The following is a 115,343-nucleotide window of genomic DNA, read 5'->3' as shown; positions in this document are numbered from 1 at the left end:
CTGCTGTTGCCCTTCTGCAACGCGTTGTCCACCGCATCTTCCAACTGGGCCTTCACGTTGCGCGACACTTTGCGCATCCAGAACACCATCCAGGTGAGGATCACCACGGCGATGACCGCCACCAGCCCTTCAAACAGCTCCTGCTGCTTCTGCGGGAATTCGCCGGTGGTTTCATTGATGAACCAGCCGAGCGCAAGGCACAGCGCAGCGGCGATAACAACGCCAGCCCACATGGCGCCAAACCACTGACTGCGCTGGGTGCGCTTCAGGTAGCTGGCAATCAGGCTGACAATCAGCGCCGCCTCCAGCCCTTCGCGCAACATAATCAGAAAAGGTACAAACATGCCAACACCCTCAAAAGTGTTAAATACGGTCAAGTGCGGTAAAGATAAGTAAAATACAAACGATATCGATTATCATTATCGGACAAGGAATTACAAGCGTTTCAGGTGAAATATTGCGGTTTTGCGAGCGGGAATTCTTTAAGAAAATGTAACGGTGGGAAACTTGTTTCGTTCAACCTGAAAAGAGGATTGCTGAAAGGTGTGATGGGTAAATCTGGCTACTGACAGCGTTGAACAACTCAACGGACACGCATCCGGGATTGGGCAGCGATGCGCTGGCTTTTGGGCCATATTTACCGTCGGGGAGTTTATGGCAAAAAAAGGTTCCCCTTATTGGGGAACCCTGTCAGCAGGAACAGAGCCATTCCGCTGCCTGGCGGGACGGCTCAGGCCGTTATCAGCTGCGGTATTCCGCTTCGGCCGCATCAAAGCGCTTCTGGGCGGCAGCCGACGGGGCTTTGCCCAGCAGGCTGAAGACCACAATGGCAATACTGGCGAACAGGAAGCCAGGAATGATTTCGTACAGCTCCGCATAGCCGTAGTCTTTCCACAGCAGCACGGTCGCGGCACCGACGATCATCCCCGCCAGCGCACCGTTGCGGGTCATACGACGCCAGATCAGAGAGAACAGTACCACCGGTCCAAACGCGGCACCGAAGCCCGCCCAGGCATAGCTGACCAGGCCCAGTACGCGGTTATTCGGGTTAGCGGCCAGAGCGATAGCCACAACCGCCACCAGCAGCACCATCAGGCGCCCTACCCACACCAGTTCTTTCTGGCTGGCGCTTTTGCGCAGGAAGTTCTTATACAGGTCTTCGGTCAGCGCGCTGGAGCAGACCAGCAGCTGGCAGCTGAGGGTCGACATTACCGCGGCCAGAATCGCCGACAGCAGAATTCCGGCAATCCACGGGTTAAACAGAATACGCGCCAGCTCAATAAAGATACGTTCGCCGTTTTCGTTAACCCCGGCAGCCAGCTCCGGATGATTCTGGAAGAACGCAATACCGAAGAAGCCGACCGCGACCGCACCCGCCAGGCACAGGATCATCCAGGCCATACCGATGCGGCGGGCAGTGCGGATTGAACGGTGGGAATCGGCCGCCATAAAGCGGGCAAGAATGTGCGGCTGACCGAAATAGCCCAGGCCCCAGCCCAGCAGCGAAATCACCGCTACAAAGTTGAGGTTCTTCAGCATATCGATGTTTTCGATACTCTTGGCTTCAATCACCTGCAGGGAATCACTCAGCCCGCCGACCGCCATAATGACGATCACCGGCGTCAGGATCAGCGCAAAAATCATCAGGCTGGCCTGCACGGTATCGGTCCAGCTCACCGCCAGGAATCCACCAATAAAGGTGTAGGCAATGGTGGCAGCAGCACCGGCCCAAAGCGCGGTTTCGTAGCTCATGCCAAAAGTGCTTTCAAACAGGCGAGCACCGGCAACAATGCCCGAGGCACAGTAAATGGTGAAGAAGATCAGGATAACCAGCGCGGAGATCACCCGCAGCAGCTTACTGGTGTCTTCAAAACGGCTGGAGAAGAAGTCTGGCAGGGTCAGGGCGTTGTCGTGATGCTCGGTCTGCACGCGCAGACGTCCGGCGACAATCTTCCAGTTCAGCCAGGCTCCCAGCGTCAGCCCGATGGCGATCCAGCTCTCAGAGATACCGGAGATGAAAATCGCGCCCGGCAGGCCCATCAGTAGCCAGCCGCTCATATCGGACGCTCCGGCGGAAAGCGCGGTGACCACGCTGCCGAGGCTGCGTCCGCCCAGAATATAGTCGTCAAAGTTTTTTGTTGAACGGTAGGCAAAAAATCCGATCAGCACCATGCCGAAAATATAAACACAAAAGGTCACCATCATCGGTGTACTTACAGTCATTCAGGTTCTCCACTTATTATTCGAATCCGCAGCCTGTATTGCTGCATCGCGCCTGCTGCCGGAACGGAGCAACAACGACGGCGCAAGGGATGGCTTCCTGCCGGGGGCGGTATCCTGCCGCAATCGGCTTTTTCACACAATCGATTTAACACACTTCACACAGCCATTTCACCCGGTAGTAACCAGCAAATGTCAGCAGGTTGCACTGCATCACATTTAACCGGGTTGCACCTGTGCAACAACCGCATAAAACCCAGGGATTTCGCGACATACATACCTGGCGGGATTCTTGCAGCAATAACCATGCCGCTTTTTTTAGCGTTAACAAAAGACCGATTTTAAAGAGTGAGGAAAAGGTCACATTTAACGAGGTTGCACAAAGTTGCAACATCAGTGATATTGCTCGCTATTGTTTATTCTCTTTGATTCAGGAGCTTTCAGGCATGGGCACAACCACCATGGGCGTAAAACTGGATGACGCCACCCGCGACCGTATTAAGCAGGCCGCCCAGCGAATTGACCGCACCCCGCACTGGCTGATTAAGCAGGCCATTTTTAACTATCTTGAGCAAGTTGAGCAGGGCCAGTCCCTGCCCGAACTGGTCGCTGGTCAGTCTGCCGCTGAGGAAGAAGAGCGCCCGCAGGAAGAGACTCACCAGCCGTTCCTCGACTTTGCTGAAAGCGTATTACCGCAGTCAGTTTCCCGCGCCGCCATCACCTCGGCCTGGCGCCGCCCGGAGACCGAAGCGGTGCCGATGCTGCTGGATCAGGCGCGCCTTCCTGCCGCACTGGCAACATCGACCTATGAGCTGGCGCACCAGCTGGCTGATAAACTTCGGCACCAAAAAAGTGCAGGCGGGCGCGCCGGAATGGTGCAGAACCTGCTGCAGGAGTTCTCCCTCTCCTCTCAGGAGGGCGTGGCGCTGATGTGCCTGGCCGAGGCGCTGCTGCGTATTCCCGACAAGCCCACCCGCGATGCGCTGATCCGCGACAAAATCAGCAATGGTAACTGGCATTCACACCTCGGCCGCAGCCCGTCGATGTTCGTCAATGCCGCCACCTGGGGTCTGCTGTTTACCGGCCGCCTGGTGTCGACCCACAATGAAGCCAACCTCTCCCGCTCGCTGAACCGCATTATCGGTAAAAGCGGCGAGCCGCTGATCCGCAAGGGCGTGGATATGGCGATGCGTCTGATGGGCGAGCAGTTCGTTACCGGCGAAACCATCGCCGAGGCGCTGGCTAACGCCCGCAAACTGGAAGAGAAAGGCTTCCGCTACTCCTACGATATGCTGGGTGAAGCCGCGCTGACCGCCCGCGATGCCAAAGCCTACCTGCTCTCCTACCAGCAGGCGATCCACGCCATCGGCAAGGCCTCGAACGGCCGCGGCATTTATGAAGGCCCGGGGATCTCGATCAAACTTTCCGCCCTGCACCCACGCTACAGCCGCGCGCAGTACGAGCGGGTAATGGACGAACTGTACCCGGTCCTGAAATCGCTCACCCTGCTGGCCCGCTCTTACGACATCGGTATTAATATCGATGCCGAAGAGGCCGACCGTCTGGAACTGTCGCTCGATCTGCTAGAAAAGCTGTGCTTCGAACCGGAGCTGGAAGGCTGGAACGGCATCGGCTTTGTGATTCAGGCCTATCAGAAACGCTGTCCGATGGTCATCGATGCACTGGCCGATCTCGCGCAGCGCAGCCGTCGCCGCCTGATGATCCGCCTGGTGAAAGGCGCTTACTGGGACAGCGAAATCAAACGCGCCCAGGTCGACGGGCTGGAAGGCTATCCGGTGTACACCCGCAAGGTGTATACCGATATCGCCTATATCGCCTGCGCCCGCAAGCTGCTGGCGGTGCCTAATCTGATTTACCCGCAGTTCGCCACGCATAACGCCCACACGCTGGCGGCAATCTATCAGCTGGCGGGCAACAACTACTATCCGGGCCAGTATGAATTCCAGTGCCTGCACGGCATGGGCGAACCGCTGTACGAACAGGTGGTCGGTAAAGTGGCGGACGGCAAGCTGAACCGCCCCTGCCGGATCTATGCTCCGGTTGGCACCCATGAAACCCTGCTGGCCTATCTGGTGCGTCGCCTGCTGGAAAACGGCGCGAACACCTCGTTTGTGAACCGCATCGCCGATGCCAGCCTGCCGCTGAATGAGCTGGTTGCCGATCCGGTTGAGGCGGTTGAAAAACTGGCGCAGGCCGAAGGTGCCGTGGGCCTGCCGCATCCGAAAATCCCGCTGCCGCGCGATCTGTACGGGACCCAACGGCAGAACTCCGCCGGACTGGACCTGGCTAACGAACATCGCCTGGCGTCGCTGTCCAGCGCCCTGCTGAACAGCGCCAGCGAAAGCTGGCAGGCCGCCCCGCTGATTGACGCGCCGCTGGAAACCGGCGACGGTCTGCCGGTGGTTAACCCTGCCGAGCCGCTGGATATCGTCGGCTACGTGCGTCACGCCACGCCGGGGGAAGTCTCCGCCGCGCTGGATGCCGCGGTCAACGTTGGCCCGATCTGGTTCGCCACTCCGCCGCAGGAGCGTGCCGCCATACTCGAACGCGCCGCCATTCTGATGGAAGGCCAGATGCAGACGCTGATCGGCATTCTGGTGCGTGAAGCCGGGAAAACCTTCAGCAACGCCATTGCCGAAGTGCGCGAAGCGGTGGATTTCCTGCACTACTACGCCGGACAGGTACGCGACGACTTCGACAATGAAACTCACCGCCCGCTGGGCCCGGTGGTTTGCATCAGCCCGTGGAACTTTCCGCTGGCGATTTTCAGCGGGCAGATTGCCGCCGCGCTGGCCGCTGGCAACAGCGTGCTGGCCAAACCGGCCGAGCAGACGCCGCTGATCGCCGCGCGCGCGGTCGCCATTCTGCATGAGGCGGGCGTGCCGCAGGGTGCGCTGCAGCTGCTGCCGGGCACCGGTGAAACCGTCGGCGCACAGCTGACTCAGGATACCCGGGTACGCGGCGTGATGTTTACCGGCTCAACCGCCGTCGCCACGCTGCTCCAGCGCGGGCTGGCGGGCCGCCTCGATCCGCAGGGCCGTCCAACGCCGCTGATTGCCGAAACCGGGGGGATGAATGCGATGATCGTTGATTCCTCGGCGCTAACCGAGCAGGTCGTGACCGATATCGTTGCCTCCGCCTTTGACAGCGCCGGGCAGCGTTGCTCGGCGCTGCGTCTGCTCTGCGTGCAGGAAGACGTGGCCGATCACACCCTGACCATGCTGCGCGGCGCGATGGCCGAATGCCGCATGGGCAACCCGGAGCGTTTCTCCACCGATATCGGCCCGGTGATCGATGCCGAAGCCAAAGCCAATATCGATCAGCATATTCAGGCGATGCGCAGCAAAGGCTTCACGGTGTTCCAGGCCGCGCAGCAGCAGGCGCAGGACAGCCGTGAATGGCAGAGCGGCACCTTCGTGCTTCCCACGCTGATTGAGCTGGACAGCGTGGCCGATCTGACGCGCGAAATCTTCGGCCCGGTGCTGCACGTGGTGCGCTTTGCACGCAACACGCTGCCGCAGGTGATTGAGCAGATTAACGCCTCCGGCTACGGCCTGACGCTGGGCGTGCACACCCGTATTGATGAAACCATCGGCCAGGTTACGCAGAAGGCCCACGTCGGCAATCTCTACGTTAACCGTAATATGGTTGGTGCGGTGGTCGGCGTGCAGCCGTTCGGCGGTGAAGGCCTGTCGGGCACCGGACCGAAAGCCGGTGGACCGCTGTATCTCTATCGCCTGCTCTCCTGGCGCCCGGATAACGCACTGCAAACCACGCTCGACCGCCAGGATCGCCTCAGCCCGCCGGATGCGCAGCTGCGCCCGGCACTGTTGACCGCGCATCAGGCGTTGAGCGACTGGGCGGCGGATCGTCAGGATTTGGCGGCACTGTGCTCGCGCTACGCCGAGCTGGGCCAGGGCGGCACCGTTCGTCTGCTCCCTGGCCCAACCGGTGAGCGCAATACTTTTACCCTGCTGCCGCGCGAGCGGGTACTGTGTGTTGCCGACAACGAGCAGGATACGCTGGTCCAGCTGGCGGCGGTCACCGCCGTCGGCAGCCAGGCGCTGTGGCAGGATGACGAGCTGCACCGTTCGCTGTGGCAGCAGCTGCCTGCGGCGGTCCAGCAGCGAATTACGCTTGCGGCACAGCCGCTGGAACAGGGAGAGTACGACGCGGCGATCTATCACGGGGATGCCGATCAGTTGCGCACGCTCTGCGAGGCCATCGCCGCGCGGGAGGGCGCGATTGTCTCGGTGCAGGGCTTTGCCCGCGGCGAGACAAACCTGCTGCTGGAACGGCTGCTGCACGAGCGCTCGCTGAGCGTGAATACCGCAGCGGCGGGCGGTAACGCCAGTCTGATGACCATCGGCTAATGTGACTGCTGGTTAAAAAAAACCGGCGCAGCCTTTACGGTTGCGCCGGTTTTTTCATGTCAGGTGCCACAGCCTGCTGAAGACATAATTACACCCGCAGCGGCAGCGCTACCCCTCAGTTCGCTTACTGCGGATGATAGGCAAACAGCGCCGGTGCGCCGCCGGTGTGCACAAAGACAATGGGCCCTTCACGACGGAAACGATTCTGGGCGATGCCGTCAATCAGTCCCGCCATTGCCTTGCCGGTATACACCGGGTCAAGGAAGATCCCCTCCAGCCGCGCCAGGAGTTTAACCGCTTCCATCCCTTCTTCATTCGGCACGCCGTACTGCGGTGCGAAATAGTCATCCCAAAGAGTAATTGCCGCGCTGCTGTTCAGTTCCAGCGACTGCGCTACCTGCTGACGCAGTAATTCCACCTTCGGCAGCTGAGCGGTCACCTTGCGCGAAACCGTGACGCCCACCAGTTCGGTATCCGGCAGCAGCTGTTCCAACCCGACCGCCAGCCCGGCATGGGTTCCGGCGCTGCCGGATGCCACGACCACCGCCGCGAAATCCACCACGCCTTCGCTCTGATGGGCAATTTCCTGTGCGCACTCAACGTAGCCCAGCGCACCCAGCGCACTTGAGCCGCCTACCGGGATGCTGTAGGGACGAAACCCCTGTGCTTCCAGCAGCGTGGCCTGCTCCTCCAGCTGCGCATCGGGATCGTGCAGCGCATCGACCGGCACCACTTCCGTATTCATCAGCTCCAGCAGCAGGCGGTTACCGTTACTCAGGTAGTTTTCCGCGCGGGTGCCCGTCGGGTTTTCCAGCAGCGCCACGCATTTCAGCCCCATCTTCGCCGCCACCGCCGCCGTCTGGCGAACGTGGTTAGACTGAATCGCACCGGCGGTAACCAGCACATCCGCACCGTTACGCAGCGCATCGGCGGCAAGGAACTCCAGCTTTCTGAGCTTATTGCCGCCCAGCGCTACCGGCGTGACATCGTCTCGTTTGATAAAAATATCCCGGCCCAAATAGTCTGAAAGACGAGGCAGATGCTCCAACGGGGTTGGGGCACCCAGCAACTCAACACGGGGGAAATTAACCAGATTATGTAAGGACAACGCGGCCTCCACGGGATATGCGTTCGAAATATGCCTTAGTGTTGCAGAAGATAGCGATACGGTCATCTTTCATTTAGTGATATCAAATGCCATCCCGCATAACGGTGCAAAAAATAATTACGGCCTGGATCACGCTTTTCGCTGCGGCTGCTCCATAATCAGATCCCGAACTGATGAAAAATGGAACAAGGATATGCGCAATCCCACGCTGTTGCAGTTTTTTCACTGGTACTATCCCGATGGCGGCAGGCTGTGGCCTGAAGTGGCTGAGAAGGCCGCCAGCCTGGCTGAACTGGGCATTACCGATGTCTGGCTCCCCCCTGCTTACAAAGGCGAGTCCGGCGGCTATTCCGTCGGCTACGATACCTACGATCTGTTCGATTTAGGCGAGTTCGAGCAGAAAGGGTCAAGAGCCACCAAGTACGGTGATAAAGAGCAGCTGCTGGCCGCAACCGAAGCGCTTAAATCTCATGGCATCGGCGTGATCCTGGATGTGGTGCTCAACCACAAGATGGGTGCGGACGAAAAGGAACGGGTGCAGATTAACCGCGTGAACCCGGATAATCGCGAAGAGATTGACGATGAGGTGATAGAAGCCGAAGCCTGGACCCGCTTCACCTTCCCGGTGCGCGAGGGGAAATACTCCAAATTTGTCTGGGATTACAAATGTTTCAGCGGCGTCGACCACATTGAAAACCCGGATGAGAACGGCGTATTTAAGATCGTTAACGACTACACCGGCGAGGGCTGGAACGACCAGGTTGACGACGAGCTGGGCAACTTTGACTATCTGATGGGTGCCAATATCGACTTCCGCAACCACGCGGTGACCGAGGAACTCAAATACTGGGCGCGCTGGGTCATGGAGCAGATCCCCGCCACCACCGGCTTCCGGCTGGACGCGGTGAAGCATATTCCAGCCTGGTTCTATAAAGAATGGATTGAGCACGTGCAGGAGGTGAATGAACAGCCGCTGTTTATCGTCGCCGAATACTGGTCGCACGAGCTGGACAAGCTGCAGCAGTATATTGACCAGGTGGACGGTAAGACCATGCTGTTTGATGCGCCGCTGCAAATGAACTTCCACACCGCCTCGCAGCAGGGAGCCGACTACGATCTGAGTCAGATTTTTACCGACACGCTGGTCGCGGCCGATCCGTGGCATGCGGTAACCATCGTCGCCAATCACGACACGCAGCCGTTGCAGGCGCTTGAGGCACCGGTCGATCCGTGGTTTAAACCGCTGGCCTACGCGCTGATTATGCTGCGTGAAAACGGCGTTCCCGCCCTGTTCTATCCCGATCTTTACGGGACCAGTTATCGGGACGAGGGAGATGACGGCGAGCAGTATGAGATTGAAATGCCGGTTGTTGCGGAGCTGGAAGCGCTGATCCGCGCTCGTCAGCTTTATGCCCACGGGGTGCAGACGGAGTGGTTCGATCACGCCAACTGTATTGCGTTCGCGCGCAGCGGCACGGAGGAATTGCCGGGCTGCGTGGTGGTGATGTCCAACGGGGATGAGGGGGAGAAGGTGCTGGAGCTGGGTGAGAATTTTGCCGGTAAGGTCTGGTCCGATTATCTCGGTCATCGCGAAGAGCAGGTTGAGAGTGATGAGAACGGTGTTGCGACGTTCCGCTGCAATCCGGGCAGCGTGAGCGTGTGGGTATTGGGATAGCCCAACAGTGACCATACACTTTTATCGCTGTTGATTTGGTGTAGGGGTTCAGCCTCTGCCGCTGCTCCAGGGCGGGTCCTCGCGCCGGGCTTTGCCCGGTGCCTCTGGTTATGGCATAAAACGCTGCTGCGGAACAGGCGTATGGGGTTCAGCCTCTGCAACTGCTCCAGGGCGGGTCCTCGCGCCGTGCGTGGCACGGTGCCCTCGGTTACAGCTGCTGGCCGCCCGGACCGGCGGAGACGGTACATCCTTGTACCGACCCCGCCTGACGCCAGCGTCCTGCTGGCGTCTCCTGGCCATCAGCTTCCACCTCAGCGCTGCGGATGCCCTTGCGCAGCAGCAGAGGCTGACCCTTTTCGTCATTTCATCGCTTTTGAATTTTCAGGCAACGCAAAAGTCAGAGAGCAGGCTGGCTGTGCCTCCGAGCGGGCAATCCACAGCGCTGAACGCAGAGAGGAAGCCAGGATTCGGCCACACGGACGTGGCCGAAAGTCACAGCCGCGCAGGACGCGCGTCTGTGGCGGTCCGTCCGGCTGACGAACGAAGTGAAGGAACCGCAACGCGGCGCGAGGACCGCGCGAACGGGGGCACAACCAACCAGCGCTAACTAACGACCCTGCAAACAACACAGCATAAATCCCCGGACTGCACATTTTTCTTGCTGTTGAATCGGTATCTGGTGTTCAGCCTCGGCTGCTCCCCATTGGTAATTTCATCGCTTTTTGCTTTTTGGGTTTTCAGGCAATGCAAAAGTCAGAGAGCAGGCTGGCCGTGTCCCCGAGCGGGCAATCCACAGCGCTGAACGCAGAGAGGAAGCCAGGATTCGGCCACACGGACGTGGCCGAAAGTCACAGCCGCGCAGGACGCGCGTCTGTGGCGGTCCGTCCGGCTGACGAACGAAGTGAAGGAACCGCAGCGCGGCGCGAGGACCGCCCGAACGGGGGCACGGCCAGCCAGCGCCAGCTCCGACGCTGCAAACAACACAAGCTCTAACTATTTACCGCTGCTCGCAGTAGCCGCATCGCCATTGCCCGCCAGCGCCTTCTGGCACTCCGCCGTTGGCTGATTCACCTTGCTCAGCACCAGCTTATCGTAATGCAACACGCTGCCTTCCAGCTCCAGCGGCATCACCCGCGACTGATTGTTCACATTCACCCAATCACCATCCAGCAGAGTCGTCTTACCCGGTTTGGCAATCACCCGCTGCCACTGACGGCAATCCAGCGTATCGCCCTCGGCGGTAATAATCAGACTGGCGCGCGCTTCCGGGCTGACCAATCCCTTCTGAGGCCCCATCGTCTGCCAGTTGCCCACCAGCGTTGCCGGCGGCGGGGTTTTCACCGCGCTGCTGTAGCTTTCCAACTGCGCACAGCCGCTCAGAGCGCTAACGGCCAGGCCTGCAATAATCCAGTTTTTCATGTTTTTCCCTGCTTTATGAATCACGCGCTACGTTATAATTTTTTCCCGCTCTGCCGCAAGTCCGATCGGCACGCCGCTGCGGATTTATGCGGTTTTATCCCAGTCTCCGCCCGCGCCATGCCTTCCCTTTCCCCGCATCAGCCGTGTACACTGACGGCCGAATTTACCCAGGCAGGACCGCTATGAAAACCGTTGAAGAGTATTACGCCATCGCCAAAGATCTGTTTCTTGAGGCACATCCTGAACTCAAGTCAGGCATTGAGAATCTTACCGCTGAACAGGCGGCCAGCGTTGGCATGAGCGTGGAACAGCTTCAGGCGCTGCAAAAAGATCGCGCCTATGCGGCCTATATTCGTGAGAAAAAACTGGATGGGGTTTTGTTTGCGATTCAGCTGGCCGAACCGGATAAAACCGTGATGGTGGAAGCGATTGAAACCTATCTGCGCTCGCATGCAGAGGCGCTGGGGTTAAGCTGGGAAGAGTTTTGTATTCAGAACGAACTGTAATTTTTTGATCCTCCCGAACAGGCGCGTCAACTCGCCTGTTCGGGGGCCATAGCGCTTAACCGGCCAGGCGGGCACCTGACGTTGTCGCCAGCTCATCCTCGCGGAATGCTTCTCGCCTTACGCTAAAACCATCGTACCAACGGCATTCAACCATACCGCTGGCAACACCCGTCACAATCATCACGGGCCCACCATCCTTGTGCTGCACTTCATTACTGATTATAAACATCACAAAGCACCTCCCTTCCGGTTTAAAAGACAGAATAGTTATAGCATCTTGTTGATTCCGATGCTGTTAACTGGAGGTAAACAAATTGTTAAATGCAAATAAGCAGTTAAAAACTCGATAAATAAAAAAAACGCATAAGTTTTGCAGGTTTCGTTTATGTGAACCAGCTCTCACTTACGCTTAGATCTTGCAACCTTCGCAGTCGGCTTCATCGCCCAGATCGGCAGGCAGTTCTGCGGCTTTTTTCTCTGCGTTGGCTTCCGCCTGCTCCAGCTGCGCATCAATATCAAATTCAAAAATATCGTCTTTCATCACATTGCTCCCACATTGGTAAAAAAAACGGACCCGCCGGGCGGATCCGCAAGCCGCACGTTATACCGATTAGCCGCGCACTCTGGCAACCAAATTTACCAGCGACAGCACAATCGACCCCACGATAAAGCCAATCACCAGGTTGGCACCGTTGGACGCCAGGGCAGCCACCACGGCACCCAGTCCGGCACTAAAACCTTCAATAGCATGATGCAGGAACGGCACGCCGTGCACGATAATGCCGCCGCCGACCAGGAACATGGCGACGGTGCCCACCACGGTCAGAATTTTCATCAGCCACGGTGCCGCCGCCAGCAGAACGCCACCCACCGATTTTGCCAGCGCCGAGCTTTTCTTTTGCAGCCAGAAGCCGAGATCGTCAATCTTCACGATGGCCGCCACAATGCCGTAAACGCCGACGGTCACCAGAATGGCAATCCCGGAGAGGATTAACACCTGATTCAGCAACGGCGCTTCTGAGACAATCCCCAGGGTGATCGCCACGATTTCGGCAGAGAGAATAAAGTCCGTGCGGATAGCCCCCTTCACTTTCTTCTTCTCGAAGGCAGCGGGATCCTGCTGCGCCACCTTGAGCAAACGCTGCTCGCGCGCCTCCGGGGTTTCATCGCTTTTGCTTTTGTGCAGGCTGTGCAGCACCTTTTCCACGCCCTCATAACAGAGGTAGGCGCCGCCAATCATCAGCAGCGGCGTAATCGCCCAGGGGGCAAAGGCGCTGATAATCAGCGCCAGCGGCACCAGGATCAGCTTATTAAGGAACGAGCCTTTCGCCACGCCCCACACCACCGGCAGCTCGCGGTTGGCTTTCACCCCGCTGACCTGCTGGGCATTCAGCGACAGGTCGTCGCCCAGCACCCCGGCGGTTTTCTTGGCCGCCACTTTCCCCATTACCGAAATATCATCAAGCAGCGTGGCAATATCATCCAGCAAGCTCAGTAAGCTACTTCCCGCCAAAGTCTCGTTCCTTATTCATGTTCATCATGTTGACAGCAGGGGCACCGCTCGATTTCCAGTACCGCCATATCGGCGATGCCGTCACAGTCCCACTCAACGCGTACCGGCTGGCCCTGCAGCTCGGTATGGTGCAGATACTTGCTTACCGGGCTTTCCGTCATTCCGGTAATTTCTTCCGTGGCAATCAGCCGTTCGCCGACGAAAATTCGCGCCGTCGCCCGGGTATTCACCATCCGTTCACCGCTCAGTTGATATAAACGCTTTACCGTCAGTTTAACACTGGCCATAGTTCGCCCTGCGCTTCGCCGTAGAAAGTGGGGATGATCTAAACAATTATGCGTAACAAGTGCAAATTTTGTAAAAAAATTCCCTGTCCTGAAGAAAAACATTTCCCTATTCCGCGTTAAAAAACGAGAATTTAGCGCTGCAATTACTCAACCGGACTGAGCTATTAACATGAAGTTGCGTCGTATTCCTGCCTGGCTGCCGCTGCTGGCCGCACTGTTCTCTCTGTATTTTATCTGGGGTTCCACCTACCTGGTTATCCGCATCGGCGTGGAAAGCTGGCCGCCGATGATGATGGCCGGGCTGCGCTTCCTGCTGGCGGGCGTCGTGCTGCTGGCGTTCCTGCTGCTGCGCGGAGAAAAGCTGCCGTCGCTGAAAGCCACGAAGAATGCGGCGATTATCGGCATTTTACTGCTGGCGATGGGGAACGGTGCGGTCACCGTGGCCGAACATCAGCACGTGCCTTCCGGGCTGGCGGCCGTGATGGTGGCGACCGTGCCGCTGTTCGCCATGTGCTTTAGCCGGATGTTTGGCATCCAGACACGCTGGATAGAGTGGCTGGGCATTGGCGTCGGACTGGTGGGGATCCTGCTGCTAAACAGCGGCGGACATATGGCCGGGAATCCGTGGGGCGCACTGATGATTCTGACAGGATCCCTGACCTGGGCGTTCGGTTCCGTATGGGGTTCACGCATTGAGCTGCCGCAGGGAATGATGGCGGGTGCGATAGAGATGCTGTCGGCGGGTATCGTGCTGCTGCTCGCCAGCACGCTGAGCGGTGAGCATCTGACCGGTACGCCCACGCTTCCCGGATTCCTGGCGCTGGGCTACCTGAGCCTGTTCGGTTCGATTATCGCCATCAATGCCTACATGTTTCTGATCCGCAACGTAACGCCGGCAGTAGCCACCAGCTACGCCTACGTGAACCCGGTGGTCGCGGTGCTGCTGGGGATTGGCTTCGCAGGGGAAACGCTGTCGTCACGCGAGTGGCTGGCGCTGGCAATCATCGTGTTTGCCGTGGTACTGGTCACGCTGGGTAAATACCTGTTCCCGGCAAAACCGGTGATTAAACCCATTAGCCGGGACTAAAAGCTACAGCTGGCGAATACCCTGTTCATCGATCTCGCCGTTGCCCTCAGCGGCGCAGATCCACTCTTCCAGCCGGGCGCTTAGCGCCTGTTCTTCCAGCCGGGTTTTCCCGCGCAGCGAACACTCCCACACCAGCAGCACCTTCCAGCCGCCGTCGGTCAGTTCGGCAATATAGCGTTTATCCCGCGCCACATTGCTGTCGATTTTCCCCATCCAGAACGCCGTGCGCGTTGCCGGCGTCTTAAAAAGGTGGCAGTGATGATGGTGCCAAAAGCAGCCGTGAACGAAAATGATCGCCCGGTAATCCGGCAAAACAAAATCCGGCCGGCCGGGCAGCGACTTATCCTGCGCCCGAAAGGTGATATCCAGTTCACCCAGTAGTTCCGCCACGCGCTGTTCGATCGCCGTATCGCGGGTGCGGATCGCCCGCATATTTTTACTACGCACGTCGGGTTTATGTACGTCAGCCATCCTGATCTTCCTCTGGCAAGAACGTTTGAGTATAGCGCTTTATTGTCGTACAGGATGTCTCTACACTTAAGCAAAACTCCAGTAAATATGGATCTGATTGAATGAGCACTGTCGTACGTGAAACGCTGACGCTGCCGAAAGGCGCCAAAAAACTGCTGCTGCACTCCTGCTGCGCGCCCTGCTCCGGGGAAGTGATGGAAGCACTGCAGGCATCGGGGATTGATTACACCATCTTCTTCTACAATCCGAATATTCATCCGCAGAAGGAGTATCTGCTGCGCAAAGAGGAAAATATCCGCTTCGCCGAGCAGCACGGCATTCCCTTTGTCGATGCGGATTACGACACCGATAACTGGTTCGAGCGTGCCAAAGGCATGGAGTGGGAACCGGAGCGCGGCGTGCGCTGCACTATGTGTTTTGATATGCGTTTTGAACGCACCGCACTTTACGCCTATGAAAACGGCTTCCCGGTTATCTCCAGCTCGCTGGGTATTTCCCGCTGGAAGAACATGCAGCAGATTAACGACTGCGGCGATCGCGCTGCGGCACCCTATGAGGGCATCAGCTACTGGGATTATAACTGGCGTAAGAAAGGCGGCGCGGCACGGATGATCGAAATCAGCAAGCGCGAACGCTTTTATCAACAGGAGTACTGCGGCTGCGTCTATTCGCTGCGCGACAGCAATCTGCATCGCAAAAACCAGGGCCGTCCGTTAATCAAGCTGGGCGTGCTGTATTACGGCGATGAAGACGCTGAGGGGAAATCGTAAAGGCTCGCCGCAGTACGGTAATTGTTGCAGGAGTGAGGCAGGCGCCGCGGTAAGGGCTTTGTCAGCCACAGCAGTGAGACATTCGCCAGGTGAGTAGCACAGCTATAGCGACAAAGCGTCGATGAGCTGTTCAAAACATTGAAAAGAGAAAAACGTAGCGCCCCTCACGACGAGGGGCGTTGATCGCAGCGGATACGCGAAACATCCGCAGCGATTACTTTTTCTTTTTGCCTTTTTTCAGCAGCGCGCGGATTTGCTTCAGTTCGGCCGCACTCAGCTGCTCAGTCAGTTCTTCAGGCGTATCCTGATTATCCACTTCAGGCTCCTGCGCCCCTTCCAGGGTAATCAGCAGACGGCGAGTCACTTCCTGGCTGACCGACGTTTGATTTTCCAGCGCGATGGCTTTCAGCGTTTCTTTTAATACAGGATCGATCTTTAACGTCAGGCTTACTGTCTCGGTCATTGTTGAATCTCCTGATAAATTTACACATCAAGTTAGCCTGTCAGGCTAAATTTAACCATACTGTCATAAAAATTTAATATATCAGTGACTGAAGCCAAACTCGGCCAGCACCTGGCGGTCCGTGCCGCAGAAGTCGCCCCGCAGTTCCGCACAGAGTTTTGCCATGTAAGTCACCAAAAAATCAGCATTCATCTCGGCCAGCCGTTTACCTTCCACGGTTTGCATGGTTTGCGGCAGCTTCAGCAATTTTTTCTGGAAATGGTCCAGCGCCCATTCGGCATCGTCCAGCGGTCTCTCGCGGGCCAGCGGATCGTGGCTGTCAAACAGCGAGCGCCCCAGCGCGCCAGAAACGTAAAACACCCGCGCCAGGCCAATCGCCCCCAGAGACTCCAGACGGTCCGCGTCCTGCACGATTTTCGCCTCCAGCGTTTCCGGGGTGACGGCAGCGCTGAAGCTGTGGGCATGAACGGCATGCATCACGGCAGGAATTTTTTCTACGGGAAAATCCGGAAATTCCGTTAGCAGAACCCGCCGCGCCTCTTCCGCAGCCTGCGCAGAGGCCAGATGACGCTCGGGATGATTTTTCGGCAAATTAACGATGTCGTGGAAGTAGCAGCTGGTCAGCACCACCAGCGGATCGGCCTCGCTTCCCTGCATAATGCGCTGTGCCGTTTGCCAGACGCGCGTCAGATGCGCCACATCATGCGCCTTGTCTTCTTTCTGCCAGGTCTGGTGCAGCCAATGTTCAAAGCGTGATTGCCAGGTGTTCAGCATAAAAGACTCTCCTTCTTTCTTTGGACTTGTTGACATCTCAGCGACGATAATTCGCTACAACGAGATGCGTTGGCGCGATAAAAAATGCGACCCCGATCACTTTATAGTTCATGTATTCATTATGTTACAGCCTGATTGCATACCGATGAGCTGTGTTACTAATTTATACCGCTTAAAATTCACTCAAATCATTAAGCAGCCATAATACAGACTAAAGGTAACGAAACGTTTCACCTTGCACCCTAACCCAAAGATTATCGTTTGCGTCGCGATGGCCTCCCCAGATATGCTCCACACTTTTCTGAATATTTTAAAAATGGCGCCCTGCTTTAAGACATTGTAATTAAGCAACATGTAAAATATGTTACGCTGCAAAAATGACGTCGGCCCATCGGCCAAAAGCAGCGCTTTGACCGCCCGCGATTCGTCATCAGAGTCGTTTCATCTTTCCGTTTTTTTTATTAAATTTTACTGATGTTTTACCAAAAAAATGCCCCAAATTGTTGTTAAAGGTTTAAGTTAGGAGTTCTCCGCATTGTGTTTTCATTGTAACTATGTAGCTGGTTTGGTTGAGAAAGATATAGAGGTTATCCCATGAAAGAACGCCCGATTCTGTTCAGCGATCAACGGGTGCGCGCCCTGCTATCTGGTCGACAAAGCCAGACCCGGCGCATCATGAAATCCCAACCTTTCGGACCGGTTCAGGATAATCATGAAGGCTGTTACGGCATTGATGTGAAGCGTAACCACCTGCAGGGAAACCTGGTCATGAGCATGGAGAACATCAGCCACCACAGCCCGCACGGCCAGCCGGGCGACCGGCTGTGGGTGCGTGAAACCTGGCGTGGGCCGGTTATCGCCCCGGAAGATGTGGCGCGGTATCAGCAGGACCCGGCGGCGTTCAGGGACCGTCAGTACTGCCGCTACCGCGCCGATACCAGCGCCTGGGGCAGCGAAGATGGCTTGGGCCACCCCGGCTGGCAGGCGGGTATTCATATGCCGCGCTGGGCCAGCCGCATCGATCTGTTGATTACCCGTCTGCGCGTGGAAAAAATCCAGGACATTACAGACGATGACATCATGGCGGAAGGCGTGCAGTTCGACAGCCATTTTTTGAACAACTTTTTTACCATCCAGAATGAAACCGTGTCCCCGAAGGAAGCCTACCGCAAGGCCTGGACCGCACAGTACGGCGGCACCAGTTGGGAAGTTAACCCATGGGTTTGGGTGATTGAGTTTGAGAGGATCTGATCGGCTTTAATGATGCACGGCGCTGAAGTTTTTCAGCGCCGTTTGCGCCCTATCACAGACAACTCTTAATATAACTGGTTGAATACTCCCCTCAATTTGCCATTGAAAATGGCAATTATCGTGATAATCGTTTTATCCTCTTCGCACAACACTCGCGCAATGTGCATTCTACCGTTGCAGCACGTCTGCGTCTGCGGCATGGTGTAAGAGGATTTCCCGATCTGGGTGGGAGCAATATCAGCATGATCAAATGGCCGTGGAAAAGCGACGATGACGCAACGACCAGTGGATTACCCTGGCAGCAGGCACTGGCGATACCGCTTTTGGCTCCGCTCGATGGAGGTGAACGTCAGAATTTAATCGCCCTGGCCAGCCGTTTTCTGCGCCAGAAACGGCTGGTTGGCCTGCGGGAACTGCAGCTTGACGAGTTAAAATGTTGCCGGGTGGCGCTGCTGTTTTGCCTGCCGGTGCTCAACCTCGGCTACGACTGGCTCGACGGCTTCCATGAAGTGCTGATCTACCCCACGCCCTTTATGGTGGATGACGAATGGCAGGATGAGTTTGGCCTGGTCCATCGCGAACGGATGGTGCAGTCCGGCCAGAGCTGGGAACAGGGGCCGATTGTGCTGAACTGGCTGGATATTCAGGACTCCTTCGACCGCTCAGGCTATAACCTGGTGATCCACGAGGTGGCGCACAAACTGGACGCGCACGGCAGCGGCGAATCCACCGGCATTCCGGCCATGGCGCTGCGCGACGTTGCGGGCTGGGAGCGCGATATGCTGGCGGCGATGAACGCGATTCAGGACGAGGTCGATTTGGTGGGCGAAAACGCTGCGACCATTGATGCCTACGCCGCCAGCGATCCCGCCGAATGCTTCGCCGTGCTGTCGGAATATTTCTTCAGCGCGCCGGAGCTGCTGCTGGTCCGCTTCCCACAGGTCTACACGCGGCTACGCCAGTTTTACCGTCAGGACCCTTATCAGCGCCTTGAACAACAGCAGGAACAGCTCAATACCGGGGGAATTGTTCACTAAAACAACGCGCTGCTGCAAACTGCACCAGTTAAATGCAGACGCGATTTTTGCTGTTGACAGTCAACGGGCGGATCGCTAATATGCGCCTCGTTCACACGATTCCTCTGTAGTTCAGTCGGTAGAACGGCGGACTGTTAATCCGTATGTCACTGGTTCGAGTCCAGTCAGAGGAGCCATATTAAAGAAGCCCGCTCAGAGAAACCTGAGCGGGCTTCTTGCTTTGTGCAATTAGCGAGACACAATTCTCACCGGATTGTCGTTCAGCAACTCACGGTATTTTCAGCACAAAACCGAAGTGAGAACCGTGCGGGAGTTCAACATCGAGGCTTTGTCTGCCCCCCTGCCGATTATATGTCCTGCGTTCAAACCGGCAGCGGCCCATCCTTAACCAGTGTCTTCATCACCAGAGTTGACGTCAGTCTCTGCACCCCTGGCATTCCGCTTAACTGCTCGTCATAAAGCCGCTGGAAGGCGTTGAGGTCCTCGGTAATCACGTGAAGGATATAATCCGGGTCACCGAACAGTCGCTGCGCCAGCGTCACATTCTTGACCTGCTGCACCGCTGCCTCAAAGGCCGCAACGGCATGGCGATCCCCCTCTTTGAGCGTGACGAAGACGATGGCCGAAAAGGTCAGCCCCAGCCGATCCGGCTGAATGCTGGCGTGGTAGCCACTTATTACGCCGGACTCCTCCAGCGCACGTACACGCCGATGGCAGGGTGAAAGGCTCAACCCGACGCGCTCCGCCAGCTCAGTTAACGATAACCGGCCGTCGGATTGCAGCTCAGCAAGAATCTTCCTGTCAGTTCTATCCATTTGGAAATAATTACCCAATAAGGCCGAAAGTAGCCCTATATATGGAAGCACATTTCAACTCTGAAAGGATAATCTTTTCCTCAACAATTTCATCGCCCGGCGAGCAACCGCGGGGATGAATTCCCTTAACGCGATAAAGGAAAATACCGTGTCGTCCTGTGTTCACGTTCCTCGCCTCACCCGCTGTAAAAACATTCCCATCTGCGTCAACCCTGTTAAATCAGGGAGATAGCACAATGTCTCTGCACCTTTTTATCTCCTTTTGGGCAGTGTCCGCGCTGTTTATCATTACCCCGGGGGCCGACTGGGCCTACGCTATCTCCGCAGGATTGCGTGGCCGAGCGATTATTCCCGCGATTGCCGGGCTGCTGTCGGGGCACTTGATTGCCACTATCATTGTGGCCGCCGGCGTTGGCGCGCTTATCGCAGCCACCCATTCAGCAATGACCATCCTGACCCTGGCCGGAGCCGCTTATCTTCTGTGGCTGGGAGTGGGCATGTTGCGGCATCCTTCTGCCCCCACGGCGGCGACTGATGAGGTAGATGACTCCCGGTGGCAGTGGGCGCTGCGCGGTTTGTGCGTCAGCGGCCTTAATCCCAAAGTCTTTCTGCTTTTTCTGGCGCTGCTGCCGCAGTTCATCGATCCGCTTGGCTCCTGGCCCGTACCAATCCAGATGACCGCCCTCGGCCTGTTGCATATCGTCAGTTGCTCGGTGGTTTACCTGCTGGTGGGTTACGGATCCAAAGCTGTATTGCAGACCCGTCCCGAGGCGGCCCTGCTGGTCAGCCGCATATCCGGTTTTTTGATGATCGTTATCGCCATCGTGTTGATGGCCGAACGGTTTTTCTGAGCCGCCATTTCTTAATAATCCATTGAGACTCTATTGATGCCTGATATCACACTTAGCCAACTGAGATCCATGAAGCAGCGCGGAGAAAAAATCGCGATGCTGACCTGCTATGATGCCACTTTCGCTCATACATCCGCTCAGGCTGGCGTGGATATGCTGCTGATCGGCGACACGCTGGGGATGATCCTCCAGGGCCACGACAGCACGCTCCCGGTCACGATTGATGACATGATTTACCACACTGCCAGCGTGAAGCGCGGCAACAGCGGCAGCTTTATCATCGCCGACCTCTCCTTTATGACCTGTGCCACCCTCGAACGCGCACTCAGCAACTGCGGTAAATTGATGCAGGCGGGTGCGCAGATGGTGAAACTGGAAGGTGGTGAGTGGCTGGCGGAAACCATTACCCAACTGGCGAGAAATGGCGTGCCGGTATGTGCCCATATCGGCCTGACCCCGCAGTCCGTCAATGTCTTTGGCGGCTTCAAAGTTCAGGGACGCGGGCAGGACCAGGCAGCAGCACTGGTCGAAACCGCCGTGAAATTGGAAAAAGCCGGTGCGGCAATGATTCTGGTTGAAGCCGTGCCTGCCACGCTAGGCAGGGCCATTGCTCTGGCAGTCAATATACCGGTTATTGGCATCGGTGCCGGACCGGACACCGACGGCCAGGTGCTGGTTCTTCACGATATGCTGGGACTGAGCCTGAGCGGCCGCGTGCCGAAGTTCGTGCGAAACTTTATGGCGGACGGCGGTACAATTCAGGCGGCCATTGCTTGTTATGTCTCTTCGGTTAAGGATGGATCCTTCCCCGCAGTGGAACACAGCTACGCAGAATAACTCAGCGAGTCAGCCTTCAGCGGGCTGACTCGGTCAAGACAACAGCCCCCTCTAGCCTCTCACCTCCCACCTCTCACTCTGACTATATTAATTTTTATGATGATGTTGTGATTTATTCGCTCAAGCCCGCGTATTGATTGCCGCATGGCTTGCTGATAACGTTTTCGCATTAACTTTAAATAACGCACTCTCACAGCGCGTCATTATTTAAAATATCCACACCAGTCTTAGCCCTTGATTTATAGGGATGGGTCATTGCGAAAAAAAACATGATAGCCATAGATAAAATAACGAAAAGCTTTTCCGGCGAAAGAATATTAAAGGGCGTATCACTTTCCATTGAGGCAGGGGAAATCATTTGTATTATTGGCCCCAGCGGTTCGGGAAAAACCACCCTGCTGCGCACGCTTAACTTCCTCGAACCTGCCGATACGGGAACCATCGCTATTGATAATGTCGCGGTCAACTGCGAGCGCGCCGGTAAAAAAGAGATTGAGAAACTGCGCGCGAAAACCGCAATGGTATTTCAGTCGTGGAATCTTTTTCATAATCTTACCGCCCTGCAGAATATCACCGAAGGGCTAATCTATGCGCAAAAGCGCCCGCGCCATGAAGCCATTGCCACCGCAGAGCGTCTGTTAAAACTGGTTGGCCTGCTGCATAAAAAAGACAGCTACCCTAACAGCCTCTCCGGCGGGCAGAAACAGCGCATCGGCATTGCACGCGCGCTGGCGATCCGTCCCTCCGTACTGCTGTTGGACGAGCCAACCTCCGCGCTGGATCCGGAAAAAGTCGGCGAGATCCTGTCGCTGATTCAGGATATTGCCGCTCGTGGGCAGACCATGATTATCGTCACCCACGAAATGGAATTTGCCCGCCAGGTGGCCTCCCGCGTGGTGTTTATGGATCAGGGCGAAATTGTTGAGCAGGGCCCGCCTGAGCATATTTTTGGGGCAGCCCGCCATCAGCGGACGCAGTCTTTCCTTGCCCGTCTGCGTTATCAGGCATAAGGGATAAACCGATGACCACGCCTTCGCTGGTGACGTTCGCCGACCTTACGCAGATTGTCCCTAAGCTGCTGGAAAATCTGCCGGTCACGTTGGGTATTACGCTGGCTTCCCTGCTGCTGGGGCTGAACCTCGGCCTGCTCCTTGCCGTGCTGCACTACAGCCGTGCCAGGCCGTTGCGGATAGTCGCGAAAACGGCCACCGACGTGCTGCGCGGTGCGCCGCTGGCGCTGCTGATCCTGCTGTTTTTCTTTGGCGGAAAGTTAATTCTTTCCTCGCTGGCGCTGCCCGCCGGTATGATTAGCGATACCACCTTCGCGATTCTGGCGATCTCGGTGGGCATCAGTCCGTATTTTGCCGAGATGATGCGCTCCGCTTGGGAAGCGGTGGATATCGGACAGAAGGAAGCACTGAGAAGTTTGAATATTCCGTATCCTATCGGCATAGCGCGGGTAATTTTCCCGCAGGGATTAATTATTGCTATCCCTAACTTCGGAAACTTACTCATTAACCTCGTTAAGATGACCTCGCTGGTTAATATCATCGGCATTGTTGATATCTTTGGCCGCGCGCAGAAAATATCACAAAACAGTTATGGTGCTAAACAGGTCGCAGCGTTTCTCAGCGTGATCCTCGTTTACTGGTTGCTGAACATGATTATCTTTTATCTCACTTCACGTATTGAGAAAAAGTATCACTATTTACTGGAGTAAGACTGGATCATGTTTAGTTTCGAATTTATTCGCGATAATTTCGCTTTTATTCTTAGTGCGTTACCCATCACGCTGGCAATTACGCTGCTGTCGCTGCTGTTCTCCACGCTTCTGGGTGGATTACTGGCGTGGGCCATCGTTCGCCGTATTCCGGTGCTGCACGCTTTCGCACAGGTGCTGATTTCATTCGGCCGTTCGGTGCCGATGCTGGTGATGCTCTATTTTGTTTTTTACGTCTGGCCGTGGATCGCCAGCGCGTGGTTTGGCAGCCCGCAGCAGACGATGTACGGCTATAAGCTGCCGCCGCTGGCCGCTGCGGTCATCGCCTTCTCAGTGGTGTTCAGCGCGTACTTTGCCGAGACCTTTCGCTCGGCGTGGAATGCGGTGGAAAAAAGCCAGCGCGAAGCGGCCTGGTCGGTGGGCCTGACCGGTTTCACCCAGTTTCGCCGCATTGTTCTGCCGCAGGCGGCCGTTTCCGCCCTGCCCAACTACACCAGCGTGGTGATCGATCTGATTAAGGATACCTCGCTGGTTTATACCATCACCGTGATTGATGTGATGGCGAAAGCCAATATCGCCGCCGCGCGGGGGTTTCACTATGTCGAAGCCTACTGCGTGGTGCTGGTGATTTATATCGCGCTCTGTCTGGTGATAGCAAAGGCCCTGCGCAGCCTGGAGATGTTTCTTAGCCGTCGATGGAAAAGCCACGCACATAACGTGGTGCCGTCTCATTCTTTTTGGGGGAAATATGTTGAAAAGTAAATTACTGCTGGTGAGTTCGCTTCTGCTGGCGATGAATATCAGCCCGGCGCTTGCGGTGGATAAAAGTCCGAATGCCGAAACCGTTGAGGTGGTGGTTAACGCTAACGGCTTCCCGTTCAGCTTTGTCGATGACAATAACAATATTACCGGCTATGACGGCGATCTGTTAAAGGTGCTGGACGCGCGGCTGAAGGACTACAAGTTCCACTATAACGCTGTATCGCGCGATGCGATGATCGTTGGTTTATCCACCGGTGCCTATACGCTGGCCGCCGACCATTTCTATCTGACCAAAGAGCGCGCGGCAAAGTATGCCTGGTCCGCTGAACCTTCCGGCCTCAGCGATCTACGCTTAATCGTGCGCAACGACGAGAACGATATTCATAACCTGAGCGATCTGGCGAGTGGAAAGAAAAAGCTGGTGCCGATCCACACATCCGACGCCCGTTACACCGTCATTGATAATTACAATCAGAAGCACCCAACCCAGCAGATCAACCTGCAGCCCAACGGCGAGCAGTCCGCCGCCGATATCTTTAAGGCGGTGGCCTCCGGGGAATACGACGCGGCAATTTATCCTATCGGTGCGCTACTGGCGTTAAATAAAGCGCTGAATCTGAACCTGAAAGCCTCCGAATCCGTGGGTCTGTTCCCGAACGTTTATCTCTACAAAAAGAACGCCGATCCGCAGCTTATTAAAGCCGTGGATAGCGAACTCGCCGCGTTGAAAAAAGACGGCACGCTCGCCGAGTTGTCGCGCAAGTGGTACAACGAGGACGTGTATGCGCTGCCCGGAGCCAACGACGTTAAGGTGAATACCGACTGGGAATAATGTGCGAACGGGCAGCCCTGCCCGTTTCCGCGTGCGGGCTACTTATTCTGCCTGATACCCGCCACTTCGCTTTCATTCAGGATGCGCAGGAATGTAATCAGGCCAATCTGGACTTTATTGACTATAAGTAAACGCGATTACCTAATGGGGTGCATCCCGCTTCATCATTTTACTAATGTATATTATTAAAATGATGAAATTAGCGGATTAAACCACAAAATTAAATCACCATGACTTTATTTACCTTTCAATAATAGCCACCGCCCTCTTCCTGGTGTATAAATGCCTTCGAAATAAAAATAGAGGCTGCCAGTGGAAGATGTCCAGACCGACAAAACTCTATGTCCCCCATATTCTTGATGCCGCGGATATTCCGGATGATGAGCGTTATCTGCGTATAGCGCAGAATATCAGTTGCTATGGCATTGACGTTGCTGACGATCGCCGACCGGAAGAGATCATCGCCCAGCATAAAACCATTTCCGGCGCAAAGGGCGATTTTTGCAGCGCCTACGGTTCGCGAAATATCACCGTCTTCGACCCGCATAAAACCGCGCAGTCTTCCCTGTACTTTTCGCTGTTGCTGGAAGGGTCACAGATCGTCAGCGGCAGGAAGAAATCGACCGCCACGGAGGTGACCTCCGGCTCGCTGATGGTACACGAGCGCAATGATTACTATACCTACCGCAGCGATGACGTCCGCCAGCTATATCTGATCCCAGATATTGAAGCCGTAAAGGAAATTTTTGACGGTAAACTGCCCGGACCGATGCTTTCTATGGAAAACCATCACCTGATGGCCTTTATGAAATCACATATGATGCTGTTGCATCATCATTCCGCAGCACTTAACGTGAAGTCGACATCGCTTATCCTTGACGGCCTGCATGATATGGCATTGTTAATGCTTGCCGATGTGGCGAAGGAAACCGGATTGATATCCGCGGGGAGCTTGAGTCACATTTATAATGCCGCGCGTTCGTATATTGCGCAGAATTTTTCCAAAGCGGAATTATCCCCCGATCATATTTCACAAACATTACGCTATTCCCGTTCCAGTCTGGATCGCGCATTTAAAGAGCAGCGAACCACGGTCATGGCGATGATTAAAGAAATACGCCTGATTAAAGCCCGTGAAATGCTGGAAAACGATATTCATCTGAGAATCGAACAGGTTGCGTGGCGCTGCGGATTCAGCAGCTCATTTATCTTTAGTAAAAATTTTCGCGATAAATATAAAGTCCCGCCAACGGTATGGCGCGATAATTTCAATCAGTCAGCGTAGACTAAAGTGGCCTCTTTTACCGCTCATCTTGCCTAAAGGCCTGCAACAACCAGCGTTTAAATGCAGCGATATCTTCGCGCCCGGCCTTACCGGGGCTGGTAACAAAGTAGTATTTCCCACCGGGCAGGCTGCCCGGTAGCGCAATATGCAACAGCTTTTGTGCCAGCGCGCGCTGCACCAGCAGTTCGCTGGCCAGCAATACCCCCTGCCCGGCAATCGCCGCCTGAATCGCGTGCATCTCATCATCAAAACGCATACCCGACTGCACCGCCAATTCATCAGGACCAAAAGCTTTCTGCCAGTGCTGCCAGCTCGGCTCATGGGTCGGTATCAGGCGATTTTCGATATGAAACAGCGTCTGTCCAATCAGATCCTCAGGCTGAACGACCGCCAGTTTCGGACTGGCCACCAGCACAAAGCGATCCTGATACAGCAGCGTATTATCCAGCGTCTCATCCGGCTCCATGCCGTAGCGAATCGCGCAGTCGGCCTTCGCTCCGCGCACATCCACCAGCTCGGTACCGCTGTGCAGACGCAGTTCCAGTTCAGGCAGATCGGCGTTCAGCTGCGGCAGGCGCGGCACCAGCCAGTTGGTTAAAAAGTTCGAGGTGGTGCTCAGGGTCATCGCTGCAGAACGATCCTCACCGGCAAGGGTTTCGACCGCTTCGCGCAGCGTGGCAAAGATGTTTCCCGAGGCGCGAAACAGAACCTCACCGGCGGCGGTCAGAGCCACCGATCGCGCCGAGCGGATAAACAGCCGCTGGCCGAGCGATTCCTCCAGCACGCGGATCTGATGGCTGATGGCGGTGGGCGTTACCCCGATCTCTTCCGCCGCCTGTTTAAAACTGGCATGGCGACCAACGGCATCGAAGGCGCGGATGGCGGTAAGCGGCGGCAGCCGGCGTAACTTCATAGCTGAATTAAACTCATCTTTGACTGAATAATATGATTTTGATTATGCCAGTATATCGCGATTAACCTGATATGCATCGTAGAAAGGATGAAACAGATTCATCACTTTCAGGTCTAACAGGAACTGATGATGACTGATATTACGGCAACGCCCACTCGTACCACCTTCCCCTTCCGCGCGCTCTTGGCTCCCGGCATCGCTCAGGCACTGATCGCGCTGGATTACGCCATTGTCTACGTCGCGTTGCCCACGCTGGCACAGCGACTGAGCCTATCCGCCAGCGACATGCAGTGGGTGGTGTCGCTCTATGGCCTGACGTTTGCCGCCCTGCTGCTGAGCGGCGGCGCGCTGTGCGATCGATTGGGCGCACGGCGGATGTTTATCGTCGGCATGGTATTGTTTTTATTCGCTTCGCTGCTGGGTGGCCTGGCACAAAGTAGCCCGCTGTTACTGACCGCGCGCGGCGGCCAGGGGATCGCCGCCGCACTGCTGCAACCGACGGTGCTGGCGCTGATAGCCCGTGATTTTAGCGGTAATTCACATCGCCGCGCGCTGGCGATCTGGAGCGCTATCGGCGCATCGGGGCTGGTTGCCGGGGTGATCCTCGGCGGCGTGCTGACCGCACTAAGCTGGCGGGCGATTTTTTTAATCAATCTGCCACCGGGGCTGCTGGCGCTGTGGCTGGTCAGACGACACTTTTTACCCGCAGACATGCAGGCCAGTCAGCAAGGGAGCGTAAACCCTCTTCTTCCTATTACCTCCCGTCTGCCTGACATAAGCGTCACCCCATGCAGCAGGGCAGTGGTCAGAGTGCGCAGACTTATCGCCCGTTTGACGCATAGCAGCGGTGCAATTATCGGCTGCGCCGCCGCGGGCGCGCTGGTGTGGGCATTAACGCGCTTCGCGGAAAACGGTTCGGCGGATTTCCTCGCCAACCGGCTGGCGGCGACGATGCTGCTGCTGTTTATTCTGCACGAGCGCTATGCGCCGCGGCCGCTGCTGCCGCGATCGCGGCGGATTCTTCCCGGTCTGCAAACGGGATGGCTGAGCAGCGCCTGCTATATGGCGAGCGTCGGCAGCCAGTTCTTTGCCATGACCCTGCTGTGGCAGCAGAGTCAGCATCTGAGTGCCGTCACCACCGGGCTGCTGTTTGCGCCGCTGGCGCTGCTGATTGTTATCGGCAACGCGTTTTACAGCAGACTGAGCATCCGCTTTGCTGGTTCCTGCCTGTTAATGGCGGGATTTACCACCGCCGCACTGGGGCTGTGGTTGCTTTCTGACTCGCTGAGCGATGCGCTCTCCCCGTCGTTTATTGCCGGAGTCGTTCTGAGCGGTCTGGGGCACGGGCTGATTTATCCGGCGATGTTTGCCGTCGGGCTGTCCGCCGTACCCGAATCACAGCAGGGCCGCGCAAGCGCGCTGATCGTCACCAGCCAGTACATAGCAGGGGCGATTACGCTGGCGGTGATAGCGGTGTTGCTCGGCATGCAGCCGGATGTTGTCGCCTGGCAAGCGGTCTTCCGCGTGCTGAGCGGTGCGGCACTAGTCGGGATGCTGACTGCGCTCTGTGCCGATCGCCCGCCCGTGGAGTAATCGTGCCCGTAATTATCGATGCCGTATCGGTCAGAACCGTACGGAGCAAATTTGTTTGTGCAAGATAATCTTTAAAATCAATCACGCGGCAGCTTCCTGCAATTTATCCATTTTCGCCGTCAGCATGGCAGAAGCCGAAGCCAGCGTAGACCGCAGCGGTCGCGATCTGACTCCTCACCTTCCAGAGTCAGACCGCGCCTGCAGGCTTTTCGCCGACAGGGGCTGGCAGACAGCGCCGCAACACCTTCGTTTTTCAGCGCTTAAACCGCGTTCCGCCGCTGGCTTAGGGCATAGAACAGTACCACCACGAAGCACAGCAGCGGCAGGCCGTATGACACGGCGGTGCTGAGCCGGTCGGAAATCAGCCCCATAAAGTAAGGCATGATCGCCCCGCCGACGATGGCCATAATCATAAACGAACTGGCCTGTTTGGTGGCATTGCCGAGGTTTTTCACTCCCATGGCAAAGATGGTTGGGAACATGGTGGACATAAAGAAGAAGATCGCCACCAGCGCCACCACCGAAACATCACCCATTCCCAGCATCACCACGCCGCAGAGCACGATATTGATCGCGGCATAGCCGGCAAGGATCAGCGCCGGTGCCACGCGGCCCATCAGCCAGGTGGAGAAGAAGCGGCCCAGCATAAAGCAGATCATCGCCACCGAGAGCATGTAGGACGCGCTCTGGTTGGTCACGCCGTGCCAGTGCTCGGTGGCGTAGTTGATGAAGAAGGCCCCAACGCCGACCTGTGCCGCCACGTAGAAGAACTGTGCAATCACGCCGCCGACGAAGTGCTTATGCTGCCACAGCGAAGTCCCGCCGTGCTGAGCCGCCGCCTCTTCCGTCTCGCGGATGTCAGGCAGCGCGGTACGCTTAAACAGGAAGGCGATGCCGATCACCACGCAGGCAATCGCCACGTAGGTCATTTTCACCGTGTCCTGCGCTTCATCCGCCGTAGTCTGCGAGAAGAACAGCGTACCGCCGATCATCGGGCCGACAAACTGCCCCAGGCCGTTAAACGACTGTGCCAGATTGAGTCGACGCTCCGCCCCGTTCGGGTCGCCCAGCACGGTGGCGTAAGGGTTAGCCGCCGTTTCCAGGCAGCCCAGGCCGCAGGCCAGCACGAACAGCGCAAACAGGAACATCATAAAGTTGTTCACCATCGCCGCAGGCACAAACAGCAGCGCACCGACGGCATACAGCACCAGGCCCGCCAGAATGCCGGCTTTATAGCCCCGGCGGCTCATAAAGTAGCCCGCCGGCATCGCCACCAGGAAGTAGGCTCCGAAATACGCCCCCTGTAGCAGGCCGGACTGCGCTTTGGTCACGTGCAGCGTTTCCTGAAAGTGTTTATTCAGGACGTCAAGCAGGCCGTATGACACGCCCCACATAAAAAACAGCGTGGTGATCAGCATAAACGCCCAGCGCACACTGACGCTGCCGCTGCTCCCGATGCCTGAAGACATCCGGATTCGTTCTGTAGACATAGTTATATCCTCGTAGCGTACTTGTAGGGGGTAAGAGTTTTTATTGGTCCTGCAAAGAGAATATTCGCGCCATCGCCACCCATTTTTCGCCGCTGGCGGTCCACGGGGTCGGCTTCTGGTATTGCCACATCTGTTCTTCCCATCGCTGTATTATCGGGTTGTTCAGCGATGCGTCGTTAAAGCGGTCGTCGTCAAAACGTTCGTCTACCTCCATGATCATAAATAGCCGGGTACCGAGGCGATAAATTTCCATATCGACCACCCCGTGCTGCCGGAGATGCGCGGCCACTTCCGGCCAGATGCGCTGATGCAGCCGCTGGTATTCGGCGATTTTTTCTTCGCTGTCTACCAGGTCCAGCGCCTGGCAGAACCGCTGTGTGCGGCCGCTCACAGCAGCGCCCGGTCAAGATGCAGATAGCCGCCATCCACGCTTAGCCATTCGCCGGTGGTGTGTGAGGCGCGCGGCGACAGCAGGAACACAACGGTGTTGGCAATCTCTTCCGGCGTGGTCATGCGCTTGCCGAGCGGAATGCGTTCATTAATTTTCTCCAGCTGCTCGGCGGGATCGTCGAAGCTGGCGATCCACTGTTCGTACAGCGGGGTCATCACCTCGGCCGGAACCACGGCATTGACCCGCACGCCGCTCTCACGCAGAGACACCGCCCATTCGCGCGTCAGCGACAGAATCGCTCCCTTCGCCGCGCAGTAGCCGCTGGTGCCGCCCTGCCCGCTGAGCGCGGTTTTGGAGGCGATGTTCACCACCGCGCCGCGGCTGCTTTCCAGCGCCTGTTGGCAGAAATGGGTCATCTGGTAGTAATGGATCAGGTTTTTCTCCAGCGAGGAGACAAACGCCGCCCGTCCGGCCTCCAGTCCGACCCCGTCGTTCACTCCGGCATTATTCACCAGCGCATCCACCCTGCCGAAGCGCTGCATCACCTGCTCTACCGCCGTGCGGCATTTTTCTTCATCACACAAATCGGCGATGACCGTTTCCAGCGCGGGCTGCAAACGCCGCAAATTCGCCAGCCAGATCTCGTCCGGCATACGGTTGGTGACAATCACCGGAATCGCCCCTTCCTCCGCCAACAACCTGGATATTGCCGCCCCGATCCCGGAGCCACCGCCGGTGACAATCACCACTTTATCTTTTAAAAACAGATCCACTTTCGCCTCCTGTCAGGCCATACACGCTGGCCGCGGTTGTTCCCCAAATCTGCGCCTGCTCATCCGCCGAGAGGGCGTTGGTTGTGCCCTCCAGCAGGTGGCTGACCTCGTCGTATTCCGCCGCCAGCAGGCACACCGGCCAGTCGGAACCGAACATCAGGCGCTGCGGGCCAAACCGCGCCAGCGCTTCTTCAATAAACGGATTTAGCTGCGCCGCGCTCCACTGCCCCTGCGGCACCTCCGTGACCAGCCCGGACAGCTTGCAGACCACGTGCGGCATCGCCGCCAGCTCGGCGACCTGCTCACCCCAGGCCGTTGCGCCACGCGCAATATCCGGTTTCCCCAGATGATCCAGCACCAGCCAGTGTTCATCATGCCGCGCGGCGAATGCGGTTAAATCCGGCAGATGCCGCCAGGTCACCAGCATGTCCCAGACGTAGCCCTGCCGCTGTAGCGTGCTCATCCCGGCAGCGACCGCAGGCAGACGCAGCCAGCTGGCGGGATCCGGCTCATCCTGCACCAGGTGCCGGAAGCCGCGCAGGCGCGGGTGGCGCAGAGTTTCCAGCTGACGGGCCAGGTCGGCGGCGGTGATATCCACCCAGCCAACCACGCCATCCGCCGCACCGCGTGACGTTGCCCACTGCAACAGCTGCGCCGTCTCGTCCAGACTTTGCCGCGCCTGAACGGTAATCGCGCCGTCAAACTCCCGGCTCGCCAGCAGCGGCGTTAAATCATCCGGCAGAAAGTCCTGCCGCAGCTGCGCCATTTCGTCATCGATCCACGGAAAATCCGCCGCCCGATAGCGCCAGTAGTGCTGATGGGCATCGATACGCACCGTTATGCTCCCTCGCCGTGAAAGCGATACTGCGCCAGCGAGGCGGGATGCATCTCGATGGAAAAGCCGGGTGCCGTCGGCGGCATATAGGCCGCACCGCGGATTTCGCACGGATGCAGGAAGTGCTCGTGCAGATGGTCGACAAACTCAATTACCCGGCCTTCATGCGTACCGGCGATGCAGACGAAATCAATCATCGACAGGTGCTGAACGTATTCACACAGCCCCACCCCGCCCGCGTGCGGGCAGACCGGCAGGCCGTATTTCGCCGCCATCAGCAACACCGCCAGTACCTCATTGACGCCGCCAAGACGGCAGGCATCGATCTGCACCACGTCGATGGCTTCGCGCATGATGAACTGCTTAAACAGAATGCGGTTCTGGCACATTTCGCCGGTGGCAACCTTAATCGGATGCACCCCTTCGCGGATACGGCGATGCCCTTCCACATCGTCGGGGCTGGTCGGCTCTTCGATAAACCACGGCTCGGCAAACGCCAGTTCCTTCACCCAGTCCACCGCGTCGTTCACCTCCCATACCTGATTGGCATCAATCATCAGCTGGCGGTGAGGGCCGAGCACATCGCGGGCAATCGCCACGCGGCGCTTATCGTCGGCCAGGTCGCGGCCCACTTTGAGTTTGATATGTGAAAAGCCCGCATCCACCGCCTCCTGGCACAGGCGACGCAGCTTGTCGTCGTCGTAACCCAGCCAGCCCGCCGACGTGGTGTAGCAGGGATAGCCGTTATCCTGCAGATCGGCGATGCGCTGTGCTTTACCCAATTCGCGGGTTGCCAGCAGATCCAGCGCCTCGGCCGGGGTGATGCAGTCCGTCAGGTAGCGGAAGTCGATGCAGCGCACCAGCTCCTGCGGCGACATATCGGCCACCAGCCGCCACAGCGGTTTCCCTGCCGACTTGGCCCACAGATCCCATACGGCATTCACTACCGCGCCGGTCGCCAGGTGCATCGCGCCTTTATCCGGGCCGATCCATCGCAGCTGACTGTCGCCGGTGATCTCCCGCCAGAATTGCCCCATATCGGCGGTGATATCCGCCAGCCGACGCCCCACCAGCAGATGCTGCATGGCGCGGATCGCCGCACAGCAGATCTCGTTGCCGCGACCGATGGTGAAGGTCAGTCCGTGGCCGCTGAACGCCGGGTTATCGGTTTCGATAATCACATAGGCGGCGGAGTAGTCCGGGTCCGGGTTCATCGCGTCCGATCCGTCGAGATGCTGCGAGGTTGGGAAGCGGATATCTTCTACGCGCAGGGCGGTTAATGTGGTCACAGTGATTCTCCAACGGTGGTCTGACGCTGTTCACCCAGCCCTTCGATGCCCAGGCGCATAATCTGGCCCGCACGTAAATAGACCGGCGGGGTCTGCCCCAGCCCGACGCCCGGCGGCGTACCGGTGGAAATCACGTCGCCCGGCTGCAGACTCATAAAGCGGCTGAGATAGCTGATAATCTGCGCCACGGTAAAGATCATCGTGCGCGTGTTGCCGTTCTGATAGCGATGGCCGTCCACCTCCAGCCACAGATTAAGCTGCTGAGGATCGGCAATTTCGTCGGCGGTGACCAGCCAAGGGCCGATCGGGCCGAAGGTATCGCAGCCTTTGCCTTTGTCCCAAGTGCCGCCGCGTTCAAGCTGGTATTCCCGCTCGGAGATATCGTTAATCACGCAGTAGCCCGCCACGTGATCCAGCGCGTCGTCCTCGCTGATGTAGCTGCCGCCTTTACCGATCACCACGCCCAGCTCCACTTCCCAGTCGGTTTTTACCGAGCCGCGCGGGATGCGCACCGCATCGTTCGGCCCGACCACCGAGCTGGTCCATTTGCTGAATACCACCGGCTCGGCGGGGATTGCCGCGCCGGTTTCCGCCGCGTGATCGGCGTAATTCAGACCGATACAGATAAACTTACCGATCCGGCCCACGCAGGCGCCGATCCGCGGCTCGCCGTCAATTTTCGGCAGGGTATGAACGGGCAAACGGCGCAGCTTTTCCAACGACTGCGGCAGAAGAACATCCCCGGCAATATCGTCCACATAGCCGGAGATATCACGCAGCGCGCCGGTTTCATCAACGAGGGCCGGGCGCTCCTGGCCAGGTTCACCAATACGAACTAATTTCATGCCGTGCTCCTTAATTAATTGCTCCAGCCGCCGTCAATAATCTGTGCGGTGCCGGTGGTGTAGGCGCTGGCGTCGGAGGCCAGATAGGCGGCCAGCGCGGCGATCTCTTCGGCGCTGCCGATGCGGCCAATGGGCTGACGGGCGACGAAGGCGCGATAGACTTCCTCTTCGCTTTTCCCTTCGGCCTGGGCCTGTGTGGCAATACGCTGACGCAGCGAAGGCGAATCGACGGTGCCCGGGCAGATGGCGTTACAGCGGATGCCGTCGCCGATAAAATCCGCCGCTACCGAGCGCGTCAGGCCGATCACCGCTGCCTTGGTGGTGCTGTAGGCGAAACGGTTAGCTACGCCCTTGACGCTGGAGGCCACCGACGACATGTTGATAATCGACCCTTTTTTCTGCGCCAGCATGGCCGGCAAAAATGCCTGAATCATATGGAACATCGCGCTAACGTTGAGATCCAACGCGAACTGCCACTCCTTCTCGCTGCACGCCAGCAGGCTGCCGCTGTGTACTACGCCCGCGCAGTTGAACAACACGTCCAGCGTACCGATTTCTTCTGCCGCCCGGGCAATCGCCTGCCGGTCCGTCACGTCCAGCTGATACGGCGTAATGCCCGGCAGATCGTGCAGCGCGGAAAGCTGAATATCACTGGCGATCACCTCGGCCCCGAGTTCGGCAAAATGCCGCGCGGTGGCCAGTCCGATCCCCTGCCCGGCGGCGGTAATCAGCACGCGTTTCCCCTGTAGGTTCATTGCAACTCCTTTGGTATAATGATCTAATGGTCAGGCCATTGAAGGTAAGCTTTTCCCTCTTACCAAGGGTCGTAAAAGTACCGAAATGGCCGCAGAAGAATTACTTTTTATTGACATTTATGTAACATTGGCAAGCGTGATGTTGCTTTTTTGTGCACGCAGTCACTTAAATTAAATTATCAGGTAAGCGCGATATGCCGATAAAAAAGATGGAAAACCCAAGGCTTTACAGGCAGATAGCCGATCAATTAATCAAGCTGATCGACAATAATGAATTTCCGCCCGGCAGCCGCCTTCCCGCCGAGCGCGAGCTAGCTGAACAGCTGCAGGTCAGTCGGGCATCGGTGCGCGAGGCGCTGATTGCACTTGAGGTGATCGGCCTGGTCGATGTGAAGGTCGGCAACGGCGTGATCGTCAAGGCGCGGCGCAGCAATGCGGAGCCGGTGATGGCCGAGGCGGGCCGCGATCAGTGGCACGAGCCGGACGACGAGCTGGGGATTAATCTGGACTTCTCCACCGAGCTGCCGCCCTTCTCGCTGTTACAGGCCCGCCTGCTGATTGAGCCGGAAGCCGCCGCGCTAGCAGCGCTGCACGCCAGCGATGCCGAACGGGAGGCGATCCGCGCCGCTTACCGGCAGAACTGTGAAGACAACCGGGCGAATTCGCAAACCCATCCCGGCGACCGGTTATTCCATATTCGCATCGCGCAGGCCAGCGGCAATCCCGCCTATGGATTTATCATCGGCCACCTGCTGGGGCATCGCTACGGCAGTATGTTCCGTATGCTGCAGGCACACTTTACGCCGAGCGACATGCCCAACGCGTCGGAGCATGAGCACCTGGCAATTCTGAGCGCGCTGGAAAAACGCGATGCGAAAGCAGCCAGGCAGGCGATGAAGCGGCATATTGAGCGGGTCATTTCCACCTTTGAAGGGGTGCAGGAATAGGTCGCCCGCGAAGGCAAAGTTTTAGCTTATCAGCGCGCCGTCGGACCATCTTCACCGGTTCGGCTGTGCCCCTACGGCTGGAAAACACCGACCTGAACAACTATACCTAAGAATGAAATTTTTATTCTGAAGTGGAGAAGTATGGGATATCTGGCGTGGACGGCAGCAGCGGGCGGCCTGTTACTTTTGATGTCGTTGTCCTATGGCTGGATCAGCCGCGCGCCGATACCAGTGTTCGGCCTTTATCTGCTGGTAGGCATCGGCTGCGGCCCCTGGGGACTGGATATCGTCAACCTCGATATCGTGGAACACGCCTCCCTTACCAGTCGGATAACCGAGATCGCCATGGCGGCGTCGCTGTTTATTACCGGCCTGAAAATCCGCCTGCCGCTCACCTTTTCCTACTGGAGGACGGGTATCCTGCTGGCCCTGCCTGGCATGCTGCTGACCATCGCCGGCATTATGGTTGCCGCCCACTATCTCACTGGTCTTTCCTGGCCACTTTCGCTGGCGCTGGCCGCTATTCTGGCGCCGACCGATCCGGTGCTGGCGAGCCTGGTTTCGATCAACGATGCGCGTGACGGCGATAGATTACGCATCGCCCTGTCCAGTGAAGCGGGCCTGAACGACGGCACAGCGCTGCCCTTTCTGATGCTGGCGCTGATCTGGTACCACGCCGGAGAAACGCCTGGAACGGAAGAATGGTTCTCCTGGCTGAGCGTCGATCTGGTCTGGGCGCTGGCGGGGGGACTGCTGATTGGCTTTGCGCTGGGCCGGTTTATAGGCCTGATCGCCACTCGCTCCCGCCATGCGCAGGGGGATATGGCACCGAGTGATTTCGTTGCACTGGCGCTGATCTGTCTGAGCTTTTCACTGGCGATGTCACTCAGCGCATCCGGTTTTCTGGCCGCGTTTGCCGCGGGCATCGGCCTGCGCAGCGCGGAAATCATCGTGCAGAAAAGACACGCTGACAAAGAGGAAGATATTCACGATTTCCCGGCGGAGATGCAGATTAACCCCCATACCCGCCACGGCATTGAGAAACGCACGCCGATTAAATCCGTCGGCCTGGTGATCGGTGATGCGCTCTCGTTTGGCGATACCGTCGAGCGGCTGCTGGCCGCCGGGCTGATTATCGTGCTGGGCGTAACGCTTTCCGGCCACTGGAATTCATCCGCCCTGCTGCTGGCGCTGCTTATTTTTGTGGTGATCCGTCCGCTGGCGGTATTTTTAGTCACCTGGCGTTCCGGCGCAACATTACTGCATCGTGCCAGTCTCGGCTGGCTGGGCATTCGCGGAATCGGCAGCCTGAACTATATCGCCTACGCCTGGGTCCACGGTATGCAGGGCGCGGATGCCACACGGGTCACCGATATCGCCCTGACCATCGTCACCGCCAGCGTGCTGGTGCACGGCATTTCGGTCACGCCACTGATGGCGATGCTGCGGCGGAAAGAGGGCTGATGATTAACGCTTTCAATATTTCATTCTGAATGCTTCAGCCATGGCGCCAATTTTGTGCATATGGTTGTTATTTCTCGCCATTTTGTGTGCTTCGGGCTTGAGAATGATAATCAGAAGATAGCAGTCAGGCTCCATTGCACCCTGGCAGTAAACCAGATGAGCCCGATCGCTGGTTCGTTTGAACTGGCGGAGAAAACGAGGAAAATGTGAATCCGCATCGGCGAGATGGATATGCGCTACCCGCTCTGCTTTCACTAAGGGAGAGGTGGCATCATCATCATACAATGCATCCCGACCAAACGTATCGGGCAACACACCATCCTGTTTGTAAACCTGAAAATCCGCGACCAAATCATCCAGTTCCCGTGGGCTTAATTGCTGGCGGATTAATGCAGATTTAAAAATCCTTATGCTCATTCCGTGAACTCAGTGAGATCCTTATCCGAGGCGCTTTCCAAAAGTGCCTGCCCGCTATCGGCAATATGGTTCAAGCGTTCAGCCGTAGGCCGAAAACGTGCGGTAATATGCGTTTTGCCCTGTTTCTCTTCTAGCAGGTCGATCAGTGCTTCAAAGACCCGAGCACTCACCATATAGCCCGCAGGCCGGTTGTTAGACAGCACGGCAACCGGTTCATCAATAAAATATTTCGCCGGATTTTTTCTTAATTCTGTAATATTTATGGATTTTTCCGCAAGAATACGTTCCATAGCCCACCTTTTAGCGCACTTAACAATACACACTATAATGCACATTATAATAGACATCAATTTTGAACCGTACATGATGAACGGAGTCACTTCAAATTATCTATGAATCCGCTTCATAACCCCTGCCTGCCTGACACCATTATCTTATTCCGACTCTGAGCTACTCTAATGGCAACTGCCCGACACACCAGCTGCTACCGCGTGTGCCGGTCCGATTTCACCCGGACAAGCAAGCCTGAGGAAACCCGTTATGCATGATAAACCCGATCCCACCCGACGCATGCTGCTGTCCGCCGTGGCCGGACTGACGCTGGCGAATGTTCCGCTGGCATCGGCGGCTCCCGCCACGACGGCGGTTCGTAGCAACAGCCGAATACTGGTGGCGTACTTTTCACGCAGCGGCAGCACGCGGGTGATTGCGGGGGTGATTCATCGTCAGCTGAAGACGGACCTGTTTGAGATCGAGCCGGCTTCAGCTTACCCGACAGACTACTTTCAGACGGTGGAACAGGCGAAAAAACAACGCGAACGCGGCATCAGGCCCGCTTTAAAAAACAGCGTCGCGGATATCGACCGCTATCAGACGGTGTATCTGGGCTTCCCGGTCTGGGGCACCAGCATCCCGCCGGTGGTACAAACTTTTCTGGCCAGCCACAGCCTTACGGATAAGTTGCTGATCCCCTTTATCACCCACGGCGGCTACGGGCCGGGCGACAGCGAGGCGGTGCTCGCCGCGCTTGCCTCGTCGGCTCGCCGGGAAAAGCCGCTGGTGATGGAGTGCGACCAGGAAAGACGAACCACGGAAACGGTCAAGGGCTGGCTGGCGGCGGTGCGAAGCTGAACTGCCTGAGCCGGGCCGGGCCGGGCCAGGATGGGATGGGATGGGCTGGGCTGGGCTGGGCTGGGCTGGGCTGGGCTGGGCTGGGCTGGGCTGGGCTGGGCTGGGCTGGGCTGGGCTGGGCTGGGCTGGGCTGGATGATTATTTATGATTTATAATCATAAACCTTAGAAAATTACCCCCTCTAATCACCTCAATCACGCAGGAGTATGCTTTCCACTCACTACCGCTGAGGGATAACGTGATGCATACCGTAACACTGAATAACGGCATTGAGATGCCCCTGCTGGGCTTTGGCGTATTCCAGATGACGGACGCCGCCGAATGCGAGCGGGCCGTGATAGATGCGCTTGATGTCGGCTATCGCCTGATTGATACCGCCGCCTCCTATCTGAATGAAACCCAGGTCGGCAATGCGCTGCAACAGAGCGGCATCGCCCGCCGAGAGCTGTTCGTCACCACCAAGCTCTGGCTGCAGGACGCCAGCTATGAGGGCGCGAAAGCCCAGTTTGAACGCTCGCTGAATCGGCTACAGCTGGACTATGTTGACCTCTATTTGATTCATCAGCCCTACGGCGATGTTCACGGTGCCTGGCGTGCGATGGAAGAGCTGCATCGCGCCGGGAAAATCCGGGCGATTGGCGTCAGCAACTTCCATCCGGACAGGCTTGCCGACCTCATCGCCTTTAACGCGGTCGTTCCCGCCGTTAATCAGATTGAAGTTAACCCCTTCAACCAACAGCTGCACCCGGTGCCGTGGATGCAGAGCCGCGGGATCCAACCGGAAGCCTGGGCGCCCTTTGCCGAAGGGCGAAACGGTCTGTTCCAGCACCCGCAGTTAACCGCCATCGGTGAAAAATACGGTAAGAGCGTGGGCCAGGTTGTGCTGCGTTGGATCTTCCAGCGCGGGATCGTTTCACTGGCCAAGACCGTCAGCAAGGCGCGGATGGCAGAGAATGTTAACCTCCTCGACTTCGCGCTTAGCCCGCAGGATATGCAGCAGATTACCGCGCTAGATACCGCCACCAGCGCCTTCTTCTCACACCGCGATCCGGCGAGAATTGAATGGCTGACAGGCCGTAAACTCGATGTTTAACATCCTGACAGTATCCAGCGCAGCCCTGTCGCCATGTGAATGATTCGCCAGCCTTAACCGTACGAAATATTCAGCCGTTCCTCTCCGGGGTGCCTCCTGCAGGTGCCGCTTCTTTCGCGACACAATCCAGCATTTTACGATAGTATGAAAATCTCACTCGACCAGGAAAGGGAATACGGATGATAGTCCGGACATGGCATGGCTGCGTGCCGCTGAAACACGCTGAGGGTTTTGCTCAGCACCTTGAAAAAACCGGCGTGGAACATTCTAAAAGCGTGCCGGGTAACCGGGGAGCGCTGGTGCGACGGGAAACACAGGCAGACTGGGAACATTTTTTCCTGGCGACATACTGGCAGGATCTTGCTGCGGTGAAAGCCTTTGCCGGTGATGATTACCACGTCGCCGTCACCTATCCGGACGATGAAGCGTTCGAGCTACTGTCCGATCCCTACGTTTTCCAGCATGAAGTGGAAGGCGTAACGCCACTGTAATCAGTAAGGGACAACCCAACATGGCCTTGAAGCGGACGCGGCTGGCTGCATCATTGAAACCCGGTGACACCATTGGCTTTTTCTCGCCCTCGTATCCCGTCACGGCGACGGCCACGAATCGTTTTCAGCGCTCCACGTTTTTTCTTGAAAACAAAGGATTTCGGCTTAAAGCCGGGAATCTGACGGGTCAGTCAGACTTCTACCGTTCCGGCTCGATTGAGGCACGGGCAGCTGAGCTAAACGCGCTCATCCGCGACCCGTCGGTTCGCTGCATTATGTCCACCATTGGCGGCAGCAACAGCAACTCGCTTTTGCCGTATCTTGACTATCAGGCGCTGATTGACGATCCCAAAATCATCATTGGCTATTCTGACGCCACGGCGCTGCTGGCTGGCATTTATGCGCAAACCGGGCTGGTAACGTTTTATGGCCCGGCGCTGGTGGCATCCTTTGGCGAGTTCCCGCCTTTAGTCGATCAGACCTGGCAATCGTTTTATGACGTGCTGATACAGCCGTCTGTCCTGCCTTACCACTACAGATTTCCCGAGAAATGGACGGATGAGCGCCTCAACTGGGACGACATTGAACCCGTCAGACCCAAACGGCTTTACAAGAATACCTGTCGCTTTTTGGGAACGGGCAGAATAGAAGGACGCGTGATGGGCGGCAATCTGAATACGCTTTCAGGGATTATCGGCAGTCAATGGATGCCGGAAATCCAGCCCGGCGATATCTTATTTATCGAGGACAGCATGAAGGATATCGCCACGGTTGAGCGTTCTTTTTCGATGCTCAAGCTGAACGGCATATTCGATCGCGTCAGTGCTGTTCTGTTAGGCAAACATGAACGTTTTAATGATGAAGGCACAGGACGACAGCCTGCTGATGTATTGATGGAAGTGCTGGCCGACAAGCCTTTACCGCTGGTAGACGGCTTCGACTGCTGCCATACGCATCCGATGCTTACCCTGCCGCTGGGCGTACCGCTGTGTATTGATTTTGATAAGCAAGCCGTAGCCATTACGGGGCAATATTTGAGTAATGACTCACGCAGATAACGTATTACATCGTGTCACCGACCGGCTTCATCGACCCGTTACCCACTTTTTCAGCAAGGCTGACGTTACCTGTAAAATTTTAAATCAGATCAGCACTTCCAGCCCATGCTTCTGGACCACTCTCAGTAATTTTAGCGACAGTCCACCGGGGCGTTTTACCCCACTTTCCCATTTTTGCACTGTTGAAACGCTGGTGTTCAGATATCGGGCGAAAACGGGCTGACTGACGTTTAACTTCTCACGAAGTGATTTTATTTCAGTGGGTTGAAGTTCTTCCACATCACTCAGACAGGCCTTGTCAAAGTTGCGCATCGTTTCAACAGGGATGGCATCCACACTGAATAACCCTGCCGCAGCACTGTGGATTGCCTCGAATGCCGGGCTTTTAAATTTACTTTTTGTCGTCATGGCAAATCTCCACCAGTTCTTTGTTTACCATCAGTGCCAAAATTTTTTTATCAACAAGCATTCCGTAGTGTCTTGCCAACTCACGGAACGCAGTCAGTTCGCCTCGATCGATATTGGCTTTATCCTGCTTGGCATAGAGATAAGTGTAATACCAATGCTCCCCACCCTTTGCCAGAATAATAGCCCGATCGCGATTATGATTAAGCCGCTTTTTATAGACTCCCCCGCCGAGATCGTCCGCCTTCCCTTGCATTGCCGCCTGAACAGTTTTACATAGCTCGCTATCATCGATAGCGTGAGATTTAGCCACCTTGCTAAACCATCTGGTCTTGAATACACGCCTCTGGCTTACATCCTGTAAATTTAAATATAGCACCAGGTGATAGACCACACCCTAACCCTTCATGTATAAAGCACAAAAATCACACAACGCTGTCACCTCCCGATCCGATATTAAATCGACTTCATCCCACGTTCGCCGCATCATAAGCTGCCTGCGCAGCCAGCACCGCCTCCATATTTTTCTCCGCCCAGTGCATCAGTACCGAGACGGTTTGTGTCAGCGTCTGCCCCAGCGGCGTAATACTGTATTCCACCGTCACCGGTACGGTAGCGAACACCTGGCGGGCGACCAGGCCATCGCGCTCCAGCCTGCGCAGGGTCTGGGTTAACACCTTCTGCGAAATGCCCTGCACGTCGCGGCGCAGGCTATTAAAGCGCACCGGGCCACTTTCCAGACGGCCCAGGATCAGCAGCGCCCACTTGTCCGCCAGCCGGGCCAGCACCTCGCGGGTGGGGCACTGATTACTGTACACATCCCAGGCTAAATGCTCTTTATTCATATGCTTATTCTCTTAATGCAGGTTTCCTCTGGGAAACGTAGTGGCGATAAGGTGCCTTCTTTCGCGCTCGTAATAACGCTGATATAACTTGCACGTAGTTTCTATTGGATACTAAGGCGCGAAAAATAGCAAAGGCACAGGCGATCGCGCCGAGTTCAGAATCAGATGTGAATGAGGTTTCTGGCCGGGACGATAACGTTCGCGGGCCGGATCGAATAACGATGGTTAATTAAGGGGATTTATCATGAGCATTGCGGTGGTTTATTTTTCCGGGTACGGACACACCAAACTGGTGGCTGAGAAAGTGGCTGCGGGCGCACAGGCCGAGCTGATTGCCGTTGACCAGAATGGCGATATCCAGGAGAGCGACTGGCAGAAACTGAACGAGGCCAAAGCGATTATCTTTGGCGCACCGACCTATATGGGCAGCGTACCGTGGCAGTTCAAAAAGTTCGCCGATGCCTCGTCCAAAATCTGGTTCACCCGCGGCTGGCAGGATAAAATCTTCGCCGGTTTCAGCAACAGCGCCAGCCTGAACGGCGACAAGCAGGTTTCCCTGCAGTACCTGCAAACGCTGGCATCACAGCACGGCGGGATCTGGGTCAGCCTCGGCTTCCCACCGGCCAATACCCTCGCATCAACGCGCGAAGACGTTAACAACCTCGGCGGCTCCGTGGGCCTGCTGGTGCAGTCCCCTTCCGACGCGGGCGCAGACAAGATTGCCTCCGGCGATCTGGAAACGGCCGTGAAATTCGGTGAGCGCGTGGCATCTGTTGCCCAGCGCTTTAACTGATATGCCGTGCCCCGCCGCGTTAAGCGGCGGGGCATCTCTTCGTTACGGCAACGTCTTCAGCGGCAGATAAATATCCGTCACCAGCTCATGCTCCGGCACTTCATGCACGAAGTTCATATAGTGCATATACATCGGGAAATCACGTAACTCCTCGCCGCTGGCGGGCAGCCAGTCGCGATACATCTGCTGGGCCAGTTCGGTCAGTGCATCGTGCGAGCCACAGTGGCGCAGTACCGCGCAGCGGCCGCCGGGGATAGTGCTATTCACCACGCCGAACGGGTTATCTTCGGGTATCGGCTCGGTGACCGAACCGCAAATATGAAAGCGAAACGCCTGCGGATCGGTGGTTGCCGGATCGTCCGGCGCAATACCGAACGTCTGGCTGGTGAGTACCGGTGACAGTCCGGTGGTTTTACGCCAGGTAATAAAGCGCGCCGCCGTCTCGTTAATGCGCTCATGCTGCCCAAGGTGGGTCAGCATGGCGACCTGCGTCGCCGGGAATTGTTTAATCTCAACGGGCATTGTCTCTCTCCGTTTCAGGGTTAGCTGTGGCATGCGCTGGTGCCAGGTCACCCAGGCAGGCTGCTGGCGAAACTCACTCGGGGTGATGCCGAACATCTGCTTAAAGGCGCGGCTGAACGATTCCGAATGCTGAAAACCCGCATCCAGCGCAATATCGGTTATTTTCTCTGTCGAGTTAAATGCCAGCCGGTACGAGGCGTGTTTCAGCCGCATCAGCTGAATATATCGCCACGGCGTTACCCCACAACAGGCGGTAAACTGCCGGTGAAAGTGATACGGTGAGAAGTGAGCAACCTCACTCAGCTTCTCCAGCAGTAGCGCATCGTCGAGGTGGCGCTCAATATAGGCAAACACCTTTTCAAAGCGGCTGCGGTATTGATCAATCTTATCGTCTGGCATGGCATTCTCCTTGAGCACTCACTATTCCACAGCCACCAGGCGCTCAGCCTGACGGATCTTGCTGACATTCAGCCGAGAGTGCTTCCTGCTGCAGGCACCACGAGGCCACTTCCTCATCCAGCCAGGCATTAAACAGCGCCACTTCCGCCGGTTTTTCGCTTTGCAGCGGCGTAACCCGCCAGTATGACCACGGATACTCGCCGCGAAAGCGGGTAACCTGCACCAGTTCGCCGCGCAGTAGCGCATCCTGCACCAGCGAGCGCCGCTCCAGCGCAATGCCCTGCCCGCGCCTCACGGCTTCCAGCACCAGGTTGGAGTCATTAATGCACAGCCCCGTCGGGAGGATTTCATCATCCAGCCCGGCACTGCTGCACCACGTTTTCCAGGACTCGGACGAGAAAATAATCTGACTTTCCGCCACTTCTTCCGGCGTGGCGGGCAGCCGTCCGCCGTTAAATGTCGGTGAGGCCACCACAATCTGCTCATCGCCAAACAGATACCGGCACTCCACGTCCTGCCAGTCGCCGTTGCCCATACGAATGACGACGTCGCTGCGATGCTCAGCAATATCGTTAACGGTCAGACTCACCGTCAGGCGCAGGGTGATATGCGGATGCCGCTGGCGAAAACGTTCCAGCCGTGGCGTCAGCCAGTGGCTGCCAAACGACGGTACGGTGGCGATGGTCAGTTCGGATCGTCGTGGATTCACCTGCACCAGCCGGGTGGCATCACCGATGCGGTTCAGGGCATCGCGGATATGCAGCGCATACAGCCGCCCCGCTTCATTGATCTGTAATCCACGGCCGTGGCGGATAAACAGCTTCACGCCAATCAACTCCTCCAGCTGTTTAATCTGCTGGCTGATAGCTGAATGCGTTACGCACAGCTCTTTTGCCGCTCGCGTCACGCTGCCCAGGCGGGCAACGGCTTCAAGACTGCGTAAGCTGGCAATCGGGGGAAACCCTGACATGAATAACTCCTGCATTATCGTCCGGCAATCGAGGTAAATTATCACGCAGCTCGGAGTTTCAACAGGTTATAGGTCGCTGCTCGGCTGAACAGATGTTACTAAAACTGACCAAAGCCGTTAGAAAGCGCTGATTATCACCCGGGAAGATTTACGATAAGTTAGGGGTCTTCGCAAAAGTGTAAACCCGGAGCGGTAATGAAACTGATTGGCATGATGGATTCCCCCTATGTACGGCGTGTCGCCGTTTCACTGGCGCTATACGGCGTCGAATTTGAAAGCCAGCCGCTGTCGGTGTTCAGCACCTTTGAGGCATTTTCACAGCAGAATCCGGTGGTGAAAGCCCCCACTCTGGTTCTGGATGATGGTACCGCGCTGATGGATTCCACGCTGATCCTGCATTATTTCGAATCGCTTGCCGACCCCGCGCATAAAATGCTGCCGCAGCCGCCGCAGGCTCTGGCAGAGGATTTGCGGCTGCTGGGGTTGATTCTCGCGGCCAGCGAGAAAGCCGTGCAGCACGTGTATGAGCATCACCTGCGCCCGGCGGAAAAACAGCATCAGCCGTGGACCGAGCGGGTCACCCGGCAGCTGCTGGCCGCTTGCCGGGAGTGGGATCGCACGCTTGAAAAACGTCAGCGCCACGAAAAAGTCGATCAGGTGGCCATCAGTAGCACGGTGGTATGGACCTTTATTCAGCAGATGCTCCCTGAAGTGGTTGCTGCCACTGAATTCCCTGCCATTCAGCGGCTCGGCGATCGCTTCGAATCCCACGCAGCATTTAAACGGTATCCATACGCCTGATCCCGCCGGTATAAGGTGATGAGGCGCTTATCCGCCTTTCGCCGTGCCGCGCAGAATCGCTTCCGCCAGCGCATGCGGGTGGGTCAGCGCGATCATATGCGGTGCATCGGCGATAACTTCCATGCTGGCCCCGGGGATCGCCAGCAGCCCCCGCATCAGTTCCGGTGGCGTAGAGGCGTCCTGCTCCCCGGCAATGATATGCGCCGTTACATCAATGTCCGCCAGCCGAGCGCCGGTTTCAATACCGGCCAGCGCCAGCCAGCCTGCATTCCAGTCGGCGACAAAGGCTCGCTGAACGCAGTCACGCGCATAGCGTACCGCCCATCCGTTTACCGCAAGATCGTCCGGGCGGAACCAGCGCGTCAGGCTGGGTGCCATCTGAGCATCCATCCCCTGCTTTTCCGCTGCATCGGCACGCTGGTGGAAGGCGTCAAACGCCCAGGCGGTGGCAGCGATAATCGTCATCGTCAGGAAGCGCTCCGGTGCCATTAAGGCCAGCTGCTGTGCAATCGATCCGCCCAGCGACAGCCCGATGATATGCGCCTGGTGGATGCCAAGCCGGTCCAGAACGGCGGCCAGATCCCGCGCATACTGTTGCAGATCGGCCGCAACCGGCGCGCCCGCCGCGGCACCGAAGCCGCGCAAATCGTAAGCAATCACCCGGAAACGGTGGTTAAGCTGTGGGATAACCTCGCGCCACATCCGCCAGTCCAGCCCAAGAGCATGAACCAGCACCAGCGCGGGCCGGTCGCCACCGCTGTCATAGAGCCGGGTCTGGTGATCGCCCAGCGTAAATTTACCGGCGGTCAGCGGCGAAAACCGGTCCATTCCGCTTAACGTCGTGCGCGTGGCGTTCAGCAGGTTAAGCGCCCGGGGATAACCAACGTACACCGAGGCATGTTCCGCCAGAGCAACCAGCTCATCGGGATCGGCACCCACGCGCAGCGCGGCCTCAAGGTGAATACGCAACTGCGGCTCCGCACCGCCAATCGCCCCGAGCATGCCCACGGTAACCAGTTCCCTTTCCCTGCGCGAAAGCGTGGAGGCAGCGAATACCGTGCCAAAAGCGTGTTCGATCAGCGTTTCCGCCAGTATGGGCGAAATTTCACTGACTCGGTTCACCGTCTGCTCGCCGCGTGGACCATCAATCGCGGTGAGTTCCTTCCAGCCGATTTGTTGATAATTCATCCTCATCTCCCCTGTTGTAAACCCGTGGAAAGAGAGTGTATCTTTGCAAAATTGGTAAATGTACGGGCAATAAACGATGATGGATTTCGATAAATCGAAAATGGCGGGCTGGAAGGAGATCCCGGTTTTTCTCGCGCTGGCTCGGCTCGGTACGCTGACCGCCGCCGCACAGGTGCTGCACATGGCACCGTCCTCCGTGGCCCGGCACATCGAACAGCTGGAACAGGATCTCGGCACCGTTTTGTTTCAGCGCAGCCCGCAGGGTTATGTGCTAACCGAGGCAGCGCAGGCTATCTTGAGCCATGCCGAGCGGGCTGAATCCGCAGTCAACGACGCGATCAGGCAGAGTACGAGCTTTTCCCAGGAAGTGTCAGGCACGGTGCGCCTTGCGCTGCCGGAAAACTTTGCTAACCACCTTGTCATCCCCGCACTGCCTGAATTCCAGCACCGCTATCCTGAACTCCGCGTGGAACTGGCGACCAGCGTACGCATGGTGAATCTCACCCGACGCGAAGCCGATATTGCCATCCGCCTTTCGCGACCGCAGCACGGCCAGTTTATCGTGTCACGTATCGGGCAAATGAGTAGCCGTCTGTATGCCAGCGCAGCCTATTTTGCCGCTCACCCACCGGAAATCACGGCAAAGGGTGCAGAGCATCAGATCATCGGTTGGGACGATACGCTTCAGGATATGCCGCTGCCGCAGTGGCTTGCGGGCCAGCTGCCATCAGCAGAGTGTCGTTTCACTATTTCAACATTACAGGGCCATTTTGCAGCCGCGATGGCCGGGGCAGGATTAACGGCGCTGCCCGATTTTCTTGCGGGTGAGTTGATTCCACTGGGCAAAGAGAAACTCATACAGAATATCTATCTGATTACCCATAACGATATTCGACGCGTCCCGCGTATTGATGTGACCATGCTATTTATCCGTAGGCTGTTTGAAGACTGGCAAGACAAGTTGTGCGATTGCAGCGATTAACCCATGACCGGTGTGCAATGGCCGGCAGCGGCGACTAACAGACCCCCATCGATCCAAAGAAAATCGCTGCCGGCATTCAGGCACAGAACGAATAACCCGCGATTGATTATCCGGTATGCAGCAGCGCGGCCAACCGCTGCTGCACCTCAGCACAGCCCGACAGGACCAGATTGCCATTCAGCAGGCCGTTTTCCGCCAGGAACGCGTTGCTTCTGCCGCCCGCCTCGTTAATCAGCAGCATCCCGGCCAGCGCATCCCAGCTGTTCATATGCTCTTCGTAATAGGCATGCACCTGTCCGGCGGCAACGTGTGCCAGCATCAGCGCCCCCGCACCGAAGCGGCGATACTCGATACCGGCATTCAGCAGGACCTCAACGGTGCGGGCGTAGCTTTCCACCGGCGCGCGGCTGGAACGGCCCAGGCCAACGACCACCGCTTCCGCATCGGGTTCCCGCAGCCTGAGCCGTTTGTCATTCAGGAACGCGCCCTGGCCGCGACGGGCAAAGAAAAACTCATCGCGATCCGGGGCGTAAATAAGGCCGATCTCCGTGGTGTTCTTACTGACGAAGGCCAGCGAGATGCACCAGTAATCCATGCCCAGAATAAAGTTCGTGGTGCCGTCAATCGGGTCGATCACCCAGATCCCCTGCTCTCCGCCCTGCAGGCCGCTCTCTTCGCCCAGAAAGCCGTCTTCGGGCCGGTGCGCCTGCAGCCAGCCTTTAATTTCCTCTTCCACAAACAGATCCGCATGGGAAACGAAATCCTGGCGGGCTTTTTTATCCACCTTCAGGCCCGCGTCGCGCAGCGCCTGCGCCTGCTTTCCCAGTTGCCGAATCAACGTACACAGTGACTGCTGCTGCTCTTCCGTCATGCCCTGCCCTTATAGAATTGATGGCGACGTGCGCCGATGAATGAGTACCACCTTCACCCAGGTCGTGCGTGAAGGTCGCTGCGGATCGCTGGCCCGCTCCAGCAGGCAGGTTAAGGCCTGGCGGGCAATCTCAGCGACGTCCTGATGCAGCGTGGAGAGCTGATAGCTGTACTGCGCGGTCTGCGGCGTGTTATCAAAGCCGATCAGCTGAAAATCCTCCGGTGCCTGCCGGCCTCGCTGCTTCATGCCGTCGAGGAAACCCAGCGCCAGCTGCGCGTTGGCGCAAAAGACCCCCAGTGAGGAAGGCACCTGCGGCACCTGCCCGGCCGCAGCCTGCAACCCGCCGTCATAGCCCTCCTCCGGTGCCAGCAGGGGCAGCAGATCGCGTTCGGTATCAATCCCCAGATCGACAAGCGCCAGCCTGAACGCTTCGCCGCGCATTCTACCCGCCCAGGTGGAGTCCTGATTGTTCAGCCAGCCAAAGCGTCGGCATCCGGCCCGGTACAGCTGTTCCGCCGCCAGCACTGCGCCAGCGGCGTTATCCGAACAGACGTAATCCACATACGGGCTATCAGGCTGACGGTTGATCCCCACCACCGGGATCTGCTGCTGGACGCACTCGTTGACCAGCGCCTCCGGCGGCTTGCCGGAGGTGACAATCACCCCGGACACGCGAAACTGGGTGAAGCGACGCAGCGTCTCTGCCAGATCCGCTTCGCTGCGGATTTCAGCCACCAGCGCCTGAAAGCCTCTGCGCTGAATTTCGCTCAGCAGACCGTCCAGCAGGCTGCTGCGGAAGGGGTCGCCAATGCGTGAAACAATCACCCCGATCAGATGGCTGCGTCGCCGGTTCAGGCCCTGGGCCAGGAAATTCACCTGATAGCCCAGCTCTTCTGCGGCACGCAGTACCCGTTCTCTTGCTTCCGACGAGATGCTGCCGTTGTTGCTCAACGCGCGGGAAACCACCGCGCGCGAAACGCCAGCGCGGCGGGCAACATCCTGGGCGGTAACGCTCTGTTTACGTAGCGACGATGTCAAAACGGCTTCCCTCGCAAAAAAGTTTTCGCCCTTAATTAAATTGTCACAAAGACACGACAAAGTAGGCTCACATAATGTCGAGCCAACATTGCATTTTTTTTACATCGAGATGAACACGTGTTCACAGAAGCAAAAAAATGCCAAAAAACAGAGATTGCGGATACGGACATGAGTTATTTAAACATCTCCCGGCTGAAAATCAGCTACGGTGAAAAAGTGGTGCTGCATAATATCGACCTGGCCGTAGAGAAAGGGGAAATGATCGCCCTGCTCGGCCCCTCCGGCTGCGGAAAAACCACCTTATTAAACGCGCTGTGCGGTTTTATTAAGGTGAATGCGGGCGATATTTCGATTGCCGGCAGAGATATTACCCATAGCGCGCCGGAACAGCGCAATATCACCATGGTATTTCAAAGCTATGCGCTCTGGCCGCACCTGACGGTGGCGAAAAATATCGGCTACGGCCTGAAATTACGCAAATGGCGGCGCGATGATATCGATCGCCGGGTTGAAGAACTGCTGCAAATCGTCAATCTGGGCGGTCTGGCGGAAATGAAAGTGACCGAGCTTTCGGGTGGCCAGCGGCAGCGCGTAGCGCTGGCCAGGGCGCTGGCCATTGAGCCGGACGTGCTGGTGCTGGACGAACCGTTATCCAATCTGGATGCCAAAGTCCGCCTTAACGTGCGCCACGAAATAAAAGCGCTGCAAAAGAAGCTGGGCTTTACCTCATTAATTGTCACCCACGACCAGCAGGAAGCGCTGGTGATGGCCGACCGTATCGCCGTATTAAATCAGGGCCACATTGAGCAAATCGGTACGCCGGAAGATATTTATCAGCGCCCCGCTACGCCTTTTGTCGCTGACTTTATGGGTGCTGAGAATAAATTAGCCTTCGACGATATTCAGGCCAGTGTAGAAATGGCCCTGCATATCAGCAGCAATAATGTCTCCACGCCGGGACAGCAGCGGATGATTTATTTCCGCAGTGCCGATACGGGACTGTCTGAATTAAATCGCACGCTGCCAGAAAGCGGACTCACCGTAGAGGGCATCGTGGAGCAGAGCGCATTTCTCGGCAATTTATATCGCCACACCGTGCGCTGCGATCATCATCTGCTGCTGGCGGATGACAGCGTCTGCTGGCCGCCGCAAACACCGGTCAGGCTGCACGTTCCGCCTTCCGCCCTGCACGTTTTTACTTCATCTCACGCTCGTTAATTCCATCGTTTTCATCCTGGGGAAAAACATGTTTACTAAAAGCAAAGCTGCCGTCGTTGTTGCCCTGTTTCTGAGCTACGGCGCACAGGCCGAGACCGTGCTGAACGTCGCCACCGCGGGCGATCAGAACATGGTCGACTACGTTAAAACCTGGCTTGGGCCGAAGTTTGAAGCCGCACATCCGGGGGTTAAGGTGCAGGTTGTTGGTACTGGCCCGGGCGACGCCGGATCGAACAAGATCATTGAAAAGCTGAGCGCACAGAAGGAAAGCGGCGCGAAAACCTGGGATATCGACGTTGCCGTGGTGCATCAGAAAGCCGGTGGCGAACTGGTGGAAAAAGGGCTGCTGGAAAAATATCGCCAGCAGATTAAAACCGGATCGATGGTCACCGCCGATAACGCGAAAAATGCGCTGGGCGTGAACGTGGACGGCTACGTGATGCCGATGTTTTTAAGCCAGACCGCCATCGCCTGGAACAGCGACACCATCAAAACGCCTCCGGCCTCCTACGACGAACTGGTGGCCTGGGCGGCGAAAAATCCGCAGGCATTCGGCTATAACGGCATTAAAAACGGCATGTCAGGCGTCAGCTTCGTCGCAGGCTGGATCTACGCCTACGGCACCGACGCGCAGCGTCTCTCCTCCCTGCCTTACGATAAAGGCGTGGAGAAAAACTGGGGAGAGGCCTGGCAGAAGCTGAAGGCCTTCAACAAGAACGTCACCTTTACGCCGGGCAACGCCGGTACGCTGGATATGCTGAGCCGTGGTGAAATCAGCATGGGCCCGGTGTGGGTGGATATGTTCTACAGCTGGAAAGATCAGGGCAAACTGCCGCCGTCGATCAAACTCTCCCTGCTGGCACCGGGTATGCCGGGGCAGCCGATGTACTATGTCACCCCGGCTAAAGCGGCGCAGCCGCAGCTGGCGCGCGAGTTTATCGAGCTGGCCACCAGCCCGGAAATCCAGGCGGAAGGCATCGTGAAGCAGTTTAACTGGTATCCGGGCATTGATGCCGAGCACGTTAAACCGAAGCTGGATGCGGCTACGTGGCAGAAGCTGTTTGCCGAAATCTCGCCGCAGGCGCTGGCGGAATACGGTAAAAGCTTCCCTATCACGCCGTATTTCGACGATATCAAGGAAGGCTATGAGAGCCAGGTTTCTAACTGATTGACTTCTGATGCTCAGGTGCGGCCCGCCGCCCTGAGCTTTTTTATTTGCTGATGTCAGGTTTGCTATGCGAATTTCGCTGAAATATTTGCTGCTGGTCGCCCCGGCGGCACTGATGATTGCCGTGCTGTTTCTTTATCCGCTCGGGTTTTCGCTGATTGCCGCCTTTACCCATGATGCACAGGGGTTCACCCTCGACCATTTCCGTAAAGTTTACTCGCTGTACTCCAGCGATATTCTGTTCACGCTGATTATCGTATTGATTTCCGTCGCGCTGCTGGCGCTGATTTCCATCACGCTGTCGGCGGTAATTACGCTTTCACCCTGCCGCCCGATTGTGCGCACGCTGGCGTTTTTATACCGCCTGCCGCTGTTTATTCCCTTTATCGTTGCCGCGCAGATGATGCGTACCTTTCTGGCGAAAAACGGCCTGATGAATAACGCGCTGGTTTCCGCCGACCTGCTGACCCCGCTGGAAACCGTCTCCTGGCTGGGCTGGAAGGGCATTATTATTACCTTTGTCTGGAAGCAGCTGGCGTTTGCTACCCTGCTGATTTGCGGCGCGATGGCCGCACTGGAACAGTCGCAGATCCTGGCGGCCCGCAATCTGGGCGCTTCCCGACCGCGCATTCTGTTCGACATTATATTGCCACAGGTGCTGCCGGCGATCGGCGTGGCGCTGGTGCTGTCGACCGTGACCATGATGTCGGTGCTTTCCGTGCCGATGATGATCGGCACCGGCACGCCGACGATGATCACCGTGGATATGGCCTTCCGGGTGAATTCCTACGGCGACTACGCCGTGGCTAACGCGCTGGGCGTCGTGTCGCTACTGATTTGCGGCTCGCTTTCCTGGTTTTATCTGCGCCACAGTCTGCGCCAGAAAGGCGGTGAATCATGAGAGAGAATGTATTGAACAACGTCGCCACTCCGCTGAAGAAGCGGAGAAGATTCGGCCTCAGCCTGCCGCTGCAGACGCTGCTGCTGGTGTTTATGCTGCTGATTATGCTCGGCCCGCTGCTCAATTTACTGATCTGGACGGTGGCGGAAAGCTGGTTCTTCCCGCACAGCCTGCCCAACCAGTGGGGGCTGAAATACTGGTATCAGGTGTTCAGCCCGTACAGCGATGTTTCGGGTTCACTGCTGACCAGCGTGTTGATTGCCGTACTGTCGGTGCTGGTGTGCCTGCTGATTTCCATTCCGGCGGGGTATGCGCTGTCGCGCCGGGCAATGCCGCTGCGGGTAGCCTTTATGCTGCTGTTCCTGATCCCGCAGGCGTTCCCGAACCTGACGGTATATATGAATATCGCGCGGCTGTTCTATCAGTGGGGACTCAACGGGACAATTGCGGGCGTGGTGCTGGTGCACAGTATGCACGGGCTGATGTATTCGGTGTGGATCTGCGTGGCCGCCTTTGCTGCCGTCGATCCCCTGCTGGCTCGCGCCTCGCGCAATCTCGGGGCCGGTCCCCTTTACACCTTCTGGCACATCGTGCTGCCGCAGGCAGCGCCCGGGATTATCGCCGCCAGTATCTTTGTCTTTCTGGAATCGCTGGATGAATTTACCGGCACCTTCTTTGTTGGTGCGCCGGATATCTCCACCCTGCCGCTGCTGCTGTTTAACGCCAGCATGTCGGGCAACTACCAGATATCGTCGATTACCGCGCTGATCCTGCTGGTGCCATCGCTGCTGTTTATGCTGGTGATCCACAAGTTTATGCGGCCGGAAATGCTGTCGAAGATAGGGAAATAGCGGGCGGGATAAAACATCGCCCCGGCGGGAAAGCATTACGGCCGGGGCGAAGAGGCATAGTGAACGCTGAACGCTGAACGCTGAACGCTGAACGCTGAACGCTGAACGCTGAACGCTGAACGCTGAACCAGCGTGTATTGACTGCCGGGCAAATGCCAGCCCGGCAAATTCTTTTTACTCTCTCCAGCCCAGGCCCGGCGCAACGTGTTTAAGAATCGACTCAATCACGTGCACGTTGTAGTTCACACCGAGCTGGTTTGGCACAGTCAGCAGCAGCGTATCGGCTTCGGCAATCGCCTCATCCTTTTCAAGCATTTTGATCAGCTTGTCCGGCTCGGCGGCATAGCTGCGACCAAAGATCGCCCGGGTTTTCTCATCCAGATAGCCCACTTTATCGCCCTCTGCACCGCTGTTACCGAAGTAGGCGCGGTCCATATCATTCACCAGCGCAAAGATGCTGCGGCTGACCGACACACGCGGCTCACGGGTGTGACCTGCGGCCTTCCACGCTTCACGGTAGGCGCGGATCTGCTTCGCCTGCTGGATATGGAACGGTTCGCCGGTTTCATCATCCTTGAGCGTTGAGCTTTGCAGGTTCATGCCCAGCTTCGCCGCCCAGACCGCCGTGGCGTTAGAGCCAGCGCCCCACCAGATGCGCTCACGCAGCCCTTCAGCGTAAGGTTCCAGACGCAGCAGTCCCGGCGGGTTCGGGAACATCGGCTGTGGGTTCGGCTTGCCGAAACCTTCACCGCGCAGCACATCGAGAAACTCTTCGGTATGGCGGCGCGCCATATCCGCTTCGGTTTCACCCTCGCCAGGCTGGAAACCAAAATAGCGCCAGCCGTCAACGACCTGCTCTGGGGAGCCGCGGCTGATGCCCAGCTGCAGGCGTCCGCCGGAGATCAAATCGGCCGCACCGGCATCTTCGGCCATATACAGCGGGTTCTCATAGCGCATGTCGATCACGCCGGTACCAATTTCAATTTTTTTGGTTTTGGCACCGACCGCCGCCAGCAGCGGGAACGGCGCGCTCAGCTGACGGGCAAAGTGATGCACGCGGAAGTAGGCACCGTCGGCACCCAGCTCTTCAGCCGCCACCGCCAGATCGATGGATTGCAACAGCGCATCAGCCGCTGAACGGGTTCCGGACTGAGGTGACGGCGTCCAGTGGCCAAATGACAGAAATCCAATCTTTTTCATAATCGTTACCTTCCGCGTGAAATTTAAGATGCTGTATCAATGTATGGATTGATAATAAATCTCATGCAGCATGCAGCGCAAACCGTCATTTTTCGTCATCAACAACAAAAAATTTCAACAAGTTGGAAAGACCTTCACCAACTTGCTGGTTTCATCTCCGGGGAGGGAGGAAACTGAACAGCAGAGCGCGTATTACCGCGGATCCAATCGGCTGTCTTACTTTTGCAACAGCGCACGTACGCGCGCACCGAGAGCGTTGAAATCCTGTTGATGAGCCTCAGGAAAACGACTGGTTGACGTTTCCAGGTTATGCATTAAGGCGGCCTCGCAGGTGGCATCATCGTGACGACAGGCCGACTCGTTCGTGTCTTCGTTATCTTTGTAACTCGAAGCGTAAACAATGAACGTCTGTAATAATGGGCGCACTTTAATGTTGGCAATATTTTCAACAGAGATGGTGTTCGCTTTCAGCAACGGGTTGCCAATCAGATTCAGTATAAAATTCTTAAACACTTCTGGCCGGAAGATCGATGATGTCAGAAAGCACTTGCTCATTGACGGTATCCCCAGCGTGTAGGTGCCCACCTGACAAATGGCATCAATCCTGTCGCCTTTAGCGAGTTCCAGATACACCGGATCGTTTTTATCGATCTGCAGATGGATTCCCTCAAGAGCACTCCTCCGCGAACCGCTATCAACCGCAACGATATAGCCCTGACCAAAGGCATTTTCATTGATGGCGTTAATCTCACCTTTAATGCGAATGCTGTGATTGGTGTATTTCTTCTTAGCGGCCAGTTCGTTGCGCTCATAGGCGGCGCCGATCTCGCTGGGTTTCAGCGGGCCGATAAAGTAGGCATCGAAAGCGGAGGGTTTGTCGTGTTTAAACAGTTCGGCCTCAAAGCGGGCGGCCTGCAGCATGTAGTTATCGAATGCGTCGTTATTACGGGGTTTGAGAAAGTCCGATTCATCTGCACTGGCGTAGCCCGAACAGATTAGCAGCAAGGGCAAAGCTAACTTCTTAAGCATGAGGTCATCCCGGAAGGTAATAAGGTCAATACGCAGCGTCTTGTTTTTAAAATTGAATAAGGCCCGCACATTGCTGCACGGGCCTTAATATACTGCCTGAAAAAATTACTTCAGACGATAAGCGACAACGCTGTCACCCTGCTGGGTGCCCAGTGAACCGTGGCCGCCCGCTGCAATAACCACATACTGCTTGTTATCGCTGCCCATATAGGTCGCCGGCGTTGCCTGGCCACCGGCCGGCAGCTCGGTCTGCCACAGCAGCTCACCGGTGTTGATGTCGTAGGCACGGAAGAAGTTATCCGCCGTTGCACCGTGGAACACCACGTCACCCGCCGTGATAAGCGGACCACCGTGTGCCACCATGCCCATCGGGAAGCCGATTGGGAAGCGGCCCGGCAGGAAGGTCGTGTTCAGGTTTTTGGTGGTACCCACACGGCGCAGCCATTCGGTTTTACCGGTCGTCAGATCCACACCCACCATACGTCCCCACGGCGGAGCAATACACGGAATGCCCAGGCTGGAAGAAAGCTGCTGGATATGGATAGCGTAGTCACCCTGGAAGTTTTCGTTCCAGTACGGTGTGCCGTCCTTGGTGAACAGGCGCTTGTCGGCCGTTTCCGGAGAACGTTTGATCAGGTTGTACTTGTAGGCCAGGCGCACCGGCGAAGCAATCAGGATCTGGCGCTCAGGATCGACCGCTACGGAACCCCAGTTGAACACGCCGATGTTGCCCGGGAAGACAATCGAACCTGCTTCGGTGGCTGGCGTCCATGGATTACCGTCATAGCGCAGCGACTTGAAGTCGATACGGCAGGCCATCTGATCGAACGGCGTCAGGCCCCACATCGCTTTTTCGGTCAGCGGGTCCGGGATGAAGTTCAGTTTTGACACCGGTTGAGTGGCAGAGAACTTCTCACCCGGCACGCCGCCTTCCGTAGAGACATCCACCTGATTAATCGGATAAACCGGCTGGCCGGTCAGGCGATTAAGGACAAACAGGTTGCCGGTTTTGGTCGGCAGGATCACCACAGGCTGTTTCTGGCCCTGATAGTCGATGTCCAGCAGCGAAGGCTGAGACGGGTTATCGCGGTCCCAGAGATCGTGTTTGGAAGACTGGAAGCGCCATTTAAATTCACCGGTTTTCAGATCCAGCGCCACCAGTGTGTCGCGGAACTTCTCGGTGTTACTGTCGGCGTTACGCTCAATACCCAGCTCATCCGGGGAGGCGTTACCAAACGGCACATACACCAGACCGTTTTTCAGGTCGGCGCTCAGGGTGCCCCAGGCCACAGGGGTATCCTGCGGATAGGTGCCATCGGCCGCAATCGGCTGGGTCAGCTCCGGGTTAGCCGGGTCAAAGTTCCACACCAGGCGACCGGTCATCACGTCATACGCACGGATCACACCTGACGGGTTGCCGCTGTTGTAGCCATTATCCATGACGGAACCGCCCACAATCACCAGATTGCCCGCGACCAGTGGTGCAGCAGTCTGCATCAGCGCGTGTGGGCGGATGGTGCCCATGTTAGCACGCAGATCCACCACGCCGCCGTTGCCGAAGTCAGCACACAGCTTGCCGGTATCCGCATCCAGCGCCACCAGACGAGCGTCGGTCGTAGCGTTGAAAATACGCTTACGGCAGATAGCCGGGCTGGCTGTGGTCGTATCGGCCTGCGCCACGGAGCCATCGTAATAGCTCACGCCACGACAGGTCTGATGCTGCTGCAGGTAAGACGGATCTTTCGCCGGCTGATATTTCCACTTCAGCTCGCCCGTTTCCGGGTTCAGCGCGTGAACTTCGTTGTGTGGCGTACAGAGGTAGAGCGCACCGTTGACCTTCAGCGGCGTGGCTTCGAAGGTGTATTCGCTGGCGTCCTGAGCCGGATCGCGCAGGTCACCGGTGTGATAGGTCCAGGCCACGTCGAGTTTATTCACGTTATCTTTAGTGATCTGGTTTAACTGGGAGAAACGCAGGCCGTCTGTCGTGCCGCCGTAGGCAGACCAGTCATTTTTCGCCAGTTCGGTCTGCACCGGTTTACGCTCGTTAGTGATATCACCCGCTTTCGGCAGCGGATCGTAGAACATCATGCCGACGACCAGCGCCACGATCAGGATCAGCGTCGTGCCAAGGAACGGATGGAAGCCGCGCGCCTGGCTGCCCTGCTGAGCTTTATAAAGTGGACGAACCACCCACGGCATCGCCAGCCACAGACCAATCAGGCCAATGATGTCGCCACGCGGGATCCACTGCCACTTATCAAAGCCGACTTCATAAATCATCCACGCCAGAACGATCCACATCAGCACGGCATAGATAGACAGCGCGATTTTTTTGTTCAAAAACAGTGTTACTGCGGTCAGCAACAGTCCCAGCGCCATAATGACGTAGAACGGCGTTCCCCCAACCATCAGCAGCTGACTTCCCATGTACAGCATGGCGATCCCTACAATCGCGATGACTATACTGGTTAGCTTATTAACCATGATAATCCCTCAATGTGTTGCAAAAGTACCCAATGAAATTTACGTAGAATTACAGTAAACGCACATTAATTTAACTAAAAAAATAAGATAACAAAACAATTTAATTTTAGTAATACAGCTGAACAATTCCGCATCGAAAGCATTATCCGCAAAAATGCAGTGTTAAATCTCCAGTAAATCCAGTTTTATGGAATTTAACTCCAAAAAAAACACGACACGTTGCAGACTTTGCCTGAGCTTTGCGAACGTGCTCGATTATTAACAATTTATGTCAAAACCAGCGCGTAAAACCCCTACAACTCCCGTTATCCTCGCCGAGAACAAAATTTACCCAAAACACTTGTAAGTACGACAATCATCGTACACAATAGGAACCGCAAGATGAACTTCAGGGACGTAAAACGCAAAGCAATCCGCTGCCTCACAGAGGGAAGCTACGATCATCAAATCCGCGGCAATATCGATGTGAAAAATCTGTTTGCTACCGGACAAGTCAGCGAAGAATGGGTTATTGAGTTAATTGCCCATACCGCCAGCAACCAGTACCAGTGCTCATCCCATCATCAGGACAGCAGTATTGATGTACATATTCTGAAGCCATGGCGGCAGGGTTATTGCTGGTATGTGAAATTCTTTTTTTTAGAACCGGACATCATTTTTATCAGCGTACATATCTGAACAGCAGGAGAACGATCATGAAGATTGTGAAAGAAGGCGATACACGGAACGTCCTGTGCCACAACTGCGGTAAATCAACGGCGACCTATCTGCTGCGTGACGTGGATTTCAGCGACCGCAGCGGCACGGTAAAAAATATCCTCGCTGCCGTTTGTCACGGCTGTCAGCAGGTGGTTTCAATCCCGGCACAGTGCACGCCGCAGATCAAACATACTTTTGATCAGACCCGACAGCCGCTGGAGGTCAGAATACCGGCGCATTTTCTGGATATTCTTAGCCTGGCTACGCAGAAGATTGATGACTCGCTTAGCGAGGAATTTAGCAAAACACTGATCCTCTATTATCTGCACGCACTGACCAGCGGACGCTGCATGCAGGACGAGTTGAAATCGCTGTTAAGCACCGAACTGGCGCAGGCCAAGGCCTCTAAACGCCTGTCGATGAAGATCACCCAGAGGCAAATGGCGGCGCTGACCACTCTGATGCAGCAGCAGAACCTTAGCAAAATTTCAGATGTGGTGAAGGCGGTGATCCTGAAAATCAATCAGGATCTGGTGCAGGGTAAAAACCTCAGCGGCCTTGCGGAACTGCGCAACGTGGCCGCCGCGTTTTGCTGAAAAATCACGAGGCAGGAAAGCCTGCCGAAGTGACATCACCAACTGCCATTCTTCTTTATTTCACTGCAGATCCGCAGATTGGCGTTCTTACAGGCTGACTTTTTTGCAACCCGCAACACAACGCGAATGTACTATGCACCGCCGCGCCTGTCTGTCAGCGGCGGCAACTCCAGGCTGCTGCGGAAATCCGCGCCGCGATAATCTTCATCCAGCAGCTGCCGCTTGCGCAGTTCGGGCAGCAGGCCGTTAAGCAGCAGGTCCTGCTGTTCCGGTTGCCCCAGTCCGTGCAGTGAAATCACATCCAGCACCCCGGCGCGATAACGTTCCTCTATCGCATCCGCCAGTGATTCCGGCGTTCCGGCGACAAACCAGTGTCCGGTTTCTTCAGCGGCAATAATCAGCTGGCGCAGCGTCTGGCCTTCGCGGGCAAAACGGGTGAAAATCTCGGCGCGTCCACGCCGCCGGTTAACACTGGCGAGGTCCGGCAGCCGGTGTGAAGGTATAGCGCCATCGAGCGACAGATCCTGCAGATCGACGTTGCCACCGAGCATATCCGCCAGCCGCAGTCGCCCGCGCTGATAGTCAATGCGCTGGTGCTTCTCTTCCAGCCTGCGCGCCACGTCCGCGGGGCTTTCACCGATGATCGAGTGGAAGGAGTTCATGATTAACGGGGCAGAAGGCCGTTCGAAGCCCAGCGCCCGCTGCCGAACGTCGCTGACAAAGGCCTGCGCGTCGGCAAGGGTTGGCTGCGAAGTGTAAATCACCTCGGCATAGCGCGCGCCCAGCGTAATTCCGGCCTCCGACTGCCCGGCCTGGAACTGCACCGGCCGCCCCTGCGGTGGCGGCGGCACGTTCAGCGGCCCGGCCACCTGGAAGAAATCGCCGAGGTAGTTCGCCGGATGCAGTCTGGTGTGATCGATCTTCGCGCCGCCGCTGGCCAGCCGGCTGACGGCGGCCGGATCGTTGGCGTCGAAAAGCGCGTTGATCACTTCAATAAATTCGGTGGCGCGCGCGTAGCGGCTTTCCGGTGAGGGCAGCTCGCCGCCGCCAAAATTTTCCTCGCCGACCGATGAGGTGACCGCGTTCCACCCTGCCCGCCCGCCGCTAATATGGTCCAGCGTGCCGATCAGTCGGGCAAGATTATAGGGATGCTGAAAGGTCGTGGTGACGGTTGCAATCAGGCCAATCTGCCGCGTCACCTGGCTTAACGCCGCCAGCACCACAATCGGATCCTGGCTACCGGTGATCCCCGCCAGTCCGGCGGGATCGCTCTGAAGCAGATCGGCGGTAAACAGCCCGGTGATTTTCTCGCGCTCGGCTATTTTTGCCAGCGCCACGGCGCGATCGATGCCGTAAGTCACCGGCGTATCGCCCGCGGCATAAATCGCACTGCTTGCCCCCACCAGCGTTTTTAACCGTCTTTTCTCTCCTGCCGCCACCGTCTTCCCCTTATTTTTCACCCTGTTCAGAGGGTTAAAACATAACGGGATGGAATTTTTGCGCCACCAAGAAAAACGAATGTCGATGGGCAAAATTCAGCTAAGGGGGGCTATCCGCGCAGGGATTTTGGCGAGATGCCATATTTTTTACGAAAGGCGACGGAAAAATGCGCCGGGGTGTAGCCCACGCTGTAAGCGGCCGTCGACACGCTCATTTCGCCTTCGGTCAGCATCCGCCACGCGGTGTCCAGCCGCAGATTTTGCAGATACTCAAAGACACTTTCACCAAACTGACGTCGGAAGCCGACCGTCAGCTTACGCGTGTTGAATCCCACGCTCAGCGCCAGCTCGGCCAGCGACGGCGGGTTAACCATGCGCTCCGCCAGCAGCGAGCGCGCCAGATGCAGCTTGTCGATATCGCCGTTCGACAGGCGCAGCGCGCTGCCCTCTGCTGCAGGCCGTGAGATCAGTGAATCCAGCGCATGAGCCATAATTTCCAGTGCTTTACCGGAAAGGAAAAGTGCTCTGGACAGCCCCTGCATTGGGCAGGTCGCCACCTGGGCATGCAGCGATTTGATGGTAGCGGTCGCCTCCAGCACCAACAGGCGCGGACCGCTGAATCGCCGGAGCTGGAAAGAGTCTTCCAGCTGCTGCTGAAACTGACTGTCGATATGGCTGGCGACGGCGGCGGGCGTCAGGGCAATGGTGGTGTAATCCAGCTGGCGGCCGGGTTCGAAGCGCTGGCGGCTCTCGCCCTCCTGCTGATTCCACACCGCACACACGCAGGGGCCGGTAATATGCTGCCTGCCGGAGCCGGGCAGATCGCACAGCAGCTCCCCGCGATCGACGACGATCAGCTTCAGCCCCGGTACCAGCTGTTCCTGCAGCCATTCGTCTTTCTCAGGCCGCAGCGAACCGCTGCTCATGGCAATGGTGCCGTCAAACATGGCGTGGCTGGCAGGTAGAGGAAGCGCGCTACCGGAGGCGCTGTCGCTGAACTTGTTCATGGCACTGTCCGTTAATTTGGGCGGGTTTTCACCGGGCGTGGCAATCACCTAATGAAATCGATTCTCATTCTCACATTACCAGCCTCACCGCGTGCCGTCCACCTCAAGACGAAAGTCTTTTTTTGGTAACCTTATAATTAACATGCCTTTATTGACCGTCACCGCAATCAGAAATCGAAAGAAATAGTCGCGCCAGCGAAAGCCTCCGGCGTTGCCGAAAATCCCGCGCTGGCGAGAATAGTCAGCGCTTATTTCACAGTAAAAGCCGGGGAGGCTCTGGTGTCTGACCATAACAAACATAAATTTTCAACGATCGCCGCCTGCGTGGCCCTTGCCACGCTCGGTTTGTCAGCGACACTCCGGGCGCAGCAGCCCGCCGAGGAACAAACGCTGACGGTGACCGCCGACGACAGCGCAAAAACGAGCGAAGGCTATGTGGCAAAACAGAGCAGCACCGGCAGCCGCACCAACAGCTCGGTGGTGGCCACGCCGCAGTCGCTAAGCGTGATCGGTCGCGACGAGCTGACCGACCGGAATGTGCAGACCACCACCGAGGCGCTGCGCTACACGCCGGGCGTCTTTACCTCAACGACGGCGATCAACTCACGCTTTGACTACTTCAGCATCCGCGGCTTTGATGCCACGCTGAACGGTTCGCTGCTGGACGGCCTGCGTTCGACCACCGCGCAATCGTACGTTCGCTACCAGCCGTACGGTATGGAAAGTATCGATGTGCTGCGCGGCCCGGCGGGCTTTATGTACGGCAGTGGTTCGCCCGGCGGCGTGGTGAATGCCGTCAGCAAGCGCCCGACCGAAGAGGCACGCCACGAAGTGGGCGTTCAGGTTGGCAATCACGGCCGCTATCAGGGGCAGTTTGACGTTTCCGGCCCGCTGACCGACGACAAAACCGTGTTGTATCGCGTTGTTGGCGTCGGCCGCGACAGCAATACGCAGTTTAACAACGTGCCGGACGACACGATGTATCTGGCACCGTCGCTGACCTGGCAACCCAACACCGATACGTCGCTGACGCTGCTCTCCTCATTCAGCCGCGACACCTTCGGCCCGCCGCGCAGCTACACGCCGATCAACGGTACGCTGCTGAGCAACCCCAACGGTAAAATCCCGCGTAACCAGTATCTCGACGGCAGCAATCTCGATAATCACATTACCCAGTTCAACGTCGGCTACGAGCTGGATCACCGCTTCGATAACATCTGGTCGGCGCACTCCGCCGCACGCTACAGCTATACCGATCTGCTGACCCAGACCTATTCCGGCGCCGGCCTGGCGGCGGATATGCGCACGCTGAAACGTAACGCCTATGAGTTTGGCATTGTCGGTAAAATTCTGGCGACGGATAACAACCTTAAGGCCGAGTGGGATGCCGGCCCGGTGCGCGGCACATCCGTGGTGGGCGTGTCCTATCGCCGCACCGGTGAGGATTACTACCTGAACTACGGCGCCGCGCCGTCGATTGATATCTACAACCCGACCTACGGCGGCCGCTTCACCACGCCGGCAACCACGTTTAGCAGCACCTACCAGACCGCCGATGAAACCGGGGTTTATCTGGGCAATACGCTGGCGCTGGCCGAACGGCTGATGCTCGACCTCTCCGCCCGCGAAGACTGGGCGTCGGTCCACACCGCTAACCGGGTGAGCAGTGCCAGCACCGATCAGAACGATCATCACTTCACCTGGCGCGCCGGGCTGACGTGGCTGACCGATGTTGGCGTAGCGCCGTACGTCAGCTACACCACCTCGTTCGCGCCGGTACTGGGTACGAACCTTTACGGCGAAAGCTATAAACCGACCACCGGCAGGCAGATTGAAACCGGGGTGAAATACCAGCCGGAAAGCTTCGACGGCCTGTTTACCCTGGCCTGGTTCGATCTGGAGCAGAACAACGTTTCCACGACCGATCCCGATAATGCACTGAACACCGTTCAGACCGGACAGGTGACCTCGAAAGGTATCGAGGCATCCGGCAGCGCGACTATCACCCCGGCGTTTAAAGTCATTGCCAGCTATACGTGGAACGATCTGGAAACCACCAAAACCAATACCGCCAGCGCACTGGGTAAAACTCCGACCGGCCTGCCGGAGCAGATGGCGTCGGTATGGGGTGACTACAGCATTCAGCAGGGCCCGCTGGCCAGCCTCGGCATTGGCGCGGGCGTGCGCTACGTCGGCAAAACCTGGGCGGATTCCACTAACACGATCCGCGTACCGTCCTACACCGTGGTGGACGCGGCCGTGCATTACGATCTCGGCCAGCTGAACAGCTCGCTGAAGGGCGTCAGCGCGGCGGTCAACGTCAACAACCTGTTCGATAAAGACTACTACTCAACCTGCTCTTCCACCTCGTGCAATCAGGGTACCGATCGCACCATCGTGGGCAGCGTCAGCTACCGCTGGTAAGGATAAAAAATGATGATGTTACTTCGGGCAGGCTCCCCTGCCCGCAGTACGTGGAACGCCCTGTTTAACGTACTGCTGACGGTTTGCCTGCTGGCAGCCGCCGCGATCACCCTTTCCGCCCGCGCCGCTGAGAACAGCAGCGTGACGGTGACCGATATGCTTAACCGCACCGTGACGCTGCCCGCGCCGGCGAAGCGCATCGTGCTGGCCGAAAGCCGCCACATCATGACGCTGGCGCTGCTGGATAAAGACCCGCTCTCCAGCGTCGTCGCCTGGGGCACCGATCTGCAGCGCTACTCGCCCGCTACCTGGCAGGCGCTGAAGCAGCGCTTCCCGCAGGCGGCATCGATCCCGGAAATCGGCGATCTGAACAGCGGCACGTTCTCGATGGAGGCGGCCATTGCGGCAAAACCGGACCTGGTGGTGTTTACCCTTTATGGTCCGATCCCGGATGGCCTGAGCAAGCTGGATGCGGCACATGTGCCCTATGTCTTTGTTGATTTCTTCCGCCATCCGCTGACCAAAACCGTGCCGAGCATGCGCATGCTGGGCAAACTGACCGGTCATGAACAGCAGGCCGAGGCGTTTATCGCCTTCTACCAGCAGCATATGGACGACGTCGCGAAGCGCGTGGCGAAAGAGCCCACGCGGCCTACGGTGTTCTTCCACCTCAATCCCGGCGGTGAAGAGTGCTGCTTTACCTCCGGCAAGGGCAACATGAGTGATTTTATTGCCGTCGCGGGGGGCGAAAACCTCGGCGTGAAAACGCTGAATCAGGCGATCGGCCGACTGAATCTGGAATACGTGCTGGCGCAAAAGCCGGACTTCTACCTGGCCGGCGGCGGCTCCAGCGTCAGCCGTAAGGGGCTGAACGTCGGGCCTGGCGTTTCTGCGGCGGAGAGCGCCCGTTCGCTGAAAGCGATTGTCTCGAATCCTTCGCTGGCCAGCCTGTCGGCTATCCGCAACCATCAGGGCGCGGGGATCTGGCTGTTCTTCTTCGACAACCCGCTGTTCTTTATCGGCGTGGAGGAGATGGCGAAAATGCTGCATCCGGCAGCTTTTGCCGACGTCGATCCGGCGAAAACCTTCGATGAACTTAACCAGCGCTTCCTCGCCTTCCCGCTGCAGGGCTCATTCTGGACCACGCTGAACGGCCAGGAGTAAACAATGCAAAAGCCAGTTGCCGGTCTGACTGGCCCTTTACTGCCTCAGCTGCTGCTCAATGGGATGATTCATCTGCTGGTCATCGCCTGCTATGGCGCTCAGGCGTGGCTGACCGCCGATGCGCTTTGCCTGCTGATGCAGCAGGGGCTGGACGCCGACATCACCCCGCCGCTGGTGATGATGGCGGCCATCATTCTGCTGCGGGCGCTGCTGCTGTGGCTGAGTGAGTACACCGCGCAGCACATCGCCCAGGTCTGTAAGGTTCACCTGCGGAAAAGGCTGCTGAACCAGCTGGTGCGCTTTGGCCCAGGGCTCACGCTGCTGCATCGCGCCAGCGATATCCAGGGCACGGTGAATGGCGGCGTGGAGGCACTGGAAGGCTATTACAGCCGCTATCTCCCCGCCCTGTTCAGCGCGCTGTTCGGCTGTAGCCTGATCGTCCTGACGCTGGCCGCCGTCGACTGGCCGTCTGCCCTGCTGCTGGCCTTTTTCACCCTTGCCTTTCCCCTGCTCGACGGGCTGTGGATGCGCTGGCAGATGCCGAAAGCCAGCGGCGTGTTCACCGCCATGGAGGCCTTTGCCGCCACGTTGCTGGATGCGCTTCAGGGCCTGCTGACGCTGAAGGCTTTCGGTGCGGCAGCGGCCTGGCGGGAACGGCTCGCGGCGCACGCGTCCGACCTGCGTCAGGCATCCATGGCGACGCTGAAGGTGATCCTGATGCGCAGCGGCATCACCCGACTGGTCAGCCTGAGCGGCATCGCGCTGGTGCTGGCATTCAACGCCTGGCGGGTGGTGCATCACGATTTGCTGCCGTTTGTGCTGCTGCTGACGCTGTTTCTCAGCCGGGAGGCGTTTCGCCCGCTGGTCCGGCTGGAAAACGCCTTCCACACCGCCTGGGCGGCGGGTGGCGCAATCGGTGCGATAAACGATCTGCTTTCGCTAACCGCCCCGGTTGCCGATCCCGCTGAACCGCAGGCAAAACCGCAGCGCCATGATATCCGCATCAACCGCCTCAGCTTTCGCTATCCGCAGGGGGATCTGGCGCTGTCGGACGTGTCGCTGACCGTTGACGAAGGCCAGTTTGTAGCGCTGGTTGGCCCCTCCGGCGCGGGTAAATCGACCCTCGTCACTCTGTTGCTGCGCTGCTTTGATGCCGAACAGGGCACCATCCGTATCGGCGGCGTTGATATCCGGCGGCTGCAGCTGCACCGTCTGCGCGAACTGATCGGCGTGGTGTCGCAGGAGGTATTTCTGTTCCACGGTACGCTGGCTGACAATCTGCGTATCGCCAGGCCGGATGCCAGCGATGATGAGCTGGCCGAGGCGGCTGAGGCCGCCCAACTGAGCGAGTTTATCGCCGGGCTGCCGCTCGGCATGGCGACGCCGGTTGGTGAACGCGGCGCAAACCTCTCCGGCGGGCAGCGCCAGCGGGTGGCTATCGCCCGGGCCTTACTGAAAGATGCGCCGATTCTCATTCTGGATGAGGCCACCTCCAGCCTGGATGCCGCCAGCGAGCGGGCGCTGCGCGAAGCGCTGGCCGTGCTGCGCAGGCACCGTACCACGATCGCCATCGCCCACCGGTTGGAAACCATTCAGGATGCCGACCGCATTCTGGTCTTCGACCGCGGCGAGCTGGTGGAACAGGGTAATCATTATCAGTTAAGCACGGCCGGTGGCCGCTATGCGCGGCTGATGGCGGCACAGGGGAAAGCACCATGAAACCGCACACCCACGGCGGACTCGCCGGACTGCTGCGCATGATGCGCGGCCGATATCGACTGCTGGCGATGGCGGTGTTCTCCGGCGTGCTGGCCCAGAGCGGCACGCTGGCCTGCATGGCAATCGGCGCCTGGATCGTCGGCATCGCCCTGGCCGGGGAAGCGGCCTTACTGCCGGTCGCCTGCGGCTGGCTGGCCCTGCTGGTGCTGTTGACTGCCGCCGCCCGCTGGTGGCAGGCGTGGGTGTCCCACGATCTGGCCTTCGCGCTGATCGAGAAGCTGCAAATGGCGATTTTCGACGGGCTGGAGCGTTCCGCACCTGGGACCGCCGATGGCCAGCGGTTAGGGGATCTGGCAAGCGTTGCCACCGCCGATGCCGAACTGATGGAGCGCTTTTATGCCCACACGCTGGCGGATTACACCGGCGCGATTGTGGTACCGCTGGCGGTACTGATCGCACTATGGCAATTCGACCCTCTGCTGGCAGGCGTACTGCTGCCGTTTCTGCTGCTGGTGGCCACTGTGCCGGTCTGGCTGGCGCGTCGTGCGGCTTTACAGGGCCAGCAGGTGAAGACCGAACAGGGACAGCTGAATGCCGATACCGTGGAGTTTATCCACGGCCAGCGTGAACTGGCGGCGTTTGGTCAGGCAAGGGGCTACGTGCAGCGGTTGATACAGCGCACCCAAAGCCTGGGCAGGATGCAGCAGCGCTACGGCTCCCGCAGCGGGCTGGAATTTGCGGCGGTGGATGCGTTAAGCGCGGGGGCGGTGCTGGCGCTGATCGCCGCCACCAGCACGCTGCTGCACGCGGGCAGCCTCTCACCGCTGTGGCTACCGCTGGTACTGGTGCTCGGCGTGGGCGCGCTGCTGCCGATTGTCGATGTGACGCAGACCGCCAGCCAGCTCGGTGAGCTGCGGGCCGGTGCGGCCAGGATTATGCGAATTATCGATTATTCCGCACGGGTGAATGATAGCGGCCATGCAGCGTTGCCCGACCGCCATAATCTGGCCTTCTCCGCGGTGCGGTTCGGCTATGCCGCGCAGCGCCCGGTGCTGCGGGGGCTGTCGGCGACAATTGGCCCCGGAGAAATCGTGGCGCTGGCGGGCCGTTCCGGCGCGGGTAAAAGCACCCTCACCCACCTGCTGCTGCGCTTTTACGAGGTGGAAAGCGGTGCAATCACCGTTGGCGGTGTTGATATCCGCTCCCTGCCGCTGGCCGCCCTGCACCAGCTTATCAGCTGGGTGCCGCAGGAGGTGTATCTGTTTAACGGCTCCGTTGCCGACAATATTCGCCTGGGTGGCCCCGATGCCAGCCCGCAGCAGATCGAAGAGGTAGCGAAGATGGCGCAGGCGCACGATTTTATCAGCGCCCTGCCCGACGGCTACCACAGCGCATGCGGTGAAAACGGCAACCGCTTTTCCGGCGGCCAGCGGCAGCGTATCGCCATTGCGCGCGCGCTGCTGACCGGCGCACCCGTTTTGATCCTCGACGAGGCTTCCGCCAGCCTGGATAACGAGAACGAACGGGCGTTTCATCAGGCGCTTTTCAGCCTGCGGCACAAACGCACCATCCTGCTGATCGCTCATCGCCCGGCCACCCTGCGCCATGCAGACCGGATATTGCTGCTGGAAAACGGGGAGATCGCGGAGAGCGGAAGCCATGATGCACTGATGGCGACAGGCGGGAAATACGCCGCGCTGATAAAAAAGGTTGCCGCTGACTGACCCGCACAGGCATCATGCTGCCCTCAGTCGCGGCGTGCCCGGTGCGTCGTTTGTCGTCTTGCCGAAGATCCACCATGACCAATCGCTTTTTTCCGACCGCCGTCGGGCTGTATCTGAATTATCTGGTTCACGGTATGGGCGTGCTGCTGATCACCCTGAACATGCCGCACCTTGAACAGCAGTGGCACACCGACGCCGCGGGCGTTTCGGTGGTGATTGCCTCGCTGGGCTTTGGCCGCCTGATGGTGCTGTTTGTTTCCGGTATGCTTTCCGACAGATTCGGCCGTAAGCCGTTTATTCTGCTGGGCATTCTCTGCTATCTGGGCTTCTTCTTCGGCATCGTTTCGGCGCAAAGCGTGCTCACTGCCTTTGCCTGCGGACTGCTGGCCGGGGTCGCCAACAGCTTTCTGGATGCCGGTACCTACCCGGCGCTGATGGAGGGTTTTCCCCGCTCGCCGGGTACGGCCACGATTCTGATCAAAGCCTTTGTGTCGGCGGGCCAGTTCCTGCTGCCGTTTATTATTTACGGGCTGATGCTGAGCCACAGCTGGTTTGGCTGGTCGTTTATGGTCGCCGCCGCCATTATGTTGATTAACGGGATCTGCCTGCTCCGGCGGCCGTTCCCCGCCCACCAGCCGCCGCAGCCGGCCACCCCCGACGGCAAAAGCCTGATGCTGGAGGATAAGCGGGCGCTGACGGATATTATCTGCTTCACCCTGTTTGGCTATCTCTCGATGGCGACCTTCTACCTGGTCAGCCAGTGGCTGGCGCAGTACGCGGAGTTTGTGATTTTGATGCCCTACGCCGCGTCAATTCAGCTGCTCAGCGTCTATACCCTCGGGTCACTGAGCGGCGTGTTTATCACCGCGCTGCTGGTCAACCGGCTGGTGAACTCGCTGCTTCTGCTGCGGATTTATACCTTCATTTCCCTGCTGGCGCTGCTGTCGATCAGTCTCTACCCCAGCGCGCGGGTCATTGCGCTGTTCGCCTTTGTCATCGGCTTTTCGGCGGCGGGCGGCGTGGTGCAGTTGGGGCTGACGGTGATGGCGATGAAGTTCCCACAGGCCAAGGGCAAAGCCACCGGGATTTACTACAGCGCGGGCAGTCTGGCCACCTTCACCATTCCGCTGATCACCGCCCGCCTGTCGCAGCACAGCATTGCCAGTATCATGTGGTTTGACGTTGGTATGGCCGGCGCGGGATTTGCGCTGACGCTGCTAATCGGCGGGCGACGAAAGAAACGAGCCGGCCATCAGGAACATGAGACAACTTTTATCACGCAGCCCATTCAACGTCAGCAGCGCTAAGCCCGGCGTCAAATGCGTTAACGGTTCTGTTTGTCAGCTTCTTCGCTCGCCCCTCCATCTTAACCGCGTGGTTTCCAATGCAAAAAAAGAGGCGAAGATAACTTCGCCTCTTTTCGGTCAGTTTGGCACTAATAGCGATTAGCGCACAATCAGCCCTAACAGGATACCGACCGCACCAAAGTCAGAGTCGCTGAAGGTGGTGTTGGCCAGCCCGATGCTGCCCAGAACCGGCAGCAGGAACACCGGGATAAAGGTGATCAGCAGGCCGTTGGTGAAGGCACCAAGGATCGCGCCGCGGCGGCCACCGGTGGCGTTACCGAACACGCCCGCGGCGGCACCCACGAAGAAGTGCGGCACCACGCCCGGAATAATCACCGTCATGTTCAGCGCATACAGCAGGAACATACCCAGTACACCGGCCACGAAGCTGCTGAGGAAGCCAACCAGCACCGCGTTTGGCGCATAAGGGAACACCACCGGGCAGTCGAGCGCCGGTTTGGCGTTCGGGACCAGTTTGTCGGAGATCCCTTTAAACGCCGGAACGATCTCGGCAATCACCATACGCACGCCCTGCAGGACGATATATACGCCGGCGGCGAAGGTAATCGACTGCATCAGGGAGAACATGAACCAGTTTTTACCCCCGGCGTTCATCTCTTTCACCGCCGACGGACCGGCCACCAGACAGGTGAAAATAAAGATAAAGAACATGGTGAAGGCAATCGCAACCGGGGTGTCGCGCAGGAACAGCAGGCTTTTCGGGACCTGCATGTCCTCGGTGGACTTCTCTTTATTACCGAACTTGCTGCCGATAAACGCGGACAGCAGCTGGGAGATTGAGGAGAAGTGGCCGAAAGCAACATCGTCCGAACCGGTGACTTTTTTCATGTACGGATGAATAATCGCCGGGAAGAACACCATCGAAATGCCTACCACCAGCGAACCGACCGCAATCAGGCTGGCACCGCGCATTCCGGCGGTAGACAGGATCACCGCGACCATCATCGACATAAACAGCGTGTGGTGACCGGTCAGGAAGATATATTTCCACGGGGTAAAGCGGGCAATCGCGATGTTAATCACCATGGCGAAGAACATAATCATCGCCATCTCGGTACCGAAGCTTTTCTGCGCCACGGCCACAATCGCTTCGTTATTCGGCACCACGCCCGGAATACCGAAGGCATGATGGAAGATCGCCGCAAAGTCACCCAGCGAAGAAACAATCAGCCCGGCACCGGCGCCGAGGATCAGGAAGCCCATCACGGTTTTCACCGTTCCCTTGATCACTTCAGTTGCGGGTTTTTTCTGTGCAACTAAACCAATCAGCGCAATCAGGCCAACCAGTATCGACGGCTCGGAGAGCACGTCACTCATTAAGAAACGGAAGAATTCCATTTTGGCTCCTGATTATAACGCGCCGAGTTCCGACAGCGCGGCAGAGATACGCTCTTTCATCGCCGCTTTGTCTACCATGTTTTGCAGAGAAACGATTTTGCCGCCCACCTGCTGTGCAACCAGCTGCTCAGCAATATCGCTGGTACCGACGAAGATATCGCTGGCGGTGCCTTTTGCCGAACCCAGGTCCACGTGATCGACTTCCGCCGCAACGCCCAGATCTTTCACAATATTTTTAATGCTCATTTCCATCATCAGGCTGGTGCCCAGGCCATTGCCGCATACCACGGTAATTTTCATTTGTTGTTCCTCTGGTCGTTTAATAACGTGAAATAATGGATAAAATCTGTTCAACGCTGGTGGCAGCCATCAGCGCGTCGGTATCTTCAGGCGTGTCAAACAGCCCGGCGAGCGCGGTGATAATGCCGATATGGCTGTTGCTGTCCGTTGCAGCCAGCACAAACAGCAGCTTCACCGGATCATTGCCTTCAGAATCGAAGTTAACGCCTTCCTGCACCAGCGTCAGGCTGATGCCGAGTTTGTTGGCGCCCTCTTCCGGACGGGCGTGCGGCATGGCAATACCAGGGCCAACGACATAGTACGGGCCAATCGCTTCATGCGAACGGTAGATAGCCTCAACATAGCGGGCTTCGATCGTACCGTTGTCACGTAATGGCTGGCAGGACAGCGCAACTGCGTGACGCCAGTCTTCACAGGCTGGTACAATCTGCACTACGTCAGCCGTCAGGAGTTCTTTCAACATTTATCGGTCACCTCTCTCTTTTCGCACGAGCAGAGTAGTGCCGGGCCACCCGGAATAATGTGATAGAGGTCTAAAAAGTTAACGCTAACTGTTACAGATATCAGTAACTGTGATCGGCATATCATTTGCTGGTTAACCAGTTGTTGTCTTTAAACCAGAACGGCACACTGTCCGCAGGGTAAATCATTGCGCGGCAGAGTCGCGTAACAGAGCGTTCAGGAGAACCAGGATGCGAAAGCGTCGTAGTAGTGGTCGCGTAACGCTACAGGATGTTGCCGACTATGTTGGCGTTGGAGTCATGACGGTATCGCGGGTGATGCGCACGCCGGAGCTGGTTTCAGACAAAGTCCGCAGTGAAGTTGAAAAAGCCGCCCGGGCGCTGGGTTATGAAGCCAGCGCGCCCGCCGCCGAGCTAAGCGCCAGCCCGGCGCAGCGCATAACATTACAGGATGTCGCCCGCCACGCCGGGGTCGGACAGATGACCGCCTCGCGTGCGCTGCGCGATCCATCGCAGGTTTCTGAAGCCTCGCTGAAGAAAGTGGAACAGGCGGTGCGCGAACTGGGCTACGTGCCGAATCAGGCCGCCGCCGCGCTGGCCTCCCAGCAGCTGCATACCGTGGCGTTGCTCTATCCCTTCCAGCACGATCGCGCCAGCACTCGCTTTGTGCAGGCGCTGCAGCACACCCTCAGCAATCAGCCGTTTCAGCTGATCATGGCCTGCCATGAATACCACCAGTACGGCGAAACGCCGCTGGTGGAAAAACTGCTGCAGCACCGCCCTTCCGCGCTGGTGCTGTTTGCCGCCCAGCTATCGCCGAAAACCTGCGAGATGCTGGAATCGTCTGAAGTGGTGACGGTCAACGTCTGCGGAGCCGGGCAGTTTTCCGCCGATCTGACGCTGAATATTGCCTTCAGCGACGCCGCCGAACGGCTGACCCGCACGCTGCTGGAAAAAGGCTATCGCCGCATTGCCTTTATCGGCGCGCAGACCGATAACCGCCTGCATAAGCAGCAGCTGAACGGCTGGCACAGAGCGATGCTGGCGCACTATCAGAACGCCGACCTGATGATCACCGTGCCGGATGCGCCAAGCCTGCAGTTTGGCCGCTTTGCGCTCGGTCAGCTGCTGCAAAACCAGCCGGATCTGGACGCCATCATCTGCAGCCACGAAGAGATCGCCATCGGCGTGCTGGCCGAATGCCAGCGGCGGCTGCTGAAGGTGCCTTACGATATGGCGGTCGCCTGCCTGGACGGCTCGACCGACTGCGATCACACCTTCCCGGCGCTGACCTCGATGCGGCTGAACTATGAAAAGCTCGGCCAGCAGGTAGGACAGCGGCTGATGGCGATGCTCGACGACGCGCCGCAGCCGCTGGAAGAACAGATTAAATTCGCCTTCGAGCCGGGTGACAGCAGCTAAGCGCAATAAATAATTCCGGCATCCCCTCCTTTTGTCGTTATCTTCAGTTAGGCTGTTGGCAATACCGGGAAACGATGTAAGGAGATTGAATGACTTATTCTCAGAACCAGTCGCTGTCGGTAGCCGACGCGCTGGACAAGCTGGAAGCGCAGTACGATGCCGCCGTCGCCGCCCTGCGCGATGCCATCACCGCCTTTATTGCCGACGGCAGCCTGCCGGACGCCGCAGCACGCGCCAGCGGGCTGTTTGTTTATCCGCAGCTGCGCGTCAGCTGGGACGGCGTGGCCCCCAGCCAGCGCCTGACCCGCGCCTTTGGCCGCTTTACCCGCGCCGGATGCTACAGCACCACCGTCACCCGCCCGGCGCTGGCGCGCCACTATCTGAGCGAGCAGCTGGAGCTGCTGAGCAGCGAATACAGCGTATCCATTGAGGTTCTGCCGTCGCAGCAGGAGATCCCCTTCCCTTACGTGATTGACGGTTCCGGCCTGGCGCTGGACCGCAGCATGAGCGCGGGCATTGCCCAGCACTTCCCGACCACCGAGCTGTCGCAGATTGGCGATGAAAACGCCGACGGCCTGCTGGCCGAGGGCGAAACCTTCCCGCTGTCGCACTTCGACGCGCTGCGCACCGACTTTTCGCTGGCACGCCTGCGCCACTACACCGGCACGCCGGTAGAAGATTTCCAGCCCTACGTACTGTTTACCAACTACACCCGCTATGTGGATGAGTTCGTGCTGTGGGCCTGCGAGCAGATTGCCGATCCCGATTCGCCGTATCAGGCGCTGTCCTGCGCAGGCGGCATCACCATCACCCACGATACGCAGCATCCGGAGCAGACGGTCACCGACCTGGCGTGGAAGAAACACCAGATGCCGGCCTGGCACCTGATCGCCAAAAACGGCCAGGGGATCACCCTGGTGAATATCGGCGTGGGTCCGTCGAATGCTAAAACCATCTGCGATCACCTGGCGGTGCTGCGCCCGCATGCCTGGCTGATGATTGGCCACTGCGGCGGGCTGCGTGAAAGCCAGACCATCGGCGATTACGTGCTGGCGCACGCCTATCTGCGTGACGATCACGTGCTGGACGCGGTGCTGCCGCCGGATATCCCGATCCCGAGCATCGCCGAAGTGCAGCGCGCGCTGTATGACGCCACCAAGCTGGTCAGCGGCATGCCGGGCGAAGAGGTCAAGCAGCGGCTGCGCACCGGTACGGTGGTCACCACCGACGATCGCAACTGGGAGTTGCGCTATTCGGCCTCCGCGCTGCGCTTTAACCTCAGCCGCGCGGTGGCGGTGGATATGGAGAGCGCGACCATCGCCGCGCAGGGTTATCGCTTCCGCGTCCCGTACGGCACGTTACTGTGCGTTTCCGATAAGCCGCTGCACGGCGAGATCAAGCTGCCGGGCCAGGCGAACCGCTTCTATGAAGGGGCGATATCCGAGCATCTGCAAATTGGCATTCGCGCCATCGACCTGCTGCGTGCCGAGGGCGATCGCCTGCACTCACGCAAGCTGCGCACCTTTAACGAACCGCCGTTCCGCTAAGCGTTAGCCGGGCGTCCGTCGGGTACAGTTGAAGGCCGGAGAGTGAAATGCGCTCTTCCGCCTTCAACACTTTTACTGCGTTTACCCACGTGTTCAGATCCCCACATCAGAATTCGCCATTCAAGATGGTCCCACGACTTTTCAACGCGCCTACGGTTTTTTCCTTAAGCGCACACGTTACACCTGTAACGGTGCACCTGTTACACCCGTCCATAACGTTACAGCCCCGCGCCAGCGCGCCGTTTTTAAGATAATGAATTTTATGATTTTTATTGTCTTGTGAATTTCTGGCACGGCTTTCGCATTCTCCAGCGCGAGTACCTGCTCCGGCCCTGCTGACACCACGGCAATGGACAGGTTTAAAGCCAATCTCAGGGGAATAACTATGAAAGCAGCACGTTGGTATCAGGCTCGCGACATTCGTATTGATGATATTGAGGAACCGACGGTTTCCGCAGGGAAGGTAAAAATCAAAGTCGCGTGGACCGGGATCTGCGGCAGCGATCTGCACGAATATCTTGCCGGCCCGATTTTTGTGCCGGTAGAAAAGCCGCATAAAATCAGCGGTGATATCGCACCTATCGTGATGGGCCATGAATTTTCGGGTGAAGTGGTGGAAGTGGGCAGCGGCGTCACCAAGTTTAAAGCCGGTGACCGCGTAGTGGTTGAGCCGATCCTCTCCTGCCAGGAGTGCGAAGCCTGTCGCGAAGGCAAATACAACCTGTGTGGCGATCTGGGCTTCCACGGCCTGTCCGGCGGCGGCGGCGGTTTCTCCTCCTTCACCGTGGTGGCCGAGCACATGGTTCACCGTATGCCTGACGCCCTTTCCTACGAGCAGGGTGCGCTGGTTGAGCCTGCGGCCGTTGCGCTGCACGCGGTGCGCATGAGCAAGCTGAAAGCCGGTGATAAAGCGGTGGTGTTCGGCGCGGGTCCGATTGGCCTGCTGGTGATCGAAGCGCTGCGCGCAGCCGGTGCGGCAGAGATCTACGTGGTTGAGCTGTCGCCGCAGCGTTCAGAGAAAGCGCGCGAGCTGGGCGCCCGTCTGGTTATCGACCCGAGCAAAGAAGATGCGGTTGCCCGCATTCGCGAGCTGACCAACGGCGGCGTGGACGTGTCGTTCGAAGTGACCGGCGTGCCGGTGGTGCTGAAGCAGTGTATCGACAGCACCCGCTACGAAGGTGAAACCATTATTGTGTCTATCTGGGAAGGCGAAGCGTCATTCCATCCGAACAAGGTGGTGCTGGCCGAGCGCAACATTAAGGGCATTATCGCCTACCGTCATATTTTCCCGGCTGTGATGGATCTGATGACGCAGGGTTATTTCCAGGCGGATAAGCTGGTGACTAAGCGTATTGATTTGGCCGATCTGGTTGATGAAGGTTTTGATGCGCTGGTGAAAGAGAAGCAGCAGGTTAAGATTCTGGTGCGTCCACCGCAGTAAGTTTTTGTTAGTCTACCGGTTGGTGGGTTGAAGAGCTGATAAAGCCACTGTCATTGCGACGGTGGTTTTTTTGCATTTTCTGCGGGGTGGGAGGCAGCCCGTGCGGCTGTCGGCCGGGTGGAATTCGCGGTAGCACTGCGGGTTGGGATGCAGTCCGTGCGGCCGGAGGTCGGGTGGGATTCGCGGTGAGGCTGCGGGTCGGGATGCAGTCCGTGCGGCCGGAGGTCGGGTGGGATTCGCGGTGAGGCTGCGGGTCGGGATGCAGTCCGTGCGGCCGGAGGTCGGGTGGGATTCGCGGTGAGGCTGCGGGTCGGGATGCAGTCCGTGCGGCTGGCGGCCGGTCCTCGCGCCACGCGTTGCGTGGTGCCTTCGGCTACAGCATCCGGCCGGTCGGACCGGCGGAGACGTTACATCCCTGTACCGACTCCGCCTGATGCCAGCGTCCTGCTGGCATCTCCTGGCCTGCTGCTTTCGCCTCAGCGCTGCGGATTACCCGCCAGCCGCACGGACTGCATCCCTTTTGGCAAATTGCTCGCTGTTTTCACGACACAAATCCGATGCCCGCAGCGCTGAGCGCAGAAATGAAGCCAGGATTCGCCCACATGGACGCGGGGGAAAGGCACAGCCGGGCCAGGACGGCCCGTCTGTGGCGGTCCGACAGGCTGACGCACGAAGTGAAGGCACCACGCAACGCGTGGCGCGAGGACCGGCCGATCGCGGGACCCACCGATCTGCGCGATCCCCCGATCCGCCAGCGAACTCAGCAAATTCAATATGAAAGTGTGCCACAAGCATACTAGCCGGATCGAAGTTCCCTCCCCCAGATAGTCCGAATCGCTGAACGCAAAACAGCGCCAAATGCATCGCACATTCAGCTCTCAGCAGACGGCACCGGGATCAAAGCGCAGACTGGCGGTTCCCGCGATCGGGCAATCCGCAGCGCTGTACGTAGAAACAGCTCCCAAAGAACTTACTTATCCAGTCCCAGGCAGACGATGCCCGCATCAAAGCGCAGACCAGTGGGTCTCGCGATCGGGCAATCCACAGCGCTGAACACAGTAAGGAAGCCAGGATTCACCCGCACGGACGCGGGGGAAAGCCACAGCCGGGCCAGGACGGCCCGTCTGTGGCGGTCCGACAGGCTGACGCACGAAGTGAAGGCACCACGCAACGCGTGGCGCGAGGACCAGCCCGACCGCGGGACCCGCCGGTCAGCGCGATCACCGATCTGCCAGCGAACCAGCGAACCAGCGAACCAGCGAACCAGCGAACCAGCGAACAATTATTACCCCTATCGCTGCCGCGGAACACCCGCGCGCCCAATCGCCGACAGCAGCGCATCCACCATCTCCTCCCGCAAATACATATCCGCATCCGACAACATCTGCGCCACACTCACCGTCTTCGACGCCTGATAAAAACGCCCGCTGCCCAGCGCCGCCTCAAACCGGTTCGCATACTGATGTGCCTGCGCTAAATCCACATCCACCAGCAGCACCGCATGCGCCAGCACCACATGACAGCGCGGCCCGTCGGCGGGCTGATTCGCCACCGACTGCCAGTACTGCGCCGTACCGGCAATTTTGCACGCCAACTCACCTTCACCGCAGGCCAGATTGTACCGCCCGTCGCAAAACGACCCCTCGACCGCCTGCCACCCCGTCGGCACCCCCAGATCCAGCAGCGCATCGCTCAGCATGTCGCAAAGGTGTTCGTACACCCCCTCGGCCGCCTCGCCCAGCGTCCGCCACATCGGATAGGCCAGACTGATATTGATAATCCCCGGCCCCTGCGGCACCAGCCCACCGCCGGACTTGCGCAAAAACACCGGGCAGCCGGCATCGGCAAACTGCGCCCTTACCTCGTCCAGCCCGGCAAAGCGCTTATAGCTGCCCGGCACCACCAGCGACGGCGGCGAATGCCACAGCAGCGCCACCGCTTCACCGGCCGCAGCGCGGGCGTACAGCCCGGCCTCCGCCTGAGTGGGATCGGCGCAGAACGTCAGCCGGGGAGAAAGTAGAGAAAACGAGCCGCCGCGATCGGCGGCCGGGAAAGCATCCTTCATCGGGTACCTTTATTCACCATCAGCATGCTGCTGTAACAGCCGGTTCACCTCCGCCGCTTTCTCCATCTGCGGCATATGCCCGGCCCCGCTAATCCGCTCGACCCGACTACCCTCTGGGGCATTATCGGCATGGCGGACAGGGATAATCGCGTCATCCTCACCCCAGATGAGCAACAGCGGCACACTGCCGTTGAGCTGCAGACCCGGCTGTGCAGACTGCTTCCCGCCCGCGAACAGGCTGTCCTGCAGCTGTTGCAGACAGTCACTGACGCCATCAAGCCGTTTGTATTTAAGCAAATCATCCAGCATCTGGCGACTGACTAATTCCCTGTCGGCAAACAGCAGTTCAACAACCGGCTTAAGATCGCGCCGCGACTGGGCATCGATAAAGCCCTGGGTGTAGTCTTCATTCACCTCTTCCCCAAAGCCGCCGCTTCCGATTAGCGACAGTGAACGCACGCGCTGCGGCGCATCCAGCGCCAGCTGCGCGGCGATGGCACCACCCAGCGAATGCCCTACCAGATGCGCGGCGGGCAGATCCACCGCCTGCATAAAGTCAGCGACAAACGCCGCCAGATCGCTCAGGCCGCTGCCGGTCAGTCGGGTTTCCGTTTGCCCATGCGCGGGAAGATCCAGCGCCACCACCGTCGAATCCGGGAAGGCATCGAGATTAAACAGCCAGTTGTTCAGATCGCCGCCGAAGCCGTGAATAAACAGCACCGCTTCATCGCCTTCCCCCTGGCGGATATAGCGCACCCGCAGGCCGTTCACGTCGATAAAACGATCGGCTGAAACCTGCTCGTCTTCGTCATCCTCCGCCGCCGGCACCACCCAGCCCGCAATAAACGCGTCGATCTGCGCATCGCTGACCGCCTCCGGTGCCATTACGCCGAGCAGCGCCTTCACCGGCAGCACGTCGCCCTCTTCCGCCACCTTGCGCCGCAGAATGCCGGCATCGGTGGCCTCAACCGCGTTGGCGATTTTATCGGTTTCCACGTTAAGAATCGGCATGCCGGTGACGATCTCATCGCCCACCTCCACCAGCCACTCGTTCACCGTGCCTTCGCGCATCGACAGCCCCCACTTGGGCATCACCACCGGGGTGATTGTTGCTTCGCTCATCACTGTTTTCCTCTGTAGCCCAGGGTGCGTTTTACCGCCTCCATAATCCGCTCGGCGCTGGGGATGTAGCGATCCTCCAGCGAGGGCGAGAACGGCACCGGCGTATGCGGCGCGCAGACCATCTCGATGGGTGCTTTCAGCGCGCTGAACGCCTGCTGGCAGACCAGCGCGGAGATATCGGTGGCGATATTGCAGCGCGGATGCGCCTCATCCACCACCACCAGCCGCCCGGTGTTCTCTACGGTTTCAATCACCGTATCCACGTCCAGCGGCGACAGCGAACGCAGGTCCACCACCTCCACGTCGATGCCCTGCTTCGCCAGCTGCTGCGCCGCATCCAGCGCACGGTGCACCATCAGGCCATAGGTGATAATCGACACGTCGCTGCCGTCGCGCACGATACTGGCCTCGCCAAACGGGATGGCGTAGGGTTTTTCCGGCACGTCGCCTTCCAGGCCGTACAGGTTCTTATGCTCGCAGAAGATCACCGGATCGTTATCGCGGATCGCCTGAATCAGCATGCCCTTGGTGTCATACGGCGTGCTCGGACAGACCACCTTCAGGCCGGGGATATGGGTAAAGATCGGCGTCAGCATCTGCGAGTGCTGGGCGGCGGCGCGAAACCCGGCGCCGACCATGGCGCGGATCACCACCGGGGTTTCGGCCTTGCCGCCGAACATATAGCGGAATTTGGCCGCCTGATTGAAGATCTGGTCAAAGCAGACGCCCATAAAATCGATAAACATCAGCTCGGCGATCGGCCGCATACCGCAGGCTGCCGCCCCTACCGCCGCACCCACATAGGCCGATTCCGACAGCGGCGTATCCAGCAGGCGATCGCCATGTTTGGCATACAGCCCCTTGGTCACGCCCAGCACGCCGCCCCAGGCATCCTTTTCGCCGTCGCCGCCCATGCCGCCAACGATATCTTCACCCAGCATAATCACGCTCGGATCGCGGGCCATTTCCTGATCGATCGCTTCGTTGATCGCCATTTTCATGCTTAATTTACGCGCCATGATTGCACCCTCAGTAGCTTACATAGACATCGGATAACAGGTCGTCGGCATCCGGTTCCGGTGCCGCCTTCGCTTCCTGAACCGCCTGCTCAATCAGGGCGACTACCTCACGGTCAACGTCGTTAAACGCCGCGGCGCTGACCACGCCAGCGCCTTCCACCTGGGCGCGGAACAGCTTGAGGCAGTCCTGATTGGCGCGGATATGTTCCAGCTCGTCGCGCCCGCGATAGGTCTGCGCGTCGCCTTCAAAGTGGCCGTAAAAACGCACCATTTTGCATTCCAGCAGCGACGGCCCGCCGCCTTCCCGCGCCCGGCGGATCAGCTCTCCGGCGGTTTCATACACCGCAAAGAAGTCGGTGCCGTCAACGGTCACGCCCGGCAGCCCAAAGCCCGCCGCGCGGTCAACGTAGCTGTCCACCGCCGTGGCGTAGCTGCGCGACGTGGCTTCGGCATAGCCGTTGTTTTCAATCACGAAGATCACCGGCAGGTTCCACACCGCCGCCAGGTTCAGGCTTTCGAGGAAAGTGCCCTGGTTGGCTGCGCCGTCCCCGGCGAAGGTGATGCCGATTTCGCCCTTACCGCGAAACTTTGCCGCCAGCGCCGCGCCGCAGACCAGCGGAGCGCCCGCGCCGAGGATGCCGTTAGCCCCCATCATCCCCTTGCTGAGATCGGCGATGTGCATCGATCCCCCTTTGCCGTTGCAGGCGCCGCCGGTTTTGCCGTAGATCTCCTTCATCATGGCAATGACGTCCACGCCCTTGGCGATGCAGTGACCGTGACCGCGGTGGGTACTGGCAATGCGATCGCCGTCCCCCAGGTGCGAGAGGATACCCACGGCGGTGGCTTCTTCCCCGGCGTAGAGGTGAACAAAGCCGGGGATATCACCGCGGGAAAAATCGACGTGCAGGCGCTCTTCGAAATCGCGGATGGTCCGCATGCGACGATAGACATTGAGCAGCTGCTCGGCGCTGAGCTGGCTGCCCGGATTACTTGCTTCTCTGGTGTTCATAGTGTTCTCCAGATGGTCGGGTGGATACGCATCGCGGACTGTCATGCACCGTGACGCAGTAACTGGGCCTGGGCGGCGTAGTTCAGGCAGGCATTGATATCGAGGGAACGGAAGGCGCGCTCGCGCAGGGAGATGATGACGCGCTGGGTCGGGTTAAAGCTCAGTTCACGTTCGCCGTCGACGGCGATCACCCCCTGGCGCAGCAGCGTCGGCTGCGGCACGCCGTGCTCAAGGGGCTGCCAGTGGGCAATATCAACTTCGCTGAGTACGCCGGGCGCGACGGGGGCCAGAAGACGGCAGCCGCCGGGGCCAAAGGTGATTTGCAGACCGCCGTTTTCGCGGCGGCCAACGGGCTGCAGCAGGCCACCGATGGCCGACAGCCCCACCGCCTGCGGTTCGGCAATGCTGAGAAACAGCTGGGAGAGCGCGCCGGTGCTCCATATCGATCGCGCACCGATAAACTGTTCGCCGGTGATAGCGGCGTCGACCAGCGCGATATCGCGGCGCAGCGATCCGTCGGCTTCGGTGATAACGATGTCGAGCCATTTGTTCCACACCAGCGCTTTTTCAACCGGGATGCGGCCGCTGGCGTAAAGCCCGAGCGCCAGGCCGAGCACCGTCGGTTCACGCATTTCCGGCCAGGCGTTATTGGTGCCGGTAGAGAGGCCGACGATCGGGACTTCGCCGCAGTGGCGCGCAACGGCGCGATGGGTGCCGTCGCCGCCCAGTACCACGATGGCGGCTGCGCCCGCCTGCTGCATCCATTTCGCGGCTTCGAAGCTGTCCTGAACGGTGGCGGTGACCGCACCGGGGATCCAGTCCAGCTGCGGCAGCCGCCAGTCCGGGCGCTGGGCCAGTTCACGCAACAGCAGCGCCCGCAGCCCTTCGCGGTCGGGCATCATGCGGACTTCGCCGATACCGCAGGCGGCCAGCGAGGCCATCAGACGCAGCAACAGGTTGACGCGTTCGGACAACGGCAGCGTGCCGGCGTGGCCGACGACGCGGCGGATGTCGCGGGCGGATACCGGGTTAGCGATGATGCCGACCCAGGGGCGTGTCGCGTGGCTGTGTATCATTGGCGTCTCTCCGTTATCAACTGGCAGAGATAACGCAAAGGTTGTGCCATATATGTAAAATAAAAGTTAACACATTGTGATTCAGGTGGTTATTTGCTCAGCGATGGCGATCGGAGATGAAGAGGTGTTACAGCTGTCACCTGTTCGGTGTGGGGGTGGATGGACAGGTGTAAAGCGGTGGGATGCGCTCTGGCGCGAGTGGGAAATTCGCCGCCGTATGCGATTTTTCGCAGTGGGATGAGTGCGTGGTTCCCAGCCCTGGCGGCGTCTGCCGGGCGGTCCTCGCGCCACGCGTTGCGTGGTGCCTTCGGTTACAGCTGCTGGCCTGTCGGACCGGCGGAGACGCTACATCCCTGTACCGACCCCGCCTGACGCCAGCGTCCTGCTGGCGTCTCCTGGCCATCCGTTTCCACCTCAGCGCTGCGGATTGCCCTTCAGCCGCCGCCAGGGCTGTGCCCCATTCTGACTTTTTCGTCGCTTTTAAAGACCTTTAACAAGCTGGTTTAACGCTTATCTGACAATCCATTTTGCTGAAAGAAGAGTGCAAACCCGGACTTGTGCGTAAAACACCGGCGTCTGGCCTGAACGGCATAAAGGGGAGTTGCATAAGGAGGCTATAACTTATCGCCAGAGGGCAATCGCTATCGAAACCGGGCCTGGTTCCCAGCCCTGCCGCCGGCTGCCGGGCGGTCCTCGCGCCACGCGTTGCGTGGTGCCTTCGGTTACAGCTGCTGGCCGCCCGGACCGGCGGAGACGCTACATCCCTGTACCGACCCCGCCTGACGCCAGCGTCCTGCTGGCGTCTCCTGGCCATCCGCTTCCACCTCAGCGCTGCGGATTGCCCTTCAGCCGCCGCCAGGGCTGTGCCCTTTTCTGACTTTTTTCGTCGCTTTTAGAGGCCACTGAACAGACTGGGCTGCATGTCTGAAAGTCCGAGAGCTGAATAACAAGAAGAACTCGATCGGCACAGCAACGCGCACCATCGGCAGATATCTGGTATCTCCAGTAAATATCAGGGATATCCTTTTACCTGAAGACAGCACAGCAGTCACGGAGCGGACGGGGGGCTGCCACGACTGGCAATCCACAGCGCTGAACGGAGAGAGGAAGCCAGGATAAGCCCGCAGGACGCGGGCGCAAGGATCGGTCGGCACACGGATGTGCCGTCTGAGCCGGTCCGACCGGCTGACGAACGCAGTGAGGGCACCACGCAACGCGGGGCGCGAGGACCCGCCAGTCGTGGCAGCCCACCGTCAGCATAGGCCACAAGATCGCCAGATAACATTTTCCACAATACATTCTGATTAACTGGAAATACCTTCGCCGCTACTGTCTTCGGATAAACCTGAGTAGGTAAAAAGACTGCCAGTCCATCGGCCAGGAATCTGCAACGCGGAACAAAGCGCACGACAGATTTTCACCCATCCCTATCACAGAGACGTATTTTTATCTGAACACAACTCGGCAATTACGGCGCGGACGGGGGGCTGCCACGACTGGCAATCCACAGCGCTGAACGAAGAGAGGAAGCCAGGATAAGCCCGCAGGACGCGGGCGCAAGGCTCGGTCGGCACACGGATGTGCCGTCTGAGCCGGTCCGACCGGCTGACGAACGCAGTGAGGGCACCGCGCAACGCGTGGCGCGAGGACCGCCAGGCGTGGCAGCCCCCCGTCAGCGCAGTCACCAGGTCAGCATTTCAGCATTTCAGCATTTCAGCATTTCAGCATTTCAGCAGGAATAGTCTCATCCCTCATTCACCGGCGACTGGATCCCAAACCGCTGCATCCGACGATAAAGCGTCATACGACTGATCCCCATCTGCCGCGCCACCGCACTGTGATTCCAGCGCGCCGCACGCAAATACTGCACCAGCAGCTGCGCTTCAGGCGGCAGAGCCGCATCGGGAAAAGCAGCAGATGTCGGACCTGATGGCACAATGGCCGAATGCGACAAAGATTCAATATCGATATTGCCAGAAGACTGAGGCAACCCCGCCGCCACCTGCCCCGGCACAGCAGGTGTTGCCAGCCCCTCCGGCAAATCACCCACTTCAATACGACCGCCGTCGCACACCGCTGCTGCATAATCCAGCGCGTTATTCAGCTCGCGCAGATTGCCGGGCCACCCATGCTGATGCAGACGCCGACGCGCGGCCGCGCTCATCTCTACCCGTCCAGCTAGCAGCTTACCAATCAGCCAGTCAAGATCGCTGCGCTGGCGCAGCGGCGGCAGGGTAATGCGCGCGCCCTGAAGGCGATAGAACAGGTCGGTGCGGAAACGCCCCTCGGCCACCAGCCGATCCAGCGCGTGATGCGAAGCCGAAATCACCCGCACATCCACCGGCACCGGACGGGTCGCACCCACCGGCAGCACCTCCTGCTCGGCCAGTACCCGCAGCAGACGGGTCTGCATCTCCAGCGGCATATCACCGATTTCATCCAGAAACAGCGTGCCGCCGTCGGCCTCCTGAATCAGGCCGCGCCGCCCCTTGCTGCCCGCGCCGGAGAAGCTGCCCGGAAGATGGCCGAACAGCTCGCTTTCAATCAGCGTCGCCGGGATAGCCGCGCAGTTCACCGCCACAAACGGCCGTTCGCGACGGTCGCTGGCCTGATGAAACGCGCGGGCGAAGTACTCTTTACCGCTGCCGGTTTCGCCGTGGATCACCAGATGCAGCGAGGCCTGTAGCAGCCTTGAGGCACGCTGTAACTGCTGCTGCAGCGCGGCATCGCCGCCGTTGAGGGCCGCGAGCGGCGCGGGCAGTGCATCCGCACCGTTGGTGCGTCGCGGCGGGCAGCGGGTGGGCTGCACGGCGGTAACAAACAGTTTTTCACCGCTGCGCGCGCGCTCCAGCGTACCCTGCCGTCCGTTGGCGCTGGCCAGCCAGTCCGGCAGGCTGTCAATCGAGGTGTTGAACAGCTGCTCAATTGGCATCCCCAGCAGTGCGCTTTTGCTATTCGGCGGCGGTGCCTCCATCCCCAGCTCTTTTTCCAGCATGCGCTGGGCGCGATGGTTATGCCCCACCACGTTGCCGCTGGCATCGAACGCAATCAGGAAATCGGGGCTGACCTCGACAAACGGCGACGCCGGGCTGAGCTTCAGCACCCAGTCGTTGCGGTGGCGATGTTCGAACCAGGCATTCTCGATCTGATGGGCGTAAAGCTTGGCGATTTGCAGCGCCAGCTGCTGGCTGGATTTAGGCTGTGGCGAACTGAGCGCCGATATATCGAGGATCGCATTCAGCTGCCCCTGCGGATCGAACAGCGGCACGGCGGTGCAGGTCAGGGGAATATGGGTGGCATCAAAATGGTCCGCCTGATGCACGGTCAGCGCCCTGCCGGTCGCCAGCGCGGTGCCGACGGCACAGGTCCCGGCGCAGGCTTCGGTCCACTGCGCGCCGAGGAACAGCCCCGCCCGCCGCAGGCTGATTTCCGCATCGCCATCGCCCAGATAATCGACGGTAACGCCGCGCGCATCGGTCAGCAGCAGCACGTATCCCGCAGCGGCAATCTGCTTATACAGCACCGTCAGGCCGTGATGGGCGATATGGCGAAATTCCTCCATCTCCTGGCGATATTCCCGCAGCTCGTGCCACGGAAGAATGCGCGCTTCCTGCATACGGCTGGGATCCAGCCCGTGATGTTCCACGCAGCGCTGCCAGGAATCGCGGATCGCCCTGTCGTGCGGCCTGGCGGGCAGCAAAGAGGCGCCGTTGCTGATGCTGGCCATCACCGTGGCAATGTGTTCGCGCTGGCTCTGATTCACGGGTGTTTCTCCTGTAGCGGCACAGTCGGCCGGGGATAACCGCTGCTGAAGCGACCGATATCATACACTGAATTGCGATGGCGATGCAGGCCGGGGCCGGGCGAACCGTCACGGATAAGCAGTGATTTTTTATCAGATTAATGTCCGGGGAGAGTTTTTCACCGCGTCAGGCGGCGATCTGTGATCGGCCGCAAAGCGCAGCCGATTTATTTGCTCAAAAAGAGAACTGGTGCGGGTTCGAAAGCCGCTTCAGGGCTGCTGACCGGAGAGGCAGGCGTACTGGCGATCGTCGGTAAACAGCGTCCAGCTCACCTGGTTCACGCCGATCACGAAAATCGCCGTGGCCAGGGTGTTTTCTTCATCGAGGTCGGCCGGGTCCCGCCGCAGGATCGGCAGATCGGCGTGCTGCTCATCATTCAGGATCGTCAGGGCCTGGGCCGGGTTTAACGGCCACTCTTCGCCTTCTGTCAGCCACTGTTGCAGACGCTGCTGGCGGCTGGCGGAACTGCCGGTGATGGTCTGCGCCACCGCTGACATTTCCGGGTGGATCAGGTGGTTGGCATGGCCGTAGCGGTGGGGATTGCTCTGCACATGATGCGCCGTGCCGGTAGCCTCCACACTGACGATCCGCGCATCGCCGCACTGTGCCAGGCTATGATGAAACGCCCCGCCGCGCGGCTGCGAAGTGAGGATCGCGACAGCTTCATCAATCGTGGCCGCATCCAGCGCCGCACGCGCCAGAATCTGCCTCGGCATCCCCAAAGGGCGCTCCGCTGCGCGAATATTGTTCACCGTGTTCACCAGTCCGCGTTCGTTGACCGACACGGTGTGGCCGCAGATTGAACCGGGATAGAAAAAGCTGGTAAACGCCAGCCCCTGCTGCGGCCGCACGGTGACCATGCCACAGTGTTCCCGCAGCTGCGGGAAGCCGTCTTCGTTATGCGCAATCAGCGCTTCGCCCTCGTCGGTAAAACCGGTGACGGTGGTACAGCCGTCGGACGTTGACGGCAGCAGGTCGCCGCGACAGTTCCAGGCAAACACCTCATCAAAGGGTGCCTGCAAGCCGTCCGCCAGGCCGCGTAGCTCCTGCCACAGCAGGGGAAAACGCTGCTGCACCAGTTGCTGCATGCCCTGCAGCCGATCGCTGTTTTTCAGCGCATTGGTGTGGTTCCACAGCGCGGTCGCGCGCACTTCACGAAGGTATGCGTCGCTGCCCAGTTCGCCAAGCTGATAGCCGATCTGATAGTTGTCGCCGTTGAGGGTGGTATGTTTCATGCCGTTTTCTTCTTGTGAGTGATAGGTCAATCTAATGAATTCGGTTGAGCTTACCAACTGCACGCGCAATAAAAAAGCCGCCGTCTGCAACTCAGACGGCGGCCTGGTGGTGCCGTTTTTTCGGCCCTTACCCTTCAGGGCTGCGGCTTACCAGCGGTAGTCAACCGAAGCGACAATCGTCCGGCCCACGCCGTAGAAGCAGGCATCTTCGCCGCTGCAGGAGGAGACGTATTTCTTGTCGCTGAGGTTCTGCACGTTCAGCTGCAGGGTGGTGCCGCGCAGAGATGACGTGGCCTGGCCGAGGTCATACTTCGCCATGGCATCGTACAGCGTGTAGTGCGGCACATAGTATTCACCCACCGCATCGCCCGGCGCGGTGCCGATGTAGCGCACGCCGGAACCGATAGTCAGACCGTTCAGCACGCCCTGCTGGAAGCTATAGGTGCCCCAGGCAGACGCGGCGTGGCGCGGGATCGCTGCAGGAGCGTGGCCGATTTCAGCGGCGGTTGGCGAGTCTTTGGTTTCCACATCGGTGTAAGAGTAAGCCGCAGTCAGCGCGATTTCCGGGGTTGGCTGTGCGTGAACTTCCGCTTCCACGCCCTGAGACTTCACTTTACCGATCTGATCGTAGAAGTAAGTGGTGCGGTTAAACGAGGCCACGTTCTTCTGGGTGATATCGAACCAGGACAGCGTCAGCAGGGTGTTGCTGTCCGGGATCTGATACTTCACGCCGACTTCAGTCTGTTTGCCGGTGGTCGGCTTCATTGCCGGGCTGCCCGGTTCTCCCTGGTACAGCGTCGGTTCAAACGAGGTGCTGTAGCTGACGTACGGTGATATACCGTTGTCGAAGGCGTACAGCAGGCCCGCACGTCCGGTGAACTGGTTATCGTTGTAGCTGTTTTCAGAGCCGCCGGTAGTGTTATCGCGGGTATTCACCTGCGACCAGTCGTGGCGACCGGAGAGCAACAGATTCCAGTCGTTCCATTCCAGCTGATCCTGAACGTAAACGCCCACCTGGTTCAGGGTTTTCTGATCGCTGGAAACCAGAGACAGCTTGCTGGCATCAATGTCGGTATGGCTCGGGTTCGCCCAGTCGATCGGGTAGTCGCTGTTGCGGTCACGATACATCTTCGAATTGATATGGCTGTAGCGATAGTCCAGCCCGCCCAGAACGGTATGCTTCACCGCGCCGGTATCGAACACGCCTTTCAGCTGGTTATCCACGCCAAATTCGTTGGTCAGCTGCGACTCGTGCTGCGCCATGCGGGTCAGGGTGTGATCGTTCGCCGGGGCAACGACGTTATACACCAGATACTTATAGTCTTCATCGCGATGGGTGAAGCGCAGATTCTGGGTGAACGACACCGCATCGTTGAAGTTGTGATCGAGGTTGTAGCCGATGGAGGTCTGTTCGCGCGTCGATTTGTCGTAGCTCGATTCGCTGACGTTGAAGTCGTAAGGCACATAGCCCACGCTGGTGGAGTACAGCGTACCCGCGCGCGGCAGGAAGTTACGTGAACCGGCTTTCGGATCGTTCTGGTAGCTGGTTAATAACGTAAAGCTGGTGTCTTCGTTCGGCAGCCAGGTCAGCGCCGGGGCAATCGCCACGCGCTGCTGCTTGTTGTCCTTGACGAATTCGTGTCTGGTGCTGCCGATGCCGTTCAGACGGTAGAACAGCGTGTTGTCGTCGTTCAGCTTGCCGCCGAAGTCAAACGCCGCTTCAGCAAGATGGCGGTTGCCGGTGCTCAGCTTCACTTCGCGGATCTCCTGCGCGGTCGGGCGCTTGCTGGTCATCGCCACCACGCCGCCGGGGCTGACCTGGCCGTACAGCACGCCCGCCGGGCCGTGAACCATCTCCACGCGCTCCAGCAGCCACGGGTCAAGCTGACCCGCCCCGCCGTTCTGGCTGGAAAGCCCGAAGTGCAGGCCGTCGAGCAGCTTCGGCGCATAACGGAAGCCGCGGCTGATCACTTCATCATTACGGTTGGAGTTGCCGCGATAAGTAGTCACCACGCCGCTGGTGTAGGCCAGCGCCTCGGCCACGGAGGCCGGTTCCTGCTGATCCATCTGATCGCGTGTGACCACCGAAATCGACTGCGGAGTTTTGCGCAGCGGGGTATCGGTTTTGGTTCCGGCGGCGCTCTCTTTCGCGACGGTTCCCTTCAGCGGGGCGGTGATGCTTTCCCGGCTTTCGGCGGTCACCGTCAGCGTGTTTTCGGCCGTCGGCGCGGTCGCGGCCTTGGCCATCGGGGCCACCAGCAGGCTGGAGGCGAGTAAAAGACGCATTGTGTGTTTATCGGAACGTACTGCGAAGCCTGGTCTTGCCTGTTTTTTAACGGTACTGAACATATCTCTTCATCCATTCAGGAACTGCTTGCCAAAAAAACACCAGTCCGGCCGGGAACTTATCGTTAAATAAAACGTCCCGACCGCTATCCCCGATCTCATCAGCCGGGTGCGGCTGCGGATCGTGTTATGACTTTTTCAGGAAAATCCTTACTGCATATTGAGTTAGTGATTTCCATGCAAAATCTGCGCAGCATACTATTGCAAATATAAATAATTCTCAATGCCATTATCATTTGCAGCAGTTGTGCCCAGATAGCGCAATAAACCACCAAAACAAGAATCAGAAACAAAGGAGACAGGTAAAGTTTCTCAGAATGAAGTCGTGTTATTCAGCCACGGCCAGGAAGCATTAGCGGGGGGCAGATCCCTCCAGACTCAATGTGCCGAAGGTGGAAAGCTGTGTCGTTTTGCAATCCAGACGATCAGCCAGGTCGCGGCCAGTAGCGTAAGCAGTACGGGTGGGAATGCCGCCGTACCGAACTGGTCGAGCAACACACCGCCGATGATACCGGCACTGGCAATCGCCATATTCCATACCGTTACCGCCATCGACTGAGCAACATCCGCAGCATCGCCCGCTGCCCTGAAAAGCGCCGTCTGAAACAACGTTGCTGACCCTCCGATAGCCAGCCCCCAGATGCCCGCCGCCGCGTAAACAATGGCTGGTTCATCGCTTCCCATCGCCATCGCCGTGACGGCCATGCCGAACAACAGCGGACTGGCCAGCGTCAGCGCTCGCTGGTGACGGTCAATCAGCACCCCCACGCCCCAGATGCCAGGCAGTGAGGTGACACCAAAGATCAGCAGCACCAGACCGGTCCGTTCGACCATCCCTGCGCCAGCCAGGAACGGCGCGATGTAGGTATAAAGAATGTTGTGCGAGAGCACGAAGGCCAGGATCACCAACAGGATGGGACGGATGCCGGGGATGACAAACACGCGCCCAAGGGAGAGTCGCTTATCCGTGGCCTGCCCCGGAAAATCCGGAACCCTGATCCTCACCCACATCATCAGAACCAGCGCCATCAGGCTCATCACGCCGAAGCAGACGCGCCATCCCACCAGGTTACCGATAAAGGTGCCGGCCGGCACGCCGAGCGACAGGGCTAAGGGTGTTCCGACCATCGCAATGGCGATCGCACGTCCTTTCTGATGCTCGGGCACCATTCGCGCGGCGTATCCCGCCAGCAGTGCCCACACCAGCCCCGCCGACACGCCCGCGAGGAAACGGGCCACCATCGTCAGCACATAGCTGGTCGACAGCGTCGTGATGGTGTTGGCGATGACGAAACCCGCTATTGCAGCCAGCAGCAGCGGACGCCGACGAACGCCCTGCGTGGCGGTGGTCAACGGAATGGCTGCCGCCAGGGAACCAATGGCATAGACGGTGACAAGCTGGCCCACCAGCGCTTCGGAGACCGTCAGGCCCTGAGCCATAAGCGGCAGTAAACCCGCTGGCAGGGTTTCCGTCAGGATCGTGATGAAGGCCGCCATGGCGAGTGCGATCAGCCCAATCCAGGGGAGCCGCTCGGCTGACGATGGCACGCCGACCGGTTGAGCCTGTGCCTGGCACTTTTCGTTGGAAAACATGGAAATTCCTCTTCTCATTTGATTTCCCAACTACGATAGAGCACTTTTGATTAGAGAGTAAGTAGGCTACATTTCTCAGATATAATGACAATTATGTCAGCAATGGAGAAACCCAATGGACAGTCTGAGCGGCTTTACCGTTTTCGTGCAGGTGGCGGAAACCCGCAGCTTCGTCCTGGCTGGACGCGTGCTCGGCGTGTCCGCGTCGGCCATCAGCAAGAGTGTTTCGCGGCTGGAAGAAAAACTCGGCGTACGGCTATTTCATCGCAGCACGCGCAGCATCACGCTGACGGCCGAAGGCACGCTGTTCCTGGAGCGCAGTCGCCGCATCCTTGCCGAAATCGAGGCGGCAGAACTGGAATTGTCACAGGCTAAGACCACGCCACGCGGTCGCCTGCGCATTAGCCTGCCGCTGGTCAGTTCACTGGTGCTGCCGGTGCTTGGCGAGTTTATGAGTGCTTATCCGGACATCGAACTCGATCTGGATTTCACCGACAGATTGGTTGATGTCATTGAGGAAGGTTTCGATGCGGTGGTCAGAACGGGTGATCCCGATGATTCACGGTTGTCCGCACGTAAACTGGGGAATTTCCAGTCGGTGCTGATCGCGTCTCCCGATTATCTGGCAAAACATGGCACTCCCAGCATGCCTGCCGATTTGGCGGAACATATCTGCCTTCAGTTCCGCTTCCCCAACAGCGGAAAACTGGACGTCTGGCCGCTGCCGCGAACGCCAGGCGAGCCTGAGCTGCAACTGCCGACATCGATGATCTGCAACAATATCGAAACGCGCGTCTGCTTCGCGCTGCAGGGCAAAGGCATCGCATTTCTGCCGGATTACTCGGTCAGAGAGTTTCTGAACGATGGTCGTCTGTGCCGGGTTCTGCCGGATCACGTGCATCGTACCGGTACCCTTCAGGTACTCTGGCCGGCGAGTAAGCATCCTTCGCCGAAAGTTCGGGTACTGGTCGATTTCTTGAGTGCGCGGGTATTTCCAGCCGGTGAGGCCAGCAGGGCAGGGAAACCCGGCAAGTGACTGCCGGATACCCTGCCCGAGCGGCTGCCCGCAATTACCAGCGGTAGTTCACCGAGGCCACTACGGTACGGTCTGTACCGTAGAAGCAGGCTTCGGCATTGCTGCACGAGGCAACATAGCGTTCGTCGGTCAGGTTCTGCACGTTCAGCTGAACGGTGGTGCCTTCCAGCGATGATACGGCGTGGCCCAGCTCATACTTCACCATCGCATCGTACAGGGTGTAGTGCGGAACCTCGTCGGTGCCGGTGGAATCCGCCGGTGCATCACCCACGTAGCGCACACCCGCCCCGACGGTGAAGCCGCTCAGCGGACCGTTGAGGAAGCTGTAGCTGCCCCAGGCCGATGCCGCATGGCGCGGAATACTGGCCGGCGTGTGGCCCAGCTGCGTCGCGGTATAGGTTTCTTTGGTTACCGCATCGGTGTAGGTATAGGCGGCGATCAGCTTCACTTCCGGGATCGGTTGTGCGTGGATCTCCGTTTCCACACCCTGCGAGTTGACCTTACCGATCTGCTCGTTGTAGCCGGTGGTGCTGTTATAGGAGGTGATGTTTTTCTGATTGATGTCGAACCAGGAAACGGTCATTACCGTGTCGCTGCCGACCGGCTGGAACTTCAGCCCCACTTCCGTCTGTTCGCCGCTGGTCGGCTTAAACGGATCGGTGCCCGGCGCGCCGGTGCTCAGGTTCGGTTCAAACGAGGTGCTGTAGCTGATATACGGCGACAGGCCGTTATCAAAGGCGTACAGCAGGCCCGCACGACCGGTGAGCTTGCTGTCGTTCTGGGTGACGTCCGATCCGCTGATGCGGTTGATGGTGCGGGTCTGCGACCAGTCGTTACGGCCCGACAGCACCAGGTTCCAGTTATCCCACTCCAGCTGATCCTGAAGGTACAGCCCAACCTGATGCAGCTGCTTAACGCTGCTGGTGGTCAGAGCGATATCGGCATTATTCACCTCAACGCTGGTCGGATTAGCCCAGTCAAGCTGGTACTTATCCGAGGTATGGCGCGACAGCGTGCTGGCCACGCGGCTCCAGCGGTAGTCCAGGCCGCCGAGCACGGTATGGCTGACTTCGCCGGTGTCGAACACGCCCTTCAGGTGGTTATCCACGCCGAACTCGTTGGTCATCGCCGTTTCCTGCTGCGGACGGCGGTTAATGGTGTGATCGTTCACGCTGGAGCTGGTGGTGTAGACCATATATTTATAGTCTTCATCACGGTGGGTGTAGCGCAGGTTCTGCTGGAAGGAGAGCGCTTCGTTGAAATTGTGATCCAGCTCGTAACCAATGGAGGCCTGTTCGCGCTTGTTGCCGTAGTAGCTCTGGTCGTTGATGTTGAAATCATACGGCAGGTAGCCAACGCTGGTTTCTTTCAGCGTGCCCGCCATCGGCAGGAAGTTACGCGACCCGGCCTTCGGATCGTTCTGGTAGCTGGTCAGCAGGGTGAAGCTGGTGTCCGCATTCGGCAGCCAGGTGATCGCCGGGGCAATCGCCCAGCGCTGCTGTTTATTGTGCTTCACCGTTTCATTTTTGGTGCTGGCGATGCCGTTCAGGCGATAGAACAGCGTGTTGTCATCGTTCAGCTTGCCGCCGAAATCAAAGGCCGCTTCGCCCAGGTGATGGTTACCGGTACTGAGCTTCACTTCGTGAATGCTTTCCGCCGTCGGTCGCTTGCTGGTCATCATCAGCAGACCGCCAGGGCTGACCTGGCCGTACAGCACGCCCGCCGGGCCGTGGACCATTTCCACGCGCTCTAACAGCCACGGGTCGATCTGCCCTGCTCCACCGCTGGAGCTGGAAAGGCCGGAGTGCAGGCCGTCCAGCAGCTTCGGCGCATAGCGGAAGCCGCGGCTGATCACTTCGTCGTTACGGTTGGAGTTACCGCGATAGTTGGTCACCACGCCGCTGGTGTAGCTCAGCGCATCGGCCACCGACTCAAATGCCTGATCGTCCAGCTGCTCGCGGGTGACGACCGAAATCGATTGCGGCGTTTTGCTCAGCGGCGTGCCGGTCTTGGTTCCGGCGGCGCTCTCTTTCGCCACCACGCCTTTCAGCGGGGCGGTGACGCTTTCGCGGTTCTCTGCGGTCACCGTCAGGGTGTCCTCTGCGGCGGCATGGGCCAGCGGCAGCATTAACAGAGAGGATGCGAGCAAAATACGCAGGGAAGGTTTATCAGAGTGTATTGCCAGGCCTGGTCCTGCCTGTTTTATAATCTTTTTGAACATGTTCGGTTCTCTCGTCCGTAACAACTTTCCAGGGGAATCCCCATAAAGTCGCGGCTGTCAGCGAAATTGATAAGCGCGACGAAGACTAAAAGCCCGTTTGCCACTGCGACTGACGGTACTTTTCCATACCCCTTCCAGGAGAAAACCGTTATCTCTACGTAACTTACCGTCATCCCCTGGAAAGTTGGGCGGCATCTTATTGCAAATGCAAATTGTTCTCAATAATATTTGCATTAGCGTTGTTAAATCTAAGCGAGCTTAGAAAGATTAACTTTAAGTAACACAATGTAACCAAAGGAAAACACCCGTGACGAAAAAGATGTGGCCTCGCCCTCTCCGCCAGCCATACGGATGCGCAGCAGCATTGCTAGCAATGGAAAACATCGGCGCAGAGGCCTGGTGGCAGGAGCTGGCGCATATCGGCACGCCGCTGGTGGAAGAATATTCCCAAGACCAGGTCAGAATGAGCTACTTCTGGCGCGATCCGGCCGGTGACGAATCGCAGTCCCCGGTGCGTCAGGTGTATGCCGATATCAACTGCGTCACCGACCACCACAGCCCGCAGCCGCAGAGCCTGCATCGCGTGCCGGGTACCGACGTCTGGCACTGGTCAACGGAGATCGACCCACAGTGGCGCGGCAGCTACAGCCTGATCCCGGTGGGCGCCGCGCAGCTGCCTCCCGCGTTCAGCAGCGACGGAGAAACCCGCGCCCGCCAGCAGCGCGAGTGGTGGATATCCCTTTTCCCGTTCGCCATTTCCGATCCGCTGAACCACAGCGCACCGCACTTTAACAGCCGCCATCATCCGCTCTCCGCCGCGCATATGCCGGGCGCGCCGGATCAGTCTTCATGGCATCTGCTGGATTCCGGCCATACGCCGCTGGCCGACGCCGTTCGCCTGCAGCAGTTCACCTGGCAAAGCGACCTGCTGGGCAACGAACGCTGCATCTGGCTTTACACCACCGGCCACACCGACACCCCGGAAACCCGCCCGCTGGTGATTGTCCTCGACGGGCAGAACTGGGCGGAAGGCAGCCCGCTGTTTGCGGCACTGGACAGCGAAACCGAGAGCAATCATTTCCCGGCGGCGGCCTGGCTGTTTATTGACGTCATTAATATGGAATGGCGCGAGAAAGAGCTGCCGTGCAACCCGACCTTCTGGCAGGCGGTCGAAGAAGAGCTGCTGCCGCTGGCGCGCGGCCGCACGCCGTTCAGCGAGGAAGCCGACCGCACCGTGGTCACCGGCCAGAGCTACGGCGGGCTGGCAGCCACCTATGCCGGGCTGCACCGCCCACACCGCTTTGGCCGCGTGCTCAGCCAGTCCGGCTCGTTCTGGTGGCCGAATATGCAGCTGATCCGCAACTTTGGCGAGCTGAAACAGCGCGAAATGGGCTGGCTGACCGCGCAGCTGATTCAGCGCGATCTGCCCGCCAGTCGGCTGACCATTTTTATGGAAGCGGGCAATCGCGAGGGCGATATGGCGCCGCTCAGCGAGCAGATGCACGAGGCACTGGTCGCCGCCGGGCATCACACCTTCTTCCGTATTTTCTCCGGCGGCCACGATTCGCTGTGCTGGCGCGGCGGGCTGATTGACGGCCTGCGCTGGCTGCTGGCCGATTTCGCCGATCCTCAACACCCTGCAGAAACAGGAACCCACCATGACTGAACAACAGAACCCGTTTGACGATGAAAGCCTGAGTTTTCTGGTGCTGCTGAATGCGCAGCAGCAGTACAGCCTGTGGCCCGCCTTTGCCGATGTGCCGCCCGGCTGGCAGACCGTGTTCGGGCCGGAAAGCCGCGCCGACTGCATCACCTATATCGAAGCGCACTGGCAGGATATGCGCCCGGCGGCGCTAAAACAGGCAGGCTGATCGGGCCTGCACGCCGCGTTCCACCCTTTTTTTGTTTTGCTGACAGGAATCGTCACCGTGTCCGAGACTCATATTGCCCCCGAAGTACTGGCAGACTTTGCCGATTATCCGCTGGTCGCCGCGCAGCCGGGGATCTGGATTGCCGACCAGATCGCCCACCGAAGCAACACCTTTACCGTCGCGCACTACAGTGAACTGCATAGTGACATCGATCGCCAGGCGATGGATCGCGCCATTCGTCAGACGATGGCGGAGGCCGATACCGTGCAGGCCCGCTTTGGCCTGGCGGCCGACGGCACGCCGGTGCAAACCCTGCCGCTGCGCAGTACCGCGCAGCAGGTGCAACCGGTTGAGTGGGTTGACTTCAGCCAGCACGCCGACCCGCGCCAGGCGGCGCAGACGCTGATGCTGGACGATCTGGCCGCCGACCTCGCCGCCGACGGCAAACGTCCGCTGTACCGGCAGGTGATGATGCGCATCGGTGACGGCGGCTGGCTGTGGTATCAGCGCTATCACCATCTGCTGGTGGACGGATTCAGCTTTGAGGCGCTGACGCGGCGCGTGGCCGAGATTTACCGCGCACTGCGCGCGCAGGACACGCCTGCGCCCTCGCCGTTTATTCCCTTCGGCGAGGTGGTAGCCGAATACCTCGACTATCCGCACTCTCCGGCGTATGAGCGCTCGGCGCTGTTCTGGCAGCAGCACGGCGCCGATTTCCCGGCGGCGCTCACCCTGTCGAACGAGTCATTCAGCGGTACCGAGACTTCCGGCCCGCTCAAACAGCCGGTTACCTTGCCCGCCGGACTGTTTACCGCCTTCAGTCAGCAGCCGCAGACCGCCAGCCTGACGCCCGCCGAGCTGACCAGTGCGCTGCTGGTCAGCTGGCTGGCGCGCATCAGCGGGGAATACCACCTCAGTGTGGGCTTCCCGTTTATGCGCCGCATGGGCTCTGCCGCCCTTGCCGCTACCGGACCAGTGGTCAACGTGCTGCCGCTGCTGCTTAACCTGCGGCCGGAGATGACCCTGGCCGATGTCAGCCTTGCCCTGCAGGGGGAGATTAAGCAGGTTCGCCGCCATCAGCGCTATGAAGCCGAGCAGCTGCGCCGCGATCTGGGCCTGGTGGGCAGCAGCAAGCCGCTGTACGGTCCGGTGATCAACCTGAAGGTCTATCACGATTCGCTGAGCTTTGACGGCATGGCGGCCGTCAGCCACACGCTGGCGATGGGGCCGGTGGACGACATCGAATTTGAAGTCGGTTTCCAGCAGGGCGAACTGCAGCTGACGCTGGTCGCCAACGCGGAGAAGTATGACCGCCAGATGCTGCAATGGCATGCCGAACGCATCGCCCACGTTGCTCAACAGCTGGCTGAAAAACCCGAGCTGCCGCTGGCTGCACTGTCGCTAATCGGCGAGCAGGAGCAGCGGCAGATCGATGGCTGGTCACGTGGCATCCGCGTTGCCCCGCAGCCCGGCGAAGTATCTATCCTTGCCATGCTGCAAAAACGCGTGGCGCAGCAGCCGGATGCGGTAGCCGTCACCTGCGGCGCAGTCAGCTTAACTTACGGCGAGCTTTCCGCCCGCGCGATGCAGCTGGCCCGTGAGCTGATTACCCGTGGCCTGGGCGCGGAAGATGTGGTCGCCATTGGCATTCCGCGCTCCGTTGACTCGCTGGTGGCCATTTTCGCCGTGCTGGCCAGCGGCGCAGCCTATATGCCACTGGACCTCGACTATCCGCGCGAGCGCCTGACGCTGATGTGCGATGACGCCCAGCCGAAGCTGCTGTTAACCCACAGCGGCACCCTCGCACAGATGCCGCCGCTGCCCCACTTATGCATCGACGATGCCACCCTGCTGGCCGCGTGTGCGGCCCAGGCAACCGGGGCGGTCAGCGACGACGAGCGCCGCGAAGCCCAGCGCGGCGAGCATCTGGCCTATATGATTTACACCTCCGGCTCCACCGGGCGGCCAAAAGGGGTGATGAGCACCCATCAGGGGCTGCTCAACCTGTTCCTGTCGCACCAGAGCAACCTGTTTGGCCCGGCGATCGACAAATTCCACCGCACGCAGCCGCGCCGCATGCGCGCCGGGCACACCGCCTCGTTCTCGTTTGACTCCTCCTGGGAGCCGGTCTTCTGCATGATCATGGGCTGTGAGCTGGCGATCTTCGACGAAGAGCTGCGCCGCGATGCCTGGGCGCTGCTGGAAAAAATGAAGCAGGTGCCGGTGGATCTGCTGGATATCACCCCCTCTTTCTTCAGCCAGATGATCGACAGCGGGCTGTTTGAGCCGGAAAGCCATCGCCCGGCGTTTGTGATGATCGGTGGTGAGGCGGCCACCCCGACGCTGTGGAAGCTGATGCAGCAGCACCCGGAAGTCGAGATCCACAACTACTACGGCCCGTCCGAATACACCATTGATACGCTGGGTGCCAGCGTAATGGCCTCCGGCCAGCCGGTGATTGGCCGCCCGGTGGGCAATACCCGCGTCTGGCTGCTGGACAATCAGCTGCGCCAGGTGCCGGTCGGCAGCGTGGGCGAGCTGTATATTTCCGGTACCGGCATCGCCCGTGGCTACCTGCGCCGCCCGGATCTGACCGCCGCCCGCTTCGTGGCTAACCCCTTCCTCGACGGCGAGGTGATGTACCGCAGCGGCGATCTGATGCGCTGGCGCAGCGACGGCCAACTGGCGTTTATTGGCCGCGTCGATCACCAGATTAAAGTACGCGGCTTCCGCGTTGAGCTGGGCGAAGTGGAAAACGCGCTGGTGGCGCTGGCAGAGGTCAGCACCGCTGTGGTGATCGCCCAGCCTATCGGGGCCACGCATCGCCTGATCGGCTACTGCTCGGTACAGGACGACACCCTGCGCGCCGATGAAAATCTCTCCGCGCACCTGCTGGCACAGCTGGCGGTGACGCTGCCGGACTATATGGTCCCCGCGGTGCTGGTGGTGATGGCCGACCTGCCGCTCAACGTTAACGGTAAGATCGACCGCCAGGCCCTGCCTGCCCCGCAGCAGGCGGTGTTTAAGCCGGGCCGTGAACCGCAGACCGAGCAGGAAACGCTGATCTGCCAGGCCGTTGCCGAACTGCTGGGCATGGAGCGCACCGGGGCCGATGACGACTTCTTCTCGCTCGGCGGCGACAGTATTTCCGCGATGGGGCTGAGTACCGCCGCGCGCCGCGCCGGATACCTGCTGCGCCCGCGCGATATCTTCGCGCAGCGCACCGCCGCCCGCATGGCGCACAGCATGGAGCCGCTGTCGACCGTGGTGAAAGCGCAGCGCGTGGCGCAGCAGGGCGTGATTGACGGCCTGCCGATCCTGAACACCTTTGCCGCGCACGGCGGCATCACTCAGCGCTTCGCTCACGGCGTTTGGCTACAGGTGCCTGCGGAGCTTCAGCCGCAGCAGCTGGACCAGGCACTGCGTGCGCTGGCCGGTGCGCATCCCGCGCTGGCCGCCTTTACCCGCGACGAACGGCTGGTGGTCGGTGAACCGCAGCCTGCCGGTTTCAGCGGCTGGGTGCAGACCGCGCCGATTTATCAGGCGGTGGAAGCCTGCGCGGAAGACGCCTATACCGATGCCGTTCAGCGCCTCGATCCGGCCAGCGGCGTGATGATGCAGGCCACGCTGCTACAGCATCATCAGGAAACCTTCGGGCTGGTGCTGGTGATCCACCATCTGGTGGTTGATGGCGTGTCCTGGCGCGTACTGCTCGACGAACTGCGCCAGGCCGCCGAGGCGGTAATGGCCGGTCAGCAACCGCAGCTGACGGCGGAAGAAACCTCGCTGCACGACTGGTCCGCCGTTCTGAAAAGCACCACCCCGGCACGCGCCGCCGAACTGCCGTTCTGGCAGAGCATGCTGCAATCCCCGGTGCCGCTGCTCGGCCAGCGCGCGCTGACCGGCCGCGATCGCCACGGCGAGCTGAAGGAGAAACGCACCCTGCTCAGCGCCGGCCAGACGCGCGCCTTGCTGACCACGCTGCCACAGCAGTATCGCGCCAGCACCGAAGAGATGCTGCTTTCCGCGCTGTCGCTGGCGCTGATTGGCTGCTTTGAGGCCAGTGAGCTGCGCTACACCCTGGAATCGCACGGCCGCGCGGAGCTGGAAGGCGACAGCGATCTGGCCCGCACCGTCGGCTGGCTGACCGCCGAATATCCGCTGCTGATCTCGCTGAACGAGGGCGACACCGGTAATCTGCGCGATGCCGTCCGCTCGGTGAAAAGCGTGATGCGCGCGGTGAACGATCGCGGTATCGGCTTCGGGCAGCTGTGCTGGCTGAGCGACGATCACGGCCCGCAGCTGCGGGAACTGGCGCAGCGGCACGCGCCGGAAGTGCTGTTTAACTATCTTGGCCGCTTCAGCAGCGGTAGCGCGCTGTGGACCCCGCAGCGCACACGACACCGCTTCCGCGATGCCTTTGCCGTCTGGCAGGACCCGCAGATGCCGCAGCTGCACGCGCTGGAGGTCAATATCTTCGTCGATGAGCAGTCTGCCGAACCGCAGCTGGCGATCAACTGGGGCTGGCTGCGCGACGTCTTCAGCGAACGGGACATCGACGCCCTGCACGGCGGTATTGCCGACGCTGCAGACGCGCTGGGCCGCTTCGCCAGCCGCTATCCGCAGCAGGCGGCGGATACGCTGGTGGCGGCCGAAGTGGCGCTGGACGGCGTAGAACAGCCGGATGTGCTGGCGCTGGCAAAACGCCACGGCCCGCTGGCGGCGATCCTGCCGCTGCTGCCGCTGCAAAAAGGGCTGCTGTTCCACGCCCAGACCGCCGGTAACAGCGGCAGCTACAACTCACTGACCCACCTGACGTTCAGCGGTCCGCTGGATGAAGATCGCCTGCGCGCGGCGCTGAACGCCGTGGTGCGCCATCATCCGCAGCTGGCGGCGCGCTTCGACAGCGAGCTGGCCCTTCAGCCGCTACAGCTGATCCCGGTGATTGAACCCCAGCAGGGCTGCTGGCAGCTGGACAGCCAGCATCTGCCGGAGATGACGCCGGAAGAGGAAGACGCCGCGCTGCTGGAGCTGGAGAAAATCGAGCTGGCGCGCGATCTGTTCAGCCAGCCCGCCATGCTGCACGCGGTGCTGGTGCGTCACGGCGATACGGCGCGATCCACGCTGCTGCTGAACGCGCATCACCTGGTGGTGGACGGCTGGTCCACGCCGGTGATTCTGACCGATCTGCTGACCGCGCTGTATCACGGGCCGCAGGCGCTGACACCGCACCGGGCCAGCTATGCCGACATCGTCCTGCAGCTGGCCGCGCGGGATGCCGAAGCATCGCGCCAGATCTGGCAGTCGGTTCTGCAGGACGTACGCCCCACCCTGCTGTTCGGCGCTGACGCCCCTGCGGGCGAGGTACACGAGCGGCGGCTGCTGCTGAAGCCCGAGCTGGAGCAGGGCCTGCTGGCGCTGTGCCGCCAGCGCGGCCTGACGCTGAACAGCGTGATGCAGGGGATCTGGGGCATGCTGCTGGCTATTGAAAGCGGGCATCAGGACGTGGTGTTTGGCTCCCCGGTCTCCGGCCGCTTTGGTCAGATTGAAGGCCAGCAGCAGCACGTCGGCCTGTTCAGTAACACCCTGCCGGTACGCATGCGGTTTGACGGGCAGCGCCCGCTGCTGGCCCAGCTGGCCGAACATCAGGCGCAGCAGATCCAGCTGATTGAGCACGACGATCTCGGGCTGGGCGAACTACAGCAGCTGGCGGGTAGCGGAACGCTGTTCGATACCCTGCTGGTGGTGGAAAACTACCCGGATAACGGCGATCTGCACCGTCCGCATGAGGGCCTGCGCTGCGAGGCGATTGGTAACCGGGGCTACACCCACTATCCGCTGACGCTGCTGGTGCTGCCGGGCGAACGCCTGGAGCTGCTGATGGAGTATCGCGATGCGGTCAGCCATCCGCAGCGCCTGGCCGATCGCCTGCTGATGCTGATTGAACAGCTGGTTGCCGAGCCGGATAGGCCGCTGGCCCGCTGGACGCTGCAAACGCCGGATGAGCAGGCGCTGGTTGCGAAGATCAACGCTACCGCGCATCCGCTCGCCGCCGATACCCTCCAGCAGGCCATTGCACGCCAGGTTACCCGCACACCGGACGCGCTGGCGCTGCTGGACGTTGAGCATCGTCTGACCTATCGCCAGATGAATATGCAGGCGCGCCTGCTGGCGGATCGCCTGATTGCCGCTGGCGTTAAGCCGGGTGATGTGGTCGCCGTGGCGCTGCCGCGCTCGGTGCGCCTGAGCCTGGCGCTGACCGCAATTGTGCAGGTCGGCGCGGCCTGGCTGCCGCTGGATACCGGCTACCCGGACGATCGCCTGAGCTATATGGTGGAAGATGCCCGTCCGGCGTTAACCATTACCGAAAGCGCGCTGGCATCCCGCTTTGCCGCGCTGGGCACGCTGCTGAACTTCGACCGGCTGGCCGACGAGGCCGAACCGCAGCATTCGCTGCCTGCCGCTCGCGCGGACAGCCCGGCCTACGTGCTGTATACCTCCGGCTCTACCGGACGGCCGAAAGGCGTGGTGGTCGGGCATCAGGCGATCGTTAACCGCCTGTGGTGGATGCAGGATGCTTACCCGCTGGCGACGGATGACGTGGTGCTACAGAAAACGCCGTGCAGCTTTGACGTGTCGGTGTGGGAGTTCTTTTGGCCGCTGATGACCGGGGCGCAGCTGCTGATGGCACCGCCGGATGCACATCGCGACCCGGACGCGCTGACCCGCTTAATCAACGATTACGCCGTCACCACCCTGCACTTCGTGCCGTCGATGCTGGCCGCGTGGACCGCCACGCTGGAAAGCGGTACGGATGCCCCGCACTGCCGCACGCTGCGCCGGGTATTCTGCAGCGGCGAGGCGCTCTCCTGCGATCTGGCGAACGACTATCAGTCCCGGGTTGCTGCACCGCTGCACAATCTGTACGGCCCGACCGAAGCCGCCGTCGACGTCAGCTGGTATCCGGCCTCCGGCGAGGCGCTGGCCGCCTGTCAGGGGGCCGGGGTGCCGATCGGCTACCCGGTATGGAACACCGAGCTGCGCATTCTCGATGCCCTGCTGCGGCCGGTGCCGGTGGGCGTGGCGGGCGATCTTTACCTGAGCGGCGTACAGCTGGCCGACGGCTACCTGCACCGCGCCGACCTCACCGCCCAGCGCTTTGTCGCCGATCCGTTTGTTGCAGGTGAACGCATGTACCGCACCGGCGATATCGCCCGCTGGCTGGATAGCGGCGCGGTGGAATACCTTGGCCGCAGCGACGATCAGCTGAAGATCCGCGGCCAGCGCATCGAGCTGGGTGAAATCGAGCAGGCGCTGCTGGCGTTGCCGGGCGTGGCGCAGGCGGTGGTTGCCGCCCGCGAGCTTGGCGGCCAGAGCACCGGCGGTGCCGATGCGCGGCAGCTGGTGGCCTGGCTGATTGCCGAACCCGGCGCGCAACCGGACAGCGAGCGGCTGCATCAGCAGCTGGCGGAACGACTGCCCGCCCATATGCTGCCGGTCAGCTACGTATTTACCGATAGCTTCCCGCTCAGCGCCAACGGCAAGCTGGATCGCAAGGCCCTGCCGCTGCCGCAGGCACCGCGCTCCGGCGGGCGTCTGCCGGAAACGGATCACGAGCAGCTATTGGCAGATCTGTTCGCCCGTCTGCTGGATCGCGACGAAATTCATGCCGATGACGACTTCTTCGCGCTCGGCGGCCACTCGCTGCTGGCGATGCGCCTGGCGGCAGAGCTGAAACGCCGCACCCACAGCCCGCTGTCGATCGGCCAGATTATGGCCGCCCGCAGCGTGGAGAAGATGGCGCGCCTGCTGGACGACGGCAGCGCGGACGGTGCGGAAAGCCGCGCCAGCGGCGAATGCCTGCCGTTCCGCAGCGGTAGCGGCCCGGCACTGTTCTGCATCCACCCGGCCTCCGGCTTTGCCTGGCAGTACGCGGGCATGATGCGCTACATCGAGGGCGACTTCCCGATTGTCGGCCTGCAATCCCCGCGCCCGGACGGGGTCATTGCCAACTGCGACAGCATCGATGAGATGTGCGATCGCCATCTCGCCACGATCCGCAGCGTGCAGCCGCAGGGGCCGTACCATCTGCTCGGCTACTCGCTGGGCGGCACCCTCGCCCACGGCATGGCGGCACGCCTGCAACAGCAGGGCGAAGAGGTGGCGTTCCTCGGCCTGCTGGATACCTATCCGCCGGAGGGCCAGGACTGGACGCCGCCGTCGGAAGAGGAAACCCGGGCGGAAGTGGCGCGCGAGGAGGCTGAGTTTATGGCCGCCAACATCGACGACGGCGATCCGCTGCTGCAGGCGGAGAAAGCGGCGATGTTCCGCGATATCGTAGCGAACTACCGCGATGCGGTGCTACGACTGTCCGCAGCCACCAGCGATCGATTCGACGGTGAAGCCACACTGTTCGTTGCCAGCAAAACGCTGCCGGAAGGCATGGACGTGGCGGCCTGCTGGGCACCGTACCTGCGCGATCTGGCGATCCACCGCCTGCCCTGCGAGCATATGGATATCCTGTCGCCGGAGTCGCTGGTAGAGCTTGGTCCGCTGCTGAATTCGGTGATTGCTGCGCGTAGGAGTGCGGAGTGAATGCTGGTTTGAGGCTGAATGAGGTTTGCAGTTTGATTGGGTTTGGTTAATGAGGTTTTAGCGGATCTCATGAATGATTGGTAAAACTGAAAAATCCACGCGGTTGCGTGGATTTTTTTATTTGTGGGGGGGTAAGTGTAAGTATTCCGCTAAAACGCCCCATTCACTTTTAGATATCTTCCAACATACTGACTATGTCCCCTGAGGAGATCGCTATGCGTAAGATACGATTCACCGAACACCAGATTATCGCCGTTCTCAAGTCCGTCGAAGCCGGACGAACAGTCAAAGATGTCTGCCGTGAGGCCGCTATTGCCGAAGCCAGTTATTACAACTGGCAAGCAAAATATGGCGGGATGGAATCAGTTGATATCAAATGATAAAAGATCTTGAAGACGAGAATCGTCGCCTGAAGCAGATGTTTGCCGACCTGAGCCTTGAATGTCGGGCATTGAGAGACGTCCTCGAAAAAAAGCTTTAAAACCAGTGATAAAACGTGAACTCGTCAGCTATCTGACCGCGCAATTTACGATGAGAATACGTCATGCCTGCAGGATGTTATCGCAGAGCAGGACAGTGTTTCACTATCAACCGGATACGCGGCGTGATGAACCGGTGATCCAGAGGCTGACTGAGGCGGCCGAACGCTATCCGCACTATGGCTTTAAGAAGCTCTTTCAGGTGCTTCGCAGGCAGGGCAACGCCTGGAACCACAAGCGTGTCCACAGGATTTACTGCCTTCTGAAACTCAATTTTCGTCGTAAAGGTAAACAACACCTGCCGGCACGCAACACGGCGTCACTGATAACATCGGAAGCACTCAACCAAAGCTGGCCTGTTGATTTTATGCACGATGCGCTGACATGTGGCCGACATTTTTGGACGTTCAACGTCGTTGATGATTTTAACCGCGAGGCTCTGGCCATCGAAATCGACCTTAATATCCCGGCGCAGCGGGTCGTGCTGGTGCTGGACAGAATAGTGGCAAACCGTGGTTATCCGCTGAAGATGCGGATGGATAACGGACCGGAACTGATATCACTGGCTCTTGCGGAATGGGCAGAAGATCATGGCTTAGCTCTGGAGTTTATCAGTCCGGGAAAAACTACGCAGAATGCATTTATCGAACATTTTTACCGTACGTATCGAACAGAAATACTGGATTTTTATCTATTCAGAATGCAGAACGAAGCAAGAAAGACCACAGAGGGCTGGCTGGCCGAATATAGCAGCGAACGCCCTCATGAATCTCTGAACATCCTGATTCCAGAGGAGCACAGGCTGATGGCGGAAAATACGGAAAACTCAAAAAGTACTTGGAACTAAAACGGGTTTGTTTACGAAACTAAAAACCAGTTTATATACCTTTTAATGACTAAACAAAACATTATCACTAATTAAATCACTCAAAATTTCATCAACAAACTCATTCGACAAAAGATATGAATTAACACCAATGGACTTTTGAATTTCATTCATATTATTAACAGGTTTCTTGCAAATAAAAAAATCAGTTGAACATTGTGCTACAATATCATTTATATTTTCAAGATTTAGATTGCCATCAGGATATTTTGAACCATACAATATAGAATTTGAATTAATTGGCATATATATTGCCTTTAAAATATCATCTTTTTCATAAAATGGCTTAAATCTACGATCTCCATCAACTTCAAAAACGACGATGCAATCCCCTAATATCAATGACTGCTCAACATTGATTACTTTATAACTTAACTTCTTATACTCTTCAATTTTCAAATTTTCATCCAACGCAATCCCTTTTAAATGCCCTTTTTTAGCAGCTTCAGGAATGCCTGATAAAACCATATTGTCAAACAAAGGGATAAGCTGCAATGAAAGTTCATTTGCTATATCGGGAAGCCAAGCATGAATATTATTAAACAAAACAACCTTAATGTGCGGGCGAAAAATTTGTGGAACATTTAATTTATTGAGCTGCTCATTTATCAACCTATCCATTTTTAATGGATCACAAATGATATTTTTATTGAAATATCTAACCAGTGCATCTTTGCTTAAAAGCCTTGAACGCATCTGATCTATTAGATAAGATGCTGTGTTGGTGAAGTTAGAACGCAAATTTTTAGTTCTAATTTCCATATGAAAGACAAAGTCGGACAAACTCCCAATATCATCCATGTTAAATGTACCATTCACTAACTCACGGACGATTTTTGAGTAGATATAAGTTTCTTTTTCGGTTATTTTGTCATCAACTGACGAATCGCCATTGAGAGCATAAAAATTATTTTCCAAACCAATATTTTCAATTACGATATTTTCTTTTATAAACTCTTTTTTACATAAGCAAGAAAAAAACTTTCCGTTTTTCTCTATTGAAAACCCGCGTTGTAAGAATCTAGGGATAAAATGCTGTCTTTTACCTGCCATCTCTACATCCTTTTTAAAAATTATCTTTAACAAAGTTTATCATAAAAGAAAAAAAATTTTTCTTACAGTAGTACTAGAAATTTAAATTTTTTCAGGTTTAGGTGGCAACTTTCAGTCGTAACAGAATACCCGATTGATACCCCAACTCACAGTAGATTTCTGGGAAAGCCAATAGACGAACAGAGACAAAAAATTACGTAAATCATTGTAATTTAATGATTTTTTGGCATAATTAGAGAGATTTTTAAATAGTCAGAGTGGTCCCGTTAGTAGGAGTCGAATCTACGACGTTCGCATTGAGAATTCGATCGAAATCGAAAAGCCATGAAATTAGATACTTAAACGCATTACATATCAATATAATATCAATCACAGCTTAGCTTTTTATAATTCTTTCAAGCTTCCCCCTCCGAAAAACTCTGATTCCATTTTGTAAAAAGTTACGCAGTTATCACCCCCAATTCCCAGACGCCAAGATGGTGTTCTATATTGTCAAAAGAACGCCTAAAACATCATTTCTCTCCTTTTTCAGCAATGTTACAAAAAGCTGAGAACCAGCCCGAAAATCATCACTCAGCCTAAGCCATCTTCTTGTAAACAATGCATACGCTATGTACTTTTCACCGCATCATTGAGCCACTGAAGGAACAGAAAAATGCAATACCCGGCATTTATAGAAATCGATGCAGACGGCACGTCAAGCGGGTGGTTTCCCGATGTTGACGGCTGTATTTTCGCCGGTAAGGACATCGATGAAGCCTATGCGGATGCAGCAAACGCATTTAGAGCCCACTTCGAAGCGCTTGTTGATAATGAGTTGAAAATCCCCGCGCCTAAGCCGATGCAGGCACATATTATCGCTAACGCGGCCGAATACAGCGGCGGCCAGTGGGCGGTGATTAATGTCAATATGGATCAGTTCGATGGCCGTGCGGAGCGGATTAACATTACCCTGCCCCCATCGTTTACTGCATCAGATCGATCGAGCGGTGATAAACACACCGGAGTACGGCAGCCGCAGCGCGTTTATCGCAGAGGCTACGCGTAATGAGTTGCGCAGGGTCGGCTAACCGTCCTCCCACAGATAAAAAGCAATCAGACCTCCCCGGCACCCCGCCGGGGATTCCCGTTCTTAACTGCGCAGTAGATTTACTCCCCTGCCACCCGCGCCTGATGATAGCGCCCGCAGGGTACAATCATCGGCGTATGCGACACCGGATCGTCGATAATCACGCTCTCCATGCCGAACACCTGCTGCACCAGATCGCTGCTGATAATCTCGGCGGGTTCGCCCTGGGCGATAATCTCTCCCTGCTTCATCACGATCAGATGATCGGCGTAGCGGCAGGCCTGGTTCAGATCGTGCAGCACCGCAACCATGGTGTGGCCGTGCTCCTGATTGAGCTGGCGGAACAGATCCAGCAGCTCAATCTGGTGGGCGATATCCAGCCAGGTGGTCGGTTCATCCAGCAGTAATAGCGGCGTTTGCTGGGCCAGCACCATCGCCACCCACACTCGCTGGCGCTGACCGCCGGAAAGCTCATCGACGCTGCGCTGCGCCAGCTCGCTGACGTTGGTTGCCTGCATGGCGGCATCCACCGCCTGACGATCCGCTTCGCTCCACTGTTTTAACAGCGTCTGGTGCGGATAGCGCCCGCGCGCCACCAGATCGGCCACGCTGATCCCTTCCGGCACAATCGCATGCTGCGGCAGCAGGCCCAACTGCCGTGCCAGCGCTTTAGTGCCCATCTGGTGGATATCACTGCCGTCGAGCAGCACCTGACCGCTGCGCGGCTTCAGCAGGCGGCACAGCGCCCGCAGCAGGGTCGACTTTCCGCAGGCGTTGGGGCCGATAATTACCGTAAATTTGCGATCCGGTATCTGCACGCTGAGCTGGCTGGCAATCACCTTCTGATCGTAGGCCAGCGTTAAGTCGGCCGCCGCAAGGCGGGAGGATAAAAGCGTATCGGTCATGAGCGACGAGATTCCCTGATAAGTAGCCAGATCAGATACAGGCCGCCGATGCTGACGGTAACGGCACCGACCGGCAGTTGTATCCCGTTAAAGGCGTGCTGGGCGATAACATCAGCCAGCAGCAGCAGTACCGCACCGGTGGTCGCGGCGGAAAACAGCGGCATCGCGCTGGCGGCCGTCATGCGGCGGGCAATCTGCGGTGCCGCCAGTGCGATAAAGGCAATCGGCCCGGCGGTCGCGGTGGCGACGGCGGTAAGAATAATCCCGCCGAGCATCAGCCACAGACGGCTTGATTCGGCGTTGATGCCCAGCGCGCGGGCGCTGTCATCGCCCATTTCCATCAGCTGCAGGCGGCGACCCAGCAGCAGCGTGGCGATAATCGTCAGCGGCACCAGCACCAGCGCGGGCTGGCCTTTGCTCCAGGTGATGCCGTTGAGCGAACCGGCTCCCCACAGGGCGGCGCTCATCGCACTTTCCAGCGAGGCGCTGATAATCAGCCAGCTGTTCAGCGCCGACAGCACCGCGCCAATGCCGATACCGACGATAATCAGCCGGAAGCCAACAATCCCCTGCCGCCAGGCCAGCAGATACACCAGCGCGGCGGCGGCGATGCCCCCGAGCAGCGCGCCACCGGCAATCTGGTAGTAGCTGCCGTTAAGCAGAATGATAACAATCAGCGCACCGGTGAAGGCACCGGCGTTGAAGCCGACCACGTCCGGGCTACCAAGCGGGTTGCGGATGGCGGACTGGAAGATGGCACCGCTGACGCCCAGCCCGGCACCGAGCACCAGCGCCATCACCACGCGCGGCGCGCGCCACTGGTTAACCACGGTCTGAAATCCTGCCGGACCGTCGCCGAACAGCGCCTGCCACACCTGGCCGGGGGAAATCCGCAGCGTGCCGTAGCAGAGCGCAAACAGCGCCAGCACCGTCGCCAGCAGCAGCAGCGCCACGTTGACCCACAGTACGCGGGCGCTGAGCCGCAGGTTTATCCAGCCGCTGGCGCGGCCAATCAGTAGCGTTCGGGAGTGCATATCGCGGTCCTTAATTCTTACGCTGGCGAACGAGCCAGATCAGCACCGGGGCACCAATCAGCGCGGTAACGATCGATACCCGCAGCTCGCCCTGCACCATCAGTCTGCCCGCGATATCCGCCGTCAGCAGCAGGATCGGGGCCATTAAAAAGGAGTAAATCAGTATCCAGCGCTGGTCCGAGCCCACCCACCAGCGGGCCACGTGCGGTACCATCAGCCCGACAAAGCCGATCGGGCCGACCAGCGCGGTGGCCGATCCGCAGAGCAGCATCACCGCCAGCAGCGCCAGCAGGCGAATGGCGACCACTTTAGTGCCCAGCGCCGCCGCCAGATCTTCCCCCATACTGAGGTTGTTCAGCGAACGCGAAGCCACCAGCGCCAGCGCGGCACCGCCGAGAATGGCGGGCGCGACCACCGCCAGATTGTGCAGATCGCGGATGTCCAGCGTACCGGCCTGCCAGAAGCGCATCTGGTCGAAGGTTTGCGGGTTTAATAAAGAAAGTGAGGAGGTAAAGCCGCCGAGCACCGCGCTGAGCGCCACGCCCGCCAGCGTCAGGCGGATCGGATTCACCCGGCCACCGCTCAGGGTGCCAATCAGCCAGACGGCAATGCTGGCCGCCAGCGCGCCGCCCCAGGCAAAGCCCAGCCAGCCCGCCATGCTGTTCACCCCGAACAGGGTAATGCCGATGGCCATGGCAAAGCTGGCACCGGAGTTCACGCCGAGGATGCCGGGGTCGGCCAGCGGGTTGCGGGTCAGCGCCTGAATCACCGCGCCCGCTCCGCCGAGCGCCAGCCCGACCAGCAGCCCGGCAAGGGTGCGCGGCAGGCGGGCGTTAAAGATAATCGTGCTGTCCGGCCCCTGCATCTGGCCAAACAGGCTCTGCCAGACCACCGAGGGGGCGATCGATCGCGCGCCAATCATCAGGCTGGCCAGGGACACAAGCAGCAGTAGCGCCAGGCAGATTGCCACACCGCTCAGGCGGGCAGCATAGCGCGCATCCACCGGCTGCGGCGGCGTGGCGGGCTGAGAACGGTGGAGCGACATCCCTGACAATCCTCTCTTAATTTTCGAAATGAATATGATTATTATTATCATTAATGTTATTAACTAATTATGTTACCATGCTGCCCGCCAGAAAAAAATCGGCATCCATCGCGCCTGACCGGACGGAGGCCATCCGCCCATCAGGTAATGGCTCATTTCGAACCTCATGGACACTATGGCTAAGTCATCTATTCTCCTCGATTTCAGTTTGCTCAAGCACAACGCTCACTTCCGCGCCATTTTCTGCGCCCGTATGCTCTCCGTTTTCTCGCTGGGTATGCTGGCGGTGGGCGTGCCTATTCAGATCCAGGCCATGACCGGCTCCACCCTGCTGGTGGGCGTGGCGGTGGCGCTGGACGGCGTGGGCATGTTTATTGGCTTAATGCTCGGCGGCATTCTGGCCGACCGGCTGGACCGCCGTAAACTGATTCTGTTTGCGCGCGGCACCTGCGGGCTGGGCTTCGTGGCGCTGAGCCTGAATGCCTTCAGCCCCGCCCCCTCGCTGTGGGCGCTGTATGTACTGGCGGCGTGGGACGGCTTTTTCGGCGCGCTGGGCATGACCGCGCTGATGGCGGTGATCCCGCTGCTGGTGGGCCGCGAAAACCTCGGTGCGGCCGGGGCGTTGAGCATGATCACCGTACGTCTCGGGGCCATTCTTTCCCCGGCGATTGGCGGAGTGATTATCGTTGCCGGTGGAGTGGGCTGGGCGTTTGCCGTGGCGGCCATCGGCACGCTGGCGACCCTGATCCCGCTGGTTCGCCTGCCGCAGATGAAGCCGGAGCCGAGCGAGCCCGAGCATCCCCTGCGCGCGCTGGTCAGCGGCGTGCAGTTTGTCTGTCGGCAGAAGGTCGTGGGTTCCGTGGTGCTGCTGGGCCTGCTGATCAGCATCGTCGGCGCGGTGCGGGTGCTGTTCCCGGCGCTGGCGGAGAGCTATCAGGCGGATGCCTCGGCGATTGGGTTGATGTATTCGGCGGTGCCGCTGGGCGCGATGATCGGCGCACTGACCAGCGGCTGGGTGCCGCGCAGCGCGCGCCCTGGAGTGGTGATGCTGGTCAGCGCCACCTGCGCTTTCGCCGCGATTGCCTCGCTGGGGCTGTACGGCCACATGCTGCCTGCCCTGCTGGCGCTGGTGGTTTACGGCTACTGCAATGCGATTGCTTCGCTGCTGCAATATATGCTGATTCAGCATCATACGCCGGATGCGCTGCTGGGCCGGGTTAACAGTCTGGGCACGGCGCAGGACGTGTGCGGGGATTCGATCGGGGCGCTCGGTCTGGGCGTGCTGGGTCGGGTGCTGGCACCGTTGATGAGCGTGTTTGCGTTTGGCGCAGCGGCGGCGGGCGTGGCGCTGGTGCTGGCGGCATCGGTTAAGACGCTGCGGCGCTGTTCGTTGAGCGGGCCGGAGGAAGCAGAATCCTGCGAGAAGTCGGAGCCGTTGACAGAGCAGTAACCGAATTGAGATGGGTGCCCAGACCGTTCTGTTCGGGCATCAGTGTCGCTTCAGGTTCGGTGACCGGGCGACCGTAATGGGGAATAACGCCGGGACGCCGTTAACACATCCCTGTGGGCTTAGCTGCGGCATCCTTGCCGCAGATACCCGGCTTATCTTCCCCACTACGTTCACCCTTCAGGCTTTCGAGTGGCTGTTTTAAAATCTGGCGCTATTTCTAACCTTCAACGCCGATTTGGCGATCTAAGCCATGATCCACAGCCGATATTTTGAAGAAGTGAAGAAGTGAAGAAGTGAAGAAGTGAAGAAGTGAAGAAGTGAAGAAGTGTGGATAGATGAATCTGAAAACCAGCATTTTTCCAGAAAAAAGAATTTTCTCCACCCGCGACACCTAAGTTAACGGGCAATCGGTGCAGGCCGGGTTCACGGACCGTTGAGCGCAGGGATGCGCAATTCGAGGCCACAGCTACCGTGTTAAACGTCAAGCTGCTGCCACGTAATTCTCGTTATATGTCTGCTGTTTCATCAGCACACCGTAGCAGATGTGTACCAGTTT

The 115,343-nt window shown here is 58.5% G+C and carries 95 protein-coding genes, 1 tRNA gene and 2 pseudogenes (1 of these 98 running past the window's edge); 46 read left to right on the top strand and 52 right to left on the bottom strand.

What is annotated here, in order from left to right; translation table 11 throughout:
* Positions 1 to 344, bottom strand: the 5' end (the start) of a protein-coding gene (gene efeU, locus EC836_RS00510) for an iron uptake transporter permease EfeU (RefSeq protein ID WP_123329074.1). 490 nt of this gene lie to the left of the window's left edge; 344 of the gene's 834 nt are visible here — the first part of the coding sequence; it begins with the start codon at positions 342 to 344; the stop codon falls past the left edge of the window.
* A 397-nt stretch (positions 345 to 741) separates the two neighbouring features.
* Positions 742 to 2,223: a sodium/proline symporter PutP gene (putP, locus tag EC836_RS00505; RefSeq protein WP_123329072.1), complete on the bottom strand. Its 1,482-nt coding sequence runs from the start codon at positions 2,221 to 2,223 to the stop codon at positions 742 to 744.
* A 443-nt stretch (positions 2,224 to 2,666) separates the two neighbouring features.
* Here putP and putA point away from each other — a divergent pair, with 443 nt between their 5' ends.
* Positions 2,667 to 6,614, top strand: coding sequence for a trifunctional transcriptional regulator/proline dehydrogenase/L-glutamate gamma-semialdehyde dehydrogenase (putA, locus tag EC836_RS00500; protein WP_123329070.1), 3,948 nt, complete (start codon positions 2,667 to 2,669; stop codon positions 6,612 to 6,614).
* A 124-nt stretch (positions 6,615 to 6,738) separates the two neighbouring features.
* Here the strand turns inward: putA and EC836_RS00495 are convergent, their stop codons facing one another.
* Positions 6,739 to 7,722 (bottom strand): D-cysteine desulfhydrase, encoded by a 984-nt coding sequence (locus EC836_RS00495; protein WP_123329068.1) that lies wholly within the window; start codon positions 7,720 to 7,722, stop codon positions 6,739 to 6,741.
* Between the two features lie 193 nt (positions 7,723 to 7,915).
* Here EC836_RS00495 and amyA point away from each other — a divergent pair, with 193 nt between their 5' ends.
* Entirely contained in the window at positions 7,916 to 9,397 is a 1,482-nt protein-coding gene (gene amyA / locus EC836_RS00490; protein WP_123329066.1) for an alpha-amylase, read from the top strand.
* A 993-nt stretch (positions 9,398 to 10,390) separates the two neighbouring features.
* On the opposite strand, the gene yedD is transcribed toward amyA, so the two are convergent.
* Positions 10,391 to 10,816, bottom strand: a complete 426-nt coding sequence (gene yedD, locus EC836_RS00480) for a lipoprotein YedD (protein WP_123329062.1) — start codon at positions 10,814 to 10,816, stop codon at positions 10,391 to 10,393.
* Positions 10,817 to 10,998: 182 nt separating this feature from the next.
* Between yedD and EC836_RS00475 the strand changes: the two genes are divergently transcribed.
* Positions 10,999 to 11,322, top strand: a complete 324-nt coding sequence (locus EC836_RS00475; RefSeq protein WP_123329060.1) for a DUF6388 family protein — start codon at positions 10,999 to 11,001, stop codon at positions 11,320 to 11,322.
* A gap of 55 nt (positions 11,323 to 11,377) precedes the next feature.
* Here the strand turns inward: EC836_RS00475 and EC836_RS00470 are convergent, their stop codons facing one another.
* From EC836_RS00470 to EC836_RS00460, 4 genes are all read right to left on the bottom strand, one after another.
* Positions 11,378 to 11,551 carry a YodC family protein gene (locus EC836_RS00470; RefSeq protein ID WP_370346156.1) on the bottom strand — a complete coding sequence of 58 codons (174 nt, stop codon included), beginning with the start codon at positions 11,549 to 11,551 and terminating at the stop codon, positions 11,378 to 11,380.
* A gap of 180 nt (positions 11,552 to 11,731) precedes the next feature.
* Positions 11,732 to 11,863: a hypothetical protein gene (locus EC836_RS25055; protein ID WP_255416823.1), complete on the bottom strand. Its 132-nt coding sequence runs from the start codon at positions 11,861 to 11,863 to the stop codon at positions 11,732 to 11,734.
* A gap of 69 nt (positions 11,864 to 11,932) precedes the next feature.
* The gene (locus EC836_RS00465) at positions 11,933 to 12,835 is read right to left on the bottom strand and encodes a DUF808 domain-containing protein (RefSeq protein ID WP_123329055.1); all 903 of its coding nucleotides are present in this window, start codon (positions 12,833 to 12,835) and stop codon (positions 11,933 to 11,935) included.
* An 11-nt stretch (positions 12,836 to 12,846) separates the two neighbouring features.
* The gene (locus tag EC836_RS00460) at positions 12,847 to 13,122 is read right to left on the bottom strand and encodes a hypothetical protein (protein WP_123329053.1); all 276 of its coding nucleotides are present in this window, start codon (positions 13,120 to 13,122) and stop codon (positions 12,847 to 12,849) included.
* A 169-nt stretch (positions 13,123 to 13,291) separates the two neighbouring features.
* Here EC836_RS00460 and yedA point away from each other — a divergent pair, with 169 nt between their 5' ends.
* Complete coding sequence (gene yedA / locus EC836_RS00455) at positions 13,292 to 14,209, top strand: drug/metabolite exporter YedA (RefSeq protein WP_123329051.1); 918 nt, start codon at positions 13,292 to 13,294, stop codon at positions 14,207 to 14,209.
* A 3-nt stretch (positions 14,210 to 14,212) separates the two neighbouring features.
* Here the strand turns inward: yedA and EC836_RS00450 are convergent, their stop codons facing one another.
* Positions 14,213 to 14,680, bottom strand: coding sequence for a very short patch repair endonuclease (locus EC836_RS00450; RefSeq protein ID WP_123329049.1), 468 nt, complete (start codon positions 14,678 to 14,680; stop codon positions 14,213 to 14,215).
* 101 nt (positions 14,681 to 14,781) lie between these two features.
* On the opposite strand from EC836_RS00450, the gene EC836_RS00445 reads away from it, so the two are divergent.
* A complete protein-coding gene (locus tag EC836_RS00445; RefSeq protein ID WP_123329047.1) occupies positions 14,782 to 15,450 on the top strand; it encodes an epoxyqueuosine reductase QueH in 669 nt (222 codons plus the stop codon).
* Between the two features lie 214 nt (positions 15,451 to 15,664).
* Here EC836_RS00445 and EC836_RS00440 read toward each other — a convergent pair whose 3' ends face one another.
* Positions 15,665 to 15,913, bottom strand: coding sequence for a hypothetical protein (locus EC836_RS00440; RefSeq protein WP_123329045.1), 249 nt, complete (start codon positions 15,911 to 15,913; stop codon positions 15,665 to 15,667).
* Between the two features lie 81 nt (positions 15,914 to 15,994).
* Positions 15,995 to 16,687, bottom strand: a complete 693-nt coding sequence (locus EC836_RS00435; protein ID WP_123329043.1) for a phosphohydrolase — start codon at positions 16,685 to 16,687, stop codon at positions 15,995 to 15,997.
* Positions 16,688 to 17,281: 594 nt separating this feature from the next.
* Between EC836_RS00435 and EC836_RS00430 the strand changes: the two genes are divergently transcribed.
* The 3 genes from EC836_RS00430 to EC836_RS00420 all read left to right on the top strand — a co-directional run bounded on the left by EC836_RS00430 (position 17,282) and on the right by EC836_RS00420 (position 19,151).
* Complete coding sequence (locus tag EC836_RS00430; protein WP_123329041.1) at positions 17,282 to 17,938, top strand: hypothetical protein; 657 nt, start codon at positions 17,282 to 17,284, stop codon at positions 17,936 to 17,938.
* A 242-nt stretch (positions 17,939 to 18,180) separates the two neighbouring features.
* Positions 18,181 to 18,975: a DgsA anti-repressor MtfA gene (gene mtfA, locus EC836_RS00425; protein ID WP_123329039.1), complete on the top strand. Its 795-nt coding sequence runs from the start codon at positions 18,181 to 18,183 to the stop codon at positions 18,973 to 18,975.
* Between the two features lie 100 nt (positions 18,976 to 19,075).
* Positions 19,076 to 19,151: transfer RNA gene (locus EC836_RS00420), tRNA-Asn, on the top strand.
* Positions 19,152 to 19,337: 186 nt separating this feature from the next.
* On the opposite strand, the gene EC836_RS00415 is transcribed toward EC836_RS00420, so the two are convergent.
* Complete coding sequence (locus tag EC836_RS00415) at positions 19,338 to 19,790, bottom strand: Lrp/AsnC family transcriptional regulator (RefSeq protein WP_123330694.1); 453 nt, start codon at positions 19,788 to 19,790, stop codon at positions 19,338 to 19,340.
* Between the two features lie 236 nt (positions 19,791 to 20,026).
* Between EC836_RS00415 and EC836_RS00410 the strand changes: the two genes are divergently transcribed.
* The 7 genes from EC836_RS00410 to EC836_RS00380 all read left to right on the top strand — a co-directional run bounded on the left by EC836_RS00410 (position 20,027) and on the right by EC836_RS00380 (position 26,077).
* Positions 20,027 to 20,641: a LysE family translocator gene (locus EC836_RS00410; RefSeq protein ID WP_123329037.1), complete on the top strand. Its 615-nt coding sequence runs from the start codon at positions 20,027 to 20,029 to the stop codon at positions 20,639 to 20,641.
* Positions 20,642 to 20,677: 36 nt separating this feature from the next.
* Positions 20,678 to 21,478 (top strand): 3-methyl-2-oxobutanoate hydroxymethyltransferase, encoded by an 801-nt coding sequence (panB, locus tag EC836_RS00405; RefSeq protein WP_123329035.1) that lies wholly within the window; start codon positions 20,678 to 20,680, stop codon positions 21,476 to 21,478.
* Positions 21,479 to 21,747: 269 nt separating this feature from the next.
* On the top strand, positions 21,748 to 22,488 hold the full coding sequence (locus tag EC836_RS00400) for an amino acid ABC transporter ATP-binding protein (RefSeq protein WP_123329032.1): 741 nt from the start codon (positions 21,748 to 21,750) through the stop codon (positions 22,486 to 22,488).
* 11 nt (positions 22,489 to 22,499) lie between these two features.
* Positions 22,500 to 23,198: an ABC transporter permease subunit gene (locus EC836_RS00395; RefSeq protein ID WP_123329030.1), complete on the top strand. Its 699-nt coding sequence runs from the start codon at positions 22,500 to 22,502 to the stop codon at positions 23,196 to 23,198.
* 9 nt (positions 23,199 to 23,207) lie between these two features.
* Entirely contained in the window at positions 23,208 to 23,960 is a 753-nt protein-coding gene (locus tag EC836_RS00390) for an amino acid ABC transporter permease (protein ID WP_123329027.1), read from the top strand.
* On the top strand, positions 23,950 to 24,792 hold the full coding sequence (locus tag EC836_RS00385) for a transporter substrate-binding domain-containing protein (protein ID WP_123330692.1): 843 nt from the start codon (positions 23,950 to 23,952) through the stop codon (positions 24,790 to 24,792). The genes EC836_RS00390 and EC836_RS00385 overlap by 11 nt, the downstream gene beginning before the upstream one ends.
* 319 nt (positions 24,793 to 25,111) lie before the next feature.
* Positions 25,112 to 26,077, top strand: a complete 966-nt coding sequence (locus tag EC836_RS00380; protein ID WP_123329025.1) for a helix-turn-helix transcriptional regulator — start codon at positions 25,112 to 25,114, stop codon at positions 26,075 to 26,077.
* A gap of 16 nt (positions 26,078 to 26,093) precedes the next feature.
* On the opposite strand, the gene EC836_RS00375 is transcribed toward EC836_RS00380, so the two are convergent.
* The gene (locus EC836_RS00375; RefSeq protein ID WP_123329023.1) at positions 26,094 to 26,990 is read right to left on the bottom strand and encodes a LysR substrate-binding domain-containing protein; all 897 of its coding nucleotides are present in this window, start codon (positions 26,988 to 26,990) and stop codon (positions 26,094 to 26,096) included.
* A 129-nt stretch (positions 26,991 to 27,119) separates the two neighbouring features.
* Between EC836_RS00375 and EC836_RS00370 the strand changes: the two genes are divergently transcribed.
* Positions 27,120 to 28,583 (top strand): MFS transporter, encoded by a 1,464-nt coding sequence (locus EC836_RS00370; protein WP_123329021.1) that lies wholly within the window; start codon positions 27,120 to 27,122, stop codon positions 28,581 to 28,583.
* A gap of 260 nt (positions 28,584 to 28,843) precedes the next feature.
* Here the strand turns inward: EC836_RS00370 and EC836_RS00365 are convergent, their stop codons facing one another.
* Genes EC836_RS00365 through EC836_RS00335 form a run of 7 tightly spaced genes read right to left on the bottom strand, consistent with a single transcriptional unit; the run spans position 28,844 to position 34,961 of the window.
* Complete coding sequence (locus EC836_RS00365) at positions 28,844 to 30,073, bottom strand: sugar MFS transporter (RefSeq protein ID WP_123329019.1); 1,230 nt, start codon at positions 30,071 to 30,073, stop codon at positions 28,844 to 28,846.
* 40 nt (positions 30,074 to 30,113) lie between these two features.
* Positions 30,114 to 30,464: an L-rhamnose mutarotase gene (locus tag EC836_RS00360; RefSeq protein WP_123329017.1), complete on the bottom strand. Its 351-nt coding sequence runs from the start codon at positions 30,462 to 30,464 to the stop codon at positions 30,114 to 30,116.
* Positions 30,461 to 31,237 (bottom strand): SDR family oxidoreductase, encoded by a 777-nt coding sequence (locus tag EC836_RS00355; protein ID WP_123329015.1) that lies wholly within the window; start codon positions 31,235 to 31,237, stop codon positions 30,461 to 30,463. Before EC836_RS00355 ends, EC836_RS00360 begins: the two co-directional genes overlap by 4 nt.
* Positions 31,215 to 32,072 carry an amidohydrolase gene (locus EC836_RS00350; protein ID WP_123329013.1) on the bottom strand — a complete coding sequence of 286 codons (858 nt, stop codon included), beginning with the start codon at positions 32,070 to 32,072 and terminating at the stop codon, positions 31,215 to 31,217. Before EC836_RS00350 ends, EC836_RS00355 begins: the two co-directional genes overlap by 23 nt.
* A 2-nt stretch (positions 32,073 to 32,074) precedes the next feature.
* Entirely contained in the window at positions 32,075 to 33,361 is a 1,287-nt protein-coding gene (locus tag EC836_RS00345) for an L-fuconate dehydratase (RefSeq protein WP_123329011.1), read from the bottom strand.
* The gene (locus EC836_RS00340) at positions 33,358 to 34,206 is read right to left on the bottom strand and encodes a fumarylacetoacetate hydrolase family protein (protein WP_123329009.1); all 849 of its coding nucleotides are present in this window, start codon (positions 34,204 to 34,206) and stop codon (positions 33,358 to 33,360) included. The genes EC836_RS00345 and EC836_RS00340 overlap by 4 nt, the downstream gene beginning before the upstream one ends.
* Before the next feature lie 14 nt (positions 34,207 to 34,220).
* Positions 34,221 to 34,961: an SDR family oxidoreductase gene (locus EC836_RS00335; protein ID WP_123329007.1), complete on the bottom strand. Its 741-nt coding sequence runs from the start codon at positions 34,959 to 34,961 to the stop codon at positions 34,221 to 34,223.
* Positions 34,962 to 35,155: 194 nt separating this feature from the next.
* Between EC836_RS00335 and EC836_RS00330 the strand changes: the two genes are divergently transcribed.
* Complete coding sequence (locus EC836_RS00330) at positions 35,156 to 35,908, top strand: FadR/GntR family transcriptional regulator (protein WP_123329005.1); 753 nt, start codon at positions 35,156 to 35,158, stop codon at positions 35,906 to 35,908.
* 141 nt (positions 35,909 to 36,049) lie between these two features.
* Complete coding sequence (locus tag EC836_RS00325) at positions 36,050 to 37,372, top strand: sodium:proton antiporter (protein WP_123329003.1); 1,323 nt, start codon at positions 36,050 to 36,052, stop codon at positions 37,370 to 37,372.
* A gap of 12 nt (positions 37,373 to 37,384) precedes the next feature.
* On the opposite strand, the gene EC836_RS00320 is transcribed toward EC836_RS00325, so the two are convergent.
* Together EC836_RS00320 and yafN are read right to left on the bottom strand one after the other, a co-directional pair.
* Complete coding sequence (locus EC836_RS00320) at positions 37,385 to 37,789, bottom strand: type II toxin-antitoxin system YafO family toxin (protein ID WP_123329001.1); 405 nt, start codon at positions 37,787 to 37,789, stop codon at positions 37,385 to 37,387.
* Positions 37,786 to 38,079 (bottom strand): type I toxin-antitoxin system antitoxin YafN, encoded by a 294-nt coding sequence (gene yafN, locus EC836_RS00315; RefSeq protein WP_123328999.1) that lies wholly within the window; start codon positions 38,077 to 38,079, stop codon positions 37,786 to 37,788. Before yafN ends, EC836_RS00320 begins: the two co-directional genes overlap by 4 nt.
* A gap of 250 nt (positions 38,080 to 38,329) precedes the next feature.
* Between yafN and EC836_RS00310 the strand changes: the two genes are divergently transcribed.
* The 4 genes from EC836_RS00310 (at position 38,330) to EC836_RS00290 (ending at position 41,562) form a co-directional block, all read left to right on the top strand.
* Positions 38,330 to 38,920, top strand: a complete 591-nt coding sequence (locus EC836_RS00310) for a flavodoxin (RefSeq protein ID WP_123328997.1) — start codon at positions 38,330 to 38,332, stop codon at positions 38,918 to 38,920.
* A 241-nt stretch (positions 38,921 to 39,161) separates the two neighbouring features.
* A complete protein-coding gene (locus EC836_RS00300; protein WP_123328993.1) occupies positions 39,162 to 40,013 on the top strand; it encodes an aldo/keto reductase in 852 nt (283 codons plus the stop codon).
* Between the two features lie 179 nt (positions 40,014 to 40,192).
* Positions 40,193 to 40,504, top strand: a complete 312-nt coding sequence (locus EC836_RS00295; protein WP_123328991.1) for an antibiotic biosynthesis monooxygenase — start codon at positions 40,193 to 40,195, stop codon at positions 40,502 to 40,504.
* 20 nt (positions 40,505 to 40,524) lie between these two features.
* On the top strand, positions 40,525 to 41,562 hold the full coding sequence (locus EC836_RS00290; RefSeq protein WP_123328989.1) for a S66 peptidase family protein: 1,038 nt from the start codon (positions 40,525 to 40,527) through the stop codon (positions 41,560 to 41,562).
* An 84-nt stretch (positions 41,563 to 41,646) separates the two neighbouring features.
* Here EC836_RS00290 and EC836_RS00285 read toward each other — a convergent pair whose 3' ends face one another.
* From EC836_RS00285 to EC836_RS00275, 3 genes are all read right to left on the bottom strand, one after another.
* The gene (locus EC836_RS00285; RefSeq protein ID WP_123328987.1) at positions 41,647 to 41,970 is read right to left on the bottom strand and encodes a DNA-binding transcriptional regulator; all 324 of its coding nucleotides are present in this window, start codon (positions 41,968 to 41,970) and stop codon (positions 41,647 to 41,649) included.
* Positions 41,954 to 42,346 carry a type II toxin-antitoxin system RelE/ParE family toxin gene (locus EC836_RS00280; protein WP_123330690.1) on the bottom strand — a complete coding sequence of 131 codons (393 nt, stop codon included), beginning with the start codon at positions 42,344 to 42,346 and terminating at the stop codon, positions 41,954 to 41,956. Before EC836_RS00280 ends, EC836_RS00285 begins: the two co-directional genes overlap by 17 nt.
* An 88-nt stretch (positions 42,347 to 42,434) precedes the next feature.
* A complete protein-coding gene (locus EC836_RS00275) occupies positions 42,435 to 42,812 on the bottom strand; it encodes a helix-turn-helix domain-containing protein (protein WP_123328985.1) in 378 nt (125 codons plus the stop codon).
* Between the two features lie 244 nt (positions 42,813 to 43,056).
* Here EC836_RS00275 and EC836_RS00270 point away from each other — a divergent pair, with 244 nt between their 5' ends.
* The gene (locus EC836_RS00270; RefSeq protein WP_123328983.1) at positions 43,057 to 43,605 is read left to right on the top strand and encodes a flavodoxin family protein; all 549 of its coding nucleotides are present in this window, start codon (positions 43,057 to 43,059) and stop codon (positions 43,603 to 43,605) included.
* A 42-nt stretch (positions 43,606 to 43,647) separates the two neighbouring features.
* Here the strand turns inward: EC836_RS00270 and EC836_RS00265 are convergent, their stop codons facing one another.
* Both EC836_RS00265 and EC836_RS00260 read right to left on the bottom strand, forming a co-directional pair.
* Positions 43,648 to 44,526, bottom strand: coding sequence for a GyrI-like domain-containing protein (locus tag EC836_RS00265; RefSeq protein WP_123328981.1), 879 nt, complete (start codon positions 44,524 to 44,526; stop codon positions 43,648 to 43,650).
* 43 nt (positions 44,527 to 44,569) lie between these two features.
* Positions 44,570 to 45,496: a LysR substrate-binding domain-containing protein gene (locus tag EC836_RS00260; RefSeq protein ID WP_123328979.1), complete on the bottom strand. Its 927-nt coding sequence runs from the start codon at positions 45,494 to 45,496 to the stop codon at positions 44,570 to 44,572.
* A gap of 195 nt (positions 45,497 to 45,691) precedes the next feature.
* Here EC836_RS00260 and EC836_RS00255 point away from each other — a divergent pair, with 195 nt between their 5' ends.
* Positions 45,692 to 46,297 (top strand): glutathione S-transferase, encoded by a 606-nt coding sequence (locus tag EC836_RS00255; RefSeq protein ID WP_123328977.1) that lies wholly within the window; start codon positions 45,692 to 45,694, stop codon positions 46,295 to 46,297.
* 27 nt (positions 46,298 to 46,324) lie between these two features.
* On the opposite strand, the gene EC836_RS00250 is transcribed toward EC836_RS00255, so the two are convergent.
* Positions 46,325 to 47,485: an alpha/beta fold hydrolase gene (locus EC836_RS00250; protein ID WP_123328975.1), complete on the bottom strand. Its 1,161-nt coding sequence runs from the start codon at positions 47,483 to 47,485 to the stop codon at positions 46,325 to 46,327.
* 76 nt (positions 47,486 to 47,561) lie between these two features.
* Here EC836_RS00250 and EC836_RS00245 point away from each other — a divergent pair, with 76 nt between their 5' ends.
* Entirely contained in the window at positions 47,562 to 48,467 is a 906-nt protein-coding gene (locus EC836_RS00245) for a LysR family transcriptional regulator (RefSeq protein ID WP_233599079.1), read from the top strand.
* Positions 48,468 to 48,573: 106 nt separating this feature from the next.
* On the opposite strand, the gene EC836_RS00240 is transcribed toward EC836_RS00245, so the two are convergent.
* Both EC836_RS00240 and EC836_RS00235 read right to left on the bottom strand, forming a co-directional pair.
* On the bottom strand, positions 48,574 to 49,338 hold the full coding sequence (locus EC836_RS00240; RefSeq protein WP_123328973.1) for an inositol monophosphatase: 765 nt from the start codon (positions 49,336 to 49,338) through the stop codon (positions 48,574 to 48,576).
* Positions 49,339 to 49,347: 9 nt separating this feature from the next.
* Positions 49,348 to 50,376 (bottom strand): LacI family DNA-binding transcriptional regulator, encoded by a 1,029-nt coding sequence (locus EC836_RS00235; RefSeq protein WP_123328971.1) that lies wholly within the window; start codon positions 50,374 to 50,376, stop codon positions 49,348 to 49,350.
* A gap of 168 nt (positions 50,377 to 50,544) precedes the next feature.
* Between EC836_RS00235 and EC836_RS00230 the strand changes: the two genes are divergently transcribed.
* The 4 genes from EC836_RS00230 to EC836_RS00215 all read left to right on the top strand — a co-directional run bounded on the left by EC836_RS00230 (position 50,545) and on the right by EC836_RS00215 (position 54,514).
* On the top strand, positions 50,545 to 51,594 hold the full coding sequence (locus EC836_RS00230; RefSeq protein ID WP_123328969.1) for an ABC transporter ATP-binding protein: 1,050 nt from the start codon (positions 50,545 to 50,547) through the stop codon (positions 51,592 to 51,594).
* Positions 51,595 to 51,622: 28 nt separating this feature from the next.
* Positions 51,623 to 52,762, top strand: coding sequence for an extracellular solute-binding protein (locus EC836_RS00225; RefSeq protein WP_123328967.1), 1,140 nt, complete (start codon positions 51,623 to 51,625; stop codon positions 52,760 to 52,762).
* 67 nt (positions 52,763 to 52,829) lie between these two features.
* Positions 52,830 to 53,663: an ABC transporter permease gene (locus tag EC836_RS00220; protein WP_123328965.1), complete on the top strand. Its 834-nt coding sequence runs from the start codon at positions 52,830 to 52,832 to the stop codon at positions 53,661 to 53,663.
* A 92-nt stretch (positions 53,664 to 53,755) separates the two neighbouring features.
* Complete coding sequence (locus tag EC836_RS00215; protein ID WP_370346697.1) at positions 53,756 to 54,514, top strand: ABC transporter permease; 759 nt, start codon at positions 53,756 to 53,758, stop codon at positions 54,512 to 54,514.
* 174 nt (positions 54,515 to 54,688) lie between these two features.
* Here the strand turns inward: EC836_RS00215 and EC836_RS00205 are convergent, their stop codons facing one another.
* From EC836_RS00205 to EC836_RS00195, 3 genes are all read right to left on the bottom strand, one after another.
* A complete protein-coding gene (locus tag EC836_RS00205) occupies positions 54,689 to 55,714 on the bottom strand; it encodes an LLM class flavin-dependent oxidoreductase (protein ID WP_123328961.1) in 1,026 nt (341 codons plus the stop codon).
* Positions 55,715 to 55,930: 216 nt separating this feature from the next.
* Positions 55,931 to 56,743 carry a hypothetical protein gene (locus tag EC836_RS00200; protein ID WP_148050346.1) on the bottom strand — a complete coding sequence of 271 codons (813 nt, stop codon included), beginning with the start codon at positions 56,741 to 56,743 and terminating at the stop codon, positions 55,931 to 55,933.
* Positions 56,744 to 56,848: 105 nt separating this feature from the next.
* Positions 56,849 to 59,227 carry a membrane-bound PQQ-dependent dehydrogenase, glucose/quinate/shikimate family gene (locus tag EC836_RS00195; protein ID WP_123328957.1) on the bottom strand — a complete coding sequence of 793 codons (2,379 nt, stop codon included), beginning with the start codon at positions 59,225 to 59,227 and terminating at the stop codon, positions 56,849 to 56,851.
* Between the two features lie 381 nt (positions 59,228 to 59,608).
* On the opposite strand from EC836_RS00195, the gene EC836_RS00190 reads away from it, so the two are divergent.
* Together EC836_RS00190 and EC836_RS00185 are read left to right on the top strand one after the other, a co-directional pair.
* The gene (locus EC836_RS00190; RefSeq protein ID WP_123328955.1) at positions 59,609 to 59,905 is read left to right on the top strand and encodes a hypothetical protein; all 297 of its coding nucleotides are present in this window, start codon (positions 59,609 to 59,611) and stop codon (positions 59,903 to 59,905) included.
* A gap of 17 nt (positions 59,906 to 59,922) precedes the next feature.
* Positions 59,923 to 60,522, top strand: coding sequence for a hypothetical protein (locus tag EC836_RS00185; RefSeq protein ID WP_123328952.1), 600 nt, complete (start codon positions 59,923 to 59,925; stop codon positions 60,520 to 60,522).
* Positions 60,523 to 60,653: 131 nt separating this feature from the next.
* Here EC836_RS00185 and EC836_RS00180 read toward each other — a convergent pair whose 3' ends face one another.
* A complete protein-coding gene (locus EC836_RS00180) occupies positions 60,654 to 61,961 on the bottom strand; it encodes an NtaA/DmoA family FMN-dependent monooxygenase (RefSeq protein ID WP_123328950.1) in 1,308 nt (435 codons plus the stop codon).
* Positions 61,962 to 62,071: 110 nt separating this feature from the next.
* On the bottom strand, positions 62,072 to 62,968 hold the full coding sequence (locus tag EC836_RS00175; RefSeq protein ID WP_123328948.1) for an AraC family transcriptional regulator: 897 nt from the start codon (positions 62,966 to 62,968) through the stop codon (positions 62,072 to 62,074).
* A 279-nt stretch (positions 62,969 to 63,247) separates the two neighbouring features.
* Here EC836_RS00175 and EC836_RS00170 point away from each other — a divergent pair, with 279 nt between their 5' ends.
* The 5 genes from EC836_RS00170 (at position 63,248) to EC836_RS00150 (ending at position 71,306) form a co-directional block, all read left to right on the top strand.
* Positions 63,248 to 65,392 carry a TonB-dependent siderophore receptor gene (locus EC836_RS00170; RefSeq protein ID WP_199734981.1) on the top strand — a complete coding sequence of 715 codons (2,145 nt, stop codon included), beginning with the start codon at positions 63,248 to 63,250 and terminating at the stop codon, positions 65,390 to 65,392.
* A gap of 9 nt (positions 65,393 to 65,401) precedes the next feature.
* The gene (locus EC836_RS00165) at positions 65,402 to 66,556 is read left to right on the top strand and encodes an ABC transporter substrate-binding protein (protein ID WP_123328944.1); all 1,155 of its coding nucleotides are present in this window, start codon (positions 65,402 to 65,404) and stop codon (positions 66,554 to 66,556) included.
* A gap of 3 nt (positions 66,557 to 66,559) precedes the next feature.
* Complete coding sequence (locus tag EC836_RS00160; protein ID WP_123328942.1) at positions 66,560 to 68,275, top strand: ABC transporter ATP-binding protein; 1,716 nt, start codon at positions 66,560 to 66,562, stop codon at positions 68,273 to 68,275.
* Complete coding sequence (locus EC836_RS00155) at positions 68,272 to 69,999, top strand: ABC transporter ATP-binding protein (RefSeq protein ID WP_123328940.1); 1,728 nt, start codon at positions 68,272 to 68,274, stop codon at positions 69,997 to 69,999. Before EC836_RS00160 ends, EC836_RS00155 begins: the two co-directional genes overlap by 4 nt.
* A 74-nt stretch (positions 70,000 to 70,073) precedes the next feature.
* Positions 70,074 to 71,306 carry an MFS transporter gene (locus EC836_RS00150; protein WP_123328938.1) on the top strand — a complete coding sequence of 411 codons (1,233 nt, stop codon included), beginning with the start codon at positions 70,074 to 70,076 and terminating at the stop codon, positions 71,304 to 71,306.
* A gap of 138 nt (positions 71,307 to 71,444) precedes the next feature.
* Here the strand turns inward: EC836_RS00150 and EC836_RS00145 are convergent, their stop codons facing one another.
* From EC836_RS00145 to EC836_RS00135, 3 genes are read right to left on the bottom strand one after another with little or no spacing between them, the layout of a single operon-like run.
* Entirely contained in the window at positions 71,445 to 72,704 is a 1,260-nt protein-coding gene (locus EC836_RS00145) for a PTS ascorbate transporter subunit IIC (RefSeq protein ID WP_123328936.1), read from the bottom strand.
* Between the two features lie 12 nt (positions 72,705 to 72,716).
* A complete protein-coding gene (locus EC836_RS00140) occupies positions 72,717 to 73,004 on the bottom strand; it encodes a PTS sugar transporter subunit IIB (protein WP_123328933.1) in 288 nt (95 codons plus the stop codon).
* A 19-nt stretch (positions 73,005 to 73,023) separates the two neighbouring features.
* The gene (locus EC836_RS00135) at positions 73,024 to 73,467 is read right to left on the bottom strand and encodes a PTS sugar transporter subunit IIA (protein WP_123328931.1); all 444 of its coding nucleotides are present in this window, start codon (positions 73,465 to 73,467) and stop codon (positions 73,024 to 73,026) included.
* Between the two features lie 229 nt (positions 73,468 to 73,696).
* On the opposite strand from EC836_RS00135, the gene EC836_RS00130 reads away from it, so the two are divergent.
* The 3 genes from EC836_RS00130 to EC836_RS00120 all read left to right on the top strand — a co-directional run bounded on the left by EC836_RS00130 (position 73,697) and on the right by EC836_RS00120 (position 77,875).
* On the top strand, positions 73,697 to 74,887 hold the full coding sequence (locus EC836_RS00130; protein WP_123328929.1) for a LacI family DNA-binding transcriptional regulator: 1,191 nt from the start codon (positions 73,697 to 73,699) through the stop codon (positions 74,885 to 74,887).
* Between the two features lie 89 nt (positions 74,888 to 74,976).
* Complete coding sequence (locus EC836_RS00125) at positions 74,977 to 76,434, top strand: AMP nucleosidase (RefSeq protein WP_123328927.1); 1,458 nt, start codon at positions 74,977 to 74,979, stop codon at positions 76,432 to 76,434.
* A gap of 385 nt (positions 76,435 to 76,819) precedes the next feature.
* Positions 76,820 to 77,875, top strand: coding sequence for a 2,3-butanediol dehydrogenase (locus tag EC836_RS00120; RefSeq protein WP_123328925.1), 1,056 nt, complete (start codon positions 76,820 to 76,822; stop codon positions 77,873 to 77,875).
* A 1,291-nt stretch (positions 77,876 to 79,166) separates the two neighbouring features.
* Here the strand turns inward: EC836_RS00120 and EC836_RS00110 are convergent.
* The 9 genes from EC836_RS00110 to EC836_RS00065 form a co-directional block, all read right to left on the bottom strand.
* The gene (locus tag EC836_RS00110) at positions 79,167 to 79,940 is read right to left on the bottom strand and encodes a lipoate--protein ligase family protein (protein WP_123328921.1); all 774 of its coding nucleotides are present in this window, start codon (positions 79,938 to 79,940) and stop codon (positions 79,167 to 79,169) included.
* A 9-nt stretch (positions 79,941 to 79,949) separates the two neighbouring features.
* Complete coding sequence (locus EC836_RS00105; protein WP_123328919.1) at positions 79,950 to 81,062, bottom strand: acetoin dehydrogenase dihydrolipoyllysine-residue acetyltransferase subunit; 1,113 nt, start codon at positions 81,060 to 81,062, stop codon at positions 79,950 to 79,952.
* Positions 81,062 to 82,081: an alpha-ketoacid dehydrogenase subunit beta gene (locus EC836_RS00100; protein WP_123328917.1), complete on the bottom strand. Its 1,020-nt coding sequence runs from the start codon at positions 82,079 to 82,081 to the stop codon at positions 81,062 to 81,064. Before EC836_RS00100 ends, EC836_RS00105 begins: the two co-directional genes overlap by 1 nt.
* A 10-nt stretch (positions 82,082 to 82,091) precedes the next feature.
* Positions 82,092 to 83,090 (bottom strand): thiamine pyrophosphate-dependent dehydrogenase E1 component subunit alpha, encoded by a 999-nt coding sequence (locus tag EC836_RS00095; RefSeq protein WP_123328915.1) that lies wholly within the window; start codon positions 83,088 to 83,090, stop codon positions 82,092 to 82,094.
* Positions 83,091 to 83,131: 41 nt separating this feature from the next.
* Entirely contained in the window at positions 83,132 to 84,166 is a 1,035-nt protein-coding gene (locus EC836_RS00090) for an NAD(+)/NADH kinase (protein ID WP_123328913.1), read from the bottom strand.
* 1,744 nt (positions 84,167 to 85,910) lie between these two features.
* Complete coding sequence (locus EC836_RS00080; protein WP_123328911.1) at positions 85,911 to 87,929, bottom strand: sigma-54-dependent Fis family transcriptional regulator; 2,019 nt, start codon at positions 87,927 to 87,929, stop codon at positions 85,911 to 85,913.
* Positions 87,930 to 88,178: 249 nt separating this feature from the next.
* A complete protein-coding gene (locus EC836_RS00075) occupies positions 88,179 to 89,204 on the bottom strand; it encodes a C45 family peptidase (protein ID WP_123328909.1) in 1,026 nt (341 codons plus the stop codon).
* 147 nt (positions 89,205 to 89,351) lie between these two features.
* Positions 89,352 to 91,553: a TonB-dependent siderophore receptor gene (locus tag EC836_RS00070; protein WP_123328907.1), complete on the bottom strand. Its 2,202-nt coding sequence runs from the start codon at positions 91,551 to 91,553 to the stop codon at positions 89,352 to 89,354.
* Positions 91,554 to 91,928: 375 nt separating this feature from the next.
* On the bottom strand, positions 91,929 to 93,143 hold the full coding sequence (locus tag EC836_RS00065) for an MFS transporter (RefSeq protein ID WP_123328905.1): 1,215 nt from the start codon (positions 93,141 to 93,143) through the stop codon (positions 91,929 to 91,931).
* Between the two features lie 115 nt (positions 93,144 to 93,258).
* On the opposite strand from EC836_RS00065, the gene EC836_RS00060 reads away from it, so the two are divergent.
* On the top strand, positions 93,259 to 94,179 hold the full coding sequence (locus EC836_RS00060) for a LysR substrate-binding domain-containing protein (RefSeq protein ID WP_123328903.1): 921 nt from the start codon (positions 93,259 to 93,261) through the stop codon (positions 94,177 to 94,179).
* A gap of 34 nt (positions 94,180 to 94,213) precedes the next feature.
* Here EC836_RS00060 and EC836_RS00055 read toward each other — a convergent pair whose 3' ends face one another.
* Positions 94,214 to 96,400: a TonB-dependent siderophore receptor gene (locus tag EC836_RS00055; RefSeq protein ID WP_123328901.1), complete on the bottom strand. Its 2,187-nt coding sequence runs from the start codon at positions 96,398 to 96,400 to the stop codon at positions 94,214 to 94,216.
* A gap of 319 nt (positions 96,401 to 96,719) precedes the next feature.
* On the opposite strand from EC836_RS00055, the gene fes reads away from it, so the two are divergent.
* From fes to EC836_RS00035, 4 genes and pseudogenes are all read left to right on the top strand, one after another.
* Positions 96,720 to 98,066, top strand: a complete 1,347-nt coding sequence (fes, locus tag EC836_RS00050; RefSeq protein ID WP_123330684.1) for an enterochelin esterase — start codon at positions 96,720 to 96,722, stop codon at positions 98,064 to 98,066.
* Positions 98,059 to 98,271, top strand: coding sequence for an MbtH family protein (locus EC836_RS00045; RefSeq protein ID WP_123328899.1), 213 nt, complete (start codon positions 98,059 to 98,061; stop codon positions 98,269 to 98,271). The genes fes and EC836_RS00045 overlap by 8 nt, the downstream gene beginning before the upstream one ends.
* Before the next feature lie 57 nt (positions 98,272 to 98,328).
* Positions 98,329 to 106,866 carry a non-ribosomal peptide synthetase gene (locus EC836_RS00040; RefSeq protein ID WP_123328896.1) on the top strand — a complete coding sequence of 2,846 codons (8,538 nt, stop codon included), beginning with the start codon at positions 98,329 to 98,331 and terminating at the stop codon, positions 106,864 to 106,866.
* A gap of 215 nt (positions 106,867 to 107,081) precedes the next feature.
* Positions 107,082 to 108,192 (top strand): annotated as a pseudogene (locus tag EC836_RS00035) (IS3 family transposase).
* A 42-nt stretch (positions 108,193 to 108,234) separates the two neighbouring features.
* Here the strand turns inward: EC836_RS00035 and EC836_RS00030 are convergent.
* Positions 108,235 to 109,284 (bottom strand): DUF4238 domain-containing protein, encoded by a 1,050-nt coding sequence (locus tag EC836_RS00030; protein ID WP_123328894.1) that lies wholly within the window; start codon positions 109,282 to 109,284, stop codon positions 108,235 to 108,237.
* A 655-nt stretch (positions 109,285 to 109,939) separates the two neighbouring features.
* Here EC836_RS00030 and EC836_RS00025 point away from each other — a divergent pair.
* Positions 109,940 to 110,354, top strand: a pseudogene (locus tag EC836_RS00025) (type II toxin-antitoxin system HicB family antitoxin).
* A 79-nt stretch (positions 110,355 to 110,433) separates the two neighbouring features.
* On the opposite strand, the gene EC836_RS00020 reads toward EC836_RS00025, so the two are convergent.
* From EC836_RS00020 to fepD, 3 genes are read right to left on the bottom strand one after another with little or no spacing between them, the layout of a single operon-like run.
* The gene (locus EC836_RS00020; RefSeq protein WP_123328892.1) at positions 110,434 to 111,258 is read right to left on the bottom strand and encodes an ABC transporter ATP-binding protein; all 825 of its coding nucleotides are present in this window, start codon (positions 111,256 to 111,258) and stop codon (positions 110,434 to 110,436) included.
* On the bottom strand, positions 111,255 to 112,292 hold the full coding sequence (gene fepG / locus EC836_RS00015; protein WP_123328890.1) for an iron-enterobactin ABC transporter permease: 1,038 nt from the start codon (positions 112,290 to 112,292) through the stop codon (positions 111,255 to 111,257). The genes EC836_RS00020 and fepG overlap by 4 nt, the downstream gene beginning before the upstream one ends.
* A 10-nt stretch (positions 112,293 to 112,302) precedes the next feature.
* A complete protein-coding gene (gene fepD / locus EC836_RS00010) occupies positions 112,303 to 113,337 on the bottom strand; it encodes a Fe(3+)-siderophore ABC transporter permease (protein ID WP_123328888.1) in 1,035 nt (344 codons plus the stop codon).
* Between the two features lie 175 nt (positions 113,338 to 113,512).
* Here fepD and entS point away from each other — a divergent pair, with 175 nt between their 5' ends.
* Positions 113,513 to 114,787, top strand: coding sequence for an enterobactin transporter EntS (gene entS / locus EC836_RS00005; RefSeq protein ID WP_123328886.1), 1,275 nt, complete (start codon positions 113,513 to 113,515; stop codon positions 114,785 to 114,787).
* Positions 114,788 to 115,343 lie beyond the last annotated feature (556 nt).

Origin of the sequence: Erwinia sp. JUb26 (genome assembly GCF_003751505.1) — a bacterium.
Taxonomy (GTDB): domain Bacteria; phylum Pseudomonadota; class Gammaproteobacteria; order Enterobacterales; family Enterobacteriaceae; genus Erwinia.
This window is presented reverse-complemented; position numbering and strand designations above follow the sequence as displayed.

Coding starts and splice junctions, on each gene's coding strand:
- putP (WP_123329072.1), bottom strand. CDS start 2,223: ATGACTGTAAGTACACCGATGATGGTGACCTTTTGTGTTTATATTTTC.
- putA (WP_123329070.1), top strand. CDS start 2,667: ATGGGCACAACCACCATGGGCGTAAAACTGGATGACGCCACCCGCGAC.
- amyA (WP_123329066.1), top strand. CDS start 7,916: ATGCGCAATCCCACGCTGTTGCAGTTTTTTCACTGGTACTATCCCGAT.
- yedD (WP_123329062.1), bottom strand. CDS start 10,816: ATGAAAAACTGGATTATTGCAGGCCTGGCCGTTAGCGCTCTGAGCGGC.
- EC836_RS00475 (WP_123329060.1), top strand. CDS start 10,999: ATGAAAACCGTTGAAGAGTATTACGCCATCGCCAAAGATCTGTTTCTT.
- EC836_RS00470 (WP_370346156.1), bottom strand. CDS start 11,551: ATGTTTATAATCAGTAATGAAGTGCAGCACAAGGATGGTGGGCCCGTG.
- EC836_RS25055 (WP_255416823.1), bottom strand. CDS start 11,863: ATGAAAGACGATATTTTTGAATTTGATATTGATGCGCAGCTGGAGCAG.
- EC836_RS00460 (WP_123329053.1), bottom strand. CDS start 13,122: ATGGCCAGTGTTAAACTGACGGTAAAGCGTTTATATCAACTGAGCGGT.
- yedA (WP_123329051.1), top strand. CDS start 13,292: ATGAAGTTGCGTCGTATTCCTGCCTGGCTGCCGCTGCTGGCCGCACTG.
- EC836_RS00450 (WP_123329049.1), bottom strand. CDS start 14,680: ATGGCTGACGTACATAAACCCGACGTGCGTAGTAAAAATATGCGGGCG.
- EC836_RS00445 (WP_123329047.1), top strand. CDS start 14,782: ATGAGCACTGTCGTACGTGAAACGCTGACGCTGCCGAAAGGCGCCAAA.
- EC836_RS00440 (WP_123329045.1), bottom strand. CDS start 15,913: ATGACCGAGACAGTAAGCCTGACGTTAAAGATCGATCCTGTATTAAAA.
- EC836_RS00435 (WP_123329043.1), bottom strand. CDS start 16,687: ATGCTGAACACCTGGCAATCACGCTTTGAACATTGGCTGCACCAGACC.
- EC836_RS00430 (WP_123329041.1), top strand. CDS start 17,282: ATGAAAGAACGCCCGATTCTGTTCAGCGATCAACGGGTGCGCGCCCTG.
- mtfA (WP_123329039.1), top strand. CDS start 18,181: ATGATCAAATGGCCGTGGAAAAGCGACGATGACGCAACGACCAGTGGA.
- EC836_RS00415 (WP_123330694.1), bottom strand. CDS start 19,790: ATGGATAGAACTGACAGGAAGATTCTTGCTGAGCTGCAATCCGACGGC.
- EC836_RS00410 (WP_123329037.1), top strand. CDS start 20,027: ATGTCTCTGCACCTTTTTATCTCCTTTTGGGCAGTGTCCGCGCTGTTT.
- panB (WP_123329035.1), top strand. CDS start 20,678: ATGCCTGATATCACACTTAGCCAACTGAGATCCATGAAGCAGCGCGGA.
- EC836_RS00400 (WP_123329032.1), top strand. CDS start 21,748: ATGATAGCCATAGATAAAATAACGAAAAGCTTTTCCGGCGAAAGAATA.
- EC836_RS00395 (WP_123329030.1), top strand. CDS start 22,500: ATGACCACGCCTTCGCTGGTGACGTTCGCCGACCTTACGCAGATTGTC.
- EC836_RS00390 (WP_123329027.1), top strand. CDS start 23,208: ATGTTTAGTTTCGAATTTATTCGCGATAATTTCGCTTTTATTCTTAGT.
- EC836_RS00380 (WP_123329025.1), top strand. CDS start 25,112: ATGTCCAGACCGACAAAACTCTATGTCCCCCATATTCTTGATGCCGCG.
- EC836_RS00375 (WP_123329023.1), bottom strand. CDS start 26,990: ATGAAGTTACGCCGGCTGCCGCCGCTTACCGCCATCCGCGCCTTCGAT.
- EC836_RS00370 (WP_123329021.1), top strand. CDS start 27,120: ATGACTGATATTACGGCAACGCCCACTCGTACCACCTTCCCCTTCCGC.
- EC836_RS00365 (WP_123329019.1), bottom strand. CDS start 30,073: ATGTCTACAGAACGAATCCGGATGTCTTCAGGCATCGGGAGCAGCGGC.
- EC836_RS00340 (WP_123329009.1), bottom strand. CDS start 34,206: ATGAAATTAGTTCGTATTGGTGAACCTGGCCAGGAGCGCCCGGCCCTC.
- EC836_RS00335 (WP_123329007.1), bottom strand. CDS start 34,961: ATGAACCTACAGGGGAAACGCGTGCTGATTACCGCCGCCGGGCAGGGG.
- EC836_RS00330 (WP_123329005.1), top strand. CDS start 35,156: ATGCCGATAAAAAAGATGGAAAACCCAAGGCTTTACAGGCAGATAGCC.
- EC836_RS00325 (WP_123329003.1), top strand. CDS start 36,050: ATGGGATATCTGGCGTGGACGGCAGCAGCGGGCGGCCTGTTACTTTTG.
- EC836_RS00320 (WP_123329001.1), bottom strand. CDS start 37,789: ATGAGCATAAGGATTTTTAAATCTGCATTAATCCGCCAGCAATTAAGC.
- yafN (WP_123328999.1), bottom strand. CDS start 38,079: ATGGAACGTATTCTTGCGGAAAAATCCATAAATATTACAGAATTAAGA.
- EC836_RS00310 (WP_123328997.1), top strand. CDS start 38,330: ATGCATGATAAACCCGATCCCACCCGACGCATGCTGCTGTCCGCCGTG.
- EC836_RS00300 (WP_123328993.1), top strand. CDS start 39,162: ATGCATACCGTAACACTGAATAACGGCATTGAGATGCCCCTGCTGGGC.
- EC836_RS00295 (WP_123328991.1), top strand. CDS start 40,193: ATGATAGTCCGGACATGGCATGGCTGCGTGCCGCTGAAACACGCTGAG.
- EC836_RS00290 (WP_123328989.1), top strand. CDS start 40,525: ATGGCCTTGAAGCGGACGCGGCTGGCTGCATCATTGAAACCCGGTGAC.
- EC836_RS00285 (WP_123328987.1), bottom strand. CDS start 41,970: ATGACGACAAAAAGTAAATTTAAAAGCCCGGCATTCGAGGCAATCCAC.
- EC836_RS00275 (WP_123328985.1), bottom strand. CDS start 42,812: ATGAATAAAGAGCATTTAGCCTGGGATGTGTACAGTAATCAGTGCCCC.
- EC836_RS00270 (WP_123328983.1), top strand. CDS start 43,057: ATGAGCATTGCGGTGGTTTATTTTTCCGGGTACGGACACACCAAACTG.
- EC836_RS00265 (WP_123328981.1), bottom strand. CDS start 44,526: ATGCCAGACGATAAGATTGATCAATACCGCAGCCGCTTTGAAAAGGTG.
- EC836_RS00260 (WP_123328979.1), bottom strand. CDS start 45,496: ATGTCAGGGTTTCCCCCGATTGCCAGCTTACGCAGTCTTGAAGCCGTT.
- EC836_RS00255 (WP_123328977.1), top strand. CDS start 45,692: ATGAAACTGATTGGCATGATGGATTCCCCCTATGTACGGCGTGTCGCC.
- EC836_RS00250 (WP_123328975.1), bottom strand. CDS start 47,485: ATGAATTATCAACAAATCGGCTGGAAGGAACTCACCGCGATTGATGGT.
- EC836_RS00245 (WP_233599079.1), top strand. CDS start 47,562: ATGATGGATTTCGATAAATCGAAAATGGCGGGCTGGAAGGAGATCCCG.
- EC836_RS00240 (WP_123328973.1), bottom strand. CDS start 49,338: ATGACGGAAGAGCAGCAGCAGTCACTGTGTACGTTGATTCGGCAACTG.
- EC836_RS00230 (WP_123328969.1), top strand. CDS start 50,545: ATGAGTTATTTAAACATCTCCCGGCTGAAAATCAGCTACGGTGAAAAA.
- EC836_RS00225 (WP_123328967.1), top strand. CDS start 51,623: ATGTTTACTAAAAGCAAAGCTGCCGTCGTTGTTGCCCTGTTTCTGAGC.
- EC836_RS00220 (WP_123328965.1), top strand. CDS start 52,830: ATGCGAATTTCGCTGAAATATTTGCTGCTGGTCGCCCCGGCGGCACTG.
- EC836_RS00215 (WP_370346697.1), top strand. CDS start 53,756: ATGCTGCTGATTATGCTCGGCCCGCTGCTCAATTTACTGATCTGGACG.
- EC836_RS00205 (WP_123328961.1), bottom strand. CDS start 55,714: ATGAAAAAGATTGGATTTCTGTCATTTGGCCACTGGACGCCGTCACCT.
- EC836_RS00200 (WP_148050346.1), bottom strand. CDS start 56,743: ATGCTTAAGAAGTTAGCTTTGCCCTTGCTGCTAATCTGTTCGGGCTAC.
- EC836_RS00195 (WP_123328957.1), bottom strand. CDS start 59,227: ATGGTTAATAAGCTAACCAGTATAGTCATCGCGATTGTAGGGATCGCC.
- EC836_RS00190 (WP_123328955.1), top strand. CDS start 59,609: ATGAACTTCAGGGACGTAAAACGCAAAGCAATCCGCTGCCTCACAGAG.
- EC836_RS00185 (WP_123328952.1), top strand. CDS start 59,923: ATGAAGATTGTGAAAGAAGGCGATACACGGAACGTCCTGTGCCACAAC.
- EC836_RS00175 (WP_123328948.1), bottom strand. CDS start 62,968: ATGAACAAGTTCAGCGACAGCGCCTCCGGTAGCGCGCTTCCTCTACCT.
- EC836_RS00165 (WP_123328944.1), top strand. CDS start 65,402: ATGATGATGTTACTTCGGGCAGGCTCCCCTGCCCGCAGTACGTGGAAC.
- EC836_RS00160 (WP_123328942.1), top strand. CDS start 66,560: ATGCAAAAGCCAGTTGCCGGTCTGACTGGCCCTTTACTGCCTCAGCTG.
- EC836_RS00155 (WP_123328940.1), top strand. CDS start 68,272: ATGAAACCGCACACCCACGGCGGACTCGCCGGACTGCTGCGCATGATG.
- EC836_RS00150 (WP_123328938.1), top strand. CDS start 70,074: ATGACCAATCGCTTTTTTCCGACCGCCGTCGGGCTGTATCTGAATTAT.
- EC836_RS00145 (WP_123328936.1), bottom strand. CDS start 72,704: ATGGAATTCTTCCGTTTCTTAATGAGTGACGTGCTCTCCGAGCCGTCG.
- EC836_RS00140 (WP_123328933.1), bottom strand. CDS start 73,004: ATGAAAATTACCGTGGTATGCGGCAATGGCCTGGGCACCAGCCTGATG.
- EC836_RS00135 (WP_123328931.1), bottom strand. CDS start 73,467: ATGTTGAAAGAACTCCTGACGGCTGACGTAGTGCAGATTGTACCAGCC.
- EC836_RS00130 (WP_123328929.1), top strand. CDS start 73,697: ATGCGAAAGCGTCGTAGTAGTGGTCGCGTAACGCTACAGGATGTTGCC.
- EC836_RS00125 (WP_123328927.1), top strand. CDS start 74,977: ATGACTTATTCTCAGAACCAGTCGCTGTCGGTAGCCGACGCGCTGGAC.
- EC836_RS00120 (WP_123328925.1), top strand. CDS start 76,820: ATGAAAGCAGCACGTTGGTATCAGGCTCGCGACATTCGTATTGATGAT.
- EC836_RS00110 (WP_123328921.1), bottom strand. CDS start 79,940: ATGAAGGATGCTTTCCCGGCCGCCGATCGCGGCGGCTCGTTTTCTCTA.
- EC836_RS00105 (WP_123328919.1), bottom strand. CDS start 81,062: ATGAGCGAAGCAACAATCACCCCGGTGGTGATGCCCAAGTGGGGGCTG.
- EC836_RS00100 (WP_123328917.1), bottom strand. CDS start 82,081: ATGGCGCGTAAATTAAGCATGAAAATGGCGATCAACGAAGCGATCGAT.
- EC836_RS00095 (WP_123328915.1), bottom strand. CDS start 83,090: ATGAACACCAGAGAAGCAAGTAATCCGGGCAGCCAGCTCAGCGCCGAG.
- EC836_RS00090 (WP_123328913.1), bottom strand. CDS start 84,166: ATGATACACAGCCACGCGACACGCCCCTGGGTCGGCATCATCGCTAAC.
- EC836_RS00075 (WP_123328909.1), bottom strand. CDS start 89,204: ATGAAACATACCACCCTCAACGGCGACAACTATCAGATCGGCTATCAG.
- EC836_RS00070 (WP_123328907.1), bottom strand. CDS start 91,553: ATGTTCAGTACCGTTAAAAAACAGGCAAGACCAGGCTTCGCAGTACGT.
- EC836_RS00065 (WP_123328905.1), bottom strand. CDS start 93,143: ATGTTTTCCAACGAAAAGTGCCAGGCACAGGCTCAACCGGTCGGCGTG.
- EC836_RS00060 (WP_123328903.1), top strand. CDS start 93,259: ATGGACAGTCTGAGCGGCTTTACCGTTTTCGTGCAGGTGGCGGAAACC.
- EC836_RS00055 (WP_123328901.1), bottom strand. CDS start 96,400: ATGTTCAAAAAGATTATAAAACAGGCAGGACCAGGCCTGGCAATACAC.
- fes (WP_123330684.1), top strand. CDS start 96,720: ATGTGGCCTCGCCCTCTCCGCCAGCCATACGGATGCGCAGCAGCATTG.
- EC836_RS00045 (WP_123328899.1), top strand. CDS start 98,059: ATGACTGAACAACAGAACCCGTTTGACGATGAAAGCCTGAGTTTTCTG.
- EC836_RS00030 (WP_123328894.1), bottom strand. CDS start 109,284: ATGGCAGGTAAAAGACAGCATTTTATCCCTAGATTCTTACAACGCGGG.
- EC836_RS00020 (WP_123328892.1), bottom strand. CDS start 111,258: ATGACCGATACGCTTTTATCCTCCCGCCTTGCGGCGGCCGACTTAACG.
- fepG (WP_123328890.1), bottom strand. CDS start 112,292: ATGCACTCCCGAACGCTACTGATTGGCCGCGCCAGCGGCTGGATAAAC.
- fepD (WP_123328888.1), bottom strand. CDS start 113,337: ATGTCGCTCCACCGTTCTCAGCCCGCCACGCCGCCGCAGCCGGTGGAT.
- entS (WP_123328886.1), top strand. CDS start 113,513: ATGGCTAAGTCATCTATTCTCCTCGATTTCAGTTTGCTCAAGCACAAC.